We start from the raw sequence: 115,343 nt of genomic DNA, 5'->3' as shown, positions 1-115,343 counted from the left end.
CGGTACCTAAGTGCTTCAGAAGACGATACTTGGAGAGAAAGAAGCCTTTGTACTTGCCGTTTCTAAGCTTCTCGCAGTGCCAGGTGGTGAGTAGATCTTGCTGGACGAAAAATGCTTCCAGCTTTTCAATGTCGGAAGGAATTTGCCCATCATTCTCAGCGCGCAGTTGTTTCACAGCCTGCTTTAAGACAGGTTCAGCCACGAGCTTACTCTTTTTCACAAGCTCGATGAAACGTGATGCATCCACAACAGGTGGCATGGAAGGCTACGCTTACGAGGGAAGAGTTTAACCTGAGTCGTTACTAACGCGCCACAAGTCCTTCCCTTCCGCTCCCGGAAGAGTGAAAATTCCCTATGCTAGGGAGAGCCGATAAGTTGAAACACGCTATAGACTACCAGAGTTATTACTCACTAAACAACACACAATTACAAATTTCGTCTGACAGTGGACGCCCGTTTTCGTTCACGGAATTCCCGTGGTTCGTACATTCACCAGGCGGTTAATTGGGTGCGTTTCGATCCGCTTCAGTGCTAACATCGATTGATTAGGGTAATTTGATGAACAGCGACAATACATCAAAGTACAAGGCCAACGTCATTATCTATACACGGGCAGGTTGCACTTGTTGTGACAAAGCCGCCAAAGTCGTCCGGGAATATGTATCGGAAGTCACGTTTGTTGACATCGACCAAGATCCGGAACTGCGGCAGAAGTTTGATACGACCGTCCCGGTTGTTGAGATAAACGGGAAAATCCGTTTCCGAGGCAAAGTCGAGCCAATGCTGCTGAAGCGGGTGCTAACCGCGGAAGTCGAAAAAGGTACCGCGGTTCAAACCTTATAATCAGCTCTTTCCCTGATTCTCATTACTAGTCCGTCTGTTGCCCGTTCAGGTGTTCGCCCGTTGTCTCGCGATGTTTCGACCGCTGACTTTTTGATTGTCGGCGGCGGTGTAATTGGATTGTCTCTTGCCTACGAACTTGCCCGTCAGGGACAACGCGTGACGCTGCTGGATAAGGGGGAGATTGGTCGTGAAGCATCCTGGGCGGGGGCAGGACTGTTGCCCCCTGCGAATCAGCAACACGCTTGGGAGCCAATCGAGCAGCTACGCGGACTGAGTCATCGCCTCTTTCCAGAATGGTCGGGGCAGCTATTTGAAGAGACCGGCATCGACAACGAATTCGAGATCACCGGCGGCCTGTACTTGGCTAGAGATCCCGGTGAGGCAGCTTCGCTGCGGATGGCTTGCTTGCAGTACGAGGAGGAAGGCGTCGAGGTCGTCCGACTCGATCTGTCAGAGGTTGCTCAACAGTTTCCCCATGTTCGAGTAAGCGATGAAATCCGCGAAGCTTGTTTCTTGCCAGGTGAGGCGGTTGTCCGGAACCCGAGACATCTCCAATCTTTAGCCGCCGGCTGCCGTCAGCGAGGCGTCGAGATCTTCGCCCGAACTGAGGTTACGCGATGGAATTTCGATGGCGATCGCTTGATCTCTGTGGAGACAGCCTCCGGAAGAATTGCCCCACAAGCGGTCTGCCTGGCGACGGGGGCGTGGTCGCAAGTCTTAGCAGATCATGTTCTTGACCAGGGGCATTTCAGCGGGCGAATGCAGCGTCCCGAGATCGAGCCAATTAGGGGCCAGTTGGTGCTGCTTGATGCGGGCCAACGTTTCTTCATGGCGCCGATTAACGAGGGGATTCGCTACATCGTGCCTCGCAGAGACGGTCACGTTTTGGTCGGAGCAACGGTCGAGGAAGCTGGTTTCGATAAGTCCACCACGCCGGAGGCGGTCGAAGACCTTGCGAATTTCGCCAGGCACTGGGTTCCTGAATTGGCAGAAGCCAAGCTGGTCCGCGCGTGGGCTGGATTACGTCCCGCAAGTGTCGACCGAATTCCCTATCTCGGCAAGCTGCCCCATCTAGCAAATGTGTTCCTGGCGGCGGGCCACTATCGCAGTGGGCTTCATCTTTCCCCTGCGACAGCCGTGGTCATGGCGCAACTGATGTGTGGAAGAACGCCGGAGATCGACTTGGAGCCGTTCCGTGTCAACCGAGCTTGATGCCGTCTCGTCGGTCGAAAGTATCTAGCCCGAAACTAGGCGATGCAGGCCGCGCCCCAAAGGCGACGAACTTGCGTGGCGATCGTTGTTGCGGCTTCGTCGAGCGAGAATTGTCGATCGACGTTCCCTTCTTGGAAGGCAACCTTGTTCATGCCGTAGACGTCGGAACTGGCTTCGTCTTGGCCTAACACGAATCCGCCAGCGGCACGAATCGCTTTACAGCCATCCGAACCATCGCGGCCCATGCCAGTCATCACGATGCCTAAGACTCGATTTCCGTAGATGCCCGCGACCGAATTCATCATCACGTCGACGGAAGGACGATGCCCACTGACCGGATCGCCTTCCCGAACTTGCAGTTTGCCGCCATCGCGTCCGTTGCGTCGCACTTCCAAGTGCAGACCGCCTGGGGCGAGGTATGCATGTCCCGGTTTGATCACGTCACCAGTTTCCGCTTCCTTGACGTTCACCTTCGAAATCGAGTTGAGCCGCGAGGCAAACGCCTTAGTGAAATTCGCCGGCATGTGCTGCACGATAACAATCGGCGGTAGGCCGGCCGGCAGAACCTCGAAAATCGAGGCCAACGCTGGCGGGCCACCTGTCGAAATGCCTAACGCGATGCATTTGTCCGAGATCGGCACTTCTGGGATGGGGGCCGTCGAGGTCGTTGATTTCTTTTCGCGGGTAACGGTTGACTGTTCTTGTCGCTGGCGGCGTTTTTCAGCCCGTTCGCGACGCATCGAAAGAACGCGTTTGACATCGGTTGAAGCAGCCGAGCGGATCTTTCGACAAAGTTCGGTGCGAAGTGTTGTTTCCGCTTCTTTCAAGCCTTCGGGCTTGGCAATGTAATCGAGTGCCCCGCGATCGAGTGCTTCCAGCGTGATTTGGCCACCCAACTGGGTCGTGGCACTGACCATGATGACTGGAATTGGCTGTTCCTCGAGAATCTTCTCCAAGGTTTGAAGGCCATCCATTTTGGGCATCTGGACGTCCAGCGTGATGACATCCGGTTTCAGGCTGCGCGCTAAGCGGACAGCTTCCATTCCATCGGCGGCCGTACCGACAACCTCGATATCCGACTCTTCTTCTAAGAGATCAGAAATCAGCGCGCGGATAAGCGGTGAGTCGTCGACAACAAGAACGCGAGTAGTTCGTTGAAACATTTACCTGCCCCGGATCAGAAACTCCGATTTTGCGCCAATGCGATCATTCTGATGCACGGACACAAATCGATTGCGAAATTGTCCCAGTAAACCTAGGTTGGATTCCGAAGGGAGGGTGAAAAACTGATTGTTAAAGTCAAAGCATTTCTTACCTACCGGGGTGGCGATGACGTATCGGCGTTATGTTCCTTATAATCGGAACAGGCGATCGTCCGTTGCGACGCTTTTTGGACGATATAAGAACCCACAACAACACCTTTCTGCAAAGTTCCCTTGGATGGCAGTCGATACTCCAGCTCGGATCGTGATTGTGGGCGCAGGCCCTATTGGCATTGAAGCCGCTCTCTATGCCCGCTTCCTTGGTTATGAAGTCACAGTATTTGATTCCGGAGAAGTCGGATCGCATCTTCTTCAGTGGGGACATGTGTCGATGTTCACACCATTTGGCGCGAACAGCACGCCTTTGGGGTTGTCCGCCCTCGCAGCCCAGGACGACCGATATCAACCGCCAGCCGATAATGCAATTCTGACGGGTAGTGAGTTTGTCGAACATTATCTGCTTCCACTGGCGCAAACCGACCTGGTTTCTGACGGTTTGAAGTTGCATCATGAAGTTCTCTCGATCGCTCGTAAATCTCAGTTAAAGCATGAAAACCTAGGGGAAGAAGCTCGCGCGGAAGAACCCTTCGTGACATTCGTGCGAGACGCCGAAGGGCACGAGCATCTGTTTGAAAGTGAGATTGTTCTCGACTGCAGTGGTGTTCAAGGACAATCCAATTTTCTTGGCGGTGGGGGCAATCCCACGGTTGGTGAACGAGAATGTCGGGCTCACCTAGACTATGGTGTCATCAATGCTTCTGACGCCGATCACCAGCGATATGCGAATCAGCAGATTTTGGTAGTCGGATCGGGATTCACGGCAGCGGCTAACATCGTTCAGCTTAGTCAGTTGGCCCGCGAATCGCTTGAGACGCATGTGGTATGGCTGACACGCGACGATTGCCCGACGGAGCAGGGTGGTCCAATGGCGATTGAAAGGGATGATCCCTACCCGCAGCGAAAACGCGTGCTCGAACAAGCGAATCAAGCCGCATCCGCGGAAGATGGCCATGTCGATCATTGGCCAGGCACGTCGATCAAAGCAATTCACTACGAACCACAGAACGATCACTTTCATGTCACGCTCGCAGGGAAGCACGAGGGCGTGCATACGTTCGATCGAGTCGTGGCAAATGTTGGTCATCGCCCAGATCTCGAAATGTTTCGAGAACTGCAAGTCGCAACGTGTTGCGTTTCGGAATCGCCACGTGCATGGCGACCAAATGAAGACGCAGACTCTGACGCGCACGATAAGACTCCGCTGATTCACCCAGAACCAAATTTCTATATCTTGGGTGCCAAATCATACGGACGCCGGTCAGACTTCGTCTTGGCGACCGGCTTTGATCAAATCCGTCGCGTGTTCGCGATGATCGGCGCTCGCACCAATTTGAACCTCTATGCCAAGCCGATGACCAAATCGGAATAAATAGTCGTGAACTGGGCGATGGTGAAGTTCACGAAAACATCATCAGACTCTCCGTTCAAAAATTGCTATCACATTGAAAAATGTGGACAATCTTTGATCAATCGCTTCGTGTGAATGGGCAGTCACCACAGAATTGCCCCGGAATTTGCAGGGAAATTGAAGCGAAAACGTGCTATCAGCCGACAACCATTCCTTTCCGGAATACGTAGAGGCTGTGGTGCGTGGGACGCCTCGATCGCCTATATTTCGGGGATTCCTTCAGTGACGCACCTCGATTAGCCCCAGTATCGGACCTGTGAGAACAAGATGATGAGTCTCCAATTGGCATCTTCGACCTTTTTGGGAACGCTATTCGTTGTTCTTTGCATCACGTCGGTGGCTAATGCTGAGCCGATTACGGATGCCGCGGAAGACATTGCGGTCCGCCAAGATCAAGTCGTTCGAACTCTCATTAGCCAGTTGGATGCCAATCAATTTGCTCAGCGGCAAAACGCCTCCGACGAATTGGCGAAGCTAGGAAAAGTTGCCGTTCCGGCCATGGAACAAGCAGCTCAAAATGGCAGCGGAGAAGTTGCCAGTCGCACGATCGATTTGCTGAAGTCTTTCGCCGGTTCGCCTGACGACGAGACAGCTTCGATGGCATTGTCGGCCTTGCGACGGCTGGCCAGCGGCGGCAACAAGTCGGCTGGTTTCATGGCCCAAGAAGCGATCGAGCAACTCAAGCGAAAGCTCGGTCCACATCGTATCGACCAGGAACAAGCCAAGCCGGCGATGCTTCCTCAGGTTGGGTTTCAACGTTCGGTTCGTATCTCGAACAATAACGGAAGCCGCGAGATTGACGTAACCGAAAATGGTGAACGCATTGTTGTTCGTACGGCCGTTGACGGCAGTGTCAGCATCACATGGCACCTTCCCAACGGTAAAGAAAAGACAGTAGAAGCTGACAGCGCTGCTGATTTGAAGAAGCAAGATCAAGCTTCGTTTGCTAAGCTTCAACAACTGATCAAGATCGCGGACAATGGTCCGGCACGTATGCCAGCTTTGGAGAACATGCCCAGAATTCGAGTGCGTGCACCGCGGATGGGTAACGAGTTGGATCCGTTCACCGGTGGTGATGCCACCCAGCCAAAGCCTGACGTAACAGACTTCGAGGATATCAAACGCCGGATGGACGAAATGCGAAAGAGTGTCGAGGCGAAAGGAGCCGATGAGTTCGATTCGCTGAAGCTGAAACGTCTGGACGAGGCCTTGCGTCAAATCGAAGAGACCGTCAAAGACGCGGAACCGACCGCCAGTTAATTGTCGCCCAGGTGCGGCACGAGGATTCTCCATTGAACCCCAGATGCTTGAGGCTTCGGCGTTTTTATCTGGTAATGTCGATCGGGCAAAGCATCTCGGAACCGGGTTGCGACTTGATTTGCTTTCGCTTTGTTTCCGCGGACAATCATGATGACAACTGATTCTGGAGTTGACTCTTCCAGGTAGCGCGGCGTTGGTTCGCCAGAATTGGTATAGGTTAAGCCGAATCGCTTTTTAGCCGCCTCTGGCAAATGATAAATCGATTCAATTGGGAGGCGTGCATAGTCGTCCCAAGGAGCCTCGTTGGCATGCTTGGTTCGCAGGAAGTCGGTTTCAATCAGGCCGGCCGCAATCACAATCTCTGGTGGTGTGTCCATCGCTTCGATGTTTTGTGACACAGCGTTCACGATCGTCGGCCATTCTTCGCCCCGCATCGTTTGCCATTGCGTAGGGAGGCGGTAGACACAACAAATAAGCAGGGCCAGCACAATTGCGGCACGGCCAATCCATCGACCAGGAAGCAACGTCATCATGCTGGCCAATAAAATCAAGACACACGTTTCTGCGGAAAAAAGATAGCGACCAAAAAATAGAGCCGCAACTCCTGTCGCCGTTGTGAGCCAGGCTATCGTAATGGGTAGCAGCACTACCAAAATCAGAAACACGAAACGTCGACGATCAATGCTCGTGATGTTGGTTTCATGGCGAAACCAGGCAATCACCGATGCGATACCGGCAGGGAGCAACATGGCGAAGACGGTTTCCCACCGATACCACTCATTCGACGAGGTTGCCGAGATGAATTGGGCCCAGTTAGATCGACGCTCGAAGATGGTCATAAGGTGAGGCACGCTGATGCCAATCCCTAGCAGTAATCCAATACTCGCAAGGGCGAAATGCTTTCGGATCGTTCGATCGCTAGCGCAAATCAGAATCGCTATTCCTACGCAGGTGGTGAACAAGATGGTGGTGTAATGCAGATAGAAATTAGTCAGCGAAAGAGCCACCAAGCCGATCCAAGCGGAAGTTCGATCGTTCTGGGATGCATCCCAGGCAAGCAGCACTTGTAGAATGGCTACCCATTGGACGAGCGTATAAGTCCGTGCTTCGGTCGCGAAAAAGATCCAGTCGTTGTCCATCGCAGCGAGTAAGCCGATCCCCAACGCGATCCAAGCATCTTTCGACCAGCGATGAGAAACCGCCGTCACGAGGCCGACGGCGAAGATGCCGGCAATTAATGAGGGGAGTCGAAGCGACCACTGATGCATGCCCACGGCCTGCAGCCAGGTCCACACGCCGAAGAAATAAAGTGGGGACTGGTTTCCCATTGCGGCACGCAGTGGGATTGTTTGTGCGTCGTCCGCGACTACCCAGGCCGTATGTAGTTCGTCGGCCCACAAGCTTTCCCCAAGAAACGGGAGCCGAAGTAGCAGGGCAGCAACCGCCATCCCGACGCTTAACAGCGCGGTGATCCACCAGGGAGGTTGGGAAGGGGACGGGCTTGGCTCGGTCGTATTGCTCACGCCGATTGATTCTAATTGGCACGAGCGATCCCGCTAGGTGTGAAGCGTCAGCACGGGTGACTTATTCGGGCACCACCGAAACCAGCTCTTCATGGATCGACTCCACTTGAGGGGCATCGATCTGGCGAAGTTCCTCTGCGTACCCAATCAACAGTGCCAAGTCGCACAGGCGATTGATTTCTCGCGGATTGCCTCGTGTAAGGTCGTACAAACGTTCCAGGGCGCCGCCAGCAAAGATCTCTTGTTCGCAGCCAGCGACCCGCAATCGATGTGTGACGTAGGCAGCTGTTTCGTCTGGATTAAAACAACGCATTAGAGATTTAACACCAATGCGGCTTTCCAGGGCGGGGAAGCGTTCGACGACCGGAATAACTTGGGTCTGCCCGACCAGGATCAACGTCAAATCCAGCTTTCCGTCGGTCTCGAAATTGGTAAGTAGACGCATTGTTTCCAGAGAACGAGGATCACCTAATAGGTGAGCATCGTCAACGATTACGACCGCGTGATTACCAGAACGGGTATTTGCTTTCAGAAACTGTTCTAGCTGCCAGACACCCGCACTTGGATCTTGTGGGGTATCGCTAATCTTGCCTTGTCCGAGATTCAGTAGCAGATAAGGAATGAGCGAATCAGCCGGCAGCCTCGGAAAGACCAAGTGAACTTTCGGTGTGAACAGGTCAGGAAGCTGGGCGATTAAAGTACGGGCCAATAGGCTCTTGCCCAAGCCACAAGCACCACCCAGTATGGCAGCGCCTCGTCGATTTTCGACCGCATAGCGAAGCTTTAGCAAAGCCGCTTGAGCGGACTCGGATGGGTAATAGGAGGCTTCCGAGTAAGTATTCTCGAACGGACGAGCCTTGAGTTTCCAGTACGCTTCGTACATCGCGTTTCCCGTGTCCGCCCCGTGGAGGTATTCTTATCGCCAGAAATTTTCGGCGATACCGATCACGTTGATCTTCCGCTGCTCGAGCTTAGGAAGGATCTGTCCTAATTCGTGATCGTGAGAACCACGGGCATCACGCACCACCAGCACGCTGTGGACTAAGGCCAGTCGTTGCCAAACTTCTGGGCGATTGCCACCGTCCCACAAGACGATGTCGAAGTCTTGGGTGAATTGCTGCAATTGGTTCGCCGTCAAATCGGTCAGTTTTCGGTAGCCAGCGGGCAGTACGGCGATCGGCTGGTCAGCCGTTTCAATCATCGCTTCGTACAGCGTTTCAATTTTCTCTTGCGGATCGACGGGCAGTGCTTCGTTCAGACCAATACGAACCGTCAGGCAGTCGTCTCCCTTACCTTCGTCGATAATCAAGACACGACGGTTGGCTGCGGCCAACAGTTTTGCCAAGCAGATGGTCAACGTGGTGCATCCACAACCTTCGCCCAAAGCGACCACAGCCAATGACTTGACGTTACTCGATAGCCCGTCGACAACGGCTTGCCATTCCGTACCGCACAGATCGAGGATCATGTCCGTTTCTTCAGGCCAAGCAATCGTGTCGGCTTCCCATTTGGGATGTGTGAGGCTGCGTTGGCGATACGGTTTCGTGGCTAAGGCCACAGCGGGCTCGCTCTCCGCAATCGGTTCAACCGATTCTTCTTCGATCGATTTCGTTTCTTCGATCGTGTTTTCAGGGGCGGTCTTCACGGTAGAAGTCTTGGTTGCGACGAAGGTAATACCCTCTTCCTCGTCTACCGAAGTGGGGGCAGATTCTACTTCCCAGTTTTGAATTTCAATGGTCGGACTCGGCAATTCTGAAGCTGGCTCTGCAAGTGGCTTCTTAGCCGAAACCGGCTGAACCTTAGGTGACGCGACTCCACCAACACGGTTCATCAAGCGATCGAGTGCTTCGGCGACGGCCGCAGTATTCTTGCTGGCCAACTCGAATTCGTCCTGCGTCTTGGGCGACGTCAGACCGTTGGTTGCGGCCGTTTCATCGAACGACCCCACCAAAGGGGACCCAGGCATGTCGATGCGAATGCCTTGATTCTTCCAGTGCTGCAGTTCGCTCAGAGTCGGCTTGCGCGTCATCGTGCGAATCTTGGCTTCCGTAGCTTGCTGCGTTGGGTTTGAATTGTTCATGGGCACGTCCGACGTTGACGCCGCTTCACTCGGTGTGCGGCTGGGGGTTTCCGATGTGTAGGCACGGATAAAGGCACGATCGAGCTGGCTCATTAGCGAATTCCCGAATCGAAGCGAGTGTCAATCTCGCCACTCAACCTGGCTGCCCGGATGCCATCTTGTGATGGCGTCGACGATTCTGGTGTACTGCCGTTAGGGTTGAAGCTGAAGCCATATCCATCTTGCGGAGTTGGTTGCTGGTTATTCGACGAGTTCGCGAATTTTGAAGGGTTGTAGGGCGTTGCGGCTTCGATTTGAGGCAAACCAGCATCTTGAGGAGGACCATTTTGAATGCTGGGCAACTGCGACTGCGTGAATCCGCTATTACCGCCAGGCGTGTTCCCTGGCATCGAGCGGCTAGGGTTCTCTGTCTTCATCCAATGCGAGGTATGATTGTTTCCGCTTGAAGGATTCGAGTATTGCGAGCCACCAGCTGGTGCGGAGGGAGCTTGGTAGGCTGGAGCCGTCTCTTCGTAAGAAGGACGGTTGCCCTGGAACGACGGCTGATAGTTGTCTTGCGATGATCCGCTGGCATTGTCGAAGTTTGGAATCGGAGAACCCATAGGAACCGAGCTCGAATCGAACGAAGGAGATCCTGAGCCAGGAATCGAACTGCTACCACCCGCAGGACCGAAGCTTGGAGCGTAGTCATCTTGAGGTTCGATCGTAGTCGAAGCAGGATTCTGCGACCAAGCTGGGTTACCATTGCCGCCGCTTGGCTGGCTTGGTGAATCGACATCGGGAGCAGATATGGCCGTTAGTTCCATCTTAGACGAAGGATTGGCTGGACTTCCTACGATATTGTCGCGAGGCGGCATGCTGGCCATTCGCGTCGAGTTCATCGAAGCGGGTTCGATGGTTGTGACGTCGTTTTCGACCATATTCGAGGAAGCATCCCAGGCCGGAGCGTCGCCCAGCTGACCTGTTTCGACGAACAAGTCTTGATGAACATCATCGACCGGTGGTTCGTCCGCGCCATCGGTGCTTAGCAGCCAATAGGTCGCGAAGAATAAGGAGAGTGCCAAACCACCCATCATGATGCGGTTTTTCCACTGTCCCGTAATCAGCGATTGCAGTCGTTCGCGACGACCTTCGCTGCTATGACTCAAATAGGTTGGCGTCTTCGAAGCCGGCTGCGGCTTTGATTCGGTCGGGGTAATCGGCAAGCGAGGCAGTTCGGCAACCGGCTCTTCGACGGGCGGAAGCTCTAGGGCGGGTGGGACATCCATCAACAGGCTTTCTTCGCCGTCGGCCTCGTAGGGATCCTCGCCCAGGAGGTTCGACACCCATTCCTCTTCGGCTGGAGGTGCCTCTTCCACGGGAGGTTGCCACGACAAGTCCTTCACACGCACCACGATCGGATGACCATAAAAGGTGCGGTGGCTGTCTTGCTGGTCTTGTGATTTGGGGGAGCCCAATGGTTTCGTCATCGTTTCGGCTTCCTTGCCTGACGTTGAGATCGACGCACTTGCAGCCGCACGCTGATTGCGGCCCGTTATCGTTAGGATCGGTTCTGTTTGTAACGGTCTTTAGCTTTAGATAAGAAAAATCATGGATTCGGGCTAGGTAAACTTTGTCGATTGTTGAGAGTTGCCTGCCGGTTGTGGCGAGGCCGGAAGTCTGGGATATTTAGAAGATTTCAAATCGAGCAATTCCCTTGTTATGGGTAGCTGGCGGTGCTTGCATAGCACGCTTGCTGCCAGCACGATCCCCTTCCCACGACAAGACTTAAGTCCTTCGGATACGACAAATGCCAGGTCCCCGATTCGCCGGCCGTCAGCACCCGGTTTTCCAAGACATTCAAAAGCGAATTCTGATTCTCGATGGTGCCATGGGGACCATGATTCAGAAGTTTAAGCTTTCGGAAGCAGATGTTCGTGGTGCTCAGTTCGCCAACGCGACGAAAGATCTGCGGAATTTCAGCGATCTGCTGTGCTTGACCAAGCCTGAGATTATCGAGGGCATCCATCGTCAATTCTTGGACGCTGGCGCCCATATCATCGAAACGAACACTTTCGGAGCCACCCCGGTCGCGATGGAGGAGTTCGGTCTGAGCGAGCAGCTGGCCGTGGATATCAACGTGGCTGCCGTGAAGTTGGCCAAAAAGGTCGCCGATGAGTTCAATGATCGCGATCCAGACAATCGCCGATATGTGGCGGGTTCGATTGGACCAACCAGCAAGACGGCATCGATCTCGCGGCGGATTGAAGATCCTGGCTTCCGTGATGTGACATTTGATCAGTTGGTCAACTCGTACCTGGTGCAGATCGACGCGATGGTCGATGCGGGTGTCGATATTTTGTTCCCGGAAACAACATTCGACACGCTCAATCTCAAAGCGTGTCTGTTCGCACTCGAAAAGTATTATCGCGAAAAAGGAATCGAGCTCCCCGTAATGACGTCGGTGACAATCACCGATGCTTCGGGACGTACGTTGTCGGGGCAGACGGTCGAGGCTTTCTGGAATTCCGTCTCGCACTTTCCGATGCTAAGCGTTGGGATCAACTGCGCCTTGGGTGCCGAATTAATGCGTCCCTACGTGCAGGAGCTGGCGTCGATCGCCGGTTGCTACATTAGTTGCCATCCAAACGCTGGTTTGCCAAACGAAATGGGCGAGTACGATCAGACGCCTGATCAGATGGCCGCCACACTGCGTGATTTCGCCGAGCACAATTGGCTAAACATCGTAGGCGGGTGTTGCGGAAGTACGCCACAACATATCAAGGCGATTGCCGACGTAATGCGCGACTATGCCCCGCGCCAACTCGCTCAGCCAGAGCCGCTGACTCGTTTGAGCGGACAAGAGCCATTCACGATTACGCCGAACACCAATTTCGTGATGATTGGTGAACGAACCAACGTGACCGGTTCCCGTCGATTTGCGCGCTTGATCCGGGAAGAACTGTTCGAGGACGCGGTCGAAGTCGCTCGACAACAGGTCGACAGCGGCGCTAACGTGATCGACGTGAACATGGACGATGCCTTGCTCGACGGCGAGGCAGCCATGGCGCGGTACTTAAATCTGATCGCCGCCGAACCCGATATCTGCAAAGTACCGGTGATGATCGATAGTTCCAAATGGTCGGTCATTGAAGCGGGCTTGCGCTGCGTTCAGGGTAAATCGATTGTCAACTCGATCAGCTTGAAGGAAGGCGAAGAAGAGTTCCTCAAGAAGGCCCAACTTTGTCGCGACTATGGTGCCGCCGTGGTTATCATGGCGTTCGACGAAGTCGGTCAGGCGGTCGAGCTAGATCGAAAGGTAGAGATCTGCAAGCGAGCTTACGACTTGCTGGTCGATAAGCTCGAGTTCGATCCAACGGACATTATCTTCGATCCGAACATCCTGACGGTGGCGACAGGAATTGACGAGCACAACGACTACGCAATCAACTTCATCGAAGCCACCCGCAAGATCAAGCAAGTTTGCCCTGGGGCGAAAGTCTCGGGAGGGGTGAGTAACGTTTCGTTCTCATTTCGTGGAAACGACGTTGTCCGGGAAGCGATTCATGCCGTCTTCCTGTATCACGCTATTAAGGCTGGTCTCGATATGGGAATCGTCAACGCCGGCCAGTTGGCTGTGTACGACGAAGTGCCGAAAGATCTGCGTGATCTGATCGAAGACGTGCTGTTCAACAAACGACCCGATGCCACCGAACGCCTGGTCGATTTCGCGGAGACGGTAAAGCACCAGAAGGGTGCGGGCCCGAAGGCGGAAGATTTATCATGGCGTGAAGCCCCCGTCGAACAGCGTTTGTCTCATTCCCTCGTAAAGGGACTCGACCGTTTCATCGAAGAAGACACCGAAGAAGCTCGTCAAAAGTTTGACCGATGTCTGCGGATCATCGAAGGTCCGCTGATGGACGGCATGAATGTTGTTGGTGATTTGTTCGGCGCCGGCAAGATGTTCCTGCCTCAGGTTGTCAAAAGTGCCCGCGTGATGAAAAAGGCGGTCGCCTATCTTCTGCCTTTCATGGAGAAGGAAAAAGAAGAACTAGGCATCGCCGATGCTGATGCACGCGGCAAGATCCTGATGGCGACCGTGAAAGGCGATGTGCACGACATTGGCAAGAATATCGTCGGTGTGGTGTTGGGATGTAACAACTACGAGATCATCGACCTCGGAGTGATGGTACATTGCGATAAGATTTTAGCCGCCGCCAAAGAACATGGCGTCGATGTCATTGGCCTTTCTGGCCTGATTACGCCCAGCCTGGACGAAATGGTCCATGTTGCTGAAGAAATGCAGGCCGCGGGGATGACGATCCCGCTGCTGATCGGTGGAGCAACAACCAGTGCTAAGCATACCGCCGTCAAGATTGCCCCGGCCTACGATGGTCCGGTGGTGCATGTGCTCGACGCGTCACGCAGTGTTGGTGTCGTGGACCAACTCTTGAGCAAAGAGAACTCGCCGGCATTTCTGGAAAAGAATCGCCAACTTCAAACCGAGTTGGTCGAATCGTACCGCAAGCGTCAGTCGGTCACATTGGTTCCACTGAAGACCGCGCGGGATAAGCATTTTGAAACCGATTGGGAAACGGTTGACATCTCAACGCCTGATTTCACTGGCACGAAGACGCTTCGTGAATTTCCCTTAGAGACATTGCGTGACTACATCGATTGGTCCCCGTTCTTCAATTCGTGGGAGTTAAAGGGCAAGTACCCCAAGATCTTTGAAGATTCATATGTCGGTGAAGAAGCGAAGAAATTGTTCCACGATGCCAACGTGTTGCTTGACGAAATTATCGAGAAGAAACTATTCACGGCGAACGGTGTTTTCGGCTTCTGGCCCGCGGCGGCGGATGGGGACGACATTATCGTCTACGATCCCAACGATCCAAAGAAAGAGATCGAACGGCTGTACACTTTGCGTCAACAGTGGGAGCGAAAAGGTCAGAACGATTTTCGGGCTTTGTCTGACTACATCGCTCCGACAGGTAGTGGCCGACGCGACTACGTCGGCGCCTTCGCGGTAACCACGGGTATCGGCTGTAGTGAATTGGCGGCAAAGTTCGATGCCGATCACGACGACTATAACTCGATCATGGCCAAAGCGTTAGCCGATCGATTGGCGGAAGCCTTCGCTGAATATATGCATCGAGAAGCACGCAAACATTGGCAGTTTGGTGAAGGTGAAGACCTCAGCAATGAGGAACTCATCAAAGAGTCTTACCGCGGAATCCGCCCAGCGCCTGGCTACCCGGCTCAGCCGGACCACACGGAGAAGTGGACACTTTTCCGCATGCTTGATGCGACGCAGCAAACCGGCATCGAGCTTACTGAAAGCTTGGCGATGATGCCGGCTGCTTCCGTGTGCGGCTTATACTTCGCTCACCCGGCAGCGCGTTACTTCGCAATCCATCAACTGGGACGCGATCAAGTCGAGGATTATGCCAAACGCAAAGGCATGCCGCTGAAGGATGTCGAAAGGTGGTTGGCACCAAACTTGTCGTACGATCCGTAAACGAAGTCCTTAAGTTGTCCCCATCGCGTTCACATTCGCGGACGCATTGCTCTTGGGGGCCAGGACCAGGAACTTGCTTTGATTGTGGTCGGTGACCTCGAAGGCAGCCACTTTGCCAATCAGACTGAAGTGCCGCACGAAGCCTTTCGCCGGGATGATTAGATTGTCATCCTGAACCTTAGTAGCGATCGCTTCATCCGTCGTCGAACGAACAAACTTGATCAAGATGCGGCCTGTGGGTGGATCGTAGCCGAGGACGGCATAGTCCATGCGAGCCCGTTTGTTTTCGATGTTTTTAAGCGGAATCACTAAATCGCCGTTCATCTTCCGCACGTAAGCAGGCATGCGTGACTTGGCGTCGTTCTTAGGCGAATACATCTCGAAGGCGGTTTCCATACCTTCCACGTTGTCTTCCGCCAGAAATTGAATGATATCCGAAATCGAGAGCACACCCACCAAGCAATGTGAACTGTCGATCACCGGAAGGCAGCCAATCTTGTTGGTGGCCAGCACGTAAGCAGCGCGAGCCAATGGAACATCGGGACCGACGGTCACAGGGCGTTCGACGGTGATAAGTTGTTCAACACGCTGCGGTTCCGTTTCGCTGCCGTTGGCCGCCGTGTTTGGACTAATCAACGCACGGACAACGTCTCGCTGTGAAACAACGCCCAGGACCTTCTTCGTCGTATCGACAACCACAACGCGACGAAGGGCGTAACGAGCCATCAGGTCAGCTACGATATTGACATGCGTGCCAACGGTCGCGGTATGCACCTTGACCGACATCAAATCCTTGACGTTACCCTGTAGTTGCCGTGTGATCGTTTCGATAGCGGTCATGCTTCCCTGGTTCGCCCTAATAAACCGTCGAGACTTAGCGGGCCGCTTACGAAAAGAGCGATGCCTCGACGAAGTCTTGAATCTGCCTGTGAAAAGTTTCAACTCGTCGCTCAGCGCGAAGTTCTCCCACTTCGTGCTGACGACTCGTTGTGAAACTATAGCATTCAAACCGGAGAAGAGCGGAAGTCACGGAAGTTCAGGCGATTACGCCACGTAGGAACCGTAGTCCAAGTCTAGAAATCGTGACGAATGGATTGGTCATAACGATTGCATGAAGCGGTCTCGGAGAAGATTCCAAGCTTCTGGGGGAGATGTCAAGGTTTGCTATCGGGCATATAGATATGCTGAATTTCTGTTTTCGGCAATTCTGTGGCCAATTTGGCAGCGCCGGCGTCGGTCACTTCCGTACGGGTGACGATCAGAGACTCAAGCTGTTTCATGGGAGCCAATTTCATCAAACCGTCATCTGTAAGACGGGTCGAGCCGAGATGCAGCCACGTCACATTCTTCAGCTTGGCGAGTTCACCGATGTTCTTATCGCCCAGGTCATTTCGATCTAGATTCAACCAGGTTAGCGAAGTTAGCTCGGCGACCGCTGGGATCGCGGCATCGGTGATCTTAGTGGCCCATAGGTTTAAGCGTTTGAGGTTCTTGAACGGTTTGAGATTCGCGACAGCTGAATCATGAAACCCTGTTTCACTGACATCCAGGTCTTCGAGAGCCGAGAGGTCAGCAAGTTCCGCAAAGCCGTCTCCGGTAATCTGAGCGCCACGTAGACGAATTCGTTTTAACTTGCTGAATGGGGCCAGCTTTTTCAGATTGACCTCCAGAAACGGCGTCCCGAACAGGTAAAGTTCTTCAAGTTGGGTTAAGGCTTTCAATTCGTCAAAAGCACTGCCATCAACCGCTGTTTCATCGAGTCCGAGTACCTTCAATTCGGTGAGCCCGGACAACTGCTTCAAATCGTCGTCGGTAATTGCGTTACCGCGAAACTGTAAATTCCTTAGCTTGGTGCACTTGCCGATTTGAGACAGGCATTTTCCAGTCAAAGGCGTCTCGCGGAGATCGAGCACCTGTAGGTTTGCTGGCGAACCTAACTTGTTGTACATCTCGTTGGAAATAGTGCATCCGCGCAGCATAAGCTTCTGCAGGTTCGGCAACGTAGCGATGCGTGCCACAATGTTTTCATCGAGTGGCTTCCCTGAAAAATCAACGAGCGTGATCGCACCGTTCTTGTCGGTTTCGATCCTTCCACCGGCGTTTGCCAACAACGCTTCCGTGGCGCGATCGTCCTGCGTTGGGGCCGACGATTGATCGTCACTTTTGGTTGGGGAGGTGTCGCCACCACAACCCAGGAGAAGTGCGACCAGGGAGAGAGCAAATAAGAATCGCATCGGTGGAAAATCCTAGTGAGAAGCGAGGAAGGTGGGCGGGTTCCTATCTTAACACTTCGCGGCGTAATTCGGCAGTGCGAAATCTAGAGCGATGTACCGACCACATACCCGCTGGCCCAGGCCCATTGAAAATTGAACCCTCCGATGCGTCCATCTACATCACAGATTTCGCCGCAAAAGTAGAGTCCAGGAACAATGCGTGATTGCATCGTCTTCAGATCGATCTGCGAAAGAGGGACGCCACCCGCGGTCACTTCGGCCACTTTGAATCCAGATGTACCCGTGATCTTTAGTGGGTAGATGCAGATTGCATTTAACAAGGCCTTTCGCTGTAATTTCGTGAGGTCGACACCTGTTTGATCGGCCGGAACTTTCGCCACGGCCAGGAGATGTTCGACTAGTCGATCGGGTAAATGCTCGCGGAGGTAGCCGCGTGCCGTCCGTTTACCCAGAGAAAGAAGTTCCTCTTGGAGATGCTCAGCAGAAAACTCTGGTAGCCAGTTTGCCGAAAGACGAACCTCGCGTTGATCGCTTGCAGCCAACCAGTGGCGACTCATATCGAGCACCGCAGGACCGGAAAGTCCTTTGTGCGTCAAAAGAAGGTCCCCCTGAATGGATGCAATTCTTTTGCCGCTAACCTCGGTCAACTCAAGCTTCGTGGGAAGGGAGATGCCTGATAAATCGGTTAAAGGGTCTTGGCTGTCGAGATGAAGAGGGACCAACGCTGGAAAGATTTCCGGTGTTAGTTCGTGCCCCAAGCGTCGGGCTAATTCCAGTCCATGGCCGTCGCTGCCGGTCTTGGGAACGCTCTTGCCGCCAGATGCCAAAACGGTTTGCTTGCTAACTAAGTGTCCCCAGGGACCCGTGATCTCGAATAGGCTGTTCTCAGGTGCGTTGGAGATGGCTTTGATGTTTTCAACACGATGTTCCAAGCGAATCTCGATACTGAGGCGTTGTACCTCACTTAACAAGGCATCGAGCACCGTGCGGGCCTTATCAGTCACCGGAAACAACTTGCCCGTAGGTTCCCGCTTGAGTTTGACCCCGAGTTGCGAAAAGAATTCAACCGTCTGAGGCTGGGTGAATCGTCCTAGAACCTTACGAATGGCGTTAGATGAACTTCCCCAATAGTCTTGGGGGGTTATCTTTTCGTTCGTGACGTTGCATCGACCACCACCTGCGATCAAGATCTTAGCGCCTAAGCGTTTAGCCCCATCGAGAATCACGATTCGAAGCTTCGGATTGGTGCGCGCTGTCCAGATGGCCGCCAATAGTCCAGCAGCACCGCCACCCACGATGGCCACGTCGACTTGTTCGTTTGCTCTGGTTTCGCTCAATCCATACCCTCCGCTCGGTTGACCTGTAATGTGGATTCCTAGCTGGCAACTGGCAAGTGGGCTGGACGTTTGGCTGGCCGAGCAATCCCCTGATTTCCTATAATCGAGGTCGCGGTTGCCTTGAGAGAAGGAATTCGGTTCTCATCGCAGTCGCGGCAGTCGATTTCCCCTCACTCAATGAGATCGTGCGGAAGTAATGATACGGCAAACCACTTTTCTGATTCTCGGCATTCTGGGATTGCTGATTGCGGTTGGCCCTGGCGAGGCTAGGGAACCGGATGCTGCGGCAGGCTACGATCACCTCATCAACACGACCTATTTGCCCCCCTATTTCGACCAAGAGACTTTCGATAATGTTTGGCGAATCTGGCCCGAGCCCCTGCGGAGCAAAGCAGAAAAGGCTTCAACTGACGAGCGGCGACAGATGGCGTTCGACCGGTATGGGCTCACCGGTCGGCCGGAAGACCCAGCCAAGCCGCTTCAATATGTCGTCGACAAAAGGGGAAATTGGACGCTCAATTGTTTCTCTTGCCACGGGGGGGAAGTTGAAGGGAAGCCAGTCCCAGGCTTACCCAACAATCGGTTCGACTTCGCTGGGATCACTGATGATATTCGACTGACGAAGGCCCTGCTGGGTAAGAAAATGGTGACCACCGATTACAGTTCTCTGGTCTTTCCGATGGGGGATAACAAAGGGACGACCAACGCGGTGAATTTCGGCGTCGCCCTGATTTCGCTCCGTGACGCGGACCTCAACTTCGTGCCTGGTGCAAGTTTCCCGCGAATGCTCCATCACGATATGGAGCCACCGCCGTGGTGGCACTTTTCGCAGAAAGAAAACATCTATATCGATGGTTTCGCACCCAAAGGACACCGAGCTCTCTTGCAGTTCACGATGGTACGGTCGAACGGTGCCAAGTCGTTTCCAGCCCGAGAAGATGATTTCCGCGATGTTTACGCCTACCTAAGCTCGCTTGAGCCGCCCAAGTATGCCGGCGAGATTGACGAGAAGAAGGTCGCGGCCGGACGGATTGTTTTCAATAAGAACTGCAGTGAATGCCATGGAACCTACGGCGAGAACGCCAGCTATCCGCAGCGAATGATTCCGATCGACGATATCGCGACGGACCGAGCCCGACTCGATGCCCTTTCTCCAGAGCACCGACAGGTTTACGGCAAGAGCTGGTTCAATAACTACGGCGATAAAGAAGGTCTGATCGCCGATCCGGAGGGTTACGTGGCGCCGCCACTCAGTGGCGTCTGGGCCTCCGCTCCTTACTTCCATAACGGATCGGTTCCAACTTTGTGGCATGTCTTGCATCCTGAACAACGTCCCAAAATCTGGCAGTGGGATGGTAAGTCATACAATCATCAACGGATGGGGATTACCACCAAGCAATTGACGGAAGTTCCCAAAGGACTTCATGCGATCGATAAGCGAGAGGTTTTCGATACGTCTCGCTTCGGTAAGAGTGCCACAGGACATGACTACCCCAACAACCTCACGGAAGAGGAAAAAGACGTTGTGCTGGAGTATCTGAAAACCCTCTAGTTTTGGGGTGAAAACGTCCCTTTCCGTCCCTGGATTGCCCTGATGCCAGATTGACATGCAGGGGGGACTCGATACGATGAACCGAGAAGCGAAAGGCTTTGATAATCCAGCGGTTACGCACACGCGCCGCGCTACGCGAAACAGGCCGGCGGCCTGAACGAGGACTCTGAATTTCATGTCGACGCAACTGCTTGCAGCAAAAGAGGGGACAATCACCCCGGAAATGGAGTATGTGGCCAAGCGGGAGAATATCTCTCCTGAATTGGTGCGGGATGAAGTGGCTGCGGGCCGCATGGTGATTCCGGCGAACAAGGTTCACCTGCAGGGCGTGCTCGAACCGATGGGCATTGGCTTGGCTACCAAGTGCAAGATCAACGCCAACATCGGCAATAGCGCTGTCACCAGCGACTTGGATGGTGAGCTCGAAAAGCTGCACGTTGCCGTGCATCACGGTGCTGATACGGTGATGGACCTGTCGACGGGCAAAAACATCGACGAAATCCGCAAGCAGATTATCGAGAAAAGCCCCGTCCCAATTGGTACCGTTCCGATGTACCAAATGCTGGAACAGCTTGGCGGCAACATGGAAGACATGCAGCCGCAGAACTTCCTGGATATGGTTGAGCATCAAGCCAAGCAGGGGGTCGACTACATGACGATTCACTGTGGGATTTTGCTCGAACACCTCCACCTGACGACCAATCGTGTGACTGGCATCGTCAGCCGCGGCGGTTCGTTGATCGCCAAGTGGATGATGGCTCATCGCAAGCAAAACCCTCTCTATACGCACTTCGACGACCTCTGCGACATCATGCGTCAGTATGACGTAACCTGGAGCTTGGGGGATAGCCTCCGTCCTGGTTCGCTGGCCGATGCTTCCGATGCCGCTCAGTTCTCGGAACTCGACGTCTTAGGCGAACTGACCCGTAGAGGTCGAGCCAACGGTACCCAAGTCATGGTCGAAGGGCCCGGCCACGTGCCGATGGATCAAATCGAAATGAATATGAAGCGTCAGCAGGAAGTCTGCGACGGCGCTCCGTTCTACGTGCTTGGCCCGCTCGTTACCGATATTGCTCCAGGTTACGACCACATCACCAGCGCTATTGGTGCTGCTCTGGCTGGGTGGCACGGGGCTGCGATGCTTTGCTACGTGACGCCCAAGGAACATCTTGGTTTGCCTGAAAAGGATGACGTTAAACAAGGCGTGATTGCCTACAAGATCGCCGCTCACTCAGCCGACGTGGCCCGACATCGTCCGGGTGCCCGGGATCGCGACGATGCCCTCAGTAAGGCCCGTTTCTCGTTCGATTGGAACGAACAGTTCCGCTTGTCGCTCGACCCTGAAACCGCCCAGGCTTACCACGATCAGACTTTGCCGCAGGACACTTTCAAGAGTGCTCACTTCTGTAGCATGTGTGGTCCTAAGTACTGCAGCATGAAGATCACCGAAGAAATTCGCGCGATGGCTTCTCAGGACGAGTTGATCAGCCTGCAAGGCGACCAAAGCTAAGCTCCTCATCGGCTCTGAGGAAGTCACAATGAGGGGCCGATTGGGAATCTTTTAGAAAATATGACGCGGTCAGCCAGTTTGACCGCGTTTTCTATGCGCATTCGCCTAGGACGACTTCCCTCAAACGTTGATAATGCCCTCCATGGACGCGAAGACTAATCCGTACGAAACGCCCCAGGAAGGTGGCCAGCTATCGGAGACGATCCCTGATCGTCTTTCCGGTGACCCCTCGTTTTGGGCGACTACGTCGACCCAGTTCTTTGGAGCATTCAACGACAATATCTTCAAGCAACTGTTGTTGTTGGTGGCGGTGAACCAGGCACTGCAAGGGAAGGATGCAACCGACTATCAAGGCTTGGCCATGGTCGTGTTTGCTGCCCCATTCGTGCTGTTTGCCGGGCCGACTGGCTTTTTGGCTGACAAGTTCAGCAAGACACATATCATCGTCATCTCGAAGGTCATGGAGATCGTAGCGATGGCGATGGGGGTGATCGCGTTCTTTTGGTATGACCAGTTTGGCATGACCGGACTTATGGTCGTCCTCGCGTTCATGGGCTTTCAAAGCACACTATTCGCCCCAGCGAAGTACGGAATTCTGCCAGAGCTGTTTCATGGCCGAGATTTGCCAAAGGTCAACGGCGTATTCCTGATGACGACTTTCCTGGCGATTATCTTCGGAACGGTCTTAGCTGGTTTTTTGAGTGATTGGCTTCCAGGCAACTTGTGGATGGCTTCGCTCGTTTGTGTCGGAGTGGCGATTGTCGGTACGCTGACGACGATTCCGATTCGCCGGACGCCACCAGCTACGCCAGAAGCCAGATTTACGTTGCAAGCGGCTGGTATCCCAAAGAAGACGCTACGCTTGTTCATGCAGGATCACTCAATCCTCAAAGCGCTTTTGGCTTCGTGCATGTTCTGGCTATGTGCCGGGATTGTTCAGCAAGGCGTGAACTCGTTAGGCAAGGTCCAACTCGAGCTTTCCGATGCTCAAACCAGTTGGCTAGGTGGAGCAATTGGCTTAGGGATCGGAATCGGCTGCATGCTGGCTGGTGTCCTTTCCAGCGGCAAGATTGAATTCCGACTCGTGCAGATCGGAGCTTGGGGAATTTTGTTTTGTCTTGGTTTAATGGCCACACCAGGAAGCAATCATGGTCATATGTTGGGACTGTGGGGGAGCTTGCCGGTGCTCATCCTATTAGGCATATTCACCGGGATGTTTTCGGTCCCGATTCAGGTATACCTTCAAGCGAAAGCCCCTGAGGATCAAAAGGGGCAGGTCATTGCCGAGATGTCGCGAGCGAACTGGCTGGCCATCTTTCTATCGGGGCTCTTGTATTCGGTCTTCGATCGGATTCTGATCGCGGGCGGTGACCTACCCCGGTGTTACCTTTTTGGATTTACAATGCTAATCATGCTTCCGGTCGCAATTCTGTATCACCCCCATTCGGAAGCGTTAAACGATTAAGGACAAACTATCATGCTCGGAGCTTCGCTCGACATTGCCTCGTATGTAGATCGCTTCAAAGCGGAATTGGATAACCTGGATCAGGACCAAATCAAGAAGTGGGCTGACTTGGTCTACGGCGCTTACGAAAGTGGCAACTTCGTCTACATCATTGGCAACGGCGGCAGCGGATGTAATGCCAGCCACATGGCAGAGGACTTGGGTAAAAGCTCGTTGCATGAGAAAGACTTAGGGGATGAATCGCTCCGTCGCCTAAAGGTGTTGAGTCTGACCGATAACGTTGGTTGGATTATGGCCGTCGGTAATGATGTTGGCTATGACCAAATCTTCCTACAGCAGCTGATGAACTACGGCCAAGAAGGGGATGTCCTGCTGGCGATCAGTGGTAGTGGCAATAGCGATAACATCTTGAAGGCGGTCGATTGGTCGAATCGACACGGCCTCAAGACGCTTGGCCTGACTGGTTACGGCGGCGGCAAGCTTCGCGATATGGCTCAGCATAGCTTCCACGTGCCTCTGGATGACATGGGAATGGTCGAAAGTATTCACTTGGCTATTTTCCACTGGGTGTTGAATGATGTATTCGCTCGGATCAACAGCGAAGGACGCTACGCCAAATGAAGGTAATTGGCGTCGAAATTGGTGGTACGAAACTGCAAGTTGCATTGGCCGAAGCGGATAGTCTCGAACCAATTTGCAGCTTGCGCGAAGATATCGTTCCGTCAAACGGGGCGGAAGGAATTCGCCGCCAGTTGGAAGCACTGATTCACTCGCTTCAAGCAGAGCACATGGCCGACGCGATCGGAATTGGATTTGGCGGACCGCTCGATGCGAAGACCGGTATCGTTACCACCAGTCATCAAGTGGAAGGGTGGGATCAGTTTCCACTCGCCCATTGGTGTCGAGATCGTTTCGGCTTGCCGACAACAATCCGCAACGACTGTGATGCGGCCGCCCTTGCCGAAGCAACAATCGGTGCAGGGCAGGGGTGTCAAAGTTCGTTCTACGTCACTGTTGGCAGCGGAATTGGCGGAGGCTATGTAGTCGATGGCCAACTCATGGGTGGCTCGCGTCCTGCTTTCGCCGAGATCGGTCATCTGCGACCAGGTATTGGCTACAAGGAAACTGATGAGACCGTCGAGGCGGAGTCAAGTGGTTTCGGGATCGCACAGCGACTCAAGGACTGGCTGAAGAATCTTGACGAAGAAGATCAGGATGACGAATACCAAAGTCTGCTCGATGCCTGCGATGGTGATTTCACCTCGTTGACCACGCGCGAGATTGTCGAAGCGGCTCAAGCTGGCAGCAACATGTGTCGCACGGTGCTTGCCGATGCCGTCGAAACCCTGGGTTGGGCAATCGCTCAGGTAATTACGTTGATGGCCCCCGAAGTGATCGTTGTTGGCGGGGGCGTGGCGATGATGCCAGAGGAATTATTCCTGATTCCGCTCAAACAGCATGTCGATTCCTTCGTCTTCCCGCCACTGGCCAAGAGCTACGAGATTGTTCCAGCGGCGCTAGGCGAATCTGTTGTGGTCCAAGGGGCTCTCTTGCTGGCGAAACAGTCACTCGAAAAGTAGTGAGATCTACTTGGCGAATTTCCCGCGGAACTCGGGTAGCGGGTAATCGACAATTGGCAAATCAAGCCTCGCCAGTTCGCGTAGACGCTCGTATCCACGTGTGACCAACGCTTCTCGCTCGGCAACGAACGCCGCATCCAGGTTTCGCTTATCGAAATCTCCTGGGCACTCAACCGGTTTGAATTTTTCGTGCACGATGAACTGGGCCAGAGCCGGGTTGCACTTTACGTGCCGTTCTGGCGTGGTGTGGAGCACTTCCGGATCGAGCATGCCAACCACGTAACGTAGATAGAGATCGCTCTCGAACAACCGCTCGACCGGCTGGCCGCAAACATCGCACAAATAACCTTCGTCGCACTTTGCCATGAAGCTAAAGTCTTGCTGAAACAGATTATCGGGAAAGTGATTTTCTTGGCTTGTTTCATTCTAGCCGATCGTGCCAGCTTCGCGGCAGCGGTGCCACGCAATTGCTGCAGCCAGCTTTCGAGCTCGCTGGGCTTTTATGTGTCCCACCGTTAGTTCGCGAATTACCTCGTTCTGATCAGGGAATAGCTTCTTGTTCGATCCGCGGAACAAGTCATTGGTGATCTTGGCCACCGATTGATGCGAGGCCGCCTCCGCGTTCACTGCCAGCAGGTAAGCTGCCCAGCGTGCCGCATAACGGTTTGGATTTAGTCGGCTGAGCCAAAGGACAAAGTCTGCCAAATACCAACTACCAGGTTCACCACTTAGCAAGCTAGTCGGCGTAATCGGATTTTGTTCGATGCGGTCGGCGACATCGGTCCAAGCGAACGTTGTCGCGATCTGCAAAGGATAAGTATCCCAAAACTGCGCCGGGTCATCGGTCGCGGATGCCCAACACAAGCACCACTGGTGTACCTGTTCGATCTCATGCGGGGCGAGCCACTCTTCGGCCGAGAGACGATCGACTTTGGCAAAATTACGCAGTGCATCAAAGTCGTCGACATCATTTAATTCGTTTGAATCGTTATCTAACGCCTCACGTAGTTCGATTGCAACTCGTCGTGCCTGCTGCGGCGGAACTTTCCCAAGTTGAACGGGGAACTCGAAGTCGTCATAGTCGAGCATCGACCAGGGGAGTTCCCCTTCGAGTACCCATGCCAAGCCATCCTCGATCGCTTCGGGATGATAAAAGCCCATCTCTTGATAGCGTTTGATCACCCGTTCTCGTGGACGATCATCACCATAGGCCAGCAAAATGGTCGCAGATTGCTGGGAAGCTATGTATGGTTTGCGACGCGCCTCGGCCGCTTCCCAAGCAAGGCCTGCGCGTTCAATCCACCATGCATCGTCCACCCAGGTATCGCTTTCTCTGGCGAACCACTGTGGTTCGTCCCAATAGTGAAGCGTTCCTATCGGGAACGTTTGCTGTTTCGTTTCTGGTTTCTCGGCTTCAGTGCGAAAGGTATCGATCCATTCTCTCGCGACCTGATCAACGTGCATGAAGTTCCACGATTCCAACTGGGGAATTTGCGGACCTGCCTCGTACGACACTGGCGGCAGCATGCGTCGAGGTATTTCGGATGGGGGTTGAGTCAACGCAGCTTCGATCTCTTCGATCGAAACGGTTGGAGCGACCTGGTTTTCCTCGCACCACTTCTGAATGAATTCGGCTCGCGACTGCCGATTCAGCTTGCGAGTAAGAGGCACTCCGGGATCGACGTGGTATTGCTGATGAGACGTGCCGTACCACCATCCTTCTCGATTCCACTGGGAATCATCCTTGAAACACCCGCGATTAGCGAGCAGGCTATCCAATGCCTGCAATGTCTGAATACGGGCCTGATCGATTCGGGTGAACTTGTTATGCAGATAGTCGACGACCGCTTCGATAGTGCCATGCTGGGAGACCAATTTCTTCAAGTGCGCGGGTGAACTATGAAAGGCAAAGAAGCTCTCGCCGTCCGTAAAATCGATTTGGATGATATCTTTTGGAAGGCAACAGCCCACGTTAACTCGCTCTTCGCCTAGGCGTTCGCGTAGTCGCTCTGCGAGATCGTACTGAGATCTCTTGCGACGATGAGTGAGGCGTGCCTCCTGCAATTCCTCGTCGGTTCGCGTGCGCATCATTTCCTTGAGGTGTACAGCGAGTTCATCAGGATCATTCTGGGTTGGACGTTCCTCGCGAGGAGGCGTCTTGTAGGCGATCAGTCGACGAAGATCGGCCACCGTCGGGGCATCAAAGTAGTGCTGCTTCAAGAGTTGTTGCAGCGCGGATTCCGCTCCCTGATTACGGATCAAATCGGTGAGGGAGTGACCGACATGGAGGAAAGAAGTTCCTCCATGCTGTTCCAACGCCCAGCTTCCCGAACTGCTAAAAGCGATGGCGCAGTCGGTTTCAGAAGCCCAGTGTCGTAGTCCCAACAGGACTGCTGTGCGGCGCTTATCGAGTTTCTGAAAAGCCGCCAATAAATCGACAGCGACAGCTTGCGCGGTTTTCTTACGGGAAGCCTCGATCGCTCGATCGTCGACCAGAAAGATGTCACAGCCATCGACAAACTCGAGGACGAGTCCTTCGCGAATCTCACGCCAGGGAATCTTCGTTTTGGCTAAAATCTCGCGCAACGCGTCGAAGACTTCGGAGTGGTCCACGATGGTCTCCGATTCAGTGTCAGTTCAAGGGTAAGGGCTTGAACTTAGGAGACGCGCCAACGCGGAAGAAGGTTCAGGTCCTTACAGCTTCTTTAGCTCTTCCGCCAAGTGGACCAGGTGGTCAGCGGTGCTCTTCATGCCGTGGACGATGGCGCCTTGCTCTTCAATCGCGGCGGCGACGGTGTTGGTATTTAGGTTCACTTCCGCGACGCTCGACGTAATATGATCGTTGGCCGAGACCACCGAATCAATATTTTGACGAATCCTCGCCACACGGTCGGCAATATCCTTGGTAGCGGCCGACGTGCTTGTTGCCAACGATTTTACTTCTGAGGCGACCACCGCAAAGCTGCGCCCGGCTTCCCCCGCCCTGGCCGCTTCGATGGTAGCATTCAAGGCCAACAGATTGGTTTGTTCAGCCAATTCGCGGATCGCCATAACGATGCCGTCGATCTCTTGGCTGCAATCGGAAAGCTGACGAATCGAGGTTCCTGCAGAAACCACTTCTTCATCCGTTTCCTGAGCGAGTTCCGCGTTGCGACTGATTCGGTCGCTGATCTCTTCGATCGCGGCCGCCATTTCTCCCACGTTACCGGCAACCGTGTGCCCGACGTCCGCCAGCGACCCAATTTGCCCTCGAATTTGAGTCTGCTCGGTGATGATGTTCCACGATGCCATCGGCCCGATGTACTGGCTTGCCTGGTCGTAGATGGCACAGACGTTCAGTTCGATCGTCTCGTCACCCAGCTGAAATTGTGTTTGCAGAGGAAGGTTCTTTGGGTCGCTTAGCAGCCTCGCTTGATGGCTTGGATCTTGATGGAACAGGCCGATCGAGGAACCGACAATTTGGTCGATGGAAACGGGCAGCAAGTGCTGAATTTTTTGGAAAGTCCGAAGCGATGTCGGATTGATATAACGGATAATCAGATCACGGTCGGCGAACATGATGTTGAGAGGTAGATTCTCGATCATGTTCCGCTGACGTGTTTCTTCTCGCCGTTCCTCGAGTTGCTGGCTGATATCGGTTGCGATCTTCAGAATCTTGATCGGCTTGCCAACTTCGTCGCAAACCGGATTGTAAGTGGCTTGAAGCAGCACCGTAGACCCATCCTTGGCAATTCGCTCGAAGGTACCAGATTGGAACGTTCCCGACTTTAGCTCCTGCCAAAACGAACGATATTCGTCACTCGCAGCATATCGCTCGAAGACTAGCTTGCGGTGATGCTTCCCCTGTAATTCTTGAAGCGTGTAGCCGAACTTTTCCAGGAAGTTGTCGTTAGCCGTGAGCACCCGTCCTGAGAGATCGAGTTCGATTAGCAGGGCCGAGCGATCAATTGCCGCCAGCAAGGCATCGTTTCGATTATCGCAAGCCACCGGCTCAACGGTCTTGGATCGGGAAAAGAAGGAAAAGAGCGACGCGGGAATCAGGCCAAACATGGTTATTGAACGGAACTACGAACTACGGGGTGGAAATAACCGACAAAACAGCACTGGTTGCGCTGGTTGAGAAATGCTAGTTCAGTAGTTAGCTAATGTTTAATGCTCACTCAGATTATTATCCGGATTGTGCAACTAAGCCGCCCGGAGGTCGGGGTAGAAGCCAATACAGCTCCTACAACCCGCCCCGCGTTTTCCTTGCGATTCACAATCTGGCAGCATCGCGTTTGCCTATTTCTTGCCCTTTCGTTCGTTTAGCTGCTGGGAGAGTTGCTGGACGTCTTCCTTCAGCTTCAGGCGATTGACGACGTTATTGTCCTCGGCTGGATCGTGTTCGTGATCGTAAAGCATCTTGGCCTCGACATCTTGTTGCTTGCCGGAGTATTCGGTGTAACGGAAGTTATCACTGCGGATCGTGTCACCGGTCCCGAAGCGACCAATCGCGAACGGTTTGCCTTTCGCAGTCGGTTCTTTCAAAAGGGGAACGAAGCTTTCGCCTTGGCAATGCTCGGGTACCTCGAGACCGCACAATTCGCATAGCGAAGGATAGATATCGATGAACTCGGTCAGCGCCGCCGTTTTCTGTCCAGCGTACTTACCAGGGACTTTCACGATAAGCGGGGCATGCATCGAAGTTTCAAAACAGGAGTGTTTGCACCACAACGTATGCTCACCCAGATTCCACCCATGGTCGCCCCACAGAACAACGATCGTGTCGTTCGCGAGATCTAACCGGTCGAGCTCGTCCAGCAGCTTGCCGATGTTGGCGTCGGTGTAGCTGACACAAGCATAGTAGCCGTGGATCATGTTCCGGGCGGTTTCGTCGCTCACAGGACCTTTACGAGGAATTCCCGCGTAGGCTCGCAACTCGCCAGAGTTGTGAATCGCGGCGTCGGGCGCGTTCTTTGGACGATGGTAGGTTTCGGGCAAATGGATCGTTTCAGGATCGTACAGGTCCCAATACTTCTTGGGAGCGACAAACGGAAGGTGCGGCTTGAAGAAGCCAACGGCCAAGAAGAATGGATTGCCTTCCTTCTTCAAGCGACGCAGATCTTGGATCGCCTTGTTAGCTAGTTTGCCATCTTTGTAGAAATCGTCTTCCACGTTGGCTGATTCGTATGCGGGGCCTCGCTTTTTGGGTGTCGTTTTCGCGGCGGCCAGGCTCTCTTCCAGCTTGTATGTCGGACCTTTCGGGCGCCATGCGGGCTGCGACCAACCTACCTCGCTGTCGGTCGGATGATGAAAGATCTTTCCGTTGGAGATAGTCGTGTAACCGTTGTTTTTGAAATGTGTATTTAGCGTGGTGATTCCGGGGGCGTCCTTCTCAGCCCATGCCAAATGATTGATGAATCGCGTTGGATGAGGGCGAATGCTGGTCATTAAGGCGGCCCGAGAAGCGCCACATGTGGGGACCATGCAGTAAGCTCGTTCAAACACGGTTCCCGTCGACGCAAGTCGATCGATGTTGGGGGAACGGATGTGCGGCATTCCGTAGCAGCCGATTTCTGGCCGGAGATCGTCCACGGCAATGAACAACACGTTTGGTCGATCAGCCGCTTCGGTTACGGCGCAGACGGCCAACACCCACACGAGTGCAAGATGGGAGAAACGCATGGAGAGAATTCCATTAAGTAGGCGGAAAGGGATGGGGAGGGGAGTATCTCAAGCATTCTTGCCTTGGAAGCCTCTCACTTGCAACTCAATTTGTCAGATTTCTGTCTTGAAGATTGGCGACGTGTCCGCAAGCCAGCATGGGAGAACCGTCCGTTTTCTTAGAGATTTACGACATCAAGCCTTGCAAATTTACATGTGAATTCGTGAGGTTTGGTTGAATAATAATTCATTGAGAATATTGTTTTGTAGTGCTAATTTGAATTACTCGCTCGTTAGCTTGTGGTGTCGGCTTGTCTGTTACCTTTAGGCGAAGATTTACTTCGGCTACCCGCAAGTGAAACGTGACGCCAGGTCGGCTTACTTTTCATCTAATCCCTTCGTTTTGGTCTGGTGTTTCTGGACTCGGTTTGACTCTCACTGCGGGTGTCAACGACCGCGTCTGAGTGCTCACTCCCGTCATTGCAAACACAAAGGTTTTCTTATGCTCATCAAGTCGTCACAGCCAATTCGTCGCCGCGTGCGGCATGGCTTTACGCTCGTCGAACTGCTGGTGGTGATCGCCATCATCGGTGTGTTGATTGCTTTACTGTTACCAGCCGTTCAACAAGCTCGTGAAGCAGCTCGCCGAATGCAGTGCACCAACCAGCAAAAACAGCTGGCCTTGGCGATGCACAATTTTCACGATACCTATGGAAACCTGCCCGCTGGTAGCTACGGCAACGGAGCCCCACACAACTATGGACGTGATTCCTGGTCGTGGTACGGCTACATCTTGCCGTTCATCGAACAAAACGCGATGTATGAGCAACTGAACTTTGAAGAAAAGATCAACGGAGCTGCATACCGTGGCGGTAACTGTCGCAAAGAATTGCTCACAGGCATGCTCTGTCCTTCGGATGACACCAAGATTCAGGAAGAAGGAATCGACAACTGGCAGAACGCATTGCATAACTACGTGGTTTGCTACGGTGACTCGAACTTCAACTCGGGTACCCCCTGGAATGTTGTCGATGGTTACGCAGGCAAGGCTGGTATGTTCGTGCCCGAGAAGAAAGCCGGTTTGCGAGATTGTACCGATGGTCTCTCAAATACCTTGTTGTTCTCTGAGATCATTACACCAGCCACGGAGAACACTTGGAGTTCGCTCGGACGAACTCAAGTCGCGATGGGTGCTGGCTTCACGACCTACTTGACTCCAAATGCTGATGCAAATGATCGCACTAATCGCTGTCATACCAACCTGGGCGGCAACTTAGGAGCGAAGTGTACCCAGCACGCCGATTGGGACTGGGGAGCGAACGTGGTTGCTGCTCGAAGCTGGCATCCTGGTGGCGTGAACGTCGCCCTGACCGACGGCTCGGTTCGATTCGTCTCGGAAACGGTTCAATTGAACTCGTGGCGTTGGCTCGGCTCGCGGAGCGATGGGCAAGTGATCGGTGAGTATTAATCGCCACTGACTATATCACTTAGCTTTCATGTGTTCACTCTATCAATGGGGTACCTTATCCGTGACAAAGACAAACGGCCTTTGGTCGGCACTACTAATCGTTGCCTTGGCTCCCATGGCCATCGGGTGTGATTCCGATGGAAAGGTTCACATCGAGGGCACTGCAACCTGGAATGGAACCCCCATTGAAAACGGCTACGTCGAATTGCAGCCGCTCAACGGGGAAGGGCAGTTCGCTAGTGCTGAGATTGCTGACGGCAAGTTCACACTTAGCACGCTGCCTGGAAGTCGGCGGGTGAAAGTGACCGCGCAGAAGAAGATTGGCGAGACTGCCCCGACCGAGCGGATCCCCGAGCCAGAACCGATCATGTTCCAGTTCATTCCGCCGGAATTCAACTCCGAATCGACTTTGGAAATGAAGATCAGCGAGAGCGATCCTACGCTGAATTTGGACTTGAAAGGGAATGAGTTGCAATCGAGCCAAAAACTGGACGCAGCTGCCCAACAGCGGAAGCGAGCGCAAGGAGGAACTTGATCGCGGCCTGATCGGTCAAGCGAGAATCCAACGCGACGAGGCCTGGATAGCGTGGTTTCCTGGAAGTTGACTTCTGGGAACCTTGGTTATTCAGGCCTTTTTTCTGCGCGGGGTTGTTGGTTGACGCACCTAGACGGGGAACTTAGAGTGAAGTTCTCATGCCGCAGGCGCCCAGTTGCCTGCTTCCCCTTCACCCCTTCTCGTTGCGATGCCCCCTGCCATGAAGAATTGTTTGCTTGCGCTAACCCTCGTCAGTTTCTTAGCCCCGCCGTTAATCGCCGCTGAAGAGCGTCTGCCAAATGTCGTTCTTATAGTGACCGACGACATGGGCTACGCTGATATGAGCAGCCAGGGAGCGAAAGACTTCGCGACGCCCAATCTCGATCATCTGGCGAAGCAAGGAACTCGGTTTACCGACTTCTATGTGGCTCAGCCCGTGTGCACGGCCAGCCGTGCGGCGTTCTTAAGTGGCTGTTACCCAAACCGGCTCAGCTTGCAAGGCGCGCTTAACCATACGAGTAAGAATGGAATCCATCCGGACGAATACCTGCTTCCAGAGATGTTCAAAGACATGGGGTATGCCACGGCCGGAATGGGAAAGTGGCACCTAGGAACCGTGATGGAATTCTGGCCGACACGCAACGGCTTCGATGAATGGTTTGGCACACCTTACTCGAACGACAACACGAAATATCATCCCGTCTTGGCGGACGAGATGCCGCCGTTTCCGTTATACGAAGGGGAGAAGGTAATCGAGCTTGATCCAGATCAAACGCTCTTCACCAAGCGAATTACCGAAAAGGCCGTTTCATTTATCGAACGCAACGCGGAACGCCCTTTCTTTTTGTACGTTCCCCACATCATGCCGCATGTGCCAATTTTCGCTTCAGAAGAATTTCGCGGTCGCACCGAACACGGGCTGTATGGGGATGTGATCGAAGAGGTCGACTGGAGTGTCGGCGAAATCATGCGAACGCTCGATCGCTTGAAACTGACCGACGATACAATCGTCATTTTCTTCAGCGACAACGGCCCTTGGCCAAGCTACGGAGAGCATGCGGGCTCGGCAGGTCCTTTCCGCGAAGGAAAACTCACGACATTTGAAGGGGGAGTGCGAGTTCCCTGCATTATGCGCTGGCCTGGTCATATCCCAGCTGATCGTGTTTGTGCCGAGCCGCTCATGGCCATCGATTTAGTACCTACGCTCACCAAGATCATCGGAGGAAAGATGCCGATGAAAAAGATCGACGGTGTGGATATCAGCGCGGTAATGCTAGGCGAAGAGAATGCCAAGTCACCCCACGACGCGTTGTTCTTCTACGGAGGAACCGGGCTGCAAGCAGTGCGAAGTGGTAAATGGAAGCTTCATTTCCCGCATCCCTACATCACCGTTGCCGGTGAGCCTGGCAAAGGTGGCAAGCCTTCCAATTGGGGCAAGAATCAAGCCCAATCGATTACGCAGAGCGGTATTGAAGGTATCGCAAGTCGACATGGAGGCCGTGTCGAGGAGATCGAGTTGTCGTTGTTCGACATTACTAAGGACCCAGGTGAAACGAACAATCTCGCTGCCCAGTACCCGGAGGTCGTGGCTCGACTCAAGAAGCTGGCCGAGCCAATTCGTGAGGAGTTAGGGGACTCGCTAACAGGCGTCGAAGGAAGCGGTATCCGCGAAGCTGGCTGGGTGCAGTAAGGTACTAAGCCGCGTGCTGAAGGATCTGATAATGTTGGTTGGCTAGTTCGATACGAACGAGCCCTGCCACGAATCTTGGAAAATCGACCCGAGCGACAAGCCTAGCCAGACTCTTCGCTTCTGCTGGAAGCTGAAGTTTGCGAGCCGCTTGGGTTACCTTGGCATCCGCATAGGGGTAGACTTCGCTCCAAACACCCTGAACTTCGCGCAGGAAGATATCAGCTCCAGTGGGTCCGATTCCTTGGAACTGTTGCAGAAGGTGCTGCTGTTTCGCGACATCGTTCCCAGCCTCATCGCGAAGTTTGCGTAAATCACCATCATAACGCTTGATCAGAAACTGTGCCGTTTTTCCGAGCTGCGTTGAGCCTCGTTCGTCGAAGCGTTTGTAGCCGTTGTCGGTGATCGTCTCTACGCGATCTTGCCATCTGGTATCGACCATCTTGCGTGGTGTATCGAGATTGGCCTGCCGCAGAGCGGTGGCAGCTTCGACGGCTTGATCTGAGGCAATCCGCGCGCTCATCAAGAGCGACGCGTTGAGAAGTTGAAAGAGGGGGGCAGGCGCGTTCTTCAGGCGGATTCCGATTTGTTGCGAGTAGGTTTCGCCATGGGTATTGAGAACAGTCTTGGCGATTGATTTCTGAGTTGGCTTCGTCATGGCGATTCTCCCTGAAGTCACTTTTTACCAGGAGAAGGTGCAACCGACGTGCCAGACGCGAATTAAGTCCCCTCGTCCTTCTCAGGGGCTGCATTCAAGTATTCTGCCAGCTTTTCCAATTGATCGGTGCCGATCAGATCGACTCCGGCTTGGTGGAGTTCCGCCCACACGCGTGAATTCTCAGGGGTGGCCCAGAAGCGGACCTTGCGTCCTTTGGCGTGAGACCTATCGACAATGCTCTTTAGTTTCTCACGCTCCGCCGCTGGCATCTCGCCGCTTCCCTTCCACTTGAAGTGGTTGTTCCAATTGTCACTGATCAGGGGCAGCAAGTCGCTGGGAGCTTCGCGGTATAAATCGGAAACGCGACCATCGATACCAGCATAGCGTGGATTCGATTTCGCGATCTCCTTCTGGGCGCGATCGCCGCTGATAATCACGGTAAGGGCTTTCTGATGAAACTCACCATCCTTAGTGACCGAGACGATATCGGCGTACTTCGTCAACAGTTTATCGAGCACCGCGTAGGCCTCCGCACCATCCTCTTTGATGTCGACGAGCAGGATCATACGGGCAGGTTCAGAGTAAACCTGACCAGCATTTGCTTCGATCCGTTTCTTCAGCGGAGCCAAGTAGAGTGATTCCAGCGAACGGTCACGACGCAGTTCCCTGCGAAAGTGACCGACTAGTAGTTCATCACCAACGAGAAAGACATCGGCTTCCACACTCGTAAATCCCTGGTCGAGCGCATCGAACAGCGGCCGCTGGTGGTAATAGTCGTTATGGGCATGCGCGCAGGAAAGAGGATTGGGCTCGGCAGCATTTGCCTGACTGACAACCGTAACCGAAAGGATGCCCAGCACGATCAGGGAGACAAAGTGGTGCGACATCCGATATTCCTCGTTCAGTAAAACTATAAGCCCAGCACGTCGTTCATATTGTACAAGCCTGGCTTCTTGCCTGCAGCAAACTTAGCGGCTTGCAGGGCTCCGCTGGCGTAGCAGTCGCGATTGCTCGCACGAACGGTCAACTCGATTGTTTCGCCTAAGAGGCCGAAGATGATTGTATGTTCGCCGGGATTATCGCCAGTTCGAATTGCGTGATAAGCGATTTCGTCGTGTGGCCGAGCACCTGGGCGTCCTTCCCGTCCGTGAATGTGTCGCGTGATTCCCATTTTATCCGCGATAAGTTCACCAAATCTTAAAGCGGTTCCGCTCGGGCTATCTTCCTTGAAGCGGTGATGGCGTTCCAGGATCTCAACATCGGCACCGCCTGGGATGTCCTTGAGTGCTTCCCCAGCGATCTCGCACAGCTTCATCGTCAAGTTTACCGTCGTGCTCATGCTGGGAGCCCAAACGACGGGAATCACGTTGGCGGCTTCGCGGATCTTGGCTTTGTGTTCATCTTCCAATCCAGTGGTGGCCATCACCAATGCGGCCTTCGCGGCAACGGCTCGTTCGACTGCCGCATGAGCACCTTCCGGAACGGAGAAGTCGATGATCGCATCGTATGGCTCGTCGGTTTTTTCGATCAAGTGCAAGCCAAGTTCACCCACGCCAGCAACTTCGCCGGCATCTTTGCCGAACTTGGGATGGCCGGTGTATTCGAAACATGCGACCAGTTCCAAAGACTCGTCCTGGCAGCCTAACGCGACCAAGCGTTGACCCATTCGGCCTGCGGCCCCGTTGATGGCAACTTTCGTAGGCATGAGTATTCTTTCTACGTTGAGGAAAATGCATGCCCACGCAGACGAAGGCATGCTACCCAAAGAGGATGAGTGAATCGTTCGAGGGATGATCCCACATACCAGTCTTCGCTCTCTACGAGCGAGCAGACAGATTAGCCGTACAGCTGAATCGCTTGAACGATATCGTTCATGTCGTTCTTTACGGCAACAGCGCGGTTGGCGAACGTGGCTCTTTTAACTCCGCGACTTCCCAATACGCTGTTGAAGGTATCCTGATCGGTCGTGTGATAAGCAACCGTGGCGGTCGGATCTTTCAACAGGTGACCTGTAAGGATACAGACGACACGATCGCTCGGTGCGATGATCCCTTGCTCGCGCAAGATCTTGGCACCCGCTACGCTGGCAGCACTTGCTGGCTCGCAGCCCATACCGCCCGAGCCAACGCGACTCTTGGCGTCCATGATCTCCTGGTCGGAAACTTGACGCACAACGCCATCGCAGTCGCTTAATGCTCGCAGGCATTTATGCAGGTTCACGGGACGATTGATTTCGATTGCGCTGGCCAAGGTCGAGGCCTTGCGGTTCTCGTCGTCCATCTTCTCGTAGTAAGCCGCAATTTTGTGTCGCGGATACTTACCTTCGTTCCAGCGAACGTCTTGATTGTTATACAGCTGATCGAGCGTATCAGCACCACTGGCATTAATTACCGCCAAGCGAGGAATACGGTTGATCAGTCCGAGTTCTTTTAGTTCTGCGAACGCCTTGCCGAAGGCACTGCTGTTGCCGAGATTGCCACCAGGAACAACGATCCAATCTGGCGGTTCCCATTGCAGAGCTTCTAGTACGCGGAACATGACCGACTTCTGTCCTTCGAGACGGAAGGGGTTCACGCTGTTGACCAGGTAAATGCCCATATCCTTGCTGACTTCTTTCACGCGCGCCATCGCGTCGTCGAAGTCGCCAGCGATCTGCAAGGTGAGAGCACCGTAGTCGAGGGCTTGCGATAGCTTGCCGTAAGAGATTTTGCCGCTGCCGATGAAGATCACTGCTTTCATCAGTCGGGTCACGCTGCAGTACATCGCCAACGAGGCACTAGTGTTACCAGTCGAAGCACAAGCTGCCCGTTTCGCGCCGACCATGTGGGCATGTGTGAACGCGGCCGTCATGCCGTTGTCTTTGAAGCTACCGCTCGGGTTCATCCCCTCGTATTGAAGATGAAGCTTGCCAGCATCGAGTCCCACGAACTTGCCGACGTCGTCGGTTTGTTGCAGCAGTGTCTGCCCTTCACCCAGCGTGACGATTTGCTCGTCCGTGGCGAAAGGGAACAGCGAACGGAATCGCCATACACCACTGAAGTTGAGAGGATTGGTTCGTTTGGCCCAATTCGCTTCGATATCCTTCCAGGTCTTGGGCGGTGCCAAGCGATCCCAGTCGTAAGCGATATCCAGCAGATCACCACATTCAGGGCAAGCCACCAAGGTTTGGGAAAGATCGTAGGTCTGGCCGCATTCGGGCGAAATGCACCGTTGAAAAGCCGCAGGAGTCGTGGTCACGCTTTGAAATGCTTATGGTCAAAGGGTTTCGGTAATCGCGGGAGACGCGTCGCCGCGCCGCAGTTTGCCCGAAAATGAGGGTGTGCCGTTAAGTCTAGGACACGCATGCGATTCTACCGGAGTTGGACGCTATCAGAAAAGAACGGTTCGGGAGGAAAAAAGGTTACCCCGCCCACTTCGTCAAAGACATCCCGCTCAGACGCTCCTTGGTTATTGCAGCAAACCTCATGAAAAACAGCCCGACAGTTTGACCCCGTCTGTCTGAACGCTCTACACTAAAGATCCTGCCCACTGGAAGGGTACCAAAGGCATCGATAGCCCCGCTTCGCGAGAATCATCATGGCAAAAACAGGTTCAGGCAAAGGTGCTTACACCGCCGAGGAAGCTCGACCGTATCAGGAAACGCTGCGAATGCTGCGAGCTCGGCTGGTCGGCGACACCAATCACCTGGCGGATGGTGCGCTGAATCGCACAGGCCGCGAAGCTTCAGGGGATCTTTCCAAGATGCCGATCCACATGGCCGATATTGGGTCGGACAACTACGAACAAGAGTTCTCGTTAGATCTTCTGGCAGCCGAGCAGGCAACGCTAGCAGAGGTTGATTCTGCCCTGGCGAGGATCGAGAAGGGCGAGTATGGTGCGTGCGTTGAATGTGGACATCGAATCAAAAAGTCGCGACTCAATGCCATCCCCTACACCCACTACTGCATCGACTGCGCCACCGAGCGAGACCAAGAATCACGTGGATAGCCAATCTTCGGCGGTTCCGCTGAGCCGTTATGTGTTGTTCTTCGGGCTGAGTATCCTGGGGTGTGGATTTGATCTGTGGAGTAAAGCGGCCGTGTTTGCTTGGCTGGGCCAACCGGGGCAGAACAAGTACTTCTGGTTCATCGAGCCGTACGTTGGTTTTCAGACGTCCTTAAATAAGGGGGCACTTTTTGGGCTAGGCCAAGGCTACACGCCGGTGTTTGCGGTGTTCTCGGTTGTGGCGGCTATTGGCATTCTATATTGGCTATTTGTAGCCAAGGCGGCTCATGATTGGCTGCTGACTACCGCTCTCGGACTGATCACCGGCGGAATCTTCGGTAACCTCTACGATCGACTCGGAATTTGGGGCGAAGCGGCCGTTCGAGACTTCATCTTGTTTCGGTACAACGATCAATACGTCTGGCCGAATTTCAACGTGGCTGACTCTCTGTTGGTTGTCGGAGCAGGGCTTATGCTGTGGCATTCTTTCTTTATCGCTCCGAAAGCCGCGTCTGAATCAGACGCCGCCGCGACCGGCCACTAAACAACCTCTGGTTGATCAGTTATTCGGCAACCGCCGCGTTCGATGCGCAAGAGCGTTGCGCTAAACGTGCGATTTCTGCCTGTCTGATTAGTGGTAAAATCGAATCCATTCCTTATTAGAAATGGCCTCTGGGTATTCTGTGACCACTAGGCGGTCTCTTAGCGGGGCTTGTCCCCCTTACCATGGCTGCCGCGATTATTATTTTGTTCAAAACGGCAAAACCCGCAGATATTTGACTTGAAAGCCCTATGAAATAGGCGTATTCTCCACTTTTACCGCGTTTGGGGTGTAAGCAAGTTCGCTGGTCTTTTCTGTAAACTATGCTTTCATGAAGAAGTTCGTAGCTGGCAGTTTTTCTGCTAGACGGCAAGTGGCTCATGATATCGCTCCGAATCGTTTTTAGAGCGGCAAAGGAAAAGGCAGGCGGCTAATGCTTACGTTGCGTTGGATCATCGGAAGCATCAGAAGAGGTGTTATCGACTGAGTTTTTTCAATCAATCACCTGTACGTATGATCTCACGATCGTTCCATCAAGAAAGAGGGCAGTGGAATGAAATTATCGAGAACAGTTGCCTATGCATTACAGGCAACCATGCAGTTGGCGGTGTCGGATTCAGATACTCCGGTACCTTGTAGCCAGATTGCCTCGAAGGGAGATATGCCGGAGCGTTTTCTGCTTCAGGTCCTTCGTAGTCTGGTAAACCATGGGGTTCTTCGTAGCACACGCGGCGTTGACGGAGGCTATATGCTTATCCGTTCGCCTGAAGACATCTCTTTGCTCGACGTTATTGAAGCGATCGAGGGGCCGTTGGATTCCAAGTTGCCCCTACCTGCCGCGCCGGATGATATCACGCATGTGAATCTCCAGAAGGCACTCCAGGATGTGACCGCGACCGCTCGAAAACAGCTGGAGTCGATTAAGATCTCTCATTTGATTACCGCCCCGGCTGTGGAAAGCACCGAGAGTGAATCGGAAGAGATGAACTCGCCGCTGGCAGCAGCGCAGGCTGAAGCGGTCGTAGGAAGTGGTTCTCCTGCGCCTAGTCGGGTGCATCCTATCTAAGGACGTATTCGAGTTTGAGACATTGATGGCGAGGTGATGGAAGTTTTGGATCGATGATGTCGAATCGGGGGCTTGTTCCGCTGAGGCGACCATTCTATTCTCATGTCCATGAACACCTCACAAAATGATCTCGAAAAGCGTTTAGAAGCGGCCCGTCGTTTGGCTCGGGTCGCAGGCAAAAGCACGCTCGAACACTTCCAGCGTGCAGATCTCTCTTTCGAAAAGAAGGAAGATGCATCTCCCGTAACGATCGCAGACCAGAACGCGGAAAAGATTATCCGCAAGGGGCTTAAGGAAGAGTTCCCTGACGACGGGATCATCGGCGAGGAGTTTGGTAGCGAAGAAGGGACCACCGGATACAACTGGATTGTCGACCCCATCGACGGAACCAAGGCCTTCATCGCAGGGGTTCCTCTGTTCGGCACGATGATTGGTGTCGAGAAAGATGGGAAGTCACGCGTTGGCGTAGTTTACATCCCAGGTTTGGACGAAATGATCTCGGCCGCTGAAGGGCAGGGAGCCTGGTACGAGCAGCCGAATCGTCAGCCAGTGAAAGCCCAGGTCAACAAGACCGCTACCCTGGAAGAAGGGATTTTGGTGACCTCGCAGGTCAGCACTTTCAACAAGCGGAACTCCACTCAAGGCTTCTTGGAACTTGAGGAAAGGTCTTTCGTTACAAGGACTTGGGGCGATTGTTACGGCTACATGCTGGTGGCCACCGGCCGTGCTGTGGCCATGATCGACCCAATGATGAGCATTTGGGACGCTGCGGCACTTCAGCCCATCATGGAAGAATCGGGCGGTACTTTCACAAGCTGGACCGGCGAGTCGACCATTTACAGTGGCGACGGAATTGGTACCAACGGCTTGGTTTTAGAAGAAATTCTGGAAGTCTGTCGTAAGTACCCTATGCCGAAGTAGTTGCTGGCGAAACGACTAGCGGGGCAAATGCGATAAGTTGCCACGCGTCGACGCCTTGCGAACTCGCCTCTCAATTGGTAAATTGGTCCGTTTCGTATCAAGCAATAGACGACCGTCTAGGAGTCGCTGGCAATGGCCAACGTGTGTGAAATTTGTGGCAAGGGCCACAGCATGGGCAACAAGGTTACCCTCCGCGGTAAGGCAAAGTACCTGGGCGGTGTCGGTACCAAGATCACGGGTATTACCCGTCGTAAGTTCAAGCCAAATCTGCAGACTGCCAAGGCTGTCATGCCAGATGGCGAACACAAGAAGCTGAAAGTTTGCACGCAGTGCATCCGTAGCGGTTACGTGAAGAAGGTTGTGCGTCATCGCCCCTTCAAGCTTCCTTCGGAAGAACGCGGTCGCTAAATGCCGGTTGTCATGGCCACTCAAGTGTGGCCATGCCCCTTGCTTGCGTACGGATTCAGGAGAAGTTCGATGTCATCGTTGACCCGAGAAGAAGTCGAAAAGGTCTCACTACTGGCCCGTCTTCGTCTTTCAGACGACGAATTGACAACGATGACCGAACAGATGAGTCAAATCGTCTCGTACGTCGAACTTCTTGGCGAAGTGAACACCGATGACGTCGAGCCCATGGCTCATGCCGTCGAACAGCACAATATCTTTGCGGAAGATGTCCCGCACGAGTCGTTGCCGCGTGAAGCCGCACTGGCCAATGCACCCAAACGGGACGAAGAATGCTTCCGCGTCCCAGCCGTGTTGGGTGAGTAAGTCGCCCTGTCGATCTTGCGCATCCATAGCTGTCAACATGACCCTCGATATCGGTGTGCACTCTCGGGTGCTGCGTCTGATCGATCCGGTCACCACGCCAGCGGATAATTCTCTCGACTTTCGCCCGCACGAACTTCTGTTTCCCGGTCTAAGTCCTTACAACGACTAGTCAAGTCGAGCCAATTCCGGCATCATAGGCGGTTTGCAGGCTGCATGCCCAGCGGCGATTCAACGATTCGCCTCCGGTACTTGATCCAGCGTTTCCCTGGCTCGAAATTATCTGACGGAAAGAAAAGGCAAAACGCACGATGGCTTTGTACGAAGCGTCCGCCACCCAGTTGTTGTCTCAGCTTGAATCTGGTGAAGTGACCTCGGTTGAAGTGACCAAGGCCTGCCTCGATCGGATTCGCCAGCACGATAGCCAGATCGGCGCCTTTCTGAAGGTGATGGACGACAAGGCATTAGCCAAGGCCGAGCAGGTCGACAAGAAACGCAAAGCAGGCGAGCCGCTCGGCAAACTGGCGGGAGTTCCGGTTGCTGTCAAGGATCTACTTTGCACTGAAGGTGAAGTCACGACGTGTGCCTCGAAGATGCTCGAGAATTTCGTGCCTCCTTACAGTAGCACCGTCATCAAGAAGCTGGAAGAAGCTGACGCCGTCATTATCGGCAAGACGAACATGGACGAGTTCGCGATGGGCGGCTCGACTGAGAACTCGGCACTTGGCAAAACACGCAACCCGTGGGATACCAGCCTGGTTCCTGGTGGTTCGTCTGGTGGGGCTGCGGCTTGTCTGGCTGCCCAAATGGTCCCTCTGTCAATCGGAACCGACACCGGGGGATCGATTCGCCAACCAGCTTCATTCTGTGGTGTGGTCGGTTTGAAGCCGACTTACGGTCGTGTCAGCCGGTTTGGATTGATTGCTTTCGCCAGCAGCTTGGATCAGATCGGTCCCATGGCACGCACGGCGGAAGATACGGCACTGTTCCTGGAAGCGATCAGTGGACACGATCCCGCCGACTCGACCTCGGCCGATGTGGCTTGTCCCCTGTTTAGCAAAACGGTCGATCAGCCGCTGGAAGGCCTGCGAATCGGCATGGTCAAAGAACACTTCGGTGAAGGGCTCGATGGCGACGTTGAGAAAGCGGTCCGTGAAGCAGTGAAAGTGTACGAGTCGCTCGGCGCGAAAGTCGTTGATATTTCGCTACCGCACAATAAGTATGGGATCGCGACCTATTACATCATCGCCCCGAGTGAAGCTTCCAGTAACTTGGCGCGGTTTGACAGTGCCCACTACGGCCATCGCTGTGATGAAGCAACGATGCTGGCCGAGCTCGAGGAAGAGAAGGCCGCGTTGACGGCAGCGGGCGACGAGGTCGGATTGAAGCGGATGGATACGTCGCTGATTCGCATGTATCGTAAGAGCCGTGCGGAAGGTTTTGGTCCTGAGGTGAAGCGGCGTATCATGCTCGGTACCTACACACTGAGTGCCGGTTACTACGATGCCTACTACCTCAAAGCATTGAAGGTTCGCCGCCTGATTCGTGAGGACTATGACAAGGCATTCAAGTCGGTCGATCTAATCGTCGGACCAACGGCACCTAACCCAGCGTTCGCCGCCGGATCGAAAACGAACGATCCGCTGGCAATGTACTTGGAAGATTTGTACACGGTTACTGCCAACCTGGCCGGGATTCCGGCGATTTCGGTCCCCTGTGGTCTGACCGGCAGTGGTCTCCCGGTTGGCATGCACATGCAGGCACCTGCCCTGGAGGAAGATCGTCTCTTGCGAGCTGCCCAGATGTTCCAGAAAGCCACCGATTGGCATACGAAGATGCCAAGTTTGTAAGTGAGTCGGGGCCGTTTGCGGGCGATGAACGAGGCGAGGCCCTAAACCGGTAACAGGAAATAACCAAGGATGTATATTCTTGGGAATGGATGAAACGATTCCAGGAAAAGTCATGAGCGACGACTACGAAATCATTATCGGGCTGGAAGTTCACGTACAGTTGGCGACGAAGACGAAGCTCTTCTGCCGATGTAGTACCAAGTTTGGCGCGGCCCCTAATACGCAGACATGTCCGGTTTGCTTGGGGATGCCTGGTTCCTTGCCGGTGATGAATCGTGAAGCTTTTCAGCTTGGTTTGAAGACCGCATGTGCGCTCAACTTGAATGTGCCGCGTTTCACTAAGTGGGATCGTAAGAACTATTACTATCCCGACTTGCCGAAGGGATACCAGATCAGCCAGTTCGACCTGCCGATGTCGGAAGACGGCTATCTCTTCATTAGCGATCCCAAGCAGCAGTTCGAGGCGAAGAAAGTTGGCATCATCCGTGCTCACCTCGAAGAAGATGCTGGTAAGTCGATGCACGACGAGGCAGCTGGCAAAGCGGATACACGCGTCGACTTAAACCGAACCGGGACACCGCTGCTGGAAATCGTGAGCCAACCTGACATGCGTTCTCCGCTGGAAGCCAAGGCTTACCTGAACGAACTGAAGCTGATTCTCACGTACCTTGGCGTTTCTGACTGCAACATGCAGGAAGGAAGCTTGCGAGTTGACGCCAATGTTAACCTGCATATCAAGAACGACGGTCCGAAGAAGATCGCCACGCCGATCGTCGAAATCAAGAACATGAACAGTTTCCGCGCGGTCGAACGGGCAATCGCCTATGAAGCCACTCGGCAATACGACGCGTGGAAAGAAGATGGAAAGACCATCGGTGATGCTCCCAAGCAAACACGTGGTTGGGATGATCAGGCCCAAGTCACGCGTCCACAACGCGAGAAGGAAGAGTCGAGCGACTATCGCTACTTCCCCGATCCTGACCTTGCCCCGGTAATCACGACGGCGGAGGAAGTCGAGGCGGTGCAGCAATCGCTGTGCGAATTGCCACTGGCGATCCGCGAGCGACTTCACGATGGCTTTGGAATTCCTGAATACGATGCCGACGTGATCGTCAATCAAGGTCGCGTTGCCGTCGATTACTATGAAGCTCTCGCACTCAAGACGGGCGATCCGAAGATGGCCAGTAACTGGGTGCAGCAAGATGTGCTGCGAGTGCTGAAAGAACGCGATCTCGAATTCGAGCAGTTCCCGATCTCAGTCGAACGCCTGACTACGCTGCTTAAAGCGATCATGGACAAAGAGATCGATACCACGCGGGCCAAAGATGTCTTCACTCAGATGCTCGATAGCGACAAAGACGCTCCGGCAATCATGAAGGAGATGGGAATCGAAAAGGTCGATGATTCGGCCATCGATGATCTGGCTCGCGAAGTGTTGTTGGCTAACCCGAAGGCGGTTGAGGACTTGAAGAACGGCGTTCAGAAAGCGGTTGGTGCTCTTATTGGCCAAGCCAAAAAGAAGAACCCAAATATCGATCCAGGTACCTTCCGTGCCAAGTGCATGGAACTGGTCAAGGACATGTAATGCGTCGGGCTGAACGTGCGGTTATTATCCGTCGTTCACTGCGGCCGACTCGACGCGGCGAAGCTCCAGCCATTTGCCGGGGCGAAAGAAAACGTAATAGGACGCGAGGAAAATCTTCCATCCTCGCAGGGCGCCTCGTACTTCCAGATCAACGGTTTCTCCCGGCTGGATGATTACCAGGAGCGGCGGGGCCTTTGCCCAGTCAATCGAAGCCATTACCAACAGCGTTCCGGACTCGACGGAAATCGTGATCGTCTCGTTGACACGAATCTTTTCACGGTGTCTGCCGTCAACTTTGATGGTGTATGCGCGCAGATAATCCTGATACTGCGTAGGTCGAGTTATACGAAGCCAAGCATCGCCTCTCTCGGCGGAGGCATCTGAGGCTTCTGGTGTTGTAGGGGACTCGAAAGGGTTGATCTCGTCCATCGTGGCCTCGAAAAGTATTGCTTGCCAGGTGACCACTTTAGCGATAGTTTGGTCGCTGGAAAATAAGAGCACCTGGCAAAGGTAGATGAGGCGCTTGTCCCCTTCAACTCGGTCGGCATCATGTTCACTCCCAACGGTATCATCGCACTCACCACAGACTTTCAGGCCGACTCGTTCTACATTGCCGAAATGAAAGCTTCGGCCTTCAAAGTGGCACCGCAAGCCAGGCTTGTTGATGTGACGCATAGCATTTCGCCACAGAGCATCGCGCAAGCAAGTTGGGTCTTGTTACGTGGGGTTGAAGCGTTCCCTCTTGGAACAGTCCATGTTGTGGTAGTTGATCCCGGAGTGGGAACTGCCCGACGTATCGTCGCGGCAATGATCCACGGGCAAGTGATTATCGGTCCGGATAACGGACTATTCGACGTGATTGCTTCCCGCTTTCGAGTTGAAGCGGTATTCGAGATCAACAATCAGGTGTACTACGGCGATAAGTGGTCGAGCACTTTTCATGGTCGTGACATTATGGTTCCCGCCGCCGCGCATTTAGTACGCGGAGTGCCGCTGGACAGTCTCGGCGAACAAGTTAGTCGTCCGCTTGTCGCGACCGAGAGATCGGCGGCGGTGTTGGCTCGAGTCGAGGAGAATGAAATTCACGGGCGATTCGTCTACGCCGATTCGTTCGGTAACTCGGTGACGAATATCTTCGCTCGTGATATTCCGGAAGATTGGAATCCGCAAGCGATACGAATCGAAGGCGCCGGCCAAGTTGTCTTCGGCATTTCATCGACTTACGGTGAACGTGAGCCAGGAGAGTTGGTCGCGTTATTCGGTTCGTCAGGACAACTGGAGCTGTCTGTTGTTCAGGGGGATGCCGCCCAAAAGTACGGGATTCAAGCGGAAATGCCTGTGAAGATCACGCATGAATCCACGTGATTGGGTGGTTTTCCGCCCTTAAACCCTACAAGATGCTTGGCGAAATGCGCGAAGATGGCTAGAATCGCTCGCAAGATTCCTCCTCCTCCCCACATCAGGAATACGTCAACGTGCCGAGTCGCATCTCCGGAAAAGTTGTTTCGATATCCGATTCGGGCGACGCTATTACCGATCTGGACCACGCTAAGCTCGTTGATGTCCCGCGAGATGATCGGACCTCGATTGAGTGTGGCGGGCATACGACGTTGGGGATTTATCCAGCCGATCATGATCAACCTGAAATGACCTATGTGGCTATCTTGGGCCACAGCGGTTATTTAGAACTGTCATTGATTGGCGATAGTGCCGCGAAGTTTCTGGGCCTGAAAGTAAACGACGGTGTCACGATAAAGTGGTAAGGTCGGGTTCTTTCATGTGCGTCCCATCTATCCTTGGAGTCGATAGTTCAGCCGATGACGCACAATTCTTTCGATTCGCCCCAAGAATCCTCTGATACGCATCGAACGGCGGAAGTGGGCGTTGAATCAGCGGCCAATCAGCCGCGGAAATTCGGTTTCTGGTCGGCCTATTTCTTGGTTGTCGCCAGCATGGTTGGGGCCGGAATCCTGACTTCCTCAGGCTTCACGCTGAAAGATACCGCCAATCCGGCTGGCTTGATGGTAATTTGGACGCTGGGCGGAATTTTGGCGTTTTGCGGCACCGTCACGATTGCCGAACTGGCGACGATGCTGCCGAGAGCAGGCAGCGATTATCTTTTCGTGCGCGAGGCATTTGGTCGGGAAGCGGGAATAGTCGTTGGTTGGGCCACGTTTGTCCTGGGCTTTGCGGCACCGACTGCGGTGGTCGGACGACTGGCTGCAAATTACCTATTGATTCCAGTCACGCCACTGTTCGAACAGGCCAATCTCGGAGCGATCGCGGCTTACCTAGAACCGGCCGTGGCAACCGTTTTCATTCTTGTGCTGATGATCGTGCACTGCTTGGGGCATCGCGAAAGCACCAGCATGCAAGTCATGTCGACGTTGCTTAAGCTCTCGCTGTTGGTTGGCTTGGTCGTCCTTGGATTAAGCTTTGGCAGCGGCGATTGGTCGCACTTTGCTCAAAGTCACATGCCAGACTCGAGTGAGTTCTTCACGCTGGGGGTTGGTCTAATCTACGTCAGTTATGCTTACACGGGCTGGAATGCTGCTGCATACGTTGCTGGCGAGGTGCGTTATCCGGAAAGGCTACTACCTAAGAGCTTGATCGCAGGCTGCGCGACGGTGGTCGTGCTCTATCTGCTTGTAAATCTAACGTATGTCTATGCATTGAATCCTCAGACGATGACCGAGCTGAGTTACGGCGAGGTCACACCGGTAGCTCAATTGGCTGCCGTGCATCTGTTCGGGCGAGGCGTGGCTGGCGTGGTTGCGATACTCTTGGGTATCGGGATGCTCGCCTCAGTGAGCGCTTACATGCTGTCCGGACCGCGGATTGCGTTTGCGATGGCCCACGACGGAGCGTTTCCTCAGTTCGCGGCCAGACTGCATGACGAACGCGGGACACCGATCGCCGCGATCATTGTGCAAGGGGTAGTGGCAATCGGTATGGCTTGGTCTGGACCGTTTCTCGACATTTTGAACTACACGGCAATTGGCTTGGCGGTAATTTCTGGGTTGGTTGTGGCCAGCGTGTTTCCACTTCGTCGACGAGAAGATCTGCCGCACCCATTTCGCTTACCCCTTTATCCACTGCCCCCTTTGCTGTATCTGGCCTTGATGGCTTGGATTTTAATCACTGGCCTGCGGCAAGACATTGATGGCCTGATGGGAGAGTCGCCTCGACTTCCCACCACGATCTTAAGTTTGCTGACCATCGCAGCCGGGCTGCCGGTCGCCTATTTATTGGGACGAAAGAAGTCAGGCACTGCTTAGGCGTTACGTGACCGAGGTGGCGTGGGAATGAAACCGGATCAGGTCGATTAGTTTCTCTCGATCGACCGGCTTAGTTGTGTAGTCCGTGCAGCCAGCCTCCACGCAGCGGTTGCGATCCTCGGCCATCGCATGAGCGGTGAGTGCGATGATCGGACCCTCGTATTTATCCTGACGTAGTTTAGTTGCCGCTGTGTATCCATCCATGATCGGCATCTGCATATCCATGAGGATGACATCGAATGGTTCGCCTCGAAGTGAGGCGTTGGTTGCCGCTTGGTAGCCGAGCTGACCGTTTTCGGCAATTTCGACACAGGCTCCTGCCTTCTTGAGCAGGAACGAAATCAGCCGCTGATTATCTGGGCCATCTTCGACCAATAGTACGCGGACATTCGCCAGAATATCCTTCAGTTCCGCTAACTTCCGTGGCGTCTGACGCGGAGTTTCAACGAACTTGTCTGGCTGCTGAAGCGTCGCGTTTTGCAGCGGCCCAGGATCAATCGTCAAACGGAACGTCGTCCCTTGTGACGACGTATCGAGAATAACGAGATCGCCGCCAAGGAGTTTGGCGAACTGTTTACTAATGGTTAATCCCAAGCCCGTTCCGCCGAAGCGACGCGACATCGATCCATCCTCTTGCGTGAACGGCTGAAATAACTTTTCACGCATCGCATCGGAAATGCCGATGCCCGTGTCCGAAATATCAAGCTGCACTTTGCGATCGTTGCCCCGGCCAATTAGGTTGATCACAATCTTGATGCCACCAGACGGTGTAAACTTGATGGAGTTGCTTAGCAAGTTCATCAATATCTGACGCAGGCGAGTCGGATCGGTTTGGATCATCTCGGGCAATGGACCGAGGTATTCCGTCGAGAACGTAAGCTTCTTTTCATCAAGTCGGACTTGCATTAACTGCTGCAAGTCGGCGATCAAACGATGGAGCGAGCAGGGAAGGTGCTCGGTTTGGAATTTACCTGCTTCTATTTTGGACAGGTCGAGCAAGTCGTTTATCAGTGATACCAGATGGGCCCCATTGCGGCGAATGGTATCAATTGCTTCGACGCGTTCAGTCGGTGCTTTGCCGATATCGCCAGATTCTAACAGTACGTCGGCAAAACCCAGGATCGCGGTTAGCGGAGTGCGAATCTCGTGACTCATATTCGCCAGAAACGCACTCTTAGCGCGATTCGCCCCTTCCGCGGCTTCAATCGCACTTCGCAGTTCGTTCGTTTGACGTTGGAGGCGTTGGTGCGACTCTTCGAGAACGAGGCGTTGCAGTTCGATTTCGCGGGTTCGATCAGTCACTTCGCGTTCGACTTCGATCTGCATCCGTTCCATTTCTGCACGGCGATTGGCAATCACCGTCATTTCGCGACAGCTCATCAGGCAGGTATAGATCAGGAAGACGTCCTCGAACAGAACCCATGCCGTGTGCTCGAAGGATCGCTGCCACCCAAAAACAGAGATACCGTAAATCGATTCCGGCCAGATCAAGCCGCGGAAGAAGTGGTCGGCTGCAACTACCAACGATGCGGTTACGAGTACTGTCCAGTCGCGATAGAAAGCCAAAAATGCGAGCGAACCAAAGATATGGAAATGCGATTCAATCCGACCACCCATGAGGTGAATCAGCAGCGAGGAGGCCAACGCTTGGCCTACCGCAATCGTATGACGGGTCAGCGTTGTGCCTGGTAGTTTCCACGCTAACAATACCGGGAAACTACAAATCAGGCCGCCCAGGAACAGTGCCGCCCAAATATGAGGATGGACGAACTTTTGTTGCCCGGCCCAGGTATGGGGGGAAATCCATAATGTGATTGCCAGCCCGGCGATCCACTGAAACAGCATCAACCACGCGAACATCCGATCGGTTCGGCGGTAAATCGCTGTGCGATGTTCTTCTAGCAATTCCCTAGCGCGATCATTGATCGGCCGGTTTTCACTGAACGCCATCATTCAGAGTCCTCGGCTTGCTAGGTGAGTTGGGCTTGGTATCCCATAGCGGACATCCAAATGTCTTCGCGTAATCGACCGAGATTTCTCCACGGCACACATAGCTTTCAATGGTCTGCCGGCCGATGCTGTCCCCTTCGTGTGCGCGGGACGGGGTAATACCACCAGTAAAGACCCGTGATCCATTTGGGTCAAATAGGATGACTTGTCCCGAAGTATTGGCTCCGAAGCGACTTGCTTCGACTCCGTCTCGATCAACGATTCGTTCCGCACCTGGAATTTGTTCTGCCAAGTCAACAATGGGAGATTCAAGCCAATCAGCTTCCGCATCGGCTGGTTGATACATGAGTATCTTGATGGCAAGTTGATCCTGGCATTGCGATTGAATTCGCGCAAGCTCGTTGAGCGTTGCCAGCGAGCACGCGCATCGTGGATGCAGGAAAACCAGTAAGTTACAACGTGTCGAATCACGGGAAATATCGGTCGAGTTAGGCCATCGAGAAACAATCTCAGGGTGCGGCTTGGCGTCGTGCTGATAAATCAACATCGCAAGAAAGCCTGCTCCCACCAACGAAATCCAAACGGCAAACATGGCCGTTAATATGGTGCGGTTCGACGTCGTATACGTCGCATTCCGAAATCCAGCATGCTGGATGTGAGAGTTGCTTTCCATTTATCTGCTGCCCCAGATTTGCTTGACTGTTCAGCGTTAGCGCACTTTTGGGCGCACTATGTCTGAGTTCAAGCGTAGGTCAGTACAGAATTGCAACCAGCAGAGAGAGAAGAGGATGCATGATTCCGCAATGCGATTGTAGGGAACCTAGCGAAAGTAACGGATATTCTGGCACTTATTAAGGAATATCAACCGACTACATGCTTGATGAAATACCTCAAGATGGACTCGCTTTCGGGGCCAGGCTCGCACTGCCTTCGAAACTCGTCGAAAGGAATCTTTGCGATCCGCTCGCAATATTCAGGATAGGCCTCGATTCGCTTGTGCAATGAATCGAGTGTCAGCTCCGGATGGAACTGCGTGCAGTACACCGGGCGATGATCAAATCGAAACGCCTGTTGAGCGACTCGCGAGTTTGTTGCTAATAAAGTCGTCCCAGGCGGCAGTTCAATCACACGATCTTCATGGCCCATATAAGCCAAGAACGACTCAGGAAGCTGCGAGAAGACCGGGTCTTGCTTCCCTGCATCGGTAAGGAAGACGTGATGTGTCCCGAGTTCCGCATTTTCCAAGTCATGAATCACTTGGCCTCCAGCTGCACGGGCCAACGCTTGAAATCCCCAGCATGAAGCAAACACCGGTTTGCCACTATCGAGCAGTCTTTGCAAGCTTACTAACGCCTTGTACATCCAAGGTGCTTCGCTGGTGACGCTATAGCGACCAGAACCGCCGATCACGACCATGTCGTAGTTGATCAAGTGGGATGATTGAAGCTCGGTATTCAGAAGGTCGAACACGCCAATGGACGACGCTGGGCAATCGAGGGCCGTGGCAAAGCAGGCAATCTCTTGCTCGCGGATGGGATCGTCGGCGTCACGAATCTGAATCAAAAGAAAGCGATAGTCGTTCATCGGGATGCGTCCTTGCCTTTCGTAACGGCATCGATTCCTGCTCCGATCACCTCACACAGTTGATCAATCTGCTCGAGCGAAACAGAAAGTGGTGGCATGATAACCAGCACATCTCCTAACGGACGAATCCAAACGCCATGTTTGAGCGCGAACTGGCATACCTGATGGCCGTGACGTTCGGTCCAAGGGAAATGTTCGCCGGTAACTTTGTCTCGCACGATTTCTACGGCAGCGATCATGCCCCGTTGACGAACATCGCCGACGTGCGGATGCTTCTTCAGCTTTGCGAGATGCTCGGTAATGCGAGCAACTTTTGGAGGTAATTGCTTAAGAGTCTTCTCTTCGTCAAACAGGTCGATCGTTGCCAAGGCAACCGCCGAGCCGAGCGGATTGCCACCGAACGTGTGCCCATGGCAAAGCTGTTTCGCTTCACTGAATTCACCAAGGTAAGCATTCCAAATCTCAGTGGTCGCAATCGCGGCACTCATTGGCAGATAGCCACCACTGAGTCCTTTACCCAGGCAAAGGATGTCGGGGACAACCTCCTCTTGTTGGCAAGCGAACATGGTCCCGGTTCGGCCCAGTCCAACGGCAACTTCGTCGGCAATCATCAGCACGTTGTATTTCTTCGTGAGTTCGCGGACACCGCGAAGATATCCGGGCGGTTGAACGATCATTCCTGCCGCACCCAGAACCAAAGGTTCGATCACGAGGGCTGCGATTGCCTCGTGATGCTTTTCCAATGATTCTTCCAAGATCCGCAAGTGGTAGGTGCAAGCCGAAGCTTCGTCAGGCACGCGTCGATCTGGAATGGGTAACCGATGGACTGGAAACATGAGCGGTTTGAAAACCGCGTTAAACTGGTCAACGCCACCGACACTAATCGTGCCAATGGTGTCGCCATGGTAGGCGTCCTCGAATCCGATGTAGGTTGTCTTTTTCGGACGTGGGTTGTCACACTGATGCCAATATTGAAAGGCCAATTTGATGGCGACTTCCAATGCCGAGGCACCATCGCTGCAGAAGAAACTATGGTTGAGATCGCCAGGGGTGATTTCTGCTAGTCGCTTGGCTAGAAGAATTGCCGTGCTGTTCGAGCAGCCCAAATTGGTCACATGCGCGACCTTATCTAACTGATCTTTCACCGCTTGATCAAGTTTCGGGTGACGATGCCCATGGACGTTGCACCACATGCTGCTCACGCCATCTAAGAGGCGACGTCCTTCGATATCGATCAGCTCGCATCCTTCGGCCGATTCGATGATCAGCGGTTCGTAGCATGCCATTTGGGTGAAGGCGTGCCACACGTAGCGTTTGTCCCAGTCGGTTAACTGTTCGGCGGTCGGATTCATGAACACAATGGGGAAAGTGTCGCGTGACAAAGCCCCCATTGTAAAGCATTTGCCTTATTGCGACGACGACCGTTCGCCGTGGGGACTACCGCCGATGGGATAGTCATCCGGTAACGGACGAGCCGCTGTGGTGAACCCGATTTGGTAGAGGTCGTCCCGAACGCTACGGAAGTTGTGGTAGCTATCGGGATAGGTCCAGATGGTGATCGTCGTTCGTGCGGGATCAAGCGATGCGATGATATCTCGAAAGCGGGAACCAGGTTTCAGGGCATCTTCAACCGGTTCGCCCAGCATATCCGATTCTGGCACTAAGATGAATTGTTTCAGCTCGACACCCCCGCGGGTCGCGGTTCCCATCGAGGTTTCCATCTCGTACGAACGGCTAATCAGCGTGTATTCCATCACGTAGCCATTCATTGGACCAATTCGGGCCGTCGCAGTGCCATCTCGTTTCGCGCGATCGAGATGACTACGGGCATCGTTTTTCATCCCTTCAACCAAGCGTTCCATCGGCACGTAAGAGATCCGGCCGTTCTTTAGACGGAAGTGCTCCTCCTTGCCAAACACAGTTTTTGCTAGTGGAGTCGGGTAGTGGGCTAGTTCCTTTACTTCAGGGCGGTATTTACTGAGCCCCTCGATCTGATCGTAGAGTGCATCAAGTTGTCGAGACGATTCCAGCAACTCGCGCTGCTGAGCAACTTCTTCCTGCTTGCTGCTATCGAGTTCGTTTTGTTTCTCGTTCAGCGCCGTCTCGGCGGAAGTGAGGAACAGTTGAAGTTGGTTTCGTTCCTCAAATGCGAGTTTGGCTTGCTCTTGCGTTTTCAAGATCTCTTGCTGAATCGTTGCCACGTCATCCGCTAGGCTGTTCAGCTCAGCCAGGGTAGGGCCCTTGGGTTCAGGCGTTGGTTCTGGTTCTGCGATTTCCTGTGGAGCAGGAATCGAAAGAGCAGGGGGGACGGTACTGTCTGGGCTACCGCTGACCGCATCGAACAAGGCATCTCGCGCCGTCACCCCGACTACCATGATCAAAATGATCAAGATACCGACGAGATTCGTGACCACATCGAGGAACGAATCGAGTGAAGGGGCGTTTTGATCGCCGTTTGCTTTTCTGGCCGGGCGTCTCACTTGCGTTTCACCTCGATTCCCGAACCATAAAATAGGGTTTCCAATTGGCGGACAACGGCGTCGCCCCCTGGTTCGACGGTGACTTCCAGGATCGGTTTCCAATAGAAGTTCCGACCAGCGATCCCCCAACTATCGATGCGGGTATGAATCAGACGAACCAGCTTATCGGCCGCCGCTTCCATATCGCCATCAACCGGAACCGTTTCGGCCGGTCCCAAAACACCTCGTTCCTGGACCAGGGTCATCTGTTCGCCGCTGCAAACCAACTGAACTGGTCGAGTGATCGCCGTACTTCGTGGCGTGGCATTAGGCAGAGCCCAGTTGCCGCCACGTTTGGCAGCGATTGGCTGCGACATCGAAGGTCGATTGCCACCACTACCGGCGTTGCCACTTTGTGCGGCATCGGGCGATGGTCCTTGTCGCTGATACGGGGAGCCTTGTTGCCCATTGCTGTTGTTATTCTGCGAGGCTGCTGGAGCGTTCTGCGGATAGAAGCCTTGCTGGCCTTGGAGGCTGTTTGACTGGCCGCTGGAACCATCTGGCGGATTCATTGCTTCTCCGCCACCGTTCAAACCGGAGCCCCCCAGTTTTTCGCCGAAAGCACCTTTACCGTTTCCATGTATAAAGCGGTTCTCAAGGAACGCATCACCTTCACCACCACCGCCACCTACGGCCTGGAAACCACCGTTTCGACTGGCGACGAGGTACTGATCTTCTACGCGGCCATACTTTTTCGGAGCGGCCATCATGATCGCGAACTTGCGACGACGAGCCAGTTCGACCGTTTCGACCAAACGTTTCGCTAGGAAACGATCGGCTGGTGGATAAGCTAATTCCGTTTCCTCGTCGACCAGTTCATAGCCGAATTCATCGTCCCAGCCGTCGAGGGCATCACGAGCGGCAGCATACGACTCGGCACCATCGGGGCGGACAACGAGCAGTGGATAAGGACTCCCCTGGTCGCCGACGCCTTGCCCTTGTCGGTATTCGCGGATCGTCCGAAGGGCCGCTGCCAGCGGGTTGCCTGGGCCGAGGGGAGGTTGGAAATCGTTGCCTGTCAGGCCAATCCCCTCGGGCTGGATGATCACACGGTCGGAGGTACATTCGATGTAAATCGGTTGCCTCCGAGTACCACTACGACCTTCGTACGGTACCAACGCATAAGCTGGTTTCCGCTTCTCCGCTTCTTCACGGATCTTTGCCAGTTCGGACTCCGCCTCAGCGATTTGCTGACGCAAACGCGTCTTCTGAGTTTCGAAGTCATCAGCACTGCCCGTGACGTTGGTGGTTTCTCCCTCCAATACGGCAATGTCAGCCCGCAGCTTTTTGATCTTCTCGGTCAGACGATGGCTATGATCTTCCAAACCAGAGAGCTGCAGTCGCGTCTCTTTCAATTGAGCCAAACGTTTCTCACGAAGGGCTTCCAATTCGGCCATCTGCTCCGTGTAATCGACCTGCGGTTCCGGAGCAGGTGTTTCGATCTGCGGCTTCGGCTCGGGTGGAGCTGGTACCGAAAGGGTAGGCAACTCGACCGCGACCGCTTCGGTACGTGCTTGGAGAACCATTACCACGAACAGCACGATTAGTGCCCCCATGGTGCAGATTAGCACGGCCAAAAACGGGAAGAGCGAGATCTCGACCGATTGTCGTGTTGGACGACGTCGATTCACGCGGCGTGACCTTTTTCCTGTTTACGATCGAGGTGAACCGAGGCGCGGCCGCCGTCGGACATGCGGGAGTTCAGCAGGTGAATCGTAGCGGCCAAGCTTTGAACCGTCTCTTCAAAGTGCTGTTTGCCAGCAAGGCTTGCCAAGTTGCGATTGAGCGATTCCTCGAGGCTCGCAACTTCGCCGGTGGCTTCCACCACTTTCAGCAAGATCGAACCTTGTTCGGTCATTTGCTCTTGCTGCGAATGGATCGAAGAGCTGACTTGGTACAAGGCATCGATCACGCCGTTAAGTTGTTCAGCGGAACGCTGCATGCTGTGCTGCTGTGCGGAAGCAAGGGCCTCGGCGTGCGTCTTCAGCGATTCGCTCAAGGCGTTGTGCAGCGCTGTTTCCATTTGTTCGGAGCTTGAGCTAACGAGGCGTTGCCAGTGCTGATGAGCGGCGGAAACCGTTTCCCGCCACAGTTCGGTTTGTCGAACTACGAGATCTTGCGTGGTTTGAATCGTTCGCTCGGACATCCGCTTCACGGCCAAAACGCTTGGATCAGTCGCACTGCCTTCGGTTTCGAAACGCGCGGTGAGTTCTTCGGCGGCAATCGCATCGACATTGCTTAAGATTTCGGCCTCGATACGTCCCATCACGAACTGAGCGAACATCAAACCAATCGACAGAGTCAATGCTAACGCTGTCGTATCGAACGCAACGCTTAAGCCTTGAAGCAGGCTTTCCATCGCGACCTTCGGTTCGTTGACCAATGCTTCCGGCGACAGGTTACCGAGGGCCAGGGTGATACCAATCACCGTGCCCAAGAAGCCAAGCATCGGTGTCGCCCAGATAACAATGCGGACCATCGAGTAATCATGCTCGGACCGTTCCTGGTCGATGTCGGCCAGGTATTTCATCTCATCCTGCAGCGATGCTGCCGTTTGACTGGCGTGCACGTGATGCAGCCCTTTCGCCAAACGCTGAAAGAGCAGCGTCGAGTGAAACGACTCTGGCAGTTGCCGCAGTGCCGCCAACAGCGCCGGGGCTTGTTCGATCTTGGTGCGGCTCGATTCCTGAGGAGGAAGTTCGACCTGTTGGAGCGAGCGAAGCTCGGAAACGAGCTGTCCTCCTTTGAGGAGCAATGCGGCGATGCCGACCATGAACATGGCGACTTCGGCATATTCGACCGGGTGAGCCGTGACATATCGTAAAAGTGAATGTTGCGGGATGACGCCAAAGTTGATGGCGGCATAGAAGACAACGGTGAGAGCCGAACCAATCAGCAGCGGCCAACCAAGCTTGGCAGCAATCGACTGAGTGATCTTGGGGGCGTCCGTCTGTTGCACAATCGAACTCCTTTTCGATGGCACCGCTTATCCTGGGGAGGGAGCGGAACAAAAGGGAAACTTCCGTTAATCGTTAGAATCGGAAGATCAGGGCTGTGACAATCAGGCAAAATCTAAAGTCTTCCCGGAATGTGTTAATTTGGGATGAAGTGGCGAATTGCGTCGTTGCGCAGGATTTTTCGAGAATCACCCCAAAAGATCTTCAATGCGGTCGGTGAGTCTGCCGATAACTCTATGCGTCGAGGCAATCACGGCCGCGATAAACTCCTCTGAGAAGAGGACTTGCTTAAAACACAACTCACCAATGTGAGTTCGAATTAAATCCCGGGGGGGAAATGAATGTTCGGCCGACGGACTTAGTCCGTCGGCCGATGTTCTTTCTTGGCAGATTTTTCTGCTGCCGCATGACTTCCCCTATCCTCAGGGATGAGCTCCGAAATCGATGTTTCTCGGCATCGCATGCACTGATAGACTGCTCGACCCCAGGGAAGATCCCCGCTTGATTCACTGTTTTAGCCACTTATGGGTGGTGGATTGCGGTATTCTCCCTAACCAACCGTGAGATAAATAGTTGCATCTCGGAATTGGGCTTCTAGAATAGGTCTTAGAGGACGATTCCGTAAATCGCGTAAAATGGGTGATTTATGTGGAAGTCGATTCTCTCGGCGGTCGTGATCATCGTCGCCGTCACGCTTAGCGTTGAGCTTTTCCGCAATTCCTCGTCTGCATTGGGTCAGAGTAACTCTGCGTTACCGGACACCACTGGGCTGATCGTGCATACGGCGACGGCCGAAGATGGCGGCCAACATGTGATTATCGTTGACCCCGAGTCTCGGGCTCTGGCGGTTTATCACGTGGATGGGGCGAGCGGAAAAGTTTCACTTCGCAGCGTACGCAAAGTACAATGGGATTTACTCATCGAGGAATTCAACGGTGTGAACCCACACCCGAAGGATATCCGCAAACTGCTCAACTAGTCCTCTTGGCAAGCCGTCGGTCTGTGGCTTCCCAGTAGGATTGGAATTACCGGGAGCCAGCATGGCCGAATACATTCCGCTTTCTGATTTCGCCGCCAAATTGGGCGTTTCTGAAGACACCATCCAAGATCTACGTGAACGCGGCAAATTGCGTGCGTTCCGTGATGGTTCCAGTTGGAAGTTCAAGGATGACGAACTGGAAAAGGCCAAAGGAATTCTCGTGGAAGAAGGCCTGGCCGACAGCGAAAGTCAGGAATTTGAGCTGAGCGGTTCATCCGATTCTGAGGAAGGTTCCTCCGGATCGATGGATAGCCTGCTGATCGAAGACACCGGTGAAGGCGGCGAAGGTGGCAGTTCGAACATCATCAGCAGCACGGAAGACAGCTCAAGCGACATCTCGCTGAGCCTCCCTGATAGCGATGCTGGTCTAGACGATAGTCTCTCCAGCAGTGATGAAGGTAGTTTGAGCAGTCTCGATCTGGGCGAAGCAACATCGATCGATAAGCCTGCCGAAGACGATTTCAGTCTCTCGGACGAAGGTGAACTGAGTCTTTCCGATGACGATGCTGATATTAATCTCGGCGGCGAACCACTTGATCCAGAAGGAACCGGTAGCGGATTGAGCCTGGCCCTCGAGGACGAATCGTTGGATCTTGGTACGAGTGGTATCGGTATGGACCACGACAGCAGCGGTGAGCTGACCCTCGATGTCGAAGACGATGAAGACAGTAGCATGGATCTACTGGCTTCAGAAGGCGATCTAGGCTTGGCCGAGGAGTCGGTTCCTCCCAGTAATAGCGACGACAGCGAAATCGACCTGATCTCCGATTCCAGCGAATCGAGTGAGATCGGATTGGCTTCGTCCGATGATAGTTTCTCGCTTTCGACGGGCGATAGCGGTTTGGATCTGCTGTCAGACGAGCCTGAACCGGCTGCTGCAAAGCCAGTTGCCGCGTCCGATGATGAAGAACTTTTCGAGCCAGCTTCCGCCGACGCCGCCGCGGAAGGGGACTTCCTGCTGACCCCAGTCGAAGGGGAATTGGAAGACGACGACAGCGGTTCGCAGGTGATCGCGCTCGATTCCGATTCGATGTCCTCCGAGTCAGGGCTATTTGGAAGCTCGACGTTGGAAGGGGGCGATTTCGGTGGTCTGGGCGAAAGCGAAGGTTTGGAAGCCGACGACATGATGGCTTCCAGCGGTTCCGGCACGATGGCCCAAGCCGCTCCAGCGGCTGCTGCCCCAGCTGAAGTTCCCTACACCGGCCTGCAAGTGGGGCTGTTGGGCTTCACGGCCCTGATGCTGATGCTTTGTGGTTTGATGGTGACCGACATCATGTGGAACACTTGGAGTTTCAGTGAGCCGTTCTCGATTAGCAGCACGATCATGGAGAGCGTTTTAGGCCTGTTAGGCTAAGCCGCATCCATATCGACAACGAATCATGAGGCCACGTTCTTCGCGACAGAAGAACGTGGCCTTTTTTCGTCTCAGGACGACTTCGCCACAAAATCCAGGCCACAGCGCCACTTGGAGGCAGCAAAATCGGAACCAATAATTCTCGCTTCTGCCGGTAGGTTCCAGATCTGTAGGTATCCGATAAGACGCGTCGCGCTATAATAGAAAGAGTGCCGAGGCAGTTTGACTGTCAATTCGACGTAAGTCGTTACTGCATCTGGCCGACTGGCGGTTTCCCTCACTGGCAATGGACCTTATCGTGGGGGAACGGGATACTATCAAAGATTGGGCCCCGCTCCCCAGTTTTCGGATAGAGTACGACAACCAAATTGAAGCCGCCAGCGTTGCCAAACGTATCGGGCTGATTGCGTGAGACCGCAAACGCTATCGGAAGGGTTAAACCCTAACTAGGGGGTGATCCTTCCTCGCTTGCAAGGTCGTGGCAAAATGCTCGCTTACCGCGCTTCCTGACCCCATGGAATAGAACGTGGCAAGACCCAACCTTGTCTCTCCCGACCAGCCACTTTTGGTGCGGGTGCTGCTGAACATCTATCAATTCGCTGCCTCGCTCGGTTTAGCCGTGGTGCTGCTCAGCTTGATGGCCATTGCGCTGATCTTCGCGACGTTTGTCGAAGCCACATTCAACACCGATGTGGTTCAGTTCTATGTCTATCGATCGTGGTGGTTCGGACTGATTTACGCTCTCTTGGGTGTGAACATCTTTTGCGCCGCTGCGATTCGCTACCCGTGGAAGCGGCATCAAACCGGTTTCGTGATTACACACATCGGTCTGTTGATGCTTCTCTTGAGTGGTGCGATCAGCCGTAGTAAGGGTATCGATGCCCAAGTTCACGTCTGGGAGAACCATGCCTCGGAACTGGCATTCGATAACGCTTATTACTTCGATCTGCGAATTGATAATGAAGCAGGTGAGCCACCCATGTCGCTCGGTATGCCGAAGGAAACGGTTGAGCGACACGCCGTCGACTTTGCTCCTGGCATGTTCAATTGGTCAGCCTACGGCGAGGGCTTCGCCAACTGGAAGGTCGCCGAACCAGAATTGGCTCGGTGGTTCTCCCCCATCTTCTATGCCTCGCTACGGAATCGCGCCGGCAACGTGCTGTACGACCAAGACAATATTCGGCTAGAGGTGTTGGATTATTACGCGGATTGCCGCTGGTGGGAAAACACACCGACCGTGCAGTTGATGATGAGCATGCCGTCGATGCAGCAGCGAATGGCCGATGGTCGCATGCAAGATGGTGAGGAAAGTTGGGTTCCGATTCGATTGTCGGTGTTCAATGCTCCCCAGCAGCCGAAGTATCGATTCGGTGTCGGCGATAGCCAGCGTTCTGGTGGCGGCACGATGACCTTTTACATGGCCGGTAGCCGCGCTGCGACCGAGGCCTTTCTAAAGTGCGTGCCTGAAGAAGGTTCCATCGGCCCGAAAGGTCAGGCGATTCTCTTTGCGGATGGCAAGACAACGGTCATCCAAATCGAGGAACAGCTCGAGAAAGAACCCCAGAATCTACCCGGCACGAATTTGAAGTACCAAGTCAAAGCGTATTACCCAACCGCGCAACTAGATCAGGTCGGTGGTCAGGAGTTCAGCTGGGTCGAAGTCCCGGAAGACGAAGGTGCCGAACCTCGTAATCCGACGGTCGTGATCGAGTTATTGGATGGCGACAAGAAGGTTGACGAACTCACCCTGCTGGCCAACATGCCGCAAATGAACATGCAGGCATATGACTCTAATGTCTTCGGTCACTATTGGTACGATTTCGGCGAGAAGGATGCCGCAGAGCTAATGCGGGGCGAAGGTGGTTCGCGTATCGACTTGATACAGGGAGTTGCCGAAGGCGCCGCTGACGAGAACGATCCTGCCGCTAAACGAGTCTTCTATCGCTATTGGAATCGCAAGAAAGTAGTCGCTTCCGGCGAACTGAAAGGCAACGCCACCAAAGTGGATGCGGTCGAAGCATTCAAGATGCCGATCGCAACGCTGATGATGTACGTTCAGTCGTTCGTGCCGTCCGAGCGTCCTAAACCGCAGCCGGAAAAGAAACCGTTTGGTTCTTCCGGCCCCATGGGTAATACGCCAGCGGTGAAGGTCCGCTTGACTGTCGATGATTCGACGGAAGAGTTTTGGCTGCGGGCGCACTTGAACGAGCCAGATGTTGGGCTCGATGAAAGGTCGACGCTGCATACCGTCAAAGTCGGCGATCGGCAGGTTAAACTTTCGATGCCGATTCAGTCGTACCCGATTGGCTTTCGCATTTACCTCCAACAGTTTGAACGACGGCTCGATCCAGGCACCTCCCAGCCGTCGCACTATTCCAGTGACGTGCATTATCTCGATCGCCTGAAAGATCGCTACGTGATGCGTTTGTCTGGTGGATCGATTTCACCTTTGAACTTTCTAGGCGAGATCAATGCTACGTCGGTCGCGGTCCACGGTCAGAATTTGATCTGGATCGATGCGAACACTCGTTCAAAGGCGATTCTTAGCGCGGACCTGGCCGATCCTACGGTGCCAGCTGAGCAACTGATCGCGTCTGCCGGGACGGAACCTCGTAACTTGACGATCAGTGAAGACGGTTCGCAACTGTTCTGGATTGCGAAACAAATGAATCGATTGAATGGACGCGAGGCTGACGTCTTAATGCAGGCCAATGCCGACGGCAGTGAGAAGAAGGTGATCGGCCTGTTCGACCGCTCACCATCCGGCTTGGCAGTCGACACCGAAGGTGGTTGGGCTTATTTTGGGAATGTTGCTGAGAAGTCCATCGGGCGTCTGAAGCTGGATGGCAGCGACGTCGAGAATAAGTGGCTGGAAAGTGCCGGCAGTGTGACGGCAGTGGCTCTCGATCGAAAGAATCGCACGCTCTATTTCGCGGACGATTTGAACAACATGATTGGGAAATCAACTCTCGATTCGCCCTCTATCTCGCCTGTGTATACCTACAAGTCGGACGGTCAGCCCAATGGAATTGCCGTCGATTCCGATCGCGGTCTCTTGTATTGGACCGACGTGAAGCCGAATGGAATTGATCCAACGGCCCGCAAGCATCTGAACGACCCAAAGTATTACGGCGGAGATGCTCCGAAAGAGCAAGAGATTAATACCGCGATACGAATGCTGAGCCTAGATGGCAAGTCAAAAGATCCCCAGATGATCCACAACGATTTGATGGATGGACTTGATGGAATCGCCGTCGACCTGGCCTCGGGCGACGTTTACTTCACGCAGCGAGCTCTCTTGAAGCGTGACGTTTGGATCACGATGAACGCTCCGGACGACTTTACTGAGCCAGCTGGTGGTCGCGATCTGCGGATTTTTCAGGAATCGTTCGACGGACCTTACTTGGCCGGTACGCCAGAGTACCGCGAGTTCGTCCCGGAACGAAGCAATGATTCGGAAGTTTATAAATCAGTGTTCTCGGTCAATTACGATCCAGGCACGGCCCTGCGATATTGGGGCTGTTTGTTCGTGATCGGGGGCATCGCTTGCATGTTCTACATGCGAGCCTATTTCTTCAAAACGAAACGAACGTCTGATCCTAAGGCCCGGGCTAAGGCACATCCGGCCAAGATTCAGTCAGAAGTGGTTACGCGATAATGGCGAAGAACGATATGAACAACGGCATGCTGCGAGCGGCACTGTTTACCGTAATCCTATTGGGCGGATGCTTATCTGCCAGCACTACGGTTCGCGCTGAAGAGTTTCCTTCCGACATCTGGCGTGAAATCCCCGTCTATCATCATGGACGGGTCAAGCCGATGGACGCTTATGCTCGTCAGGTGGTGCAGAAGATCACCGAGTTCAATAAGTCGAAGCCTCGCTTTAACCTGGTGGACTACTACACCGAGGAAGAACTCAAGCAGCCCGAAATGAAGGAGGCGCTCGAGATCTTTCCTGAAGGGAAAGAACGGAAGTTCACGCCTGATCAATTGATCTTTGAGTGGACGATGCGACCGGAAGCTTGGGAGCGTGTTCCGTTCATTTATCTCGGCCGTGAAGATGCCCGTAAGGAACTAGGGCTTCCCATCAATAGCCCCAAGAGCGTGAAGCTTAACTTCGTTTCTCCTTACGAAGTCGCTACGTCGGTCAAGCTACGTGAATATGTCGCGGCGATGGTCAAGCGACAGAAGGAGCAAACGGACGGCAAGTCGTTGGAAGAGAATGCGATGGACGCCCACATCTGGCGTGGACTCGTGTTTCGCTATGGGGTTTATCGCGAGGTTTCGCTCGATCCACGTAACCCAGTTGTTTCGACGCCACCCATCCCACAAGTTGGTTCTCGTGAAAGATTCTTTCATCAAATCTTCGAAGCTAGTAAGGTTCTGGATGACGGTTCCGAACGACCGCTCTACAGCCAGCTTCAAACGCTTCAGCAAATCGCTGGTGAACATCCGTTGAGCCTTGGGGCTACGAACCTGCTGCGTTCGTATCAGGAATTGAGCGAGATGGCGGCCAACTCGGTACTGAATGCTCGGGATGTACTCGATGACACGGAGGCCGAACCGACGCTTCCAAGCGACCCACTGACGACAGCCGAGTTTGAACCGCTCGTGCAGCAATTTCGTGAAGATGCGAAAGCGATGGAAGAGGTCCTGGAGGAACAGCGCGACACAGTCAACAACAGCACGACTCTCTCCGATCGCGAATACAGCAATATCAAACCGATGTTTCAGTCGATGCTGGTTCACGTTCGCCAGTTGGAACACATCGCTTTAGAGATTCAGTTGGCCCTGTACGAGAATGCTCAAGCTGGGGCGACATCGGCTTCGACGGGAATGGATCGGGCTGGCAATCACCTGCAGATTGTTCCCGCTTTGAATCCTTATGCATTGAGCAAGTCACGCGATCCAAGCGATCTCTCGCAGCCTTGGCTTGGCCTGACAACCGTGTTATACGGTTCGGATAACTTGCTGAGGCCGTACGACATGAAGTGGATCAAGGCCGTTCGTAATGATTGGGAGAGCGTGCGCCAAACATTCCTGGCTGATGGGGCGGTGAAAGGGCCTGGTTTGCGGGAATCGATGCAGACCCTTGCTGCTCATCTGCAAAACCTCGGCGACGCGAATAACGGCGAACGAAAGATCGTTTTGGAAGAAACGCTTGGGCCAGATGAAGAGGATTCTGGCATTCTCGCGTATACCGCATATCCACCGGCGGACAGTTATCGAATCGCAACCGAAGTTCGATACAACACGATGGATCCATTCATGTATGCTTGGATCTTCACGTTCATTGCAACGATGGGTTTCGCCTTGGCGTTTGCCGTAATGCGAAAGCCGATGTTTTGGACAGGTGTTGCCTTTCTTCTGTTTGGCATTGTCTGGTCGACTTACGGTTTTTACATGCGAGTGGTTGTCACTGGCTGGGCTCCGGTGACCAACATGTACGAAACGGTGATCTTCGTTCCTTGGGTGGTTTGTGCTTTGGGGATCGTGTTTTTGCTGTTGCCCATTTACGACCGCGGTCGCTTGGCGGCTTGGCGAGCCACGGCAATTCCGGGCACTTGGGAGGCTTCCGATTTGTCATCGGCTCAACTGGAGATGTTCTCATCGACCAAGTTGTGGATGGTCTTCAATGCCGTCTCGGCCGTTCTGCGTTTGCCCGTGACACTGTTCATTGGTTACGCGTTAGTTGGCCTTCCTTTCTACGACGGCAACCGGCCGATCATCAACTTCGATTCGGTCAACTTCGGAGGCTCGGTCTTCTCGATGATCCAAGGGCTGGTCATCAGCGTGATTTTGGTTGGAACGACAATCCTCACTGCGTGGTACTTGCCTCGTTTGGTGATCTCGGCCGTATTGATGCCGCTGTTCTGTCTCTACGATTGGTTCTCCGTGGATAAGAAGCTGGAGGATCGTTTCGAGAAGACATACGATCGTAACTACTATGGTTTGGCAGCCGCCGCTTGCGGAACGTTCTTACTGTGTGTGGCTTCGATCGCGCCGATCGTCGATACCGGTTCGTCTCGCGTGTTGAACACCGAGTTCTCACCCCTTCAACCGGTGCTCAGATCGAACGTTTGGCTCACGATTCACGTGTTGACAATTGTGGCCAGTTACGGGGCAGGTATCTTGGCTTGGGGCTTGGGTTGGCTTGCTTTGGGCTACTACATGTTCGGTAAGTATCGCGCACCCGTTGTCGCGAGCACCTTGAATGAAGGGCTGGCACCGAAGCATGCTCATGGTCCGCAGATGAGTTATCGTCCGCCCGAAGAATGCTTCACGCTGGGACAGCACTGTTACCGCGCAATCCAAGTTGCCGTTCTGCTTCTGGCAACCGGAACAATCTTGGGGGGGATCTGGGCGGATGTCTCTTGGGGACGCTTCTGGGGCTGGGATCCGAAAGAAGTCTGGGCATTGGTGACCCTTTTGATTTACGTTGCCATCCTCCATGCTCGCTTCGCCGGTTGGTTCAACAACTTTGGCTTAGTTGTCGGCACGATCATCGGGTTCTCGGCGATCGTTGGAAGCTGGTACGGCGTGAATTTCCTGTTGCCTCTGTTCAAAGGTGGCGACGCCGTCGGCTTGCATTCCTATGGAAGTGGTGGGAAGGGGAGCGAAATCATGGTCATGGGCTTCGTCGCCGCCAACTGGGTCGGCCTCGGCCTGGTGGCCCTCCGCTTCCAGTTGTCAAAGCTATCGGTGGTTGACGAAAACGACATCGAAGAAGTGGTTATCAAGACCGATCTACCAGATCCAAAAGACACCAGCAATCTGGCCGATGCAACGTAGGGGCTAGAATCGACGGGCAGTGCGAGGCTTACGTTCGCCTGCCCTGTCGTGATTTCTCGAGGCAGATTAGATCCGGGTTGGCTCGGAATCGATCTACGCCGGCATTCAACGCGTCGATGCATCTGTCTGTTGGAAGTTTGCCAAACTGACGCGGCTAAAGTCAATGATTCCTTCCAGGTCGGTCATTCCGCGACGTGTGAGCTCAAGTCGGGCTTTGCATTGCCGGGGAATGTCATTGACGAAATCGCTAGGCGAGGCGTCAAGCGTTCCGTCGCCACAGTTCTCGTCGATGAACGCACGTAGTTCGTCGGTAAGGGGGTAGGTTGAGTGAACTGCCCATAAGGATGTCCGCCAATCGCCAAGCTAGAGGGTTGACGAACGTTGTCAATATTCGCCAGTTCCGGCAATAGTGGATCAACGAAGAGTATTGCCTGAACGTTCTGCCAATTGGGGAACGGTCAGCCAGCGAGCCATGTCGACGGCTTGCTGTGAAGCGGGAACGCTTGGTGTTTGATCTTCATAAAAGACACTCGCCAGATTCGTAGCCGGTAGGATGCCGACCAGACTTTCCATTACCAACGGATGCTCTAGGCCCGCCAACATGGTGCCTTGCGGCATGTTATCGCAGAGGCCGCTCAAGGTCATGCGGCCTGCGTCGTCATGAAAACCGATGGCCAAGTCATGGTAAGCAATCAGGTCTTCGCTTTGCGAAGGAGGAACGACGCGCAGACGAAGATGCTGGGCAGCCCGACTTAACAGACGCCTGGAGACTTGGCCATTCTTCGATACCAAAACGCCGCGAGCCCAGTGGACTGTGCTTTGGCGAATCACGACCGATTGCAGGTAAAGATCGGCTCCGCCAGCGCCGTGTAAACCGAACTTGCTGGCGAGCGCTGATTCCAAATCCATCTGCCGAACGTTGCCTTGAAGTTCGATGTTGGGCGTCTCGCCGATGAGCTCGAAGGTCATTTGCCCTTCGTAATAGGCATCAGGACCGAGCCCGGCCAACTGCGGCACAGCGAGGGCCAGGCGATCGGTCAGCAATCGATCGGTCTTCAGTTGAAGTTTCCATGGGGAGGCCGTATCGGTTTCAAGTGTCAGCTGCAGAGTAGGGGAGTCCTCCGTGTTTCCAACCTTCGCAATACCGCTAAGTGCCGGCTGCTTAGCAGGATCATGCGCGATGCTCAGGTGCCGTAGGGGAGGTTGCGTTTCCCCTCGAAAACGGACTTCTGTAACGCTTAACTCAAGCGATTGCGTTCCACTACGTTTCAGCAGAATGCCTTCTTGGATAGTTTCCCATAGGCGGTTTCGAGAAGCCCAATCGACTTCCGCCTGATCTGCTGAAAGTTGCCACGTATTGTTGACGAGCTCGGCCTTGAGAACGGGAAAGACAACGGCGTCCTGGCCGGCACGTTCCATGTGGACATCTTCGAAAATCCACTTGGTCGGCTTGGGGTTGTAATAGCGAGCGATCTGGCACTTAAGGCCGATCGTCTGCGAGAGTTCGTGCTCGATCGCTTCGATTGCCCAGGACGACTGGCGATACGTAATCCACGAAAGAGTGCAGACCGTCGGTACGACGCATCCCAGCAGGAACGCGACCCGGCAGAGCAGGCGCCTCGTCGATTCGTGCATGCCGAACATCCTTGCTTGGCAGGCGAGTAGTTAGGCCGCGGATTAACGCTTCCGGGCCATGTCCAGGAACAGTTGGTAGCGAGCCTTCATTTCCTCGAGGCTGTCACCACCGAATTTGTCGACAAGTGCCACGGCGATTTCAAACGCCACGACACTTTCCACAATCACGCTCGCAGCGGAAACAGCACAGACGTCACTTCGCTCGTACGATGCAGCGTCCGTCTCCTTCGTCTCCAGATTCACCGATTCTAACGGTTTGCGGAGCGTGCTGATTGGTTTCTTGGCGGCGCGGACAACAATTGTTTGTCCGTTGGTCATACCCGCCTCTAAGCCGCCCGCGTTGTTCGTCGGACGAGTGTAGCCAAGGTTGACGCTCTCTTGCTGCATGGGATCGTAATGGATCGGATCGTGAACTTGCGATCCCGGCAGACGAGCTGCTTCGAAGCCCATGCCGATCTCGACCCCCTTGATTGCTTGAACGGCCATCACCGCTTGTGCCAGTTTGCCGTCGAGCTTGCGTTCCCACTGGGCGTGCGTTCCGAGGCCAAACGGTGCTCCAACCACGCGAACTTCGACAATCCCGCCCAGCGTGTCGCCCGCTTTGCCTGTCTTGTCGATCAGTTCCTTGAACGCTGGATCTTGGGCCGGATTGAGCGAGTAGATGATGCTTTCGTCTCGTTTTGCCACCATCGCTTCGACGTCGTCCACGTTCTCGGGACGCTCGATGGCAACACCGCCCAGTTCATCGACGAAGCCGTAGACCTTGATGTCGAACTCGGCCAGAAGCTGCTTGGCTAAGGCACCAGCGGCAACACGCACGGCCGTCTCGCGAGCACTGGCTCGTTCCAAAATGGCGCGAATAGGACCGAGGAACTTAATCGCACCGGTCAAATCGCCATGCCCTGGCCGTGGTCGCGGAAGGTCTTCCAGGCGTTCCAGCTTGTAGTCGCGATTGATGACCTGCAGAGCAATAGGGCTGCCGAGGGTCATCCCTTTCCAGACGCCGGTCATGACGTCGACCTTATCGGTCTCGATCCGCTGTCGTCCGCCGCGGCCATACCCTCCCTGGCGTCGAGCCAATTCTCGATTGATAGGTTCCTCGTCAATCGTCAATCCGGCCGGAAAGCCATCGATCATCGCGAGGAGGGTTTTACCGTGGGATTCGCCCGCTGTCCAATAACGCAACATTATGCAAAATAAAGACTTTGGCCCCGAGCGAGGGTCCGCAGGCCGCTTCCGATGAAGGGCTGGTCGGCGGTAAACTGCTCTAGGTGCCTAGGTTAAGTGCAAACCGATCTTCGATTCTAACCGCAACCCCGATCGGCAGATAGATCGGTTAGGCAAAAGAGTCTGCCTGGCGAACACCAGAGGGACCAGAAAGCGAGACAACGTGCGATCCGTTTTGCGTCGACATTGGTTCCTGGCCGGCCTGATGGTGGTCGTTTCCATCGGCTTTGTCTTCTCTGAGCCGCTCCGCGAGCTGCCCAATATGGCGATTCTGCGAAACGGAATCGTGGTCACCGTCCTCTTTCTGATGGCTTTCCCACTAGCATTCGGCGATTTGCACAATGCAATCCGTCGGCCAGCCGCCTCGCTGCTAGCTACCGGCATGAATTTCGGTGTACTGCCACTGATTGCCTGGGCGTTTTCGCTTCTAGCTGCAGGTGACTTCGCGATTGGTATCAATCTGATGGCCGCGATTCCCTGCACCTTGGCCTCGGCCGCGGTTTGGACACGAAGAGCAGGGGGGAACGATTCAGCCGCCCTGGTGGTCACGATTATCACGAATTCGCTTTGCTTTTTGGTCACTCCGTTTTGGCTGCTTTGGACCACAGGAAGCGAAATCACCATCACGGTTTGGCCTGACCCGACCGGGAAGGGGCTTTCCCTGGCGGAGATGGTAAGCAAGCTGTTCGTATTAGTCGTTTTACCGATGGCATTCGGTCAGCTGGCTCGCCTGGTTCCCAAGGCAGGTGATTGGGCAACACGCAACAAGTTTTCGCTCAGTATCATCGCCCAGATCGGAATCTTGCTGATGGTATTGCTTGGCTGTATTAGTTGCGGTTTGAAGCTTCGCAGTTTGCCAGCTGGGCAGATGCCTACCATCATTTCGTTTGCCGTGATGATTGTGCTCGTTCTCGTGATTCACTTCTCGGCACTGTTAGTCGGTGCGGGAATCGCGCGTCGTTTAAGTTTCAGCCGCCCCGATGAGATCGCTGTCGCCTTCGCAGGGAGCCAAAAGACGCTGATGATTGGCTTGGCGATTGCTACCGAATTCTACACCGCGAATCCATTGGCCATTTTGCCAATGGTCACCTATCACGTTGGCCAGTTGTTTCTGGATACCGCCGTTGCCGACCATTATCTTCGTAAGCATCCTGCCGTCACGCCGTTAAATGGCCAGGATGGTGATATGAAAAAAGCTTAAGCGAACCGGCTGGTCGCCAAAGTTGTCTCAATCGTTAAGCAGCCATGTTTCCAGCTCAATCGCCCCTTACCAGCCCCTGGACGGGCGTCAAAAAACCGTTATAACTTGGGTAATTCACTCGCAATCGGCGTCGTCTCACGTATGGTGAGTTGACCAGCCGATAAGTGAATAGCACCACCATGCCCCCTTCGTCTAGTGGCCCAGGACGTCGGGTTCTCAGCCCGAAAACAGGGGTTCGACTCCCCTAGGGGGTACTAGCCATTTTGGCTTCTTTTAACGAGGAAGCGATAAGTGGTATCATGGCCCGGCTTGTCCGGGCTTTTTTTGTTTCTTGCCCGTTTGATGACGGGGCCGTGCGACTTCTGCGGGGCATGAATAGTGAAAGAATCACAGCCACAACTTCGTGATCTGCAAATGACCGACTTGCGTTCCACAGCGCGCGAGGCGGAGAACTTGCTCGGCAGCGGTTACACGAAACTGGGGAAGTGGTCGTTGGGACAGGCCTGTTTTCATCTGCGGGTGGTTCTGGACTGCAGCATTGACGGGTACCCGTGGTACTTCACGTTGTTTGCGCCTCTGCGGCCGATTGTCCGGCGGACGTTGTTGCCGCGGGTGCTCAGTGGAGATTCACCACGAGGAATCCCGACGACACCGATCTACATCCCAGGCAACGACTTGGAAGATGCGGCCGAGGTGGCTGCGTACGGAGAAAGTGTCGAGCGATTCTTAAATTACCCAGGTTCTTATCACCCGCATCCAGGCTTCGGGCGGCTTGATCGGGAGACGTTCGAGAAGGTCTATGCTGGCCACGCCGCGCACCATCTGCGGTTTTTGCTGCCTGCGGTCTGATTTCTGCGGCTAAATCGACGGGTCACCGCAGTAAGGGGCACAATTTCAACTGTATCCCCCACATTCTCCCTAAGCTTGCCCCTGTTCACTCGCGCATCATCGTATACAATCGCAAGCTATCATTGTTCCTTCGCTTATTGGCATCTTAGCTCGACTGTGCTTCGCGATTTTCGCGGGGCAAGGTCACCGTCACTGGCTTTTTCCGAATTCGGGAGCTGACCAGAGCACAAGACGTGCGCGGTGACTTCGCAGGACGAGGAAAACGAGACGTTCGACGGATGACGACCGAAACACTTAAGAAAACACCACTCTACAATTGGCACGCCGCGAACGGGGGACGGATGGTCGACTTTACCGGCTGGTCGATGCCGGTTCAGTACACCTCGATCATCGACGAACACAACGCTACCCGCACTGCGGTGGGCTTGTTTGACGTCTCGCACATGGCTCGCTTCCGCTTTGACGGGCCGAATGCATTGGCATTCATCGACGGCTTGGTAACTCGCAAAGTCGCCGATTTGCGACCTGGTCGCATTCGTTACGGCTTGGTCTGCAAAGAAGACGGCGGCATCTTGGACGACGTCCTCACCTACCACCTGCAAGATAAGTCGGGCCAATCTTACACTTGGATGGTGGTCAATGCCGGCAATCGCGAGAAGATCGCCGATTGGATCAACACTCGCCTGCCAGAAGACGTCACCTTTACTGATCACACTGAGCAGACGGCGATGATTGCCGTGCAAGGCCCGCGTGCCATGACTTTGGCTCAGGAAATTGTTGAGGGGGATCTTAGCGAGCTGAAGTATTACCAAGGTCGCGAAGCAACTATTCTGAGTCACCCTGGCTTAGTGAGCCGAACGGGCTATACCGGTGAAGATGGTGTCGAGCTGACCGTTCCCGCAGCAAATGCTATCGCAACATGGGAAGCATTGCATGTCGCTGCTGCCGAAGTCGGCGGTCACGCCGTTGGACTCGGTGCTCGCGATACTCTACGGTTGGAAGCCGCGATGCCGCTTTATGGACACGAGCTATCTGAAGAAATTACCCCACTGCAAGCCGGGCTTGGCTTTGCGATGTCGTGGGACCACGAGTTTATCGGCAAGGCGGCACTCGAAGCGATCGATCAAGCTTCGCTCCCAGTACGTGTTGGCCTCATGATGCAAGATCGCCGTGTTCCTCGCGAGCATTACCCGCTGTATTCGGGTGACGAGCAAGTAGGTGAAGTGACCAGTGGCTCACAGTCTCCGACACTCGCCGCACCAATTGCGATGGGTTATGTTTCCCCGCAATTCGCCGTCGAAGGCACGCTGCTGGACGTCGACGTCCGCGGCAAACGTCATCCTGCTAAGGTCGTGCCGCTTCCGTTCTACAAGCGGAAGTAATCTGGTCGGTCTTTCTTCGATTTACCTTCCCAATTCAAACAACAAACTCGCAGGTTAGTTTAGGAGTTTCCCGGTTATGTCCACGGACAATTTGCTTTTCGCCAAGACACACGAATGGGTCAAAGTGGAAGAGTCGGACGGCGCCAAAGTTGCCACGGTTGGCATCAGTGCCCATGCGATCGAAGCTCTGAACGACTTGGTTTATCTCGAACTGCCAGAAGTCGGCAAGGAAGTAACCGCTGGCGAATCATTCGGTGAAATCGAATCGGTTAAAGCGGTCAGTGACATTTATGCTCCGGTTACGGGTGAAGTGATTGAGGCCAACTCAGCTTTGCCGGACAACCTCGATTCACTGCACGAAGATGCTTACGTCAACGGTTGGATCGCCAAGATCAAAATCAGTGACGATTCCGCGTTGGCCGATCTGATGGATAAAGCCGGCTACGAAAAGATGTGTGCGGAAGAAGGCTAAATGCCTTCGTAGTTTGAAGTTTTCAGTTTGGAAGTGTTCCGTGAAGAACACTTGAGGAATCCTTTTTCTTTTTACTGAAAACTGAACACGGAAAACTGAATACTTAATCCCGGATTATTTGAATGACCTATCTCTACAACACGCCAGACGATCAGCACGCGATGCTGAAAGCGATTGGTGTTGAATCGATTGAAGAGTTGTTCAGCACGATTCCTGACGACTTACGTCTGAAACGTGATCTGGACCTGCCGCCACAAATGGGCGAGCTGGAACTGACGCAGCACTTGTCCGCCTTGGCAGGCAAGAATGCTTCCCCGGCGACGCATGCCTGCTTCCTGGGTGGCGGTAGTTACGATCACTTCGTGCCGGCGGCAGTTGATGCGTTGGCATCGCGAGGTGAGTTCTACACCTCGTACACGCCGTATCAGCCGGAAGTGTCGCAAGGCAACTTACAGGCCATGTTCGAGTATCAGACGCTGATCTGCGATCTGACTGGCATGGACCTGTCGAACGCCAGTCTGTACGACGGCGGCAGTGCTCTGGCCGAAGCGGTCATCATGGCCCTGAATACCGGCAAGCGAGGCGAGAAGGTCGTTGTCCTGGGGACCGTGCATCCTGAGTATCGGTTGATTCTGCAAACCTACTTCACGCACCTGGGGATCGAGATCGTCGAGATTCCTTGCGTCGATGGCATTGCCGACTTGTCCAAGGTCGAAGAAATCGTCGACGCCGATACGAATTGCGTGGTTGTACAGTCTCCGAACTTTTTCGGTGGTATCGAGGACGTTGCGGCGATTGCCGAGATTGCACATAAGAACGATGCCGTCGTCATTCAGAGCTTCGATCCGATCAGCCTCGGACTTTTGAAGCGTCCAGGCGATCTCGGTGCTGATATTGCGGTTGCTGAAGGACACTCGCTCGGTTCGCCGATGCAGTATGGTGGTCCTTACCTGGGGATCATGGCCTGCAACGACAAGTTCGTTCGCCGTCTGCCTGGCCGTATCGTTGGTCAGACCGAAGACCGCCGCGGCAAACGCTGCTGGGTGCTGACGCTGCAAACACGTGAACAGCATATCCGTCGCGAGAAAGCGACCAGTAACATCTGCACGAACCAAGGTTTGTTCGCCCTTCGAGCTTCCATCTACTTGGCTTTATTGGGGCCGGGCGGGATGAAGCAGTGTGCCTCGCTTTGTACGCAAAAGGCCCATTATGCTCAAGCCAAGCTCACCGAAGTCGAGCGGTTGGAGCCGGTGTTCACAGGAAGCCCGTTCTTCAAAGAGTTCGTCCTGCGTGACACGCAAGGCAACGTCGAAGGGCTGTTAGCCGAAGCCCGTGAAGCTGGCTTCCTGGGCGGTGTGCCGCTTGGGCAGTTCTTCCCTGAAATGGACGACTGTTTCCTGGTGTGCGTGACGGAAAAACGTACGAAGCAGGAAATCGACGCTCTGGCCCGCACTTTCTCCCTCATTCATTCCGGGGGTTCCACGATCCATGCGTAATCAACAAGCTACACAATTGCTGTCCGAACTGTCTCGCCCTGGCCGAACTGCGGTTACCTGGCCAGCGTGTGATGTGCCGGAACAGCCGATCGAAGATTTGATCCCCGGCAATTATCTGTCGGACAAAGCTCTTCAGTTGCCTGAGCTTACCGAAGGGGAAGTCGTTCGTCATTATACGAACTTGTCGACTAAGAATATGTCGGTCGACACGCACTACTACCCGCTCGGTTCGTGCACCATGAAGTACAACCCAAAGCGGAACGAGCGTTTAGCTTCGCTACCTGGGATTGTTGACCTTCATCCATACCAGGACGAGTCGACTATTCAGGGAATGTTGCAGCTCTTGTTTGAACTGCAGGGAATCTTCTCCGAGATCTCGGGACTGCCAGCTTGCTCGTTGCAGCCAGCCGCGGGGGCTCACGGCGAACTGACGGCGCTGATGGTCGCGGCCAAGTACTTCAAGAGCATCGGCGAAGATCGCAAGGTGGTGCTTGCTCCGGACAGCTCGCACGGCACGAACCCGGCTAGTGCTCAGATGGCCGGCTTCAAAGCCGTCAGTATCAAGAGCGACCCCGCCGGTGGTGTCGACATGGAAGACTTCCGTGCCAAGCTGACCGATGACATCGCCGTGCTGATGATCACTAATCCCAGCACGCTCGGCTTGTTCGAGAAGAACATTCGCGAGATTGCCGATGCCGTTCACGAAAAGGGTGGCCTCATCTACTTGGATGGTGCCAACATGAACGCAATCCTTGGAATCACCCGACCAGGTGACTTCGGGGCGGACATGATGCATTACAACCCGCACAAGACGTTCAGTGGCCCTCACGGCGGTGGTGGTCCTGGTGCCGGTCCGATCTGCGTGACCGACAAGTTAGAGCCCTTCCTTCCGTCGCCCGTCGTGGTGAAAGATGGCGAATCCTATAAGCTGAACTTCGATCGACCGGAATCGATCGGTCGTGTGCGGAGCTTCTTCGGCAACGTGGGCGTATTGGTGCGTGCCTACTGCTACATTCTTTCGCATGGCCCGGTTGGTCTGCGAGGCGTCTCCGAAAACGCTGTGCTCAATGCCAACTATCTGCTGAGTCAGGTGAAACACTTCCTGCCGGTGCCACGTGGCGAACGCTGTATGCACGAATTCGTTGCTTCCGCTTCCAAGTTGAAGCAAGAGCGCGGAATCACGGCAATGGATATCGGTAAGCGACTGTTGGACTATGGTTTCCATGCTCCGACCGTTTACTTCCCGCTGACGATTCAGGAAGCGATCATGATCGAACCGACCGAAACCGAAAGCAAGGAAACGCTCGATGCGTTCGTGCAGACCTTGTTCCGGATTACGGAGGAAGATGCCGAACTGCTGCACGATGCACCTCACTCGACGCCGATTAGTCGGCCGAACGAGGTTCAAGCAGCACGCAGCCCTTGTTTACGGGCCGATTTCTGCAGCACCTAAAGCGGCTGGCAGCTGAAAACGAATTGAACAACATGCCCACCCTTGCGTGGGCATGTTGCATGTAAGGGCCACCTAATTTGGTGACGGCTATGACGCTCATGCCCCGCCAGGAACATCCCATGAACGAGATGCGTTTAATTGTCGATCCACCGGCGCGTGGAAGCTGGAACATGGCCGTGGACGAGGCCATTTTGCGAAACGCCGAAGAAACGGGCACACCGACATTGCGCTTTTACGAATGGAACGAACCGACTCTCTCGTTGGGTTACTTCCAGAAGTACGAAGATCGCTGGCAGCATCAGGCGAGCCAAGACTGCAATTGCGTCCGCCGTGCCTCTGGCGGGGGGGCAATCATGCACGACCTCGAGCTGACTTATAGCTTCGTGGCGACGGTACATGATTCTCGATCCGATCAGTTCACACGTTGGTTCGATATTTTCCACGAAACCCTGATCGATGTGCTGGCAAGTTGGAGTATTAGCGCTCACTTAAGTGGTAACCCCCAGCCAGGGGCGCCAACCGACCCATTCTTATGTTTCCAGCGCCGGCACGAAGTCGACGTAGTTGTGGACGGTTTCAAGATTTGTGGCAGTGCCCAGCGTAGACACCAAAAGGCAATTTTGCAGCACGGAAGTGTCCTTTTGCATCAATCGCAGGCAGCCCCTGAGCTTCCCGGCTTGAGTGAGCTGACTAGGAGAAATATTTCGCCCGGTAAATTGACCAACGCCTGGAGCGACGCCATTAAAAACAAATTCCAACGTTCTTGCGTTTACAAACCCCTTACTTCGGAGGAGTTGGTTGCCGCTCATTCGATCGAGGAAGGCAAGTTCGCTTGTGAAGCATGGACGCATAAACGATAGCCAATGATGGATAGGTCTCCATTGCCTTGTGATTAATGGCGGAGTATGTTTAATACAGGGAGAAGGCTAGATTGCCGATAAAAGACCTAGGAAGCGTGCTACAACAAGTGGTTCGGAGCAGTTCGAACACGGTTGTCCGCACCCCCTAAGAAATTAGTTGCAATCCAGTTAGAAACCGTTATTTTGATGAGACTCTTCTGATTCACTCGGCATGTCATCTATGAATCTTTTTGCATCGGATGGCGCGTCGATTGCACCAGTGATCATTTGACCCTTCGGTCGGTTCGGTTAACTCCCAGTAGTTCCTGTTAAGATCGCCATTATTGAGTTTTTCAAAATGGGATTAGCCGTAGCACAGGAAGGATTTTCATATGCAAGTTATGCTTCGTGTTATCCAAGGACCAAGTGCCGGCAAGGAGTTCAAGCTCCCCGTCGACAACTTCGTCATTGGACGAGGTGACGGATGTCACCTCAAACCAAAGAGCGACATGGTTAGTCGCAAGCACTGCGCGCTCGCGGTACGTGATTCCAAGCTATTTCTGGAAGACTTCGGAAGTAAAAACGGAACATACGTAAACAACGAACGCGTTGAGGGTACCGTGGAATTGAAGATGGGGGACGAACTGCGTGTTGGTCCGCTCGATTTTCTAATTCTGATCGATCACACCCTCGGTGCTGCTAAGCGATCCAAAGTCAGCAGCGTTTCGGAAGCCGCTAGTCGCGTGGCTCAATCCGGCGGTCTTGGTAACGATGTTGCCAGTTGGCTGGAAGAGGCAGACGAAGAAGATCGGCAGAGTCGACTGGAAAATCCTGAGACTCGTCAATTCCGCGTCGATGAAACCTCGACCACGGTTTCACTCGATGATCTCCGCGAAATGGAAGAGGCGGAAGCTGCCGAGGGAGAAGGGACAGACGAGAAGTCGAAGTCCGGTCTGCTTGGCATGTTCGGATCGAAGAACAAGAAGAAGAAAGCCTACGGCAAATTGCCAAAGGTTGAAAACGCCGGTGCCAAAGATAGCCAATCGGCTGCCAATGACGCCATTCGACGTCTGATGGATAACCGTCGTTAATAAAGATTTGTTGGTCGCTTCTAATTTGCTGGAAGCGAGTGCGAGAACCCTAAAACGCTTCGTTCAACTGCACAATGAAAGCCGTCCTTCCTTTAGGGCGGCTTTTTTTCATTCTTGCCTGCTTCCCGGTGGAGAGGATCTGGCTTTTCTCGCTCGAACCTGGCAAGAATTGCCGCTAAGCTAGGAATAAGTGATCAAATCTACGTAGTTTCCGTTTTCCGCGAAACCTTCTCCTCTCCCTGTCGGTATTGCTATGCAGAGTGGATTTGATCAGTCCAGGAGCGGCCCATTGACGAACTTCAGTCTGCTAGTCGACCAATGCATGGAGGGCGACCAGAGCGCGGTCTCTGAGTTCGTACAGCGATTTCGAAATCAGGTGTACTTGCTCTGCTATCGCATGCTCGGCGAACATCACGAAGCAGAGGATATGGCGCAAGAGACTTTCTTGCGGGTCCTGAGGAATCTTGACCGGTGGGATCGTAGCCGGCCGATCGAACCTTGGATTATGACGATCGCTGGGAATCGTTGCCGGACCCACCTTGCTCAGCGCAACCGCCGGCCGATTGCCGCCGAAACACAAGATCATATTGAAGATCACCGTGGGATCGACCATCGCGGCGAACTCCTCGCCGAAGAAGTCCGCTTGGCCTTATCTCACGTCCGTGAGGAATATCGGCAAGCGTTCCTGTTATTCCATGAAAACCAACTCAGTTACGGCGAAATTGCCGAACAATTAGATTGTCCCTTAGGGACGGTCAAAACCTGGGTGCATCGGGCTCGTCGTGAGCTCGTTCAACGGCTGATCAGCCGTGGCGTTGCTCAGGAGTATCGAGCCTTCCTTACCTCAACACGAAACAACGAAGCTTAGCCTCAAATTACGTATTGTCCTTCCAATCCAGGAATTAGATGCCGTGACGTTTGAAGAGTTTGAAAACACGCTGCAAGATTGGCTCGACGAAGGTCGCCTCGACGAGGTCGCAACGTTGATCCCTTTGGTCTGTGAAGCAGATCGAGCACAGTGTGTTGAGCTCTTCGATACATACCAGGCACTGTTCGTCGGTTTAGCGGTTACGACACCATCGAAGAAGCCGACCAGCATTGATCCAGTGGCCGCGGCTGTTCCAAGTTCCCCGCAGGCGAATGGTCGGTCTGCTGGATCGAGTCACGCTGCTTCGCGAACTCTTCTGGCGTTGGCTGCTTGCCTGGCACTTGTGGCGATCGTGCCGGGCTGGTTCCCGCTTAGTGGAAATGTGAATCAGTCTGCCTCCAACCCGCCTCTGAGTCCAATTGAAGTTGAGCCTGAGCTGGCGGTGACTCACTCGCCGAATCTTGTCGATGCGACGACCGACTTTGCGGAGGAGGCATTCGCCAAGGAGACGGAGGAGTTCTCGCTGTTTGCCACCACGTCGATCGAACCGCTGGCTCGTGGCATGGCCGATAAAACCGACTCGGCGTTTCGTTCCCTTAACGAAGTTTCGCGGAACCTGAATCCAATCGATCAGTCGCTGTCTGCCTACCGCGATGCGGCGCCCTTGTTGGAAACGTTGACGCAAGGATTCCTGCCGGGGACGCGCTCACTGAGTAGCGCTTTCTCGGTGCTGCAAGAGTCGGCGTCCGATCCGGTGCCACATGCCACCAGTTCGCAGCCAGAGCCAACTAAGAACGCTACTCCAGAAAACGCGGCCGTGATCTAAACATCTTGTCCAGTAGATGTACCGCCGGTTTTCCCTTCTTTACTGGGTGAGCTTTCTCACTCTCTTTTTTGGGTGATGTTCTGCCTGCTCACTTCTCAGTGAGGCTTGCTGAGGCCGCGTATTGTGCTGCGATTTCCACCTAGAAGTGCCGCTGGGCGCATTTTGCGCAGTCCGATAGCCCCGGCTAATCGGTACAGTCATCACGATCCGTAGACTTTGTGGAGTGTTGAAACTTTGCCACATGGGACTCCGATACGTTGATTATTCCCAACGCATCCTCCCCAACCATTCAAGTCAACGGAGCTTACCAAAGTGGCCAAAGCAAAGACGACTACCCGCAAGACAACAACTTCCAAGACTGCCACCAAGAGCCGCACCACGAAGGCTGCCAAGACCAAGGCCGGAGATCAGGAAGTGGTGATGGACCGCCGCCGAGCCGATCGCCGTACGAAGGCCGCTCCCAGCAAGTCGACCAAGCCTGCGGAAGTGGAAGAAAAGAAGGAAGTCGAGACCGAACAACCCAAGATGGAACGTCGAGCGAAAGTGAACCGTCGTCGCCAAATCGATCCGACCACTTGCGAACGTGACTACACAAACGACGAAATCGAGTTCATGCAAGCTTTGGACGCTTACAAGCGTTCCAGTGGGCGAATGTTCCCAACTTGCAGCGAGATCTTAGAAGTGATCCGCGATTTAGGTTACACCCGCTCCGGAGCAATGGGGGAACCGGTTGAAGAAATCGAAGAAATGGAAGAGGGCGACTCGACGCCAGCTTTCACCGAACAAGTGCCGGCCATCGAAGGCTAAGCTCGAAGCAAAATCAAGATACCTTGCTAGCGACCTCGGGAGGCCATTTCGGTCTCCCGAGGTCTTTTCTTGAGCGAATTCGTCTTGTTTAGGAAAGAATTCGCCACTATTCTCCCACGACGCATTTCCATACAGATTCCTGAACCCAGGACACGGGGTTGATGACGTGCATCGACAAGCCACTTTTCGCCAACAACTGAATCTTCTTCTCTCGCTGTTGCCACTGCTGCTCGGCACCGGCTGCCAGATGGCGGCCTCCGGCTACAACGTGGCCGGTGTGCGCAATGTGGAAGAAGGCCAGCCTCAATTGGCGGTCACGCAGTTTCAAAAGGCGTTAGGCCACGATCCCGCCAACCCAGACGCTTACTACAACTTGGCTGCTACCTACCATCAGATGGCCAAGCAGACCAACGATCGCAACATGATGCATCAGGCCGAGCAGTTGTATAACCAGTGCTTGGACCTCGATCCAAATCACGCCGAGTGCTACCGCGGGTTGGCGGTTCTCTTGATCGATACACAGCGTAATGATAGCGCTTTCACTTTGATGGAACGCTGGGAACAACGCTCGCCACAATTGGCCGATCCCAAGATCGAATTGGCTCGTCTATACCAAGAGTTTGGTGACAAAGATAACGCTAAGAACCAGCTAAACCAGGCCTTAGCAGTCGACGCAAATAACGCACGAGCCTGGGCTGCACTCGGAAGCCTACGAGAACAATCGGGGGAACTGGGGCAGGCATTGGCGAACTATCAGCGCTCCTACCAGCTGAACAACCTCGACTCTGGCGTCGGGGCCCGGATCGCTACGCTACAGCGACAAGGGATTCAAAGTGAAGTTCCGATGGCACCCAACAGTGGCACACAAATGGCCCAGGGGGCCAACAATCGCCAACGCTATTAATGTGCGTTAACGCGCAGTCTTGCATCGTATCTTTTTGCGCGACCACGTTTCCAATGTAATGGTTGAGGCTTCTTTGCCATTTCAAGCACCTGCCACAGAAGGCTGTTAAGGTGCGACAAATGGTCGTTCGAACCTCATCGATCAATCTGTATCCCCCTGTTATCAACTGATTTGCGCCCGACGGTTTCAATTCTGTCACACGGGCATGGGGGCCGCTTCTATCGAAGCGGAATTCCTCGTAAAATTTGGGTTTACTCATTGCCTACCGGTTCCGCCTGGGCTGTCTCGTCGGGAGACACAGGTGGGTCAATCGGTCGCCTATCCCCTTAGAGCCGACTGTCATGCCAGAACGCGTATTCAATTTTTCCGCCGGTCCTGCCGTCATGCCCCTGCCTGTGCTTGAAGAAGCCCAACGCAATTTGGTCGCTCTGCCAGGCGTCGGTAGTTCTGTGATGGAACTGAGTCATCGCGGTAAGCCTTACATGGCGATTCACGCTGATGCCAAGGCTCGATTGGTTTCTCTGCTCAACATTCCTGACACGCATGACGTGTTGTTTCTGCAGGGTGGTTCGCGTCTTCAGTTTTCGATGATCCCGATCAATTTGTTGAAAGGGACCGAGAAAACGGCCGACTACATCCTGACCGGCAGCTGGGGCAAAAAGGCTCTGGAGGAAGCGGTCAAAGAAGGCAAGACGAACGTCGCTTGGGATGGAAAGCCGACCAACTACAATTGCTTGCCCAAGCAGGCTGACCTGAAGCTGACCCCGGACGCCGCTTACGTTCACATGACTTCGAACGAAACGATCCAAGGTGTGCAGTTCCAAGCCGAACCAGAAGTCGGAAACGTACCGCTGGTCTCCGATCTGTCGTCGGACTTCATGAGCCGACCGGTTGATATCTCCAAGTATGGTTTGATCTATGCCTGTGCTCAAAAGAACGCCGGCCCAGCGGGCGTGACGGTTGTGATTATTCGTAAAGACTTGATGGAGCACGCCAGCAGCGATCTTCCGGGCTACCTCGTCTATCGCAACCACGCTGAAAACGATTCGATGTGGAACACGCCCCCAACGTTCGGCATTTACTTGCTGGGCTTGGTTTGCAAATGGCTGCAAGAAGACATGGGCGGTCTGGAAAAAATTCAGAAACAGAACGAAGCCAAAGCCAAGATTCTGTACGACGTGATCGATGAGTCGAACGGTTTCTACATCGGACATGCCTTGCCGGAAGACCGTTCGATGATGAACGTAACCTTCAAGCTGGGTGACGAAGAATCAGAGAAGCGATTCCTGGCCGAAGCGAACGAAGTGGGCCTGACCCAACTGGGCGGTCACCGTAGCGTCGGCGGCGTTCGCGCTTCCATCTACAACGCGATGCCCGTGGAAGGCGTCGAGAAGCTTCGTGACTTCATGCTGAAGTTCAAGAAGTAAGCACCCCAAACCTACCTTACCTCGCTGGTGAAACCTCAACCGCCAAAAGAAACGCATCATGCCCAAAGTTATTGTTCTGGATACGCTTGCCCAGGAAGGTCTGGATCTGTTGGATCAAGCCCCTGGCATTGAATACGAAGTTCGCACCGGCCTGAAAGGCGAAGAACTGCGAAGTGCCCTCAACGAGTTCGATGGGGCCATCTGTCGTAGTGGTGTGAAGATCACCGCCGAGTCGCTGGAAGGCAACACCAATTTGAAGGTGATTGCCAGAGCCGGCGTGGGGACGGATAACATCGATTCCAAAGCAGCCGCTCGTCACGGCATCGTCGTGATGAACACGCCGACTGGCAACACGATCAGTACGGCTGAACATGCTTTTTGCTTGATGATGGCGCTTTCTCGTAATGTGCCGGCGGCCAGCCAAAGCTTGGTTGAAGGTCGTTGGGATCGTAAGAAGTACATGGGAACCCAGTTGGCTGACAAGACGCTGGGTGTTGTCGGCTTAGGACGAATTGGTCTGGAAGTCGCGAAACGAGCGCTCGCGTTCGAGATGCGAGTGATCGCCTACGACCCGTTCGTCAGCCCGGAACGAGCCGCGGAACTGGGCATCGAGCTTTCGCCAACCGTTCCCGAAATGTTGCCGCACATCGATTACCTGACGGTCCACACTCCGCTTACGCCGGAAACGAAGGACATGATCAGCACCGAAACGATCAAGCTGCTGAAGCCAGGTGCCCGCCTGGTTAACTGTGCTCGTGGTGGCATCTACAACGAAGAAGCGTTGGTCGAAGGTCTCAAGTCGGGACACCTCGGCGGCGTTGCTTTGGACGTCTACGCCGAAGAGCCATGCACCGACAGTCCGCTGTTCGGCATGGAAAATGTCGTCTGCACGCCTCACTTGGGAGCGAGTACGGAAGAAGCCCAGACTCAGGTCGCGGTCGAAGCAGTTCAGTTGGTGGTCAATTACCTGACAACCGGCGAAATTAGGCACGCGGTCAATGTGGCTCCGCTCGATCCGAAGACGCTTGAGAACATTCGCGGTTACCTGGACGTGGCCTATCGTTTAGGTTTGGTCGCGGCTCAGGTTCACTCGGGTGGCGTGAAGTCGGTAAAGCTGACCTATCGTGGTGAAGTGAGTAGTAAGAATACCAAGCTGCTGACCGCTTCGTTCTGTGCTGGCTTTCTGGCTAAGGCATTGGAAGACGAACCGAACATTATCAACTCGGAAATGCTGCTTCTCGATCGCGGTGTCGATCTGTCGACCGAAACTAGCACCGAACTGGGCAGCTTCAGCAGTAGCGTCACGGCCACGATTGAAGAAGGTGGGAAATCACACCAGATTGGCGGCACGCTGTTCGGCAGCAACATGCCACGCTTGATCTTGCTCGATGGTCAACGGTTGGAAGCTTACCTCGACGGTACGCTGTTCGTCTTCGCCCACAACGATGTCCCCGGCATCATTGGTAAAGTGGGAACGATCTTTGGCAACCATCAGATCAACATCGCTCAAATGGCCGTTGGTCGTTCTAGCACGGCGCCAGGCAGTGCCGTCGGTGTATTGAACCTGGATGGCCTGCCAAGTGAAGCTTCGGTCAAGGAAGTCATGGCCAGCGACAATATCACCAGCTGCAAGGTGATCGAGCTGCCAGCTGCTGGCGAGATGCCGAGTTGGATGCGTTAAGATCGCCACTGTTGGTATAATCGTAAAAACCGGCAAAGGATGCGTTTGCCGGTTTTTCTATGCGCCCACCAGCAATTGAACTGCGAGCCAAGCGAATTACTCTGAGGAATATCAGCCCCTCTCGATCAATTCGCTCCAGGTATCTTGCTTGTCATCGTTCGCGTTCATCTCTCTGTTTTCAGGAAGTCTCGCTAGTGGCGAGATGACTCCCTTCATGGCGATGCTTATTCCGCTACTCGGAGTCATTGCCTACCCATGGTTGGCTCGTCGGTTTTTTTCGCTGTACCGACTCACGGAAGGGCAAAGGCGAAGTCTTTTGCGGTCGCTCCCCCAGGGAAACGAAGCCTTCGTCAATCGACTCAGGGTATGGGACACCGGCGAGACGATCTGCAATGCGGCGGTGGTAGGTTGTGTTCCCGGGTTTTCATTCGTCTTGGTCAGCGATGCGTTATTAACGCGGCTTTCACCCCGCAGTGTTGCCGCGATCGTCGCCCACGAAATAGGGCATCTGAAACTTTGTCATGTCCCAATGAGGCTTGTTATCGTCTTCGCCGGGGGGACACTAGGTCTGGCATTGGTGCGTCAAGCTGAAACGCTGGCAGCATGGCAAAACGTCGCCCATGTCGCGGCGATGTTCGCGACTGCTGGATACATGGGGCTAATGTTGCATCTGGTCGCTCCGCTGCTTGAGTATCATGCTGATGCCTACGCGATCGATACGCTGAGCAAAAAGAACGGCAATCGCCGTCGAAACATTCGGGAGTTATCCAAGGCCTTGGCCGAACTGACGCTTCTCTCAGGAATTCGGCCTGATAAAAAAACTTGGCTCTATCCAAGCTTTGAAGAGCGTCGCCAAGCCATGCTTTGCCAGCAAACTTCGCCTAGCTTTCGTCACCGGTTAGAGTGGATGCTGGGGATAGTTTTGCTGAGTCAATTGGTACTGATTACGATTGGCGTCTTGATGATTGCCAGCTAAACGGAAAGAACGAGACTTTTCTCGGCGAGGGTCGAATTCGGTTTTGACGGGCAGGCGTCATTGCTAGATAATTAGGGCGGTTACTATTACGCCCGCCCGGTTCCTCGAAGCCGAAGTTCGTCAACCGTGAATCTACTTCGCAAATACTTCTTTCTTGGCGCGATTCCCGCGCTGATTGCGGTTGGCCTGGCCACGATTCTCGATTCCCATATTACGCAAAACCTTCTGCAAGAGCAGATTGATCAGACCATGCAGGCGAACCTCAACGCCAAGCGGAACGAGGTCCGGTTTTTCATGGATGAGAATCTTTCGCTGCTGAGGGCGCTCGCCGCGATGTCGATAGTTCAAGAAGGGACCGTGCCTGAAATCTTAGAGTTTCTCCGCGCACAAGAGAAAGCCGCCAAACCGATTGTCGATGGGCTGTATCTGAACGAAATGGATGGCACGGTCCATGGAACCAACGGGCTAGTCTTCAACGTTGCGGATCGAGACTATTTTCAGGAGTTGCAACAAGGCAAGACGATCGTCACTCGGATCCTGAAGAGCCGAGCGACAGGGCGCGATATCCTGTTGATGTTCAAACCGATTATCGGGGAGGATGGAACCCAACGTGGATCGATCGGACTGACAATTCTCGACTCGGAAGTGATCCGTTTCGTGAGGTCTTTGGAAGTCGACCAAGATGGTTTCTTCGCACTGATGGACGACGAAAATCGGTTGATCGCGGCCACTGGTAAAGCGAACTTTCTCAATGAAGTGAAAGACTTAAGTGATCCCAAGATAATCACCGATCCTGATGGCGAACGTTACTTGATCTCGGTTGCCGAGGTACCGGAAACAAAGTGGAAGTTGATCGAGGCGATCCCCGAATCGCGTGTTACCAAGGTTTACAATCGTCTGGCTTGGTCGAAGATTACTGCGGTCGCGTGTGGTTTGACCGCTGCTGTGATTCTAGCACTCTTCTTCAGCGAACGGACTCTGCGTCCGCTGCAAGAGATCATTCAAACGATCCATCGCTATGCTCGTGGCGATCAGGCGGTGCGTGTGTCGGTGAAGCGGGACGGAGAATTCGGTATCCTTGCTGATTCATTTAATAACATGGCCGACGAGCTCGACGTCGCCAGTCAGCGCCAGGAATCGCACCTCCGCACGATCGAGGCCAGTGAACGCCGCTTTCGGATGTTGTTTGATGGGGCGGCAGACGCCGTTTTCGTCCGTAACATGGATGGCGAAATCATCGATGCCAACCAGGAAGCCTGCCGTAGCCTGGGTTACACCCGAGAAGAACTCGTCGGTATGTATGTTTCTGATATCGACTTAGATTGGAAACCAGCCGACGCGCGACGTATTTGGAACGACTTGGCCCGTAGCGGCCGTAATTTTCATCCGTTGGTAGAACGCGTTCATCGTCGTAAGGATGGCACAACATTCCCGGTCGAAATCCGATTGACGACAATCGAACGTGCTGGGCAGTCTTTCGTGATGTCTGCGTGTCGCGACGCGACGCTGCGTAAGGCAGCCGAGCAGCAGACGAAAGCGGCCAAGGACTTCGCCGAGAACATGATCAATGCCTCACCGGGCATTATCTACATCTTCGATTTAGCTTCCGAATCGATCGTCTTCGTCAATGATAATATTGAACGCCAGCTAGGCTATACGAAAGAGCATATCGGAGAGCTCGGTTCCCAGTTCTATGTCGAGGTGTTTCATCCAGAGGACTTACCGAAGATTGTTCAATCGCAGCTGACTTGGTTCCAGACTGGGGCGAACGCACTGCGGCGCGATAATCTTCGCGTTCGGCATAAGAATGGAGAGTGGCTTTGGTTCGAATTTCACCGCGTCGTTTTTCAACGGAATGCAAAAGGTGAGCCGACCCAGGTGATGGGAATTGCCATCAACATTAATGACCGGATTCGAGCTGAAGAGCAGCTTCGCTGGGAAAAGGCATTGTTAGATCAAGTGATGGAAACCAGTGTCGCCTCGATCATGGTCGTGAATGCCGAGGGAACAATTCAGTTTCTCAATACTGCGCTTGAAAACACCTTGCGACTTCGTCGTGAAGATCTCATCGACAATCTGATTTACGATTTTCCTTTGCCGATGTTAGATGTATCCGGCAATCCAATGCCTGACGAAAATCGTCCCTTCGCTCAGGTTCGTAAGGACCACAAACCCGTTTACGATCTTCGTTTCAGAATTCCGTTTTCGACGGACGAGTATGCGACCGTCTCGATCAATGGCGCGCCTCTGTTCGATGAAAATCATGTGTTTCAAGGGGCGGTGTTCGCTTTAACGGACATTACCGAACGAATTGAATCGGAGAAGTTGCGAGAGACACTTATTCGTAACTTGGAAGATACCAATGCTGAGCTCAAACAGTTCACATATACGGTCTCACACGACCTGAAGTCGCCGCTAATTACGATCAAGGGATTTCTGGGAATCCTGAGCGAGGACTTAGCCAATAATGACCAGGATGCGATTCAGGAAGACCTCACCATAATAGGTTCAGCCGCCGACGGAATGAAGCAGCTCTTGGACGACCTGCTTGAGCTCTCGCGTATCGGGCGAAGTAGCAAGTCACGTATGACGATTGGTCTGCAAGAGGTTGTCAGCGAAGCAATCACGTTGTTGGCGGGTGAGATCGAGGCCCGTGATGCCGATGTGCAATGTGATTGCGGCGAGCTCTCGATTTATGGCGACTCGGTACAGATTCGACAACTAATGCAGAACTTGATCGATAATGCGATCAAGCATAACCACGAAGAGAACCCCCGCGTCCGTATTTCAGCCAAAACGGATGAGGGGTTCGTGGTGATCGAAGTCGCTGATAATGGCCCTGGTGTCGCGCTCGAATTTCAGGAACGAATCTTCCAGTTATTCGATAAGCTTGATCCCGATTCGGAAGGAACCGGGATTGGTTTGGCTATCGTGAAGAGGATTATCGATTTCCATGGGGGAACGATCACCTTGGAATCGGACGGAGTAGGGCACGGCTGCAAATTTATCATGCGTTTGCCAGCCGAGCCCCCAGCGTCTAGCTCGACGCTCGCGATTGAAGAGACATCGCTTCAATAATCGTTACTTTCCGCCACCCGTTACCGCGTCACGAATCTCTTCAGGCTTATCTGTCGTGATTGAGTCGAAACCCAAACCTGCATAACGCTGTGCCTGTTTCGGATCGTTGACCGTCCAAACGTGGCATTCGATACCTGCGTCTTTGATTTCTTTCACAAAGTCGGGCGTTACCACGGTATCGTTCGCTTGAGTACCCAAACCGGTGGCTCCAGTTTGCTTCAATGTGGCAACCACTGAGTCGAGCGAAGGATTCCACTGGCCGGACTTGTCGTCCTTCTTGTAGCTGGTCAACCAGCTCGCTTTGTACTGTGGCATCTGTTCACGGCACTGCGTGACCACCTCTTTGTCGAAGCAGATGATGATGATTTGATCGTCGCGTAGCTTGGACTCCTTCAAAGCGGTTTGCAGGGGAGCCACGATCTCCGGGCCACATTTTACTTCGACAAAGATCTTCCCCTTTTCGGGAATGGTCGCCAGGACTTCTGCCAATGTAGGGATAGTTTCACCAGCATATTTAGCATTCTTCCAGGCACCAACATCGACACGACGGAGTTCTTCCAGTGTCGAGTCAGCGATTTTCAGATCAGCAGAGCCGCCGGTTGTGCGTTTGGTGGTTTTGTCATGAATGCACGCAATCTGGCCGTCTTTGGTCAGGTAGAAATCGCCTTCGATGACATCCGCACCTTGATTCCAAGCTTCACGGAAAGAAGCAAGCGTGTTCTCTGGGGCGACGAACGATGCTCCACGATGGGCGACGATCATTTGTGCTTGTCCTGTACAGGGAAAACATCCAAACGCCATTACAGCCGCCAATGACAATCCAATCCAGATACGCATCCCGAAAGTCCTCTTTGAATATCAATAGTCACGATGATGTGGAGAGAGCCCATTATAGTCGGCAATCGACCCGCTTGCCCAAGCCTCCTTTCGGTGGGGCGTTAAGTTCAGGTAAAGGCAATTTGACGGTTGATTGAAGCTGCCTTCGGGCTTTTGGGGACTTGCCGCTGGCTGGCTCGCCTTAGAAGATGCTTTTGACGAGTTGTTCCTTATGGTCCCATTGCCGGAGCTTATTGCGTTGCCAGTTCCCCAACTTATTGTTTTTGACCTCGACTTCACTTTGTGGGACTGCGGAGGAACGTGGTGTGATTGCTTGAGTCCCCCATTTCGCCTGGATAAAGATCGAATTATCGATCGAACGCGTCGGTATATTCGTTGTTACCAAGATGTGGAAGCAATACTCGACTATTGCGATCAACAACAGATTCCGATGGCGTTGGCATCGCGAACCGAACAGCCCGCTTGGGCGCGAGAGCTACTTCAGCTGTTGGCGATTACTCATCGCTTTGCTTATGCGGAAATCTATCCCTCGTCGAAGGTGCGTCACTTCACCGCGTTGGGGAAAGCGAGCGGGATCGCCTATGAAGAAATGCTCTTTTTCGACGATGAGATGCGAAATATTCGTGAAGTGGGGGAGATGGGAGTGACGGCGATTCACGTGGCAAACGGCATGAGTTCCGAGCTCTTTCATGCCAGTCTAGATCGTTGACTAAAAAAACGCTCGACCAACGAACGTGGCCGAGCGTTTTCCGAGAACTCATTGGCAATGCCAACCGAATGAAAAAATGTTACTCGGTGGTAGCTTGCTTCTTGACGACCGTGCCTTCGGTCAGCTCGTTGATCTCGCCCTCACGCTTCTTCAGCTGGAAGCTGTCGTAAACGTCGCCGACGGCCGTGCGTGCTTCGTAGTTGAGCGTGTTGCCATCGACCGAGATGATTTGATATAGCTGAGTGTTGGCTGCCGTGCTGTTCATGAAGGGATGTGGCGACAAGCTATACATCTTTGGTCCGCTGACCGAGACAACATAAACGGTACCAGTTTTCCCATCGAAGTTGTTCACGCCAGTTGGGACGTTCTTCTCTGAGCCTTCTTCACTTGCAACTAGGGGAGTCTGCAAGCCCGTTCGACCGTAGGTATGGTCGTGCCCCTGGAGAACAAGATCGACCTTATACTTGTCGAAAATCGGTTTCCATGTGTTGCGTAGCTCTTCGTTGTCACGTCCTTTTCCCGTCGAATAGACCGGGTGATGGAACGTGCAAACAACCCACGGCTTATCATTATTATGTAGAACGTTCATTAGCCATTTCGCTTGGACTTCCAGGTCAGCCGAGCTATTCATGCCGACGATCAGCATGTTGCCGTACGTAAGGGTATAGCACGATTCCTCCATGCCTTCCGGGCCGTTCTCGGGCAGCGTAAACGAAGGACGCCAGTGGTGGCTCAGATGACGCTTGCCATCTTCGTCCTTGGCTTGCTCGTGATTGCCAGGAACCGGAACGCTCGGGATCATGGCGTTTAGGAATGCCCCAGCTCCGAACCACTCGCCCCATTCCGCGTCGTTTTCGGCGCGATTGATCAGGTCGCCGGCGTGTAGCATGAACGCGGCCTTAGGAGCATCGCTGTAAGCTTCCCGAATCACACGCGACCACTTCGAGCGGATGTCGTTTTGGGCATCACCAAAGTAGATGAACGAGAATTTATCGGCGTTATCTTTCGCAGTTGAGAACTGGAACCATTCGCTCCAGTTTTCGCCATCGCCGACGCGATAAGCGTACTTGGTACCTGGTTTCAGTCCTTCAAACTCGACGGAGTGGAAGTTGGCGGTGTTGATATCGGTTTTCAATTCTTGTGTCTTAGCAACGTGCTGCTTAGCGTTTTCGTCAAATTTCGGCGAGCCCTCGGCCACTGCGATTTCGGCATACGCTTCAGCGACATCGGTCGACGTGCGCCACGTCACGGCTTGCGACGTGGTCGGGTCGCCACTCCATGTCAGGATGATCCGATCTGGAATAGCGGTGGGGGCATAGTGCTCGGCCGGTTCGACTTTCACTGGGTGCTCGTGGCCATCGTGAGCGAACGCTGCCGTTGCACTACCGGCTAAAACAGACGCCAGAATGATGCGTCCGAGAATGCTGCGAGAGGACTTCATCAACTTCTCCAAAAAGGTGTTGTGTGATTCGAGATGAGGACAGGAAGTTACGTGTCTTGTGGACTGTTGGGACTGGCTTGGGTCAGCTGTAGTTCTTTCAAGAGCGGAATGTCGACATGCTGTAGCCACTGCTCCTTTGGAACATTCCAAGGTTCGCTGCGAAGCGGTTCTCTCAAAGGAACGATCCAGTTATCGTTCGTAAAATGGTTGTTGGTTTTCGCCAGATCGATTTGCGGGTCGACGAGTAGTTGTGGTTTACGACCATTGAGCGACATGATCGCGATCGCCCGAACGATGGGGCGACGGCCAGTTAGTTGCTGGTACTCGTCCGCGATGAAGTGACCGAACTGTTGAATCATTCGCGGATCTCGCGGGAAGCGACCTGCTTGCTGCGCGTTGAGATACTGCGTGTGGTCGAGCGGATAGGTTTCGTGTGTCGCTGGATCGGTGACGAGATACTGCAACATTCCAATCTTCGATCGCAACATCATGCGCCAGGCAAAGCGATGCCCTACTTCTGTCCAACTCGCGTCTTGCTGATAGAAGTGGCAGCGTAGCGGCAAGACAATTTGCAGACTCATTTCCAGTGCCAGGCACGTTAGGCCAATCCTTTTTCCCCAGGAGAGCGAATCAGGCATCGCAGCAGAAACGGTTTCATTCTTTTTTCCGGGGGTGTTGGTCATAAATCGTCGCGGCCAGTCAGGTGACAAGAACAACGTTGTCGCGGCAATCATGAACCACGGAAAGATATGAATCTGAAATAGGAAATGATTGGTCACGTGAAATAAGACGGTCAACACAAAGGCCACGACGCGTGTCTTCTTCCAAAGAAGCAATGGCACAATGCTTAAGTCAAAGAGCATTCCACTCCAGGCCAGAGCCGTTCCCAACTGATTGGTTGTGATCCAGCTACCTAACGAGTCGCCGCTGATCAGCCAGTTCAAACGTTGCGTCAGGGTGACACCACTTAACCAATCGAAATTGAGTTTCGCGATGCCACCGAAGAAATAGGGGAGGGCGATATGAAAGCGTAAGGACAGTAAACACCACCTTGGTAATTCATTGCCACGCAACGCAGGCCACAAGTGCGCATCTATGGACCAGCATCGATTAAGTGGCATGAAGGGAAGCAGAGCTCCGATCAAGATAAGTAGGTAGTAGTGGTTTTGGTAGTTGGTTTGATCGAGCAGAAAGACGTAAACAAACCCGCACCAATGGGTCACTGTGACCACGCGATAGAAAAGACCTATCGCGATCATCAATGCCAGGAGAGTCAATACGCCGAACAAGATCGGCATTCCTACGGAAGGAAGCGGACGAATCCAGAAAAAATTCTCATATGAGAAGTAGTAGCCTGGGCGAACGAAATATTCGTTGACGAGTCCAAGCCTCAAAAAATCGAACGACCACCACATCATCACCGCACCGTAGCAGATGCGAAACAAAGCTGACGATGCGATATCAACCGACTGAAATAACCCCTGGGGCCACACACGACGCGCAGGCTTTGATTCCTGCGTATCGGTGTGAACCGTGGTTGATCTCGTGGCATCCAGCGATTTCGAAATAGTTCGCGGCATAGTGGTAATGGTCGAATTAATCGTCGTTGTAGTCGTCGGCATCGGCGGGCGGCTTGGCACTCTTCGATCGCTTCGTCTGTTTTTTCAGAGCGATCTCGAAGCTGTTTTCTCCCTCGGTGACATCGACTTGAGTTACGTCGACGTTCGAATTCATTTCACAAGGACATGACCAACCAGGAGGGACTTTGCTGCTGTTTGGTGGGTCGACGCGAACGCGATGTTTGCCGACGACTGCCCCATCTTCTGTACCGTAAGTGGACAGCACGAAGTGCCCATTCTCGTCAGCGATATCGAAGCCCGGCTTGCCGACATCAGCCGTGGTACTGTTGGGGTTTTGCAGCGGCTCGAAATAAACCATCGCGAAAGGGACCGGTTTGCCTTCGCAAACAATCGTGCCTTCCGTTTTCGCTGTCGGGAAATGATCGAGACCATCTCCTCCGCATCCACTGACGGCCAACAGGGTCAGCAGCATTGTTGCTATTTGATACTTCATGTACGGGTTCCGATTTCTTGCGGGCAATCGCCCAGGAATGTTGGAAGAACGAATGGCGGAACAACAAACCTTGCCGAACGTCACCGCGCCGTTCGGCAAGGTTGAAGATTGATTGGGAAGATCACCAGTAACTATTGCCAGTTACCTAAGACTTGGCCGTCACGAATCGAGTGCAGATTGCAATAGACGTCGGACGATAAGTTCTCGGTCAGGAAGTGGACCGAGCCATCACCGAAGATGAATTGGGCACCACCAGGGTGAAAACTGAATGCACAATCATCGTTGATCGCCGAGATCATTTTGCTAACGCTACACCGACAGTTGATCGGTGAGTTAGTGCGTCCGTTGATACGGGTTCCCTCATCGGTACCAGCACCGCCGATCCAAACCGGCCAGTCGTCGACTTCATCGCTACTGGCATCGACTGGGAAAGGCCCTTGGTAACCACGCCAGCTACTGCTGCTGGAAACGTATGACGATTCGCCGGCCAGAATGGTGTTAGAAAGGCCATCGGTAATTTCGGCAAAGCGACGTCCGACGGAGCCATTATCGTTCACACTTTCCCACAGCTTATGCATTGCACCGTCATCGCCGTAGCAACTTCCGCCTGCGGCTTTGTAGTCGGTGACGGCGTAGCCAATCGATTGGCTGTGATTCGTCGCCATGCCGCCGGTCGTACCGGGAATGCCCCAAGTGGGAGGAACCACTTCTGGTAATGCGGAACTGGGACAGCGATACATCGATAGAACTGTTTCGCCACCTGGGATTGGGTTGTTTCCGTTAGCATCGTTGTAAAGCTCTAACGCGCCCGGTGTACCGAGCTTCACCGTAGCATCAAGCTGGTCGTACAGAGCCGACTGTTCAACGAACGGCAGGATCGAAACCATCCAACCGAATCCGTCGTCATCAAACGACGATGATTCACCAAGCTTGGGGTTTGCTCCCCAGATGGCGACCGGAAGTCGCTGATAGGTATCGTTGTAATTGTGAAGTGCCAGCCCGATCTGTTTCAGGTTGTTCTGGCAGGACATGCGGCGTGCAGCTTCACGAGCTTGTTGTACTGCAGGCAGTAGCAAGGAAACCAACACGCCGATGATCGCGATCACGACCAACAACTCGACGAGGGTGAAGCCTTCTCTTGGCTTAGACATGATAATTCCTTAAATGAGTCAATCGAAACAGAGGAAGTCGAATGTGCTTTGTTTCACTGGGAGATTGATAGGAAACGACGGATCGATTTGATGCGAGCGATTGTTTCGTGAACTCATGAAGAGTTCATGAGCAACAGGTGAATCGTGGTGAAAGGAGTGGCGAAGATTTGTCGCAACCAAAACAGGCACCTTCGCCCTGGCTGCCGCAACTTCGACGTCAAACAACGCAGGTGTCACGGATTGCGTAGACCGTCAAAGATTGCTGCCAAATTGAGATAGAATTAGGTGATCATTGTGTGATCACATTGGCGCGTCGCTTGGGGAGTTTGCCGCTACGAATGGTGCGAAGTGAGGGACGCGCACGGGTTACCGGGAAACGGATTCACGGCCAGAAACTAGATGCGGACTTTCCGTAGCGAAACATTATCGAGATCAAGGCTTCGAAATGAGATCGCGTTGATGCTGGCATTGACCAGCAATTGACCCAATAGAGAGGAAACTGGTCGCCGTAGAGGAAATTCGACGATCGTTGACAGGGGAAACTCTAATCTTCGGACGACCTGCCGCCGCTGAAGAACAAAACGATACGCTGCAATTCTTCAGAAACCGTGGCTAACCAGACAAGCATTCCGATGACGCCCAAAATACTACCAAAGGCAATCAGAAGGATTCCAATATCGTAGGTGGAACGAAACGCTCCTCCAACGAACATGACGGCCCCTGAAAGAACGATAACCGCAGCTGAAACGCTTTTCACGAGTGATGCTCGTTCGCAAAGATTACGGTGGAAAGCGAAAAGAAAAAGGTGGCCGAGGCGGGGATCGAACCCGCACGATGGTTACCCATCGCAGGATTTTAAGTCCTGTGCGTCTGCCAATTCCGCCACTCGGCCTGAGTGGAATATTCAAGGGGTTAGTCAAGGTAAATTTACAGCGGGCAAAACTTTTTTGCCCGCGTGCAACCCAGACTACCCCAACGGGGTTATATTAGTGGCACTTGGCTGGTTCGCATTGTGACACCCGTCGATCGGAATCACAAGTGGATTAAGCACAAAGTTAGAAACGACACGTACTTATCGACGTGTTTTCGTGCTGCTATCCAGCATCTAGATTGACTTTTTGTCCAAGACTGAAACGATTCCCGCGAAGTAGCATCATAACTTCACACATCGCTCGTCTGGGATTCAAGAAAGAGGTCTAGAAACATGAACTACCGACAGATCAGTGTCGTAGAGACCATGTTGTGGCTTGTTGCTGCCGTTATTGCCGCATTTGTGGCGATTGGGGTGACCTTACTGATGGCGATCGTAGGGGCGATGATGCTGCTGGCCAGGATGGCAACTGAGGCGGTTCGCTCGATCTTCGAGACACTCTTCGGAGGCCGGGTGATTCAGAAACAACGTTCCAGGGAACAAGGAGTTCGACCGACAGTCATCGAAGGACAGGTCCTACGTCGAAATTATTAGTTTTGGCATGGCAAATGCAGTAGGCACAGAGCCCAAAGAAACGAAGTGACAATCGCGGGCAAGCTGCGTGAACTTCGCAGGCAAACTTTGGGTCCTACATCACATTGGCAACTTGACCTTTTGAGGATTGGCGAGCGAAGACGATGATCGCACCTCGACATTTTAATCGTACTGGCACGTCCGCGGCGGAAAGACTGGACGTGGTGTTATCCCCGATGGGCAAAACGTTCGTCGACGGGAATCAAGTGAGTCTGCAAGAACTGCTTGCCAAATTGTGCGGCGGTGCCTTCTGCGGTAACACGCGTGTCCGTATCTTTGCAGGATCTGCCTGCCGCTTTGATCATCTAGCCGATGTCTATCGTTTGTGCAAAGAGCACGGCATCTACAACGTCGAGCTGGTTGCGTAGTTGTTTTTTTGGGGCAACCTTGCCTGCCGCACAGAGCAAGTGGTGGAACCGTCAAGGTTTTCCCCACTTGCCGATGAGGATGCGGGCTGCTGGCTGGGATGCCGCCGTCAATTGACCTCGTCCACGCTTGCAACCTAGAATAAGTCCTCACGATCCGACTGTTTAGGACTCAGGTATGGCAAGTGATTTAACAGGTGACCCGGTACGATTGGCGATCGCGATCTGCCCGTTGGCGGCTTATCTGTTGTTGATTGGCTTCATCAATTTGCGTCGTAGCCCTTTCATTACTTCAGGCGGGCGCGATGCGTTGGCGCTGTCAATTGGGCTCAGTGGTCTCGCTTTGATCGGCCCTCTGGCTTTAATGATGCCAAGTTGGTCGATTCGAGCCTACGGTGGCTACGCCTGGGTGATCATGTTGACCCTTTATTTTCTGTTGGTCACCTTTGTCATCTTGATCAGCCGCCCTCGAATCATCGCCTATAACACCACCATTAAGAACATGCGGCCGCTCCTAAGAGAGGTAGCCGATAGTCTCGATCCCGCCGCCCGTTGGGCAGGGGAATCGTTGTTTCTGCCAACAATGCAATTGCATTTGATCATGGAAGAAGATTACGGAACGCGCAACGTGCAAATCAAGTCGGTTGGTTCACGGCAAGACTTCAACGGCTGGCGACAACTGGAACTGGCGCTAGTAAAAGAGCTGCGCCAGCACGAGAAACAATCAACCAACCTTTACGGGATTTTTCTATTGGCTGTCGGCCTCTTTTTGCTGGCAGCCGTATGTGTGCAGGTTTACATGCATGGTAACTTTGTCGACACCTTCCTGCACGACTTCTACTTCGATCTCGACATCTGAGTCGTCGACTACGTTTCGAGCGGTTCGCCGAGTTGGTACAGGTATTCGTAGGTGAAGATACCTGAATCGTGGCCGTCACTGAAGACAATCTGGTAAGCGTAATGACCGACCGGCTGCATGCCTTGAATGGTCAAAGGAGCCATCTCGGCAGGGCTCAAAACGGTTAGCTCGTTTGCAGGACGTTCGGCTACATGAGACTTCTTCTCGCGCGTCACGGCGTCTGGGCTGGCTTCTCTCAGATCGCGAGGGCGATAGGCGCGAATCGTTTCATCACTCCAGTCGATACGAAGACGACCATCTGGTAGCAATGCGAGTGCGGTTGGTTGAGGCGACATTCGATTAATCCTTTCGTGCATCCACAAAGCGACGTCCTTTTCCCTCGAAGCGGGGAAGAGTGCCAGCGTCGACAAGATGCACATCGACTTTCAATCCCAATCGCAGATTCAGTTCGTGGGCGATACGTTCGGGATCTTGCTTGCGATCTTCGACTTCGACGGAAATGGCGTCCATTTCGCCCCGTTTTACCGCGGTGAGTCGGTACTCGACCACTTCGGGAAAACCACGCAAGATCTGCTCGATCGAGGTCGGAAAGACATTCACGCCGCGAATAATCAGCATGTCGTCCGTGCGCCCCAAGACGCCACCTTCCAGCAAGACAAAGTTACAAGGGCTGGGGGTATTCCAACGAGGACGTACCAAATCGCCGGTACGATAGCGAATCACCGGGCTCCCGTTGCGTCCGAGCGTGGTGATGATCAACTCCGATAATTCACCTTCACCCGCCGGAGTACCGGTATCGAGCGAAATGAACTCTGGCAAAAAGAATGCCTCGTTCACGTAAACGCCAGATTGCTGCTCGTCACTAAAGCCCCAAGGGCCAATCTCGGTCGCGCCGCTATGATCGATTACCTTGGCATTCCAAGCCGTTTCTATCCGGTCACGAATCTCTGGGATCGAACCACCTGGTTCACCAGCGAGAACCAAACGCTGAACGCCTAGTTCTGCAAGATGGATATGATTTTGCTGAGCGACCTCGGCCATATGAAGGGCATAGGTTGGCGTGCAGAAAACCGCTGTGGCCTGACTATGTTGGATGAGCTCAAGCCGGCTGACGGTGCTCAGTCCCCCACTCGGAATGGCCAGACATCCTCGCGCGGCGGCGGCATCAAACGCACTCCAGAACCCGACAAACGGACCGAAGCTGAACGCGAAGAAACAACGATCCCCAGCATCGATCTCAGCCGCATCGAGAACATACTGCCAAGCCTCGATCCACCACTGCCAGTCAGCGGCCGTATCAAGCACCACCATCGGCCGTCCGCGCGTCCCGCTAGTGCGGTGAAAGCGAACGTACTGTTCGACCCCATAAGTGCGGTTGTTGGCCAGATCGCCGCTTTCGTGCTTGCCGATCAGTTCGTCTTTGAAGGTGAAGGGCAACTGCGACAGCTCGTCGAGCGAATTCAGGGGCAGATTCCAGCCTGAAAACTTTTCGGCGTAAAAAGCATTATGTGGCAGGACCTCAGCCAGCATCTTGTTCAGCTTGGTCAGCTGAAGACCGGCCAGGTTTTCTGGGCTAAGACAACGGAGCGATGAACGCTGTGCTGGGATTGTTGATTCCATGGTTGAATCATAAGAGGTCAATTGCGCAGAAACCAGTCGGGCAGCAAGATCGATAAGAAGCGAGATGCCAACCCACCTAACGCAACACGTGCGATTCCGAGTAAGATGGACGGTTTTCTAGCCATAACTACTACCCGCCGGAGATTTTCATGTCGTCAGACACCGTCCCACCTGTAGCCAATCCCGAGAACCGTGCGGCACGTGGAATTGTGTTCTTGACGGTCTTCATCGATCTGCTGGGCTTCGGCATGGTGTTACCCTTATTGCCGATCTACGCCGATCAGTTCGTGGTCGACGAATCTGGTTTAGAGATTGGCTTGTTGATGGCCAGCTTCTCGGCGATGCAGTTCCTTTTTGCTCCGATGTGGGGGCGTCTTTCCGACCGGATTGGCCGTCGACCGGTGTTGATGATCGGGCTGGCCGGCAGCGTCGTCTTTTACACGCTTTTCGGTATCGCGACGACCATGCAGTCGATGACACTGCTCTTCATTTCCCGAATCGGAGCTGGGATTGCAGGGGCGACCATCTCGACGGCCCAGGCATACATCGCAGATACGACATCCCTGGAGGAACGCCCCAAAGGGATGGCGTTGATTGGAATGGCATTCGGACTCGGGTTCACATTTGGGCCACTCTTCGGTTATCTGGCCGTGCCGAGTGGAACCGGAGACCCAGGGCCTTGGCCCGGCTACGCCGCCGCAGGCCTTTCGACGGTCGCACTTCTCCTGGCGTGGTTTAAGCTTCCCGAGAGCATTCGGTCCGACAGTCCATCCGCCGCCAAGCATAACTTCAATCTGAAGGGACTTAGTGATGCGTTGTCGGTTCCTTCAGTGGGACTGCTGCTGATTTCCTTATTCGTGGTGGTCTTTTCGTTTGCCAACTTCGAAACGACTTTGTCGATGCTGCTGAAAGGCACCGAAAACACGCCTGGGCACGAACATCCGTTTGCGTTCACCTTTGGCCAGGTCTGTTTGACGTATGCGTATATCGGTTTCACACTGGCATTGGTGCAGGGCGGGATCGTTCGACGTGTTGCCGGCAAGGTCAGCGAAGGAGTCTTGGCGTCGACTGGTTGCATACTGATGGTGGTTGGCATGCTGTTGATCTTGAAGGCGACGCAGGATCAATCGGTCGGACTTCTCTTGGGGGCCCTCGCAATCGTGGTGGGAGGCTTCGGTTTCATGATGCCATCGCTCAATTCGTTCATCTCACGGCGAAGCGACCCTGATAAACAGGGGGGCATTCTAGGGATCGGGCAAAGCGTCAACTCCCTCGCTCGTATCATTGGCTCTGGCTTGGGAATTCCTCTGCTGAAGCTGAACATCCTCGCTCCATTTGCCGTTTCTGCGGCCATTATGGGGCTGGGATTGCTGCTGGTCATTGTTGCCTCACGCAGCGGTAAAGATTATCACGCTTCCGAAGCATAGCTTCGTATCGATCAGTCCTCGAGCCCGGCAATACTACCCAGCGATCGGTCCGGATTTTCCAGGAATGCGGTTAGCAAGATCTGGGCAGAAAGCATATCGAGTCGGGCTTTCCGGCGCTTCTTGGTGAGTCCTGCTTCCTGCAGCAAGTCTTTCGCCATGCTCGTGGTGAAGCGTTCGTCGTAGAAGGTCACCGGAACGTTGGTCGTCTCGAAGAGCCACTTGCCGAACTGCCGGGCCTCGTAAGATTTCTGACTTTCGTCGCCACTCATGTGGACAGGCAAGCCAACGACGAAGAGTACAATCCTTTCAAGTTCTGCAAGCTCACGAAAGTACTGAGCATCTTTGGAAGGGCTGCGTCGATTGTAGTTTTCCAACGGGCTACACAAGATGCGTTCGGGATCGGTGATTGCGACACCGATCCGCACAGTTCCATAGTCGACCGCGGCGATGCGGCCTTTTTCGGGAATCGAAGGAAGCGGATTGCTCATAGACGTGACGATTACAAGAATCGCTCCAGGTCGCCTTCCTTCAATTGCTTCACAACGTCGCGGATATCCTCTTCCCGTGACTTGTCCGCGACAAGTGTCGCGTCCGGTGTGTGGACCACGATCAACTGCTTGGTACCAAGGGTGACAATCAGATGACCACTCTCGCTGCGTACAATACAGTCTTCACTATCGAGAGCCAACACATCGCCGAGATGCGTGTTGCCCGAATCATCCTGGCCATGTAGCCGGGCCATGCTTTGCCAGTTGCCGACGTCGTCCCAATTGAACGGAGCTTCGACCACAACAATATCCGAGTGGTGTTCCATCACGGCATAATCGATTGACTTGCCCTGGATCGCATTGAATTCGTGATCGAAGATTTTCGCTTGCTGAGGTGTGCCCCACGCATGGGCAATCGCTTCCAGATGAGCATACATCTCCGGCTCGTGCTTTTTCAACGCATCAAGAACGGTCTTCGCTTTCCAAATGAAAATGCCGGCGTTCCAGTAGAACTGACCTGACTCGAAGTATTGCTTTGCGGTTTCCCCTTTCGGTTTCTCCCGGAAGCGAAGCACTTGAAATGCTTTGATTGAGGACGCGTCGAGTGCCTCGCCTCGTTCGATGTAGCCAAAAGTTTCCGCAGGATAGGTAGGACGAATCCCAAAGGTCACAATGCGCTCCGGCTGAACATCGACCAGGTCCACCGCCGCCTGAATCGCTTCACAGAATACGGATTCTGGCGAAATGACATGGTCCGACGGCATGACGACCATCGTCGCGTCGGGATCATTCTTCTGCACTAAAAATGCGGCCAGACCGATGCAGGGAGCCGTATCTCGTTTGTACGGCTCGCCTACGATCGAATTCACCGGTACACGAGGCAATTGAGCACTGATCGGCTCGACCAGGTGCTGCGCGGTAAAGATGTAAAGCTGATCAGGTGGGACCAAGTCACCTAGGCGATCACAAGTCGCTTGGATCATGGTGGCTCCACCCGTCATGCTCAACAATTGCTTCGGCTTGTCGTTGCGACTAGCCGGCCAGAATCGAGTGCCGGATCCTCCGGCCATCACGATTGCGTGCAGCATACTAGCTCTCCTTAAGCATCAATCAGTTCGGCCTCGGCCAACTTCGGATTCTCTTCTAGCTTTGTCTTCAGTTCGCCGGAATCTAAGGCTACCAGTGGCCCGATCTCGACTTTGCGATTCGCGTCGCAGGCGACGCCACATTCGCTCAACCAGGCTCGGTGCATCGCACACATGGCATCCATCGCCGATTGAGGCGTGTCCGAGGGAGCACCATCGGCATTCTTTACGGGGGCAAAACGAAGGGCCGGATCGACCTCCACTACCATCGGGTTTTGCGCCTTTGGAAGCAAGTCAAAAATGAATCGCTCAAACTTAATTCCATTCGGCGAATCTGGCGAAACCGTTTCCCCGGCTGGCGAGACGAATGGAATCTTCTTGATTGCCTTATGCCACGGCAGGCTACCTGCTTCACTGGCCATGCGTTGGAGGAAAGAGACCTTCACTCCGTGCACAGCAATATTGCCGGCCCAATGTTTCAGTGTACCGTCTTCGATCGTCTCGGCGGCTTGCTCGGCTGGGAGTTCGCTGTATTCCACCAACTGGAGTTGACCGTCGAGTTCGGCCAGGATACCTAGCTTCTCTTCGGGTAGCTTTTTGGCAACCACCTGAGTCGACATCTCGCTGTTGGCCAAGTGGTGAAGGCCGATAAATTCAGGTTCGCAGACATCGGCCAGTGGATTGTCGACTTGGAAGTAGTAGATCTGCTCGATGCCACGCTTGGTCATATCGTCCAGGCAGCCACTCTTTTTCAGTGCGGCCAACATCCCGCCATGGCCATCGGGGCTGAGGGCAAGTTGATCGGGCTCGGCCAGGAGAAGCTGCTTGGTTTCTAGGTCGATGGCCGGCATCGTTCCTTGGCAGAAGATGTGAAGGTCCTGCTCGGCCATGCCGAAGCGATCGTGCTTCTCGAGGAATTCAATCGTCTCGGCGTGAGTTGCTGGGCTGGTCATTAAGTACAGCGGGATTGTCTTGCCGTACCGACGGCTACGAGCGACGATCTTCTCCAGGTGAATCTGGAACAGTGTTTTTCCCGAGACGGGACCAATGGGGAACATTCCTTTGGGGTGCTCGAACCCCAAACGTGAGCCTTGACCGCCGGCCACCAATAGGGCGGCAACCTTACCTTCCGCCAGCAACTTTTCACCCACTTTGCGTGCTTCGCCAAGTTTGGCCGCGTCTTGCTCTTTCAAACGCACGGCCTTGGGCGGAACGAGTTTGGTGTAGTCGCGATGAGCTTCTTCCTGATCGCTACCAGCCAACTCGGATAATTCAGCCAGATCGACTGCGGCTAACTGTTCGCCGAGTTTCTCGGCAATCGCATCGTCACACACGGCGAGATACTGGGCCATCTCGGTTTGGCCGGCCTCGTTAAGCTGTTTCACGAGATCCTGAAGTGACGGCATCTTCCTCTCCTGGGTTTTGATTGGTGCTCTGCCCGCTGGCTGAACGTCAATTATTGAGAACGTATTCTGAGTTACAAGGTAACTTAAGCAAGCCAAGGGCCTAAATGGCCAGAACGAGCGAACTTAGGGCAAAGTTCCCCTAAAATTCTTGATCGACGGGGGGCAGGGCTAAGAAGATTGAAGCTTTAGCGAAGCACGTGATAGAATCGCTGGCCGATTACGAACCAATCGTCTGGCTGATGGATGGCCAAACGTTGGTTGGCTAAGGGTTATCAAGGGCAGGCACACATGGCTAATTTCGACAATGATCCCTTTCGATCTCCAGAGCCGCAACAGAGCGGCGATAACGGTCGCGGCTTGGTGATGGCCGTGGCAGTCATCAATTACGTCTTTGGCGGTATGTGCCTGGCATGTGGCGTGTGTACTGGCGTTCTCGGGGGCGGAGCGATGAGTTTTGTGCTCGCTGAAATGGGGAACAGTCCGCAGATCGATCCTGAAGCGAAGGTTGGAATCGGGATTGCTTCCGCCGTGATTTTAGCCATCGCTGGGGTGACGTCATTAGTCGGTCTACTGACACTCATAGCAGGCTTCGGCGTGCAGAAATTCCGCGAATGGGGCCGCATTCTCACGATTGTGTTGGCCGTCATTTCCGCGCTATTGGGAATCTTATCGCTTCTCTCGCTAAGTCCCGTGGGACTTGTTCAGATCGGGTACGCCGTGTTTGCCTTGGTGGTCTTGCTGAACCCGAACTACATTCGTGAATTTAAGTAGAAACTTCTGTTAGGCACGCTAGGTTAGCATGCTTCACGGAATTGCTCGGCCGCATCAACTGGGCTGGTTGCTAAGAACTCGAAGACAGGCAACCGCGTTTCGATTGAGGCTTCGCGAAGTTTCAAGTCGAAGCGAACCCCGCTGGTGAGAACCTGCCCAGCTTTGATCTGAACTTCCTCTCCCTCGAGCTGATGCAGTTCAACCTGTGGAACCGAGGGCAGTGGAGGGCAAAAGCCGATATGCAGATAAGCATGTCGCTGCCCCGGCGTGAAGGTCGCCCGGACCAAGCCGTGGATCTGTTCCTGGTTCGCTTCGATGGCCCGCGTTAGTTGCTGGGTCACATGATCGGCCAGCCTCATTTCTTGTTCTTCGTCTTCCTCTTCTGAGAGGAAGTCGTTCGTCGAGATCGGCATTGGTACGATAGGTTGAATTTCCGATGATTCCGCTGGCTGCGTTTCGGTGGAATTCGTAACACGACTAAGCCATTGGCTGATCGTGTCGCCACCGAGCGTTGAAATGAAGAGTGATAACGTAATCGCTTCTTGAGCGAGCGTTGCAAACCACAGAAGAAAAGTGGCGAATTCGCCAACAGGATAAAAGGTGACCGAGCGAGCGATGAGGATTACCGAACAGCAAGGTATTGCTGCGATTAGCGCATGAAGCTTGTTCCCAAATTTCTGCGGGGAAGCAGCGAGCCATGCGGCGCGAATTGACGCGCACCAGGCGGCCGTGAGCAGGGCAATCGAAAGCGATGCGGCGGCTGGCAGTGGTTCCGCTTCCGGCCAGATTAAGCGAACGCCACAAGCGGCCAAAGCAACGGTTGCTAGCAGGGCAGTTCCACCGCAGGCCAAAGAGAGAAAAATGCTGCTAAGTTCCGGCGATACAGGCGATTGGTGGCGATCCATGCCAACGACTTCCCAGGGGGGCGCATGAAAAAGGGTTCCTGTCGCGAAGTGTGACAGGAACCCCAGATTCTCGCAATGCGGAATTGATTTCGGCCGTGATTAGGCGGAAACCGTGATACCGGCAGCTTTGGCCAATTCTTCCGCTTTGTCAGTGTTTTCCCATGGAAATTCATCGCGCCCGAAGTGACCGCCTGCCGCGGTTGCGCGGAAGATCGGGCGACGCAGGTCGAGGTAGTCGATGATTCCACCGGGGGAGAGTGGGAAAGTCTTCACGACGAGATCCGAGATCTTTTCGTCGTCGATCTTGCCGGTGCCGAAGGTGTCGATGTGGACGCTGACCGGATCGGTCACGCCGATTGCGTAAGCCAACTGCACTTCGCAGCGATCGGCCAGGCCAGCGGCAACGATGTTCTTAGCAACATAGCGGCCCATGTAAGCAGCACTGCGATCGACCTTGGTCGAGTCCTTACCACTGAACGCACCACCACCGTGGCGACCCCAACCACCGTAGGTGTCGACGATGATCTTACGACCGGTCAAACCGCAGTCACCCATCGGACCACCGACGACGAATTTGCCGGTTGGGTTGATGTGGTAGATGATGTCGTCATCAAGGAACTCTTCCGGCAGGACCGGCTTGATAACCTTTTCGATGACGAATTCTTTGATCGTGGCATTGTCGACGGTGTCGGAGTGTTGCGTCGAAACGACAACCGTATGAATCCCAACCGGACGATCACCATCAAATTCGACGGTCACTTGGCTCTTGCTGTCAGGACGCAGCCAATCGACTTCGCCGTTCTGACGAGCTTCGGTCAATCGGTTCAAGATGCGGTGCGACAGAGCGACTGGCAGCGGCATCAATTCTGGCGTGTGGTTACAAGCGTAACCGAACATCAAGCCCTGGTCGCCAGCGCCGATTTCCTTGCCTTTGGCCGAGTCGTCGTTGACGCCTTGAGCGATGTCTGGGCTCTGGCGATCGAGGGTGACCATCACAGCACAGGTATCGGCGTTAAAGCCCATGTCGTCGCTGGTGTAACCGATGTCACGGATGACCTGGCGGATGACGTCTTGATAGTCGATACGAGCCTTGGTCGTGATTTCGCCAGCAACAATTGCAACGCCCGTGGTCACCATGGTTTCGCAGGCAACGCGGCTATGAGGATCCTCGGCAAGCAGGGCATCCAAAATGCCGTCCGAGATTTGGTCAGCCATCTTGTCCGGGTGACCCATGCTGACCGATTCGCTAGTGAACAAATACTTTCCAGAAGCCACCGTTAAACTCTCCTGAGATACAGACCGGCACACGGGCACGGAGCGGGATAGGAACACGCCAACTAATGGCCCGAGACCAAGGGCGAGTAGGGCATTATAGGGACAAGGGCAGAAGGCGAACAACCGGGTAAATAGGCCAAAAAAAGCCGATTTGCCGCTATCTGGTGGTTGGCGGGAACAGATTCAACAGCTGGCCATGGTTACAGCGTCACGACCTCAGGCCGCCGAGCGAAATTTGACAATCGTAGGTTGCTCGAGAAGTGGCCTCAGAGCGTCAACAGTTCGTGCTGTGGCGCCTTGTTGCTCAAGCACAACGTCTTTGGCTCGCTGTCCCTGAATATAACGCCAACTGCTATCCGATGCGGCTTGGATGACAAAGTGAGCCAGGCTCTCCGCGTCGTGAATCACGGTTAACGCTTCGGCCGCCCGTAACCGCTCGACAACATCTTTGAAGTTCCACGTATTCGGTCCGACGGCCACCGCTGCCCCGTAAGCGGCTGGCTCGATCATGTTCTGCCCGCCCCGATTTCCTAAGCTACCTCCAACGAAAGCGATGTCGGCGAGGCCCCACCAGGCCGAAAGCTCACCCACGCTGTCGATCAGCAGGATCGGATGATTGGCCGTTAAGGACTTGGTTAGCTGGCTTCGACGAGCGAAGGTTTCGCCCTGAGCTTCCAGATATAGGGCGACCTCGTCGAAGCGATGGGGATGACGAGGAACGAGCAGTAGCTTCAGGTTGGGAATTCTCTGTCGGGCTTGGTGATATGCAGCGAGAACAATCGGCTCTTCGCCGGTCTGCGTACTACCAGCCAGCCAGACGAGGTCGTCCGTTTGGATGCCGGCCAAGTCGCCGAAGGCGAGCGACTGCGGGTTGTTGCGATTAGGTGTGATTCCATCGAACTTGATCGAGCCGGTGACTTGAACGGTGTTCGCGTGGGCACCTAGGTCGCGGAACCGCGCGGCGTAGGTTTCGTCCTGGGCTAAAATCAAGTCGAGTTTGCGGAGCAGGGGACCGACCAGCCAGCGGATGCGGCGATAGCCATGGTGGCTTTTCGCACTGAGTCGACCGTTCACGATCGCAATGTGGGCATCGTATCGCTGCGCAAAGCGAATTACATTTGGCCACAATTCCAGTTCGGCCAACAGGACAGCATCGGGACGGATTCGCTGATAGGCTGAGGCAACCGCCCAAGAGAAATCGAGCGGTGCGTAGCTGACCGTGTGATCCGCATATTTGGTTTTGGCCAGGTCGTAACCGGCCTTGGTGGTCGTTGTGATGTGGAACGTTGCTGCCGGATGTTCCCCGCGAATCGCTTGAATCAGCGGAGCCAGTAAGTTCACCTCACCGACGCTCACGGCATGCAGCCATAAGTGCTGTGAAGAACCTACGGGGCGCGACGGTACTTTGCCTAGAAACTTTTCCGAGAAGCCTTCCCGGTATTTCCCTTTGGTGATCGCGGACCACATCAAGAAGGGAAACGCAGCGGTGACCAGCGTAAGGTAGACGATATTGAGCAGCCAAGAGATCATCGGCGGATCCGTCCAGGGGATTGCTCTTGTTGAGCAATCGCTTGATGGTCGATCGAAGCAAAGTCCGTTGCTTCAGCAAATGGCCCTATCGCTACCCAGTGTAGATCACGCCTAGGTAGCAGGCCGCTATAAAGTACCTCGGTAAGGTGCTTTCGGGATTATCGAGCTTGTTCTTGCTTCATGCAGCAAGCCTTGTACTTCTTGCCGCTGCCACAGGGGCAAGGATCGTTACGATGGATCTTTTCACCCACGTTACGAATCGGTGCGGTCACTTCTACTTCGCCTTGCGAGTTGTTAATCGCCTCTTCCTGCTGTTGGGCCATGTCGCCGATCGAAGCAGCGGAATCGTGGCGAGCCTCCGATTCCTTCCAGGTCGAGCTAACGAACTCTTCGTTGAGGCTTTCGATCTTGTAGACGAGGTCGGTAACGCGTTCGCCGACACTTCGCCACATCTGATCGAACAGTCGCATACCTTCCCGCTTATACTCGACTTTGGAGTCGACCTGAGCGTAGCCGACGAAGCTGACAGCCGATCGCAGGTGATCCATTGCCAGAAGGTGATCTTTCCAAGCGTTGTCAATCAGTTCTAGCAGAACGCTGCGTTCCATCCGCGTCATTTCTGGGCGATAACGCTCGTAGACTTCGCGGATCAAACGCGATTCCAACTGCTGCTTGTCGAACTGTTCTAGCTCGTCAGCAGGGATCGTTGCATCGATGTTCTGCTGAATCCAGGCAGTCAGTGAGCTCATCTGGCCGTTGCCACCACTGATCACCGACAACGTCTGGCTGTCCGAGTTGTCTTCGTACAGCTGTTCAACCTTGTCGTGAACGGCTTTCATCTTTTCGAGGGCGACCTTTTTATGTTGTTCGCTCAGTGGGATGAGCATCGCTTGAATCTCTTCTCGCTGCTTGCTCTTGAACTCCTCGGCGTCGAGATTGGTCTCGAAACGTCCCGAAGCCCAAGCCAACAAGGCATCCCGATCCAAACGCGAGTGGCCACCGCTCTTGTCGCTGAACTTATACAAGCCCGTCAGAACCGGGTATTCCGCTTCTTTGCGGTCGTATACTTCCACGCCCTTGGCGTAGACCTGATCGATGACAACGGCAGGAGACTTGTCGCGTAGTTGGTCGACGTCGAGTTCGAAACCGAATTTGTAACGACACCAATGGCTGAGCGTCTTCAGGCCGAATTCCTTATCGAGGAACTTCTCACCTTCGGAGAGGTCGACCTTGGCAATCGCTTCGCGGGCCTTCTCGATCAGGAATTCATCGACCTGATCTCGGCCTACTTTCTTCAACTCGCGGTCGTTGAGGTTCAACTTCCACATGCTGTTCGCGAAGCGGGCCATTGCGCCCCAGTTCCACTCGCTTTCGTCTTCGCTGTCGGGCAAGTTTTCGTCAATTGCCGACATGATGTTCGATGCCGCGGCACGTTCAGCCTGATCGCGTGCGAACTGCTCGGCGGCAGGGAAATCCATGCCACGGAGATCTCGGTTGTTTAGCTCACACGAAAGCTCACTACCTGCCCATTTGGCGAATGTATCGATGCCGAAGTCTTTCTCCATGAACATGCGAACGTGATACTCGATCTGTTCGCGAACCATGTCCATGATCAGGTCACGGCTGTCGCCACCTTCCAAGATTTGCTGACGGAAGCCGTAGACGCGCTTACGCTGTTCGTCCATCACTTCGTCATATTCGAGCAGATTCTTACGCGCCTCGAAGTTCTGTTCTTCGCGTTTCTTTTGGGCACCTTCGATACGACGCATGATCAAGCGGCTTTCGATGGCGTCGCCTGGTTGCGGCCGCATCGCGGCGGGCATGCGTTGAATGAAGTTCTTCGCCCAATCGCCAAAGTAGATCCGCATCAGGTCATCTTCCAGTGAGAGGAAGAATCGCGAGCTACCTGGGTCACCCTGACGACCACAACGACCGCGAAGCTGAAGGTCGATACGACGGGATTCGTGGCGCTCGGTACCGATGACATGCAAGCCACCTAGTTCCTTGACCTTCTTGCCCATCGGCTTCATCTGTTCGCGCTGTTCAATCTCGTTGACCAGTGCGTCCCATTCTTCCTGCGGTACGTCCAAGCGTGTGGCGTACTTGTGCTGCAGTTGGGCCCACGCCATCGTTTCTGGGTTACCGCCCATGATAATGTCGGTACCACGACCGGCCATGTTGGTGGCAATGGTGACCGATCCGATTCGACCAGCTTGGGCGACGATGTCGGCCTCACGTTTGTGCTGCTTCGCATTGAGCAAGTCGTGCTTAATACCGCGTTTGTCGAGCAGGTGCGAAAGCCGCTCGCTCTTTTCGATACTCACGGTACCGACCAGAACGGGGCGTCCTTTGTATTGGACTGCTTTGATCTTGCTACGGTCGATCTTCGTGGGTTGCTTTTGGCCCTTGGCCTGGAATTCGATCGAATCGTCGTTCTCTTTAACGATGTCGCCCCACAGTTCGTCGCCGTTCTTGAACATAACGACGTCCCACTTGATGTGACGTTCGATTTCGTCGGCAACGGCTTCGTACTTTTCCTTTTCCGTCATGAAGATGACGTCGGTGTAGGTGATACGCTGCATCTCGCGGTTGGTCGGAATGGCGATCACATCCAGCTTGTAGATCTTCCAGAGCTCGCCCGCCTCGGTCATGGCCGTACCGGTCATACCGCTCAGCTTGTCGAACAGCTTGAAGAAGTTCTGCAGCGTGATCGTTGCGAGGGTCTGGGTCTCTTCCTTGATTTTGACCCCTTCCTTCGCTTCGACGGCCTGGTGCATGCCGTCGCTCCACTGACGACCATCCATCTTACGACCGGTGTGAGGGTCGACGATGATGATTTTGCCGTCTTCCACCACATAATCGACGTCGCGTTGATACAGGTAGTGCGCGCGCAGGGCGTTATCGATCAGGTGTGGCCATTCCATGTTGCCGGAGGTATAGAAGCTTTCCACCCCAGCGAGACGTTCGGCGGTACGGACACCATCTTCGGTCAGGTTAGCCGTACGATCCTTCTCGTTGACGACGAAATGCTCTTCCTTTTTGAGCGTGCGAGCAATCTTGTCCGCTTCGGCGTACTTTTCATTCTTGGTGTTAGCTGGACCGCTAATGATCAGCGGGGTACGCGCCTCGTCGATCAGAATATTGTCGACTTCGTCGATGATCGCGTAGTGCAAACGGCCTTGCGATTGTTGGTAATGCTTCGGGAAGCGTTCGTCACCGCGAGCGGCGGGACGCATGTTGTCGCGGAGGTAATCGAAGCCGAATTCGTTGTTCGTACCGTAAGTAATATCGCAGCTGTAAGCTTGCTGACGAGCTTCGACCGACATATCGTTTTGGATGGCATTGACCGTCAGGCCCAGGCCTCGGTAGAGCGGTGCCATCCATTCCATATCGCGGCGTGCGAGGTAGTCATTCACCGTAATGACGAACACCCCTTTGCCTTCGATCGCGTTGAGGTATGCCGGCAAGGTAGCTACCAAGGTTTTACCTTCACCAGTGACCATTTCGGCCACACTACCCCGGTGGAGCACGATGCCGCCGATGAGCTGGACATCGTAGTGCCGCATGCCGAGATAACGTTTGCCAGCCTCGCGGCCGACGGCAAACGCCTCAACTAATATGTCATCGAGAGTCTCGCCCGATGCCAGTCGCTGCTTGAACAGCCGAGTCTGGTCGCGAAGTTCGTCGTCCGAGAGGGTTTCGTACTTCGGTTCCAGCTCGTTGATGGCATCAACGAGTCCCTGTAACTTTTTAATATATCGGGCATTAGACGAACCGAATGCTGACGTGATCAGCCGTTCAAAGCCGCTAAGTAGACCGCCAAAAAACAGGCTGATCTTTTCCCAAATCTGTTCCAATATCTCCATCGCTGAATTTCACCTGAGGAGGAGGAGAATTAGTGGCACACGTTGGGGCGAAACAAGACCTTTTTTGTAGACACCGCCACAACGGAAGCGTGCGCGCAAACCCTTCCCATCTCGTAGATTATAGGGATTGGCCAAGGGGGTCAACCGCGCTTGAGGGCCGAAGGGGAACGCGCCCCGATATCATCTTATTCGCCCTAACACGGAATTCCCTTGCCCAGCTAGCGTAGTTTCTACGAAGTTTCTTAGCCCTTCCCATCGGCAGGCCAATACGGGAACTGGCTAGGGGGCCAGAGACATGCTTTCTCTTCCCCTTTAGAAGCATTTCAGGGGCAACAGGTTACGAATTGATCACCGGTGGTGAAGTGGTTTCGTATTCGAGGGGTTGCAAGCGGAAGTCTCTTTTGCGATTCTCAGGCCAGACAATTTCCACCCGAAAGACCTAGTATGAGTCAGAACCCACCACTTAGCTCGCCCAAAAAGGAAGTCGTAACACGCGACATTACCGGGCGACTTCTCCTTCTGGGAACTGGTACCTCTATGGGGGTGCCTGTGGTGGGTTGCGGGTGCGATGTCTGCCAAAGTACGAATCCGAAGAACAAAAGGCTCCGATGTAGCGTGATCTTCGGCTTGCCGGAGGGGAATCTGCTGATAGATACCCCCCCAGATTTGCGGACACAGCTTTTGAACAACGGAATTGGTGTGGTGCATGCCGTCGCTTTCACGCACAGCCACGCCGACCACTTATTCGGGCTCGATGAAGTTCGCTTGTTTCAGTTTTATCTGGGACACGCCGTTCCGATTTACTGTGAGCCGAACGTCGATGCGAAAATCCGCAAGGTATATGACTACGCGTTCAGCACCGAAGTCCAGACCCATGTCGGTTCGCGGCCGGCGCTGGAAATGATTGATATCGGGCTCGATCCGTTTCATGTCCTGGGGGCCGAGGTCACGCCGATCCGCCTCCAGCATGGTCCCCGGTTTGAAGTGCTGGGCTTCCGCGTCGGTAATGTGGCGTACTGCACCGATACCAATTTGATCCCGGATGAAAGCTGGGAGAAACTGCAAGGCTTAGACGTCTTGGTCCTTGATGCCTTACGACCTGACCCGCACCCAACTCACTTTTCGGTCGAAGAAGCAGTCGAAGCCGCTCAGAAGATTGGTGCCAAGAAGACCTACTTCACGCACATCTCCTGTAAGCTGGAGCATGAAGCAACCAATGCTTCGCTTCCTGATGGAATGGAACTGGCCTACGACGGGCTGGAGATTCCGCTGACTTAAGCTTCGCAGAAGGTAGGAGTTGTGAAATACGCGTTCGTATTCCTACTGGTTGGACTGCTGCTAGGTTGGTTCGCGATTCAAAGTCCGTGGCTCTCGATTCTCTTCTGGCCCGCGATTTCGTTTCTGATCGTGTCGCTGGCGTACTTCACCGGAGACGTGCGTTTGTTCGGCAAACTTACCGATGGTAGCCGACATTGGTTAGCTACCGCGGTCTTGCTCCCCTATCTTCTCTTTGCCAGGGGCGTGTGGGAGTTGCAGATTCTGTTCGAGAGGGGATCTGCTTGGCATCAAGTGACCGACCGAGTGATCATTGCACGACGGTTGAAAACGCATGAATTGCCGGAGTCGGTCGTGGGCGTCCTAGACTTGGCCAGCGAATTCCTAGACCCACTGGGTATCCGAAGTCTAGCTGGGTATCAGGCCGAACCTGTCCTGGATGCCGGGACTCTTTCTGTTGAGTCGGCGTTGGCGTGGGCTGATCGTGTCGGCCAGACGTCTGAGGGAAAGTTCGTTGTCCACTGCGCCAATGGATCAGGACGATCCGGGCATGTCGTCGCAATCTGGCTGCTGGCTTGGCAGATCGCGGATTCGGCGGACGAAGCGATTGCGATGGTACAAGCTGCTCGACCATCGGTTCGTTTGAATCGACAGCAGATCGCTCAGGTACACTTGGCTCACAGGAATTGCCTTGCCAATCGTAAGTCGCCAGCATGACCACACATCAGGAACTTGTCGAGGCTTTGACCACGATCATCACGCGCGAATCAGCCGAGGGATGCCCCATGGCGCATCTACAGTTGATCGAGCCCGCTATCCGCCGCTGGATGAGCTATGCCAGGCGAAACAAAAAGGCGAAGCATCCTGACTGGGAACATCGCGTTCATGATCTGGAAAAGGGGCTGCGGACGCTATTCCCTGACCATCATTACGATGCGGCGTGCCTACGGCATTTGACGGAATCGTTTGCAGAAACACTTGAGAATCTACTGCGATAACACCTAGCTGATCGCTACGTGTCGGATGTGCTGCGAATTATCATCTCGGCCATGCCGGCCAGTATAAGAAATGGGGCCGCACACATGACCCCTCGTCGCATCGATCCTTCCATAAGGATGGGCTGTAACTTTTCACGCAATTCATTTGCGTCCATGTTGAGTTTCGCGGCGAGCTTTTCCGCAATGGATTCTGCTCCCGCAAGGGAAACGGCAAGTGGAATGCCCGCCCGCAAGATGGCAAAACAGATCGACACGGCAACTATCATGGTGGCCCATGCACGTGGGGATCTTTGGAATGCCAAAATGAACCTCCTGTGGCCGATTCGATGATGCGTTAGCGGGGTGTTGAATCACCTACCACCGGGAACCTGTTGACCCTTTTGTTTAAGTGTTGATGTGAAAAGATGCGCTTCGATTGCCGCTTTCAGTTTATCGTACGACGGACAATTCCCACGGCCAAGCTTTTCTAGATCGTCCAGCGAGCGGCGAGTTACCTGGGTGCCGAAGAGCTCGATATCTTCTTCGATTTCCATTTTGAATA

97 protein-coding genes and 2 tRNA genes (2 of these 99 only partly in view) are annotated in these 115,343 nt (G+C 53.9%); 55 read left to right on the top strand and 44 right to left on the bottom strand.

Features of this window, described 5'->3' with window-relative positions:
• Positions 1 to 202, bottom strand: the 5' portion of a protein-coding gene (locus C5Y83_RS08705) for a serine/threonine-protein kinase (protein WP_233207166.1). Its footprint begins 1,370 nt before the window's first position; only the first 202 of its 1,572 coding nucleotides appear in the window; the start codon lies at positions 200 to 202; its stop codon lies beyond the left edge, outside the window.
• Between the two features lie 356 nt (positions 203 to 558).
• On the opposite strand from C5Y83_RS08705, the gene C5Y83_RS08700 reads away from it, so the two are divergent.
• Positions 559 to 843 carry a glutaredoxin family protein gene (locus C5Y83_RS08700; protein WP_105329287.1) on the top strand — a complete coding sequence of 95 codons (285 nt, stop codon included), beginning with the start codon at positions 559 to 561 and terminating at the stop codon, positions 841 to 843.
• 60 nt (positions 844 to 903) lie between these two features.
• On the top strand, positions 904 to 2,055 hold the full coding sequence (gene thiO / locus C5Y83_RS08695) for a glycine oxidase ThiO (RefSeq protein WP_158262294.1): 1,152 nt from the start codon (positions 904 to 906) through the stop codon (positions 2,053 to 2,055).
• 35 nt (positions 2,056 to 2,090) lie between these two features.
• On the opposite strand, the gene C5Y83_RS08690 is transcribed toward thiO, so the two are convergent.
• Complete coding sequence (locus C5Y83_RS08690) at positions 2,091 to 3,218, bottom strand: chemotaxis response regulator protein-glutamate methylesterase (RefSeq protein WP_105329285.1); 1,128 nt, start codon at positions 3,216 to 3,218, stop codon at positions 2,091 to 2,093.
• A gap of 277 nt (positions 3,219 to 3,495) precedes the next feature.
• Here C5Y83_RS08690 and C5Y83_RS08685 point away from each other — a divergent pair, with 277 nt between their 5' ends.
• Together C5Y83_RS08685 and C5Y83_RS08680 are read left to right on the top strand one after the other, a co-directional pair.
• Complete coding sequence (locus C5Y83_RS08685; RefSeq protein WP_105329284.1) at positions 3,496 to 4,746, top strand: FAD-dependent oxidoreductase; 1,251 nt, start codon at positions 3,496 to 3,498, stop codon at positions 4,744 to 4,746.
• Between the two features lie 306 nt (positions 4,747 to 5,052).
• Positions 5,053 to 6,045: a hypothetical protein gene (locus tag C5Y83_RS08680; protein WP_146117714.1), complete on the top strand. Its 993-nt coding sequence runs from the start codon at positions 5,053 to 5,055 to the stop codon at positions 6,043 to 6,045.
• Here the strand turns inward: C5Y83_RS08680 and C5Y83_RS08675 are convergent.
• From C5Y83_RS08675 to C5Y83_RS08660, 4 genes are all read right to left on the bottom strand, one after another.
• Positions 6,042 to 7,568: a glycosyltransferase family 39 protein gene (locus tag C5Y83_RS08675; protein ID WP_105329282.1), complete on the bottom strand. Its 1,527-nt coding sequence runs from the start codon at positions 7,566 to 7,568 to the stop codon at positions 6,042 to 6,044. The genes C5Y83_RS08680 and C5Y83_RS08675 overlap by 4 nt on opposite strands.
• Before the next feature lie 61 nt (positions 7,569 to 7,629).
• Complete coding sequence (locus C5Y83_RS08670) at positions 7,630 to 8,451, bottom strand: ExeA family protein (protein ID WP_105329281.1); 822 nt, start codon at positions 8,449 to 8,451, stop codon at positions 7,630 to 7,632.
• Positions 8,452 to 8,484: 33 nt separating this feature from the next.
• Entirely contained in the window at positions 8,485 to 9,741 is a 1,257-nt protein-coding gene (locus tag C5Y83_RS08665; protein ID WP_105329280.1) for a hypothetical protein, read from the bottom strand.
• The gene (locus C5Y83_RS08660; protein WP_105329279.1) at positions 9,741 to 11,117 is read right to left on the bottom strand and encodes a hypothetical protein; all 1,377 of its coding nucleotides are present in this window, start codon (positions 11,115 to 11,117) and stop codon (positions 9,741 to 9,743) included. Before C5Y83_RS08660 ends, C5Y83_RS08665 begins: the two co-directional genes overlap by 1 nt.
• Before the next feature lie 320 nt (positions 11,118 to 11,437).
• Between C5Y83_RS08660 and metH the strand changes: the two genes are divergently transcribed.
• Complete coding sequence (gene metH / locus C5Y83_RS08655) at positions 11,438 to 15,148, top strand: methionine synthase (RefSeq protein ID WP_105329278.1); 3,711 nt, start codon at positions 11,438 to 11,440, stop codon at positions 15,146 to 15,148.
• A 9-nt stretch (positions 15,149 to 15,157) separates the two neighbouring features.
• On the opposite strand, the gene C5Y83_RS08650 is transcribed toward metH, so the two are convergent.
• The 3 genes from C5Y83_RS08650 to C5Y83_RS08640 all read right to left on the bottom strand — a co-directional run bounded on the left by C5Y83_RS08650 (position 15,158) and on the right by C5Y83_RS08640 (position 18,719).
• Positions 15,158 to 15,988: an HPP family protein gene (locus C5Y83_RS08650; protein WP_105329277.1), complete on the bottom strand. Its 831-nt coding sequence runs from the start codon at positions 15,986 to 15,988 to the stop codon at positions 15,158 to 15,160.
• A 314-nt stretch (positions 15,989 to 16,302) separates the two neighbouring features.
• Positions 16,303 to 17,382 carry a leucine-rich repeat domain-containing protein gene (locus C5Y83_RS08645; protein WP_105329276.1) on the bottom strand — a complete coding sequence of 360 codons (1,080 nt, stop codon included), beginning with the start codon at positions 17,380 to 17,382 and terminating at the stop codon, positions 16,303 to 16,305.
• 83 nt (positions 17,383 to 17,465) lie between these two features.
• Positions 17,466 to 18,719, bottom strand: a complete 1,254-nt coding sequence (locus C5Y83_RS08640) for an NAD(P)/FAD-dependent oxidoreductase (protein ID WP_105329275.1) — start codon at positions 18,717 to 18,719, stop codon at positions 17,466 to 17,468.
• Between the two features lie 196 nt (positions 18,720 to 18,915).
• On the opposite strand from C5Y83_RS08640, the gene C5Y83_RS08635 reads away from it, so the two are divergent.
• The 5 genes from C5Y83_RS08635 (at position 18,916) to C5Y83_RS08615 (ending at position 24,826) form a co-directional block, all read left to right on the top strand.
• Complete coding sequence (locus C5Y83_RS08635) at positions 18,916 to 20,271, top strand: c-type cytochrome (protein ID WP_105329274.1); 1,356 nt, start codon at positions 18,916 to 18,918, stop codon at positions 20,269 to 20,271.
• A gap of 175 nt (positions 20,272 to 20,446) precedes the next feature.
• A complete protein-coding gene (gene thiC / locus C5Y83_RS08630; protein WP_105329273.1) occupies positions 20,447 to 21,781 on the top strand; it encodes a phosphomethylpyrimidine synthase ThiC in 1,335 nt (444 codons plus the stop codon).
• Between the two features lie 142 nt (positions 21,782 to 21,923).
• Complete coding sequence (locus C5Y83_RS08625; protein WP_158262293.1) at positions 21,924 to 23,246, top strand: MFS transporter; 1,323 nt, start codon at positions 21,924 to 21,926, stop codon at positions 23,244 to 23,246.
• Positions 23,247 to 23,258: 12 nt separating this feature from the next.
• A complete protein-coding gene (locus tag C5Y83_RS08620; RefSeq protein ID WP_105329271.1) occupies positions 23,259 to 23,867 on the top strand; it encodes an SIS domain-containing protein in 609 nt (202 codons plus the stop codon).
• The gene (locus C5Y83_RS08615; protein WP_105329270.1) at positions 23,864 to 24,826 is read left to right on the top strand and encodes an ROK family protein; all 963 of its coding nucleotides are present in this window, start codon (positions 23,864 to 23,866) and stop codon (positions 24,824 to 24,826) included. The genes C5Y83_RS08620 and C5Y83_RS08615 overlap by 4 nt, the downstream gene beginning before the upstream one ends.
• 6 nt (positions 24,827 to 24,832) lie before the next feature.
• Here C5Y83_RS08615 and C5Y83_RS08610 read toward each other — a convergent pair whose 3' ends face one another.
• The 4 genes from C5Y83_RS08610 to C5Y83_RS08595 form a co-directional block, all read right to left on the bottom strand.
• Positions 24,833 to 25,192: a hypothetical protein gene (locus C5Y83_RS08610; RefSeq protein WP_105329269.1), complete on the bottom strand. Its 360-nt coding sequence runs from the start codon at positions 25,190 to 25,192 to the stop codon at positions 24,833 to 24,835.
• Positions 25,193 to 25,252: 60 nt separating this feature from the next.
• On the bottom strand, positions 25,253 to 27,439 hold the full coding sequence (locus C5Y83_RS08605; RefSeq protein ID WP_105329268.1) for a hypothetical protein: 2,187 nt from the start codon (positions 27,437 to 27,439) through the stop codon (positions 25,253 to 25,255).
• Between the two features lie 81 nt (positions 27,440 to 27,520).
• A complete protein-coding gene (locus tag C5Y83_RS08600; RefSeq protein ID WP_105329267.1) occupies positions 27,521 to 28,876 on the bottom strand; it encodes a methyl-accepting chemotaxis protein in 1,356 nt (451 codons plus the stop codon).
• Positions 28,877 to 29,107: 231 nt separating this feature from the next.
• Positions 29,108 to 30,490, bottom strand: a complete 1,383-nt coding sequence (locus C5Y83_RS08595) for a sulfatase (protein WP_105329266.1) — start codon at positions 30,488 to 30,490, stop codon at positions 29,108 to 29,110.
• A 481-nt stretch (positions 30,491 to 30,971) separates the two neighbouring features.
• Between C5Y83_RS08595 and C5Y83_RS08590 the strand changes: the two genes are divergently transcribed.
• The 3 genes from C5Y83_RS08590 (at position 30,972) to C5Y83_RS08580 (ending at position 34,162) form a co-directional block, all read left to right on the top strand.
• The gene (locus tag C5Y83_RS08590; protein WP_105329265.1) at positions 30,972 to 31,937 is read left to right on the top strand and encodes a DUF1559 domain-containing protein; all 966 of its coding nucleotides are present in this window, start codon (positions 30,972 to 30,974) and stop codon (positions 31,935 to 31,937) included.
• A 61-nt stretch (positions 31,938 to 31,998) separates the two neighbouring features.
• Positions 31,999 to 32,472 carry a hypothetical protein gene (locus C5Y83_RS08585; protein WP_146117713.1) on the top strand — a complete coding sequence of 158 codons (474 nt, stop codon included), beginning with the start codon at positions 31,999 to 32,001 and terminating at the stop codon, positions 32,470 to 32,472.
• 220 nt (positions 32,473 to 32,692) lie between these two features.
• Complete coding sequence (locus tag C5Y83_RS08580; protein WP_105329263.1) at positions 32,693 to 34,162, top strand: sulfatase; 1,470 nt, start codon at positions 32,693 to 32,695, stop codon at positions 34,160 to 34,162.
• A gap of 4 nt (positions 34,163 to 34,166) precedes the next feature.
• Here the strand turns inward: C5Y83_RS08580 and C5Y83_RS08575 are convergent, their stop codons facing one another.
• The 4 genes from C5Y83_RS08575 to thrC form a co-directional block, all read right to left on the bottom strand.
• On the bottom strand, positions 34,167 to 34,817 hold the full coding sequence (locus C5Y83_RS08575; RefSeq protein WP_105329262.1) for an endonuclease: 651 nt from the start codon (positions 34,815 to 34,817) through the stop codon (positions 34,167 to 34,169).
• 62 nt (positions 34,818 to 34,879) lie between these two features.
• The gene (locus C5Y83_RS08570; protein ID WP_105329261.1) at positions 34,880 to 35,704 is read right to left on the bottom strand and encodes a phosphatidylinositol-specific phospholipase C/glycerophosphodiester phosphodiesterase family protein; all 825 of its coding nucleotides are present in this window, start codon (positions 35,702 to 35,704) and stop codon (positions 34,880 to 34,882) included.
• Between the two features lie 23 nt (positions 35,705 to 35,727).
• Complete coding sequence (dapB, locus tag C5Y83_RS08565) at positions 35,728 to 36,522, bottom strand: 4-hydroxy-tetrahydrodipicolinate reductase (RefSeq protein WP_105329260.1); 795 nt, start codon at positions 36,520 to 36,522, stop codon at positions 35,728 to 35,730.
• Positions 36,523 to 36,653: 131 nt separating this feature from the next.
• Positions 36,654 to 38,054, bottom strand: a complete 1,401-nt coding sequence (thrC, locus tag C5Y83_RS08560; protein WP_105329259.1) for a threonine synthase — start codon at positions 38,052 to 38,054, stop codon at positions 36,654 to 36,656.
• Between the two features lie 339 nt (positions 38,055 to 38,393).
• Here thrC and C5Y83_RS08555 point away from each other — a divergent pair, with 339 nt between their 5' ends.
• The 9 genes from C5Y83_RS08555 to gatB all read left to right on the top strand — a co-directional run bounded on the left by C5Y83_RS08555 (position 38,394) and on the right by gatB (position 45,532).
• Positions 38,394 to 38,804, top strand: coding sequence for a TraR/DksA family transcriptional regulator (locus C5Y83_RS08555; protein ID WP_105329258.1), 411 nt, complete (start codon positions 38,394 to 38,396; stop codon positions 38,802 to 38,804).
• The gene (gene lspA / locus C5Y83_RS08550) at positions 38,797 to 39,345 is read left to right on the top strand and encodes a signal peptidase II (protein ID WP_158262292.1); all 549 of its coding nucleotides are present in this window, start codon (positions 38,797 to 38,799) and stop codon (positions 39,343 to 39,345) included. Before C5Y83_RS08555 ends, lspA begins: the two co-directional genes overlap by 8 nt.
• 550 nt (positions 39,346 to 39,895) lie before the next feature.
• The gene (locus tag C5Y83_RS08545; protein ID WP_105329256.1) at positions 39,896 to 40,408 is read left to right on the top strand and encodes an RrF2 family transcriptional regulator; all 513 of its coding nucleotides are present in this window, start codon (positions 39,896 to 39,898) and stop codon (positions 40,406 to 40,408) included.
• A 102-nt stretch (positions 40,409 to 40,510) separates the two neighbouring features.
• Positions 40,511 to 41,329, top strand: a complete 819-nt coding sequence (hisN, locus tag C5Y83_RS08540) for a histidinol-phosphatase (RefSeq protein WP_233207164.1) — start codon at positions 40,511 to 40,513, stop codon at positions 41,327 to 41,329.
• A gap of 132 nt (positions 41,330 to 41,461) precedes the next feature.
• On the top strand, positions 41,462 to 41,737 hold the full coding sequence (gene rpmB, locus C5Y83_RS08535; protein ID WP_105329255.1) for a 50S ribosomal protein L28: 276 nt from the start codon (positions 41,462 to 41,464) through the stop codon (positions 41,735 to 41,737).
• A gap of 69 nt (positions 41,738 to 41,806) precedes the next feature.
• Positions 41,807 to 42,100, top strand: coding sequence for an Asp-tRNA(Asn)/Glu-tRNA(Gln) amidotransferase subunit GatC (gene gatC / locus C5Y83_RS08530; RefSeq protein WP_105329254.1), 294 nt, complete (start codon positions 41,807 to 41,809; stop codon positions 42,098 to 42,100).
• A gap of 37 nt (positions 42,101 to 42,137) precedes the next feature.
• Positions 42,138 to 42,269 carry a hypothetical protein gene (locus C5Y83_RS29980; protein WP_261341460.1) on the top strand — a complete coding sequence of 44 codons (132 nt, stop codon included), beginning with the start codon at positions 42,138 to 42,140 and terminating at the stop codon, positions 42,267 to 42,269.
• 139 nt (positions 42,270 to 42,408) lie between these two features.
• Positions 42,409 to 43,947, top strand: coding sequence for an Asp-tRNA(Asn)/Glu-tRNA(Gln) amidotransferase subunit GatA (gene gatA / locus C5Y83_RS08525; RefSeq protein WP_105329253.1), 1,539 nt, complete (start codon positions 42,409 to 42,411; stop codon positions 43,945 to 43,947).
• A 112-nt stretch (positions 43,948 to 44,059) separates the two neighbouring features.
• The gene (gatB, locus tag C5Y83_RS08520) at positions 44,060 to 45,532 is read left to right on the top strand and encodes an Asp-tRNA(Asn)/Glu-tRNA(Gln) amidotransferase subunit GatB (RefSeq protein WP_105329694.1); all 1,473 of its coding nucleotides are present in this window, start codon (positions 44,060 to 44,062) and stop codon (positions 45,530 to 45,532) included.
• Positions 45,533 to 45,556: 24 nt separating this feature from the next.
• Here the strand turns inward: gatB and C5Y83_RS08515 are convergent, their stop codons facing one another.
• The gene (locus C5Y83_RS08515; RefSeq protein ID WP_105329252.1) at positions 45,557 to 45,961 is read right to left on the bottom strand and encodes a hypothetical protein; all 405 of its coding nucleotides are present in this window, start codon (positions 45,959 to 45,961) and stop codon (positions 45,557 to 45,559) included.
• Between the two features lie 120 nt (positions 45,962 to 46,081).
• On the opposite strand from C5Y83_RS08515, the gene C5Y83_RS08510 reads away from it, so the two are divergent.
• From C5Y83_RS08510 to C5Y83_RS08500, 3 genes are all read left to right on the top strand, one after another.
• Entirely contained in the window at positions 46,082 to 46,897 is an 816-nt protein-coding gene (locus tag C5Y83_RS08510; RefSeq protein WP_105329251.1) for an S-adenosyl-l-methionine hydroxide adenosyltransferase family protein, read from the top strand.
• Positions 46,898 to 47,007: 110 nt separating this feature from the next.
• Entirely contained in the window at positions 47,008 to 47,295 is a 288-nt protein-coding gene (locus tag C5Y83_RS08505) for an SAM hydroxide adenosyltransferase (RefSeq protein ID WP_105329250.1), read from the top strand.
• Between the two features lie 54 nt (positions 47,296 to 47,349).
• Positions 47,350 to 48,810: an APC family permease gene (locus tag C5Y83_RS08500; RefSeq protein ID WP_105329249.1), complete on the top strand. Its 1,461-nt coding sequence runs from the start codon at positions 47,350 to 47,352 to the stop codon at positions 48,808 to 48,810.
• A gap of 3 nt (positions 48,811 to 48,813) precedes the next feature.
• Here C5Y83_RS08500 and C5Y83_RS08495 read toward each other — a convergent pair whose 3' ends face one another.
• From C5Y83_RS08495 to C5Y83_RS08465, 7 genes are all read right to left on the bottom strand, one after another.
• Positions 48,814 to 50,763 (bottom strand): ATP-binding protein, encoded by a 1,950-nt coding sequence (locus C5Y83_RS08495; protein ID WP_105329248.1) that lies wholly within the window; start codon positions 50,761 to 50,763, stop codon positions 48,814 to 48,816.
• Entirely contained in the window at positions 50,747 to 51,433 is a 687-nt protein-coding gene (locus C5Y83_RS08490; protein ID WP_105329247.1) for a hypothetical protein, read from the bottom strand. The genes C5Y83_RS08495 and C5Y83_RS08490 overlap by 17 nt, the downstream gene beginning before the upstream one ends.
• 188 nt (positions 51,434 to 51,621) lie before the next feature.
• Positions 51,622 to 52,344 carry a type 1 glutamine amidotransferase gene (locus tag C5Y83_RS08485; protein ID WP_105329246.1) on the bottom strand — a complete coding sequence of 241 codons (723 nt, stop codon included), beginning with the start codon at positions 52,342 to 52,344 and terminating at the stop codon, positions 51,622 to 51,624.
• Positions 52,341 to 53,726, bottom strand: coding sequence for an adenosylmethionine--8-amino-7-oxononanoate transaminase (bioA, locus tag C5Y83_RS08480; RefSeq protein ID WP_233207163.1), 1,386 nt, complete (start codon positions 53,724 to 53,726; stop codon positions 52,341 to 52,343). Before bioA ends, C5Y83_RS08485 begins: the two co-directional genes overlap by 4 nt.
• Positions 53,727 to 53,750: 24 nt before the next feature.
• Positions 53,751 to 54,824 (bottom strand): hypothetical protein, encoded by a 1,074-nt coding sequence (locus C5Y83_RS08475; RefSeq protein WP_105329245.1) that lies wholly within the window; start codon positions 54,822 to 54,824, stop codon positions 53,751 to 53,753.
• Entirely contained in the window at positions 54,821 to 56,494 is a 1,674-nt protein-coding gene (locus C5Y83_RS08470) for a hypothetical protein (RefSeq protein ID WP_105329244.1), read from the bottom strand. The genes C5Y83_RS08475 and C5Y83_RS08470 overlap by 4 nt, the downstream gene beginning before the upstream one ends.
• Entirely contained in the window at positions 56,491 to 57,822 is a 1,332-nt protein-coding gene (locus tag C5Y83_RS08465; protein WP_105329243.1) for a MotA/TolQ/ExbB proton channel family protein, read from the bottom strand. Before C5Y83_RS08465 ends, C5Y83_RS08470 begins: the two co-directional genes overlap by 4 nt.
• Before the next feature lie 644 nt (positions 57,823 to 58,466).
• Between C5Y83_RS08465 and C5Y83_RS08460 the strand changes: the two genes are divergently transcribed.
• The 4 genes from C5Y83_RS08460 to C5Y83_RS08445 all read left to right on the top strand — a co-directional run bounded on the left by C5Y83_RS08460 (position 58,467) and on the right by C5Y83_RS08445 (position 67,005).
• On the top strand, positions 58,467 to 58,799 hold the full coding sequence (locus C5Y83_RS08460; RefSeq protein ID WP_105329242.1) for a hypothetical protein: 333 nt from the start codon (positions 58,467 to 58,469) through the stop codon (positions 58,797 to 58,799).
• A 61-nt stretch (positions 58,800 to 58,860) separates the two neighbouring features.
• Complete coding sequence (locus C5Y83_RS08455) at positions 58,861 to 60,213, top strand: helix-turn-helix domain-containing protein (protein ID WP_105329241.1); 1,353 nt, start codon at positions 58,861 to 58,863, stop codon at positions 60,211 to 60,213.
• 526 nt (positions 60,214 to 60,739) lie between these two features.
• Positions 60,740 to 63,871, top strand: a complete 3,132-nt coding sequence (locus C5Y83_RS08450; RefSeq protein WP_105329240.1) for a hypothetical protein — start codon at positions 60,740 to 60,742, stop codon at positions 63,869 to 63,871.
• Positions 63,871 to 67,005: a cytochrome c biogenesis protein gene (locus C5Y83_RS08445; protein ID WP_105329239.1), complete on the top strand. Its 3,135-nt coding sequence runs from the start codon at positions 63,871 to 63,873 to the stop codon at positions 67,003 to 67,005. Before C5Y83_RS08450 ends, C5Y83_RS08445 begins: the two co-directional genes overlap by 1 nt.
• A gap of 414 nt (positions 67,006 to 67,419) precedes the next feature.
• Here the strand turns inward: C5Y83_RS08445 and C5Y83_RS08440 are convergent, their stop codons facing one another.
• Entirely contained in the window at positions 67,420 to 68,640 is a 1,221-nt protein-coding gene (locus C5Y83_RS08440) for a hypothetical protein (RefSeq protein WP_105329238.1), read from the bottom strand.
• Positions 68,641 to 68,682: 42 nt separating this feature from the next.
• Positions 68,683 to 69,828, bottom strand: coding sequence for a chorismate synthase (gene aroC, locus C5Y83_RS08435; protein WP_105329237.1), 1,146 nt, complete (start codon positions 69,826 to 69,828; stop codon positions 68,683 to 68,685).
• A gap of 202 nt (positions 69,829 to 70,030) precedes the next feature.
• Between aroC and C5Y83_RS08430 the strand changes: the two genes are divergently transcribed.
• The 17 genes from C5Y83_RS08430 to C5Y83_RS08350 all read left to right on the top strand — a co-directional run bounded on the left by C5Y83_RS08430 (position 70,031) and on the right by C5Y83_RS08350 (position 89,217).
• Positions 70,031 to 71,068: a bile acid:sodium symporter family protein gene (locus C5Y83_RS08430; protein WP_105329236.1), complete on the top strand. Its 1,038-nt coding sequence runs from the start codon at positions 70,031 to 70,033 to the stop codon at positions 71,066 to 71,068.
• 181 nt (positions 71,069 to 71,249) lie between these two features.
• Positions 71,250 to 71,322, top strand: a tRNA-Glu gene (locus C5Y83_RS08425).
• Between the two features lie 124 nt (positions 71,323 to 71,446).
• Entirely contained in the window at positions 71,447 to 71,917 is a 471-nt protein-coding gene (locus C5Y83_RS08420; RefSeq protein ID WP_261341459.1) for a DUF1569 domain-containing protein, read from the top strand.
• Positions 71,918 to 72,195: 278 nt separating this feature from the next.
• Positions 72,196 to 73,299: a glycine cleavage system aminomethyltransferase GcvT gene (gene gcvT / locus C5Y83_RS08415; protein WP_105329235.1), complete on the top strand. Its 1,104-nt coding sequence runs from the start codon at positions 72,196 to 72,198 to the stop codon at positions 73,297 to 73,299.
• 76 nt (positions 73,300 to 73,375) lie between these two features.
• A complete protein-coding gene (gene gcvH / locus C5Y83_RS08410) occupies positions 73,376 to 73,771 on the top strand; it encodes a glycine cleavage system protein GcvH (RefSeq protein ID WP_105329234.1) in 396 nt (131 codons plus the stop codon).
• 122 nt (positions 73,772 to 73,893) lie between these two features.
• Entirely contained in the window at positions 73,894 to 75,267 is a 1,374-nt protein-coding gene (gene gcvPA, locus C5Y83_RS08405; RefSeq protein ID WP_105329233.1) for an aminomethyl-transferring glycine dehydrogenase subunit GcvPA, read from the top strand.
• Entirely contained in the window at positions 75,260 to 76,720 is a 1,461-nt protein-coding gene (gene gcvPB, locus C5Y83_RS08400) for an aminomethyl-transferring glycine dehydrogenase subunit GcvPB (RefSeq protein ID WP_105329232.1), read from the top strand. Before gcvPA ends, gcvPB begins: the two co-directional genes overlap by 8 nt.
• A gap of 119 nt (positions 76,721 to 76,839) precedes the next feature.
• Positions 76,840 to 77,580 carry a biotin/lipoate A/B protein ligase family protein gene (locus C5Y83_RS08395; RefSeq protein WP_158262291.1) on the top strand — a complete coding sequence of 247 codons (741 nt, stop codon included), beginning with the start codon at positions 76,840 to 76,842 and terminating at the stop codon, positions 77,578 to 77,580.
• A 371-nt stretch (positions 77,581 to 77,951) separates the two neighbouring features.
• On the top strand, positions 77,952 to 78,650 hold the full coding sequence (locus C5Y83_RS08390; protein WP_105329230.1) for an FHA domain-containing protein: 699 nt from the start codon (positions 77,952 to 77,954) through the stop codon (positions 78,648 to 78,650).
• A 289-nt stretch (positions 78,651 to 78,939) separates the two neighbouring features.
• Entirely contained in the window at positions 78,940 to 79,518 is a 579-nt protein-coding gene (locus C5Y83_RS08385) for an RNA polymerase sigma factor (protein WP_158262290.1), read from the top strand.
• 43 nt (positions 79,519 to 79,561) lie between these two features.
• Complete coding sequence (locus C5Y83_RS08380; RefSeq protein WP_105329228.1) at positions 79,562 to 80,344, top strand: hypothetical protein; 783 nt, start codon at positions 79,562 to 79,564, stop codon at positions 80,342 to 80,344.
• Positions 80,345 to 80,656: 312 nt separating this feature from the next.
• Entirely contained in the window at positions 80,657 to 81,151 is a 495-nt protein-coding gene (locus C5Y83_RS29805) for a hypothetical protein (protein WP_233207160.1), read from the top strand.
• Between the two features lie 166 nt (positions 81,152 to 81,317).
• Entirely contained in the window at positions 81,318 to 82,055 is a 738-nt protein-coding gene (locus C5Y83_RS08370) for a tetratricopeptide repeat protein (RefSeq protein WP_233207159.1), read from the top strand.
• A 341-nt stretch (positions 82,056 to 82,396) separates the two neighbouring features.
• Positions 82,397 to 83,482, top strand: coding sequence for a 3-phosphoserine/phosphohydroxythreonine transaminase (serC, locus tag C5Y83_RS08365; RefSeq protein ID WP_105329227.1), 1,086 nt, complete (start codon positions 82,397 to 82,399; stop codon positions 83,480 to 83,482).
• Between the two features lie 58 nt (positions 83,483 to 83,540).
• Positions 83,541 to 85,163: a phosphoglycerate dehydrogenase gene (gene serA / locus C5Y83_RS08360; RefSeq protein WP_105329226.1), complete on the top strand. Its 1,623-nt coding sequence runs from the start codon at positions 83,541 to 83,543 to the stop codon at positions 85,161 to 85,163.
• Between the two features lie 148 nt (positions 85,164 to 85,311).
• Positions 85,312 to 86,139 carry a M48 family metalloprotease gene (locus C5Y83_RS08355; RefSeq protein ID WP_146117712.1) on the top strand — a complete coding sequence of 276 codons (828 nt, stop codon included), beginning with the start codon at positions 85,312 to 85,314 and terminating at the stop codon, positions 86,137 to 86,139.
• A 126-nt stretch (positions 86,140 to 86,265) separates the two neighbouring features.
• Positions 86,266 to 89,217, top strand: coding sequence for a PAS domain S-box protein (locus C5Y83_RS08350; RefSeq protein WP_105329224.1), 2,952 nt, complete (start codon positions 86,266 to 86,268; stop codon positions 89,215 to 89,217).
• A 3-nt stretch (positions 89,218 to 89,220) separates the two neighbouring features.
• Here C5Y83_RS08350 and C5Y83_RS08345 read toward each other — a convergent pair whose 3' ends face one another.
• Positions 89,221 to 89,979, bottom strand: a complete 759-nt coding sequence (locus C5Y83_RS08345) for a glycerophosphodiester phosphodiesterase (protein WP_158262289.1) — start codon at positions 89,977 to 89,979, stop codon at positions 89,221 to 89,223.
• Positions 89,980 to 90,187: 208 nt separating this feature from the next.
• Here C5Y83_RS08345 and C5Y83_RS08340 point away from each other — a divergent pair, with 208 nt between their 5' ends.
• Positions 90,188 to 90,763, top strand: coding sequence for a magnesium-dependent phosphatase-1 (locus C5Y83_RS08340; RefSeq protein ID WP_233207158.1), 576 nt, complete (start codon positions 90,188 to 90,190; stop codon positions 90,761 to 90,763).
• Between the two features lie 79 nt (positions 90,764 to 90,842).
• On the opposite strand, the gene C5Y83_RS08335 is transcribed toward C5Y83_RS08340, so the two are convergent.
• The 6 genes from C5Y83_RS08335 to C5Y83_RS08310 form a co-directional block, all read right to left on the bottom strand.
• Positions 90,843 to 92,204, bottom strand: a complete 1,362-nt coding sequence (locus C5Y83_RS08335; RefSeq protein ID WP_105329222.1) for a purple acid phosphatase family protein — start codon at positions 92,202 to 92,204, stop codon at positions 90,843 to 90,845.
• A 47-nt stretch (positions 92,205 to 92,251) separates the two neighbouring features.
• Entirely contained in the window at positions 92,252 to 93,784 is a 1,533-nt protein-coding gene (locus C5Y83_RS08330) for an HTTM domain-containing protein (protein WP_158262288.1), read from the bottom strand.
• 16 nt (positions 93,785 to 93,800) lie between these two features.
• Complete coding sequence (locus tag C5Y83_RS08325) at positions 93,801 to 94,277, bottom strand: hypothetical protein (protein WP_105329220.1); 477 nt, start codon at positions 94,275 to 94,277, stop codon at positions 93,801 to 93,803.
• 131 nt (positions 94,278 to 94,408) lie between these two features.
• The gene (locus C5Y83_RS08320; protein WP_105329688.1) at positions 94,409 to 95,428 is read right to left on the bottom strand and encodes a DUF1559 domain-containing protein; all 1,020 of its coding nucleotides are present in this window, start codon (positions 95,426 to 95,428) and stop codon (positions 94,409 to 94,411) included.
• 544 nt (positions 95,429 to 95,972) lie between these two features.
• Positions 95,973 to 96,185: a hypothetical protein gene (locus C5Y83_RS08315; RefSeq protein WP_105329219.1), complete on the bottom strand. Its 213-nt coding sequence runs from the start codon at positions 96,183 to 96,185 to the stop codon at positions 95,973 to 95,975.
• Between the two features lie 49 nt (positions 96,186 to 96,234).
• Positions 96,235 to 96,320 (bottom strand) — tRNA-Leu (locus C5Y83_RS08310).
• A 312-nt stretch (positions 96,321 to 96,632) separates the two neighbouring features.
• Between C5Y83_RS08310 and C5Y83_RS08305 the strand changes: the two genes are divergently transcribed.
• The 3 genes from C5Y83_RS08305 to C5Y83_RS08295 all read left to right on the top strand — a co-directional run bounded on the left by C5Y83_RS08305 (position 96,633) and on the right by C5Y83_RS08295 (position 98,156).
• Entirely contained in the window at positions 96,633 to 96,893 is a 261-nt protein-coding gene (locus C5Y83_RS08305; RefSeq protein WP_105329218.1) for a hypothetical protein, read from the top strand.
• A 143-nt stretch (positions 96,894 to 97,036) separates the two neighbouring features.
• Positions 97,037 to 97,300, top strand: a complete 264-nt coding sequence (locus tag C5Y83_RS08300) for a hypothetical protein (protein WP_146117711.1) — start codon at positions 97,037 to 97,039, stop codon at positions 97,298 to 97,300.
• 175 nt (positions 97,301 to 97,475) lie between these two features.
• The gene (locus C5Y83_RS08295) at positions 97,476 to 98,156 is read left to right on the top strand and encodes a hypothetical protein (RefSeq protein WP_105329216.1); all 681 of its coding nucleotides are present in this window, start codon (positions 97,476 to 97,478) and stop codon (positions 98,154 to 98,156) included.
• An 8-nt stretch (positions 98,157 to 98,164) separates the two neighbouring features.
• Here the strand turns inward: C5Y83_RS08295 and C5Y83_RS08290 are convergent, their stop codons facing one another.
• Positions 98,165 to 98,491: a gamma-butyrobetaine hydroxylase-like domain-containing protein gene (locus C5Y83_RS08290; RefSeq protein WP_105329215.1), complete on the bottom strand. Its 327-nt coding sequence runs from the start codon at positions 98,489 to 98,491 to the stop codon at positions 98,165 to 98,167.
• Positions 98,492 to 98,495: 4 nt separating this feature from the next.
• Positions 98,496 to 99,776, bottom strand: coding sequence for a phenylacetate--CoA ligase family protein (locus C5Y83_RS08285; protein WP_105329214.1), 1,281 nt, complete (start codon positions 99,774 to 99,776; stop codon positions 98,496 to 98,498).
• A gap of 149 nt (positions 99,777 to 99,925) precedes the next feature.
• Between C5Y83_RS08285 and C5Y83_RS08280 the strand changes: the two genes are divergently transcribed.
• Positions 99,926 to 101,203, top strand: coding sequence for an MFS transporter (locus C5Y83_RS08280; protein ID WP_105329213.1), 1,278 nt, complete (start codon positions 99,926 to 99,928; stop codon positions 101,201 to 101,203).
• Between the two features lie 11 nt (positions 101,204 to 101,214).
• On the opposite strand, the gene ruvX is transcribed toward C5Y83_RS08280, so the two are convergent.
• Genes ruvX through C5Y83_RS08265 form a run of 3 tightly spaced genes read right to left on the bottom strand, consistent with a single transcriptional unit; the run spans position 101,215 to position 104,182 of the window.
• On the bottom strand, positions 101,215 to 101,691 hold the full coding sequence (ruvX, locus tag C5Y83_RS08275; protein WP_105329212.1) for a Holliday junction resolvase RuvX: 477 nt from the start codon (positions 101,689 to 101,691) through the stop codon (positions 101,215 to 101,217).
• Positions 101,692 to 101,702: 11 nt separating this feature from the next.
• Positions 101,703 to 102,779, bottom strand: coding sequence for a mannose-1-phosphate guanylyltransferase (locus C5Y83_RS08270; RefSeq protein WP_105329211.1), 1,077 nt, complete (start codon positions 102,777 to 102,779; stop codon positions 101,703 to 101,705).
• Between the two features lie 11 nt (positions 102,780 to 102,790).
• Complete coding sequence (locus C5Y83_RS08265) at positions 102,791 to 104,182, bottom strand: UTP--glucose-1-phosphate uridylyltransferase (protein ID WP_105329210.1); 1,392 nt, start codon at positions 104,180 to 104,182, stop codon at positions 102,791 to 102,793.
• A 288-nt stretch (positions 104,183 to 104,470) separates the two neighbouring features.
• Here C5Y83_RS08265 and C5Y83_RS08260 point away from each other — a divergent pair, with 288 nt between their 5' ends.
• Positions 104,471 to 104,953 carry a hypothetical protein gene (locus C5Y83_RS08260; RefSeq protein WP_146117710.1) on the top strand — a complete coding sequence of 161 codons (483 nt, stop codon included), beginning with the start codon at positions 104,471 to 104,473 and terminating at the stop codon, positions 104,951 to 104,953.
• Between the two features lie 23 nt (positions 104,954 to 104,976).
• On the opposite strand, the gene C5Y83_RS08255 is transcribed toward C5Y83_RS08260, so the two are convergent.
• The 4 genes from C5Y83_RS08255 to C5Y83_RS30060 all read right to left on the bottom strand — a co-directional run bounded on the left by C5Y83_RS08255 (position 104,977) and on the right by C5Y83_RS30060 (position 112,529).
• Positions 104,977 to 105,858 (bottom strand): hypothetical protein, encoded by an 882-nt coding sequence (locus C5Y83_RS08255; RefSeq protein ID WP_105329208.1) that lies wholly within the window; start codon positions 105,856 to 105,858, stop codon positions 104,977 to 104,979.
• A gap of 99 nt (positions 105,859 to 105,957) precedes the next feature.
• Positions 105,958 to 107,091, bottom strand: coding sequence for a methionine adenosyltransferase (gene metK / locus C5Y83_RS08250; RefSeq protein ID WP_233207183.1), 1,134 nt, complete (start codon positions 107,089 to 107,091; stop codon positions 105,958 to 105,960).
• A gap of 258 nt (positions 107,092 to 107,349) precedes the next feature.
• On the bottom strand, positions 107,350 to 108,663 hold the full coding sequence (locus tag C5Y83_RS08245; protein ID WP_105329206.1) for a 3-deoxy-D-manno-octulosonic acid transferase: 1,314 nt from the start codon (positions 108,661 to 108,663) through the stop codon (positions 107,350 to 107,352).
• Between the two features lie 158 nt (positions 108,664 to 108,821).
• Positions 108,822 to 112,529 (bottom strand): preprotein translocase subunit SecA, encoded by a 3,708-nt coding sequence (locus tag C5Y83_RS30060; protein WP_105329205.1) that lies wholly within the window; start codon positions 112,527 to 112,529, stop codon positions 108,822 to 108,824.
• A 444-nt stretch (positions 112,530 to 112,973) separates the two neighbouring features.
• On the opposite strand from C5Y83_RS30060, the gene C5Y83_RS08235 reads away from it, so the two are divergent.
• The 3 genes from C5Y83_RS08235 to C5Y83_RS08225 are packed head-to-tail and all read left to right on the top strand — an operon-like array spanning position 112,974 to position 114,802.
• Positions 112,974 to 113,807 (top strand): MBL fold metallo-hydrolase, encoded by an 834-nt coding sequence (locus C5Y83_RS08235; protein WP_105329204.1) that lies wholly within the window; start codon positions 112,974 to 112,976, stop codon positions 113,805 to 113,807.
• A 21-nt stretch (positions 113,808 to 113,828) separates the two neighbouring features.
• The gene (locus C5Y83_RS08230; protein ID WP_105329203.1) at positions 113,829 to 114,521 is read left to right on the top strand and encodes a dual specificity protein phosphatase family protein; all 693 of its coding nucleotides are present in this window, start codon (positions 113,829 to 113,831) and stop codon (positions 114,519 to 114,521) included.
• The gene (locus C5Y83_RS08225; protein ID WP_105329202.1) at positions 114,518 to 114,802 is read left to right on the top strand and encodes a hypothetical protein; all 285 of its coding nucleotides are present in this window, start codon (positions 114,518 to 114,520) and stop codon (positions 114,800 to 114,802) included. Before C5Y83_RS08230 ends, C5Y83_RS08225 begins: the two co-directional genes overlap by 4 nt.
• Positions 114,803 to 115,152: 350 nt before the next feature.
• Here C5Y83_RS08225 and C5Y83_RS08215 read toward each other — a convergent pair whose 3' ends face one another.
• Positions 115,153 to 115,343, bottom strand: partial view of a hypothetical protein gene (locus C5Y83_RS08215; RefSeq protein ID WP_105329200.1) — the end only. It continues 970 nt past the right edge of the window; only the last 191 of its 1,161 coding nucleotides appear in the window; its start codon lies beyond the right edge, outside the window — the gene reads right to left on this strand; it ends in the stop codon at positions 115,153 to 115,155.

Origin of the sequence: Blastopirellula marina (genome assembly GCF_002967765.1) — a bacterium.
GTDB classification, from domain to species: domain Bacteria; phylum Planctomycetota; class Planctomycetia; order Pirellulales; family Pirellulaceae; genus Bremerella; species Bremerella marina_A.
Note: the sequence above shows the minus strand (reverse complement) of the source record. Positions and strands in the feature narration are given on the sequence as shown.

Bases quoted from the DNA above. Each gene is read 5' to 3' on its own strand.
- C5Y83_RS08445 (WP_105329239.1), top strand. From the start codon at position 63,871: ATGGCGAAGAACGATATGAACAACGGCATGCTGCGAGCGGCACTGTTT.
- rpmB (WP_105329255.1), top strand. From the start codon at position 41,462: ATGGCCAACGTGTGTGAAATTTGTGGCAAGGGCCACAGCATGGGCAAC.
- C5Y83_RS08670 (WP_105329281.1), bottom strand. From the start codon at position 8,451: ATGTACGAAGCGTACTGGAAACTCAAGGCTCGTCCGTTCGAGAATACT.
- C5Y83_RS08685 (WP_105329284.1), top strand. From the start codon at position 3,496: ATGGCAGTCGATACTCCAGCTCGGATCGTGATTGTGGGCGCAGGCCCT.
- C5Y83_RS08615 (WP_105329270.1), top strand. From the start codon at position 23,864: ATGAAGGTAATTGGCGTCGAAATTGGTGGTACGAAACTGCAAGTTGCA.
- aroC (WP_105329237.1), bottom strand. From the start codon at position 69,828: ATGTTGCGTTATTGGACAGCGGGCGAATCCCACGGTAAAACCCTCCTC.
- gcvPA (WP_105329233.1), top strand. From the start codon at position 73,894: ATGACCTATCTCTACAACACGCCAGACGATCAGCACGCGATGCTGAAA.
- C5Y83_RS08265 (WP_105329210.1), bottom strand. From the start codon at position 104,182: ATGCCGTCACTTCAGGATCTCGTGAAACAGCTTAACGAGGCCGGCCAA.
- C5Y83_RS08555 (WP_105329258.1), top strand. From the start codon at position 38,394: ATGGCAAAAACAGGTTCAGGCAAAGGTGCTTACACCGCCGAGGAAGCT.
- C5Y83_RS08600 (WP_105329267.1), bottom strand. From the start codon at position 28,876: ATGTTTGGCCTGATTCCCGCGTCGCTCTTTTCCTTCTTTTCCCGATCC.
- C5Y83_RS08305 (WP_105329218.1), top strand. From the start codon at position 96,633: ATGAACTACCGACAGATCAGTGTCGTAGAGACCATGTTGTGGCTTGTT.
- C5Y83_RS08620 (WP_105329271.1), top strand. From the start codon at position 23,259: ATGCTCGGAGCTTCGCTCGACATTGCCTCGTATGTAGATCGCTTCAAA.
- C5Y83_RS08610 (WP_105329269.1), bottom strand. From the start codon at position 25,192: ATGGCAAAGTGCGACGAAGGTTATTTGTGCGATGTTTGCGGCCAGCCG.
- C5Y83_RS08345 (WP_158262289.1), bottom strand. From the start codon at position 89,979: ATGATCGTCGCCCATCGTGGAGCATCGTTCGTCGCCCCAGAGAACACG.
- C5Y83_RS29980 (WP_261341460.1), top strand. From the start codon at position 42,138: ATGACCCTCGATATCGGTGTGCACTCTCGGGTGCTGCGTCTGATCGAT.
- C5Y83_RS08300 (WP_146117711.1), top strand. From the start codon at position 97,037: ATGATCGCACCTCGACATTTTAATCGTACTGGCACGTCCGCGGCGGAA.
- gcvPB (WP_105329232.1), top strand. From the start codon at position 75,260: ATGCGTAATCAACAAGCTACACAATTGCTGTCCGAACTGTCTCGCCCT.
- hisN (WP_233207164.1), top strand. From the start codon at position 40,511: ATGTCCATGAACACCTCACAAAATGATCTCGAAAAGCGTTTAGAAGCG.
- C5Y83_RS08325 (WP_105329220.1), bottom strand. From the start codon at position 94,277: ATGAAGTATCAAATAGCAACAATGCTGCTGACCCTGTTGGCCGTCAGT.
- C5Y83_RS08650 (WP_105329277.1), bottom strand. From the start codon at position 15,988: ATGACCGCTATCGAAACGATCACACGGCAACTACAGGGTAACGTCAAG.
- gatA (WP_105329253.1), top strand. From the start codon at position 42,409: ATGGCTTTGTACGAAGCGTCCGCCACCCAGTTGTTGTCTCAGCTTGAA.
- C5Y83_RS08295 (WP_105329216.1), top strand. From the start codon at position 97,476: ATGGCAAGTGATTTAACAGGTGACCCGGTACGATTGGCGATCGCGATC.
- C5Y83_RS08285 (WP_105329214.1), bottom strand. From the start codon at position 99,776: ATGGAATCAACAATCCCAGCACAGCGTTCATCGCTCCGTTGTCTTAGC.
- dapB (WP_105329260.1), bottom strand. From the start codon at position 36,522: ATGCCTACGAAAGTTGCCATCAACGGGGCCGCAGGCCGAATGGGTCAA.
- C5Y83_RS08395 (WP_158262291.1), top strand. From the start codon at position 76,840: ATGAACGAGATGCGTTTAATTGTCGATCCACCGGCGCGTGGAAGCTGG.
- C5Y83_RS08255 (WP_105329208.1), bottom strand. From the start codon at position 105,858: ATGGATCGCCACCAATCGCCTGTATCGCCGGAACTTAGCAGCATTTTT.
- C5Y83_RS08260 (WP_146117710.1), top strand. From the start codon at position 104,471: ATGGCTAATTTCGACAATGATCCCTTTCGATCTCCAGAGCCGCAACAG.
- gcvH (WP_105329234.1), top strand. From the start codon at position 73,376: ATGTCCACGGACAATTTGCTTTTCGCCAAGACACACGAATGGGTCAAA.
- C5Y83_RS08455 (WP_105329241.1), top strand. From the start codon at position 58,861: ATGGCCGAATACATTCCGCTTTCTGATTTCGCCGCCAAATTGGGCGTT.
- C5Y83_RS08270 (WP_105329211.1), bottom strand. From the start codon at position 102,779: ATGCTGCACGCAATCGTGATGGCCGGAGGATCCGGCACTCGATTCTGG.
- C5Y83_RS08280 (WP_105329213.1), top strand. From the start codon at position 99,926: ATGTCGTCAGACACCGTCCCACCTGTAGCCAATCCCGAGAACCGTGCG.
- C5Y83_RS08690 (WP_105329285.1), bottom strand. From the start codon at position 3,218: ATGTTTCAACGAACTACTCGCGTTCTTGTTGTCGACGACTCACCGCTT.
- C5Y83_RS08485 (WP_105329246.1), bottom strand. From the start codon at position 52,344: ATGAACGACTATCGCTTTCTTTTGATTCAGATTCGTGACGCCGACGAT.
- gatC (WP_105329254.1), top strand. From the start codon at position 41,807: ATGTCATCGTTGACCCGAGAAGAAGTCGAAAAGGTCTCACTACTGGCC.
- C5Y83_RS08700 (WP_105329287.1), top strand. From the start codon at position 559: ATGAACAGCGACAATACATCAAAGTACAAGGCCAACGTCATTATCTAT.
- gatB (WP_105329694.1), top strand. From the start codon at position 44,060: ATGAGCGACGACTACGAAATCATTATCGGGCTGGAAGTTCACGTACAG.
- C5Y83_RS08460 (WP_105329242.1), top strand. From the start codon at position 58,467: ATGTGGAAGTCGATTCTCTCGGCGGTCGTGATCATCGTCGCCGTCACG.
- serA (WP_105329226.1), top strand. From the start codon at position 83,541: ATGCCCAAAGTTATTGTTCTGGATACGCTTGCCCAGGAAGGTCTGGAT.
- serC (WP_105329227.1), top strand. From the start codon at position 82,397: ATGCCAGAACGCGTATTCAATTTTTCCGCCGGTCCTGCCGTCATGCCC.
- C5Y83_RS08635 (WP_105329274.1), top strand. From the start codon at position 18,916: ATGATACGGCAAACCACTTTTCTGATTCTCGGCATTCTGGGATTGCTG.
- C5Y83_RS08495 (WP_105329248.1), bottom strand. From the start codon at position 50,763: ATGATGGCGTTCAGTGAAAACCGGCCGATCAATGATCGCGCTAGGGAA.
- C5Y83_RS08570 (WP_105329261.1), bottom strand. From the start codon at position 35,704: ATGTCGCACCACTTTGTCTCCCTGATCGTGCTGGGCATCCTTTCGGTT.
- C5Y83_RS08235 (WP_105329204.1), top strand. From the start codon at position 112,974: ATGAGTCAGAACCCACCACTTAGCTCGCCCAAAAAGGAAGTCGTAACA.
- C5Y83_RS08510 (WP_105329251.1), top strand. From the start codon at position 46,082: ATGTTCACTCCCAACGGTATCATCGCACTCACCACAGACTTTCAGGCC.
- C5Y83_RS08625 (WP_158262293.1), top strand. From the start codon at position 21,924: ATGGACGCGAAGACTAATCCGTACGAAACGCCCCAGGAAGGTGGCCAG.
- C5Y83_RS08665 (WP_105329280.1), bottom strand. From the start codon at position 9,741: ATGAGCCAGCTCGATCGTGCCTTTATCCGTGCCTACACATCGGAAACC.
- C5Y83_RS08645 (WP_105329276.1), bottom strand. From the start codon at position 17,382: ATGCGATTCTTATTTGCTCTCTCCCTGGTCGCACTTCTCCTGGGTTGT.
- metK (WP_233207183.1), bottom strand. From the start codon at position 107,091: ATGGGTCACCCGGACAAGATGGCTGACCAAATCTCGGACGGCATTTTG.
- metH (WP_105329278.1), top strand. From the start codon at position 11,438: ATGCCAGGTCCCCGATTCGCCGGCCGTCAGCACCCGGTTTTCCAAGAC.
- C5Y83_RS08595 (WP_105329266.1), bottom strand. From the start codon at position 30,490: ATGCGTTTCTCCCATCTTGCACTCGTGTGGGTGTTGGCCGTCTGCGCC.
- C5Y83_RS08335 (WP_105329222.1), bottom strand. From the start codon at position 92,204: ATGAAGTCCTCTCGCAGCATTCTCGGACGCATCATTCTGGCGTCTGTT.
- C5Y83_RS08680 (WP_146117714.1), top strand. From the start codon at position 5,053: ATGATGAGTCTCCAATTGGCATCTTCGACCTTTTTGGGAACGCTATTC.
- C5Y83_RS08580 (WP_105329263.1), top strand. From the start codon at position 32,693: ATGAAGAATTGTTTGCTTGCGCTAACCCTCGTCAGTTTCTTAGCCCCG.
- C5Y83_RS08660 (WP_105329279.1), bottom strand. From the start codon at position 11,117: ATGACGAAACCATTGGGCTCCCCCAAATCACAAGACCAGCAAGACAGC.
- C5Y83_RS08545 (WP_105329256.1), top strand. From the start codon at position 39,896: ATGAAATTATCGAGAACAGTTGCCTATGCATTACAGGCAACCATGCAG.
- C5Y83_RS08225 (WP_105329202.1), top strand. From the start codon at position 114,518: ATGACCACACATCAGGAACTTGTCGAGGCTTTGACCACGATCATCACG.
- C5Y83_RS08490 (WP_105329247.1), bottom strand. From the start codon at position 51,433: ATGGAAAGCAACTCTCACATCCAGCATGCTGGATTTCGGAATGCGACG.
- C5Y83_RS08390 (WP_105329230.1), top strand. From the start codon at position 77,952: ATGCAAGTTATGCTTCGTGTTATCCAAGGACCAAGTGCCGGCAAGGAG.
- C5Y83_RS08590 (WP_105329265.1), top strand. From the start codon at position 30,972: ATGCTCATCAAGTCGTCACAGCCAATTCGTCGCCGCGTGCGGCATGGC.
- C5Y83_RS08320 (WP_105329688.1), bottom strand. From the start codon at position 95,428: ATGTCTAAGCCAAGAGAAGGCTTCACCCTCGTCGAGTTGTTGGTCGTG.
- gcvT (WP_105329235.1), top strand. From the start codon at position 72,196: ATGACGACCGAAACACTTAAGAAAACACCACTCTACAATTGGCACGCC.
- C5Y83_RS08575 (WP_105329262.1), bottom strand. From the start codon at position 34,817: ATGACGAAGCCAACTCAGAAATCAATCGCCAAGACTGTTCTCAATACC.
- C5Y83_RS08515 (WP_105329252.1), bottom strand. From the start codon at position 45,961: ATGGACGAGATCAACCCTTTCGAGTCCCCTACAACACCAGAAGCCTCA.
- ruvX (WP_105329212.1), bottom strand. From the start codon at position 101,691: ATGAGCAATCCGCTTCCTTCGATTCCCGAAAAAGGCCGCATCGCCGCG.
- C5Y83_RS08440 (WP_105329238.1), bottom strand. From the start codon at position 68,640: ATGCACGAATCGACGAGGCGCCTGCTCTGCCGGGTCGCGTTCCTGCTG.
- C5Y83_RS30060 (WP_105329205.1), bottom strand. From the start codon at position 112,529: ATGGAGATATTGGAACAGATTTGGGAAAAGATCAGCCTGTTTTTTGGC.
- C5Y83_RS08245 (WP_105329206.1), bottom strand. From the start codon at position 108,663: ATGATCTCTTGGCTGCTCAATATCGTCTACCTTACGCTGGTCACCGCT.
- C5Y83_RS08290 (WP_105329215.1), bottom strand. From the start codon at position 98,491: ATGTCGCCTCAACCAACCGCACTCGCATTGCTACCAGATGGTCGTCTT.
- thiC (WP_105329273.1), top strand. From the start codon at position 20,447: ATGTCGACGCAACTGCTTGCAGCAAAAGAGGGGACAATCACCCCGGAA.
- C5Y83_RS08500 (WP_105329249.1), top strand. From the start codon at position 47,350: ATGACGCACAATTCTTTCGATTCGCCCCAAGAATCCTCTGATACGCAT.
- C5Y83_RS08330 (WP_158262288.1), bottom strand. From the start codon at position 93,784: ATGCCGCGAACTATTTCGAAATCGCTGGATGCCACGAGATCAACCACG.